We start from the raw sequence: 115,343 nt of genomic DNA, 5'->3' as shown, positions 1-115,343 counted from the left end.
CCCATCCCAATTTTCATCAATTACGGCTTGTTCTTGTGTCAAAAGATTAAGAACATCTGTAATTTATTGTGAACCTGATGTGTATTTATGAGCTGGCGTGCGAAGTTCTTCTGGTGTAGGTTTAATTTGTGACATTGTCACATCTCCTAATATTTTTCTTATTAAATTGTAACCCTTTTTCCTTAACTTTGCTCGTGTAAAGAGAAACTTTTTTGTATTTTTATGATATTTTTTCAATTAAGTTAATTATTATATAAAAAATACGCTAAAATGAATGCTTTGGTGAATATTTTTACTTTTATTAATCAAAAGACGAACTCTCCTCAAGACCAAAACCCCTTTCTAATTAGTGCGACAATTTATGGATGAAGATTTTTGTTAGTATTTTTCAAAATTTTTAACCTAAGAAAAGAGTTTACTCCCTTCATACAATTATCCGAAAAATAAAAAGAATTTTTTTTAAAACTAAAAAAAGTAGACAAATTTATCTACCTTTTCTATTATTAATAAGTGCATCATTATTTTCTATCTGGAGCCAATATTAAGAGGGAATTTCTAAGCTAGCTTTAGCCTTTATACTTTTTAAGAGATAAATCCACTATTTGTTGACAGAGGTTCTCATAACTAATCCCATTAGCTAGTGCCTCTTGAGGCAAGAGACTTGTAGGAGTCATTCCTGGTAAGGAATTGGCCTCTATACAGTAAATCCGATTATTAGCATCTACTATAAAATCTATCCGGGCATAGACAGATAATTGCAAGAGTTTAAAAACATCTAAAGCTAGTTCTTGCAAGGAATCTTTTAGCTTATCATCAATTACTGCCGGTGTTATTTCTTCAGTTGCTCCAACCTGGTATTTATTTTGATAATCATAAAAGCCCTGCTTTGGAATCAGCTCGATAACAGGTAGGGCACTCCTGTTTAATATCCCGACTGAGAATTCCCGACCTTCAATTTTTTCCTCAATTAAAATACTTTCTGAGTAAAGTCTAGCTTCTTGGATGGCTTCTTTTAAATCAGTCTCTTTTTCAGCAATTTTAACCCCGATACTTGAGCCATTATCATTAGGTTTAACAACAGCTGGTGCTGATAACCTATTTTGGCTTACACTATCACAGACAGTCCACTTAGGTGTTACGATATGATTGCTTGCCATAAGCGTTTTAGATACTATTTTATCCATAGCTAATAGACTACTTTTATAATCAGATCCTGTATATTTGATATAATGCAAATCAAAAAAAGCTTGTAGTTTCCCATTTTCTCCAATGCCGCCATGTAAAGCTAGAAAAACCAAATCAGAAGTCTGGCAAATAGGCACTACATTTATACCAATCTCTGATTCTCGTCCCTTATTTTTAATAATCAGTTCCTTTAAGTCGGGAGTCAAGTCTGGAATATCATAATGATAGGTATTTTGACCATACTTGCTATAAGCGCTGTCAAAATCACTAGCATCAGAAATACCAAGGTAAAGATCCATCAAAAGCACCTGGTGACCCTTTGCCATTAAGGCATTAGCAATTTTTGCACCTGAGGATAAAGAAACATCCCTCTCATCACTTAATCCACCAGCTAACACAACAATTTTCATACAACACTCCTTAGCATCATCAGTAATTAAAGATATAACTTTAGTATACAGCATTACCCCCCAAAAAGCACCCCATGGGTAAACCATGAAGTGCTTTGAGACCTTAATATAAGTATATATTAACCTTTTGAGAATCGTGAAGTTTTACGGTTTTTTTAAGACCTGGTTGGATAGTCCATGGTCCCAACCCATTTCAAAACGCTGTATTTATCGTACTTAGCCAGAATCTTTCGATCAACTATTTCAATAAATTTGTATAAGTTTTGAGTTAATAATGGAAATTACCAATCCTCTTTTTGACCAATTTTAAACATTAATTTATCTAAACTTCTTGATTGATGAAGCACTCTTAATACGGTAACTATATCATTATCAAAACGGTAAAAAATAGAATAATTCTTCATTAATAATCGTCTCACCTTGATTCCCAACACAAGTAATTCCTCAACGATAGCACTTCTCTCTGGGTAAACCTCCAAGGTTTGAATTGCCTCTGCAATGCTATTAAATTGTTTCATTGCAACTTGAGGGGATTGAAGTTCATTTGCGATATAATGATAGATGTCTTCCATATCTTCCTCAGCACGCCTTAATATATTAATGACGACTTTATTCATGCGTGCCGTTCCCTAAATTCCTTAAAGAATTCATTTGCCGATCGGACTTGGCCAGTTTCAGATTCTTGGTATGCGCCTACCATCATCTGCCCAAATTCATCCACACTTATCTGATCAACACTCACTGATGATGGTGCCTCTGGAAGAGTAATATCAAAAGGTACACTCTTTGTTAGTGAAACCTGTTTTAGCAATAAGGTAATCAAGGTTGACATCGGCATCCCAAGTTGTTTCAAAACTTGTTCCGCAGACTTTTTATCCGATTCATCTACCCTAACGTTGATAGTAGCTGTTTTTCCCATAGTAATCACCCCTTTTTTGTAGTGCTATTGTATAGTATTTTACAGTAAATGTCAATTTCTAATTATCTCATCCTTTATAATATATTAGTCTAAATAGTTGAAAAATAATAGCAGATTTTCTACTATCATTTTTTCTTATCTCACCAATTCCGGCTCTATAATTTCTGTAACAGATAAAACTACTAAAGAGATTATGGACTTTTCTTTTCGCGAATTTTTCACATAAAAAATCCCATATAACCTCTACTAAAAAGCGCAAACAACTCATTAGAAAGAATCATATGGAACAAAAAACCAAAGTATCACTATCTTAGATTATTTGGATTGTGGAACACATAAAGAAAGCATTGCTAAACTAGACTATCGCTCCTAAATGTCCACATTGTCACTCCCAAATAGCTAAGTATGATTTTCAAAAAGAGTCTAAGATCCCTTACCTAGAGTGTCTTAACTTCAAAACACGGATTTTAATTGCTTTGAACATCACAAAAGAGAGAACCAATTTGGTCCTCTCTAGGTGTTAGGCTCTTACCCACTACAGTTGACAAAGAGCCAAAAAACACCCCATGGTGTGAACCATGAAGTGTTGATAAATGCTGTATTGTAGCCGTTTCTTAACGTTTAGAGAACTGGCTAGCTTTACGAGCTTTCTTAAGACCTGGTTTTTTACGTTCAACCATACGTGCGTCACGTGTAAGTAATCCTGCGCGTTTTAATGAATCGCGGAAGTCTGGATCTACTTGTAGAAGTGCACGGGCGATACCATGACGGATCGCACCTGATTGGCCTCCGTAGCCACCACCAACAACGTTTACCATAACGTCGTATGAACCTTCAGTTGATGTAACTGCAAAAGGTTGGTTAATAACTAAACGTAAGTCAGCATGTGGGATGTATTCTTCAACATCTTTTTTGTTAACAGTGATTTTACCAGTACCTGGAACCAAACGAACGCGTGCAACAGCGTTTTTACGACGGCCAGTACCTGCATATTGTGCTTGTGCCATTATATAATGCTCCTTTCCTCTTAGATAAGTCCTGAGATATCAAGTACTTCTGGTTGTTGTGCAGCGTGTGTGTGCTCACCACCAACGAAGACTTTCAATTTCATACCTTGTGCACGTCCAAGAGTGTTATGTGGAAGCATGCCTTTGACAGATTTTTCAATCAAACGTACAGCGTTTTTAGAACGTAGTTCACCTGCTGAGATTTGTTTTAATCCACCTGGGTACATTGAGTGAGTGTAGTAGATTTTATCAGTTGCTTTTTTACCAGTTAATTTAACTTTTTCAGCATTGATAACAATCACAAAATCACCTGTATCTGTATGAGGTGTAAATGTTGGTTTATGTTTTCCGCGAAGTACGCTAGCAACTACTGCAGAAAGACGTCCAAGTGGTACATCTGTTGCGTCAACAACATACCATTTGCGTTCAACTTGGCCAGTTTTAGCCATAAAAGTTGTTTTGTTCATGATTTCTCCTATACGAATTCGTAATATTTGTTTACAGTGTGATGGGTGTTCCGTCCCATCGAAGGTATTTGGAAGGTTCCGGGGCCTTTCAAATGGGGTAAACAATACCGTCTACTATCATACCAAATTTATTAGCTTAGAGTCAAGTACTTTCAGCCTTTTATTTTTTATTTCAAGGGGAATAGCAGAGCTGTTACCAGGCTATTATCTCTTCAGTCTGTCTCCCAAAAAAGATCATCTAAGGTCCTGTCAAGTACCTTACAAATAGTAATACAAAGGTTAAGAGTTGGATTATAATCTCCTTTTTCAACAGCTGCTATAGTCTGCCTAGAGACCCCAACCAAATTAGCCAGGTCCTGTTGGGACAAATCACAACTAGCACGCGCAGCTTTTAATTTTAGGTTTTTCATCCACTACTCCTTATGCCTTAAACGATAATAAAGACTTGAACCCCCCATAAAAATTAAGGCCAGACCAACTATAAAGAGGAAGCCATCCCCACTTTTATCAAAGAATGCCTTCCAGCTTTCCCTGACTGTAAATAGATTAAAAATAACCACACCTATAGCTCCTAAGCCAAATACAAATGCTAGAAGCCCAAACCATCTCCAATTCTTACCAAACCTATCATCTACAAATGCTGATGCTCCTTTGAGATTAGAATAAGAAACATTGGCAGTTAAACCTCCAAATAGTGCTAAATAAAGGAAAAAATCAGCTGTTATGATTCCACCACCCCAGCCTTTGACTAGGCTTCCTAACCATAGGATAAAAATCATCAGCCAAAAACCAATTTGATAACTCTTCAGAACAAACTGCACCTGACGCTCATCATAGCTGGGTCTATTCTTGATTTTTTGAATTTCCTTTATAGAAAGGTCACTTCTTTCTAGTTGTTTTTGAATTTCCTTAGCTTTTTTTAGTCCCCAAATTAAAAGAAGCAAAAGACAGGTTAAAATAAAGAAAGAGCCCCAATATAACCAATGATGAAAATTATCTGTCGCTAAGAGAGCTACAAAAAGCATACACATATCTATAAGAGCTACTATAAATATCCAGATCCATTGGGATCTGACAAGTTTTTGTTTAGGATTAGTCATGCCCATTCCTCCTTTAGTAATGACTTCCCTTTTATAGTAATTTATATTATTCATTTTGTCAAATATATCTTACATAAAGCCAATAAAAAACTAAAAAATTGAAAGCAAACACTTCCAATCTTTATTTTCTTGGTTCTTGACCTATGACAAAGGCTGCCAGCGTATCTGGTCCAACATGAGCCGATAAAACTGGCCCCAAAGGTAATAAGAGTGTATCAGTCACCTTGTCATTTTCTAAGAAATAGTCCCTTAGCATCTCAGCTTTTTCAGTATTTTCAACTGTATCAGTATAGCTAATAATAATGGTTGAGTGAGCAATGTCACTTTCCACCATGCTAACAATTTCTTTTAAGGCTTTTTTGCGTCCTCTTACCTTAGCAACAGGCACCAAACTTCCTTTACTATCTATGCTTAAAATAGGTTTGATACTAGCTATTTTCCCCAAAATAGCTGCGCTTTTAGACAAACGGCCTCCACGCATCAAATGAAAAAGGTCATCCACTAAAAAGTAAGTCCGTAATCGCGGTAAGATGTCTAATATTATCTTTTTTGTTTCCATTAGACTCTTACCTTGGTCTTTAGCTTGCGCTGCCAGAATAGACAAGTAGCCTTCCCCACCTGCTGCAGCCAGTGTATCAACAATTTCAATAACAGCTTGGGGGAATTCTTCTAAAACCAAATCTCGAGCTATTACAGCACTTTGGTAGGTACCAGAAAGGACAGAGGAAAAAGCAAGGTAAAGTAAGTCTCTTCCTCTTTCAGCATAAGTCCTGAAAACTTCTTCAAATTCTCCAACATTAATTTGGCTAGTTTTGGGATGGCTTCCATTTTTCATCTTTTCTAGCAGTTCTTGACTTTTAATTTTATTTGGGCCCACTGTTTGATAGACAGTACCATTACACTCAATGCTTAAGCCTAGAATCTCTATATCATAGTCTTGTGCCCATCCCTCACATAAATCTGATGTTGAATCTGTTACTATTGAAAACATTCCACCCTCCTCAAAAGTTGACTTCCCTCTTACTATTATTTGATAGTCAAATTATTAAGTGTTATTCTAGCAAAAAACCAAGGCTTAAGCAAGCTTAATTTTTTAGGAAAATAGCTTTAGGGGAACTTTGCCTAAACCTTATTAGATAAGAGGATAAACATCAAAAAGAACCTCTAAAATAGCCAGTTTTTACAGGTTCTTAAGTAAATCTTTTAATTGATTCATTTTATCTTGGTCAAATGGTCTAAGTTTTGGTTTTTGATTTCCAATAGTTTTTGACATAGTATCCAAATCGGACTTTACAGTATTAACTCTTCTTTCTAATTCTCTAGCAGGTACCCTGAGAGCACCTTGAGAAAAGATAGTCCACTGTTCATTCAAATCACTAGTTGCCACCTCAACCATAGTGAGTGACTTATTAAGTTCTGCTGCTAGACGCTCAATATAGCTATCTGCTGTCTCATCTTCTTTTGTAAAAACAACTGAAATTAGATATTGGTCATAGCGCTGCCTTACTCCTGGTACAAATTGAGCATCAAAGACACAAATAATCTCTATCTTTTCAAAATGCGCATAATTATTAAGTTTATTTAACAAGATCATTCTAGCCTGATCGAGCTGGTTGGTCTTGAAAAGCCTCTTGGTTTCTTCCCAAAAGGCAATCATATTATAACCATCTACCAATAGTATTCTTTTTTTCATACGCGTTTATCCCTAGAGTTTATTTCGATAAACTTCATACATTAATATAGCTGCTGCGACACTAGCATTTAAGCTTTGGACATGACCATCCATAGGGATTGTAATCATCTCATCCACTTGTTTTTTTATATTTTGTGAAATCCCCTTACCTTCATTTCCAATTATCAAGGCTAATTTCCCAGCTGTATTCCAGGTATGAGAAGATGTCCCATCCATATCTGTTCCAAAAATCCAAAAACCATTTTCTTTTAGTATATCAAGTGTTTGACTAAGATTAGTAACACGCGCAATAGGCATATGTAAGGCCGCACCTGTAGATGTCTTTGAGACAACAGGAGTCACACCGACTGCTCTATGCTTTGGAATAACAATGCCACAGACCTTTGTTGCATCTGCTGTCCTTAATATTGACCCAAAATTATGGGGATCAGTAATTCCATCTAGAATAAGAATAAGAGGATTATCTTCTGTCTTTGCCTTATTGATAATATCATTTAGTTCTGAATAAGCATACTCAGAAACCCTTAGAACAAACCCTTGATGGACAGCTTCATTGGCCATTTCTGATAAGGTTTTTTTAGGTGTCCAAGAGATAGAAACCTTCTTATCCCTCGCTAAATCTTTTATTTTATCAACATTTTTTCCACGTAAATCTTCTTGAATATAAAGTTTATTACCTCTGTTAGCATTTAAACTTTCTACAACTGCATGCACACCATAAACAATGTCATCATTTTCAATTATTTCTTTATTTTTCATATATACTATTATAGCATGAAAGCTAGTCTTTTACTCTTTTGATTCTTAAGAATTAACCTTAAAACAAAGAGCAAAATAATCAGGACAAAATAAAAAAGCTGAAGAATTAGTCTGCAAGGGACCTCTCCTTCAAGCTATAATCTGTCTGCTTTTTATAAAGCTTGGTAATGAATGTCAGAAATGGTAGTTTCTTGTCTGTTTTTACTATCATTTACAACAACTTTGACCTTGTAGTCATCTGTTGGGCGTCCTTTTAAGTCAAACCAAGCTGTCATAGTTTTTGCACCTGCTACCAAGTTATAATCAATTGTCGCTAAGGTCTGTCCTTTTGAATCTTGCAATTGAATAGCTACTTGGCTTGCCATCTTAAAGGTTGTCCCTAAATCAATTGAAACATCTAAAATGCTACTATCTTTTTGCAACTTACTATTAACTTCTATAGTAGATCGCTCAACATTTACCTTACTATCAGGGACTTGGGCTTGCCCTTCTTGAGCCAAAATTGGTGAAAAACCAGCAAGTGATATCAGACTCAGAACTGCTATCATCATCCATTTTATGCCATTAATTTTTACTTTTTTCATAAGCTACCTCCCAGATATTCTAACTTACCTTTATTATAACGCACTGAATATGGTTTTCAACTAAAAAATTAAGAATTATTACTCTTTTTTGTCGAGTTTTCAAATATATGACAATTTTAGCTGTTATTTAACGTATCTTTATGGTTAATCATAGACTGTAAGGCATATTCTAAAATCAAAATAATAAACAAGCTTAAAAGGCTACCTACAAATACCCCAATAAAGCGCATGCTTAAAATACCATGGCCAAAGGTATGAGATAAGGTCATAAGGATAATAACCTGAGGATTGGTAAAAAAGTTTGCAAAGATATAATTTTTAGGCATGAAATATTCTGTTAAAAAATTACTGAGGATTAAGATGAGAATGAGGAATAAAAGGCTCAATTGGAGTTTAGTAATAGCAAGCCCAATCATCAAGCCCACAATAGTTCCCAGCACTCGACTCAGGGTCCTGCTCTTTATTCTTTCTAAATGTTCCCCAGACAACACTGCTGCTGAAGAAATTAAAATCCAGTAACCTCCATGATCTTTTAACAAAAAGGCTAAATAACCTGTTACAAATAAGACACTTGAAAAATGACTTGCCTTGATGAGAATACTGGGGTCATCTTTTAACATTGCCTGATATCGATTTTTTAAGGCTAGGCTTTGAGTTGATAGCTTTTCTGAATTCCAAGGCAGACCCAATAAATAAGAAATAAGTATTGAAACTATCACAGAGACAAGTACCCCGATAAGCAAGGGGCTTCCATTTGCCTTGATTAAGTGCCAGCTAGGATTTTTAAAATTATAGGCTGTGGCAAATAACATAAGAACAAAGAAATAATCTGGCTTTGGAATTTGGTAGAATTTAGTGATTAAAAAGGCCAGAAAGCTAAGACTAGCAGTCACAAAAGGCAAAAGCCATGGGGCCATAGCAGTACTTGCACCCAACAAAAAAGCAAACCAAAGAGCTAAACCGTGTAAACTAATAGCCTTTAAGTTATAAAATATCGTTTTATTTTGAAAAGCCAAAAAAGAAAAGCCACCTAAACTGGCTAAGGTTCCCAGAGAGATTTCTCCTAAGCAATAGGCTGTAAACATAATAATCCCTGTTGTAAGGGCGGCCCCGAATGGCTTCATATAGTCTTTGTTCATTTTTCTCCTTTAGTCTTGAAACGAATGAAAAAGAGTGGGGGGCTTTTAAGGCTCCACTCTTTTTTATGTTTTATATGTGTCGATTTCCTGGATACACCAGTCTATTAATTCTTTGAGGCGACTTTCTTGGTCTGTCATATCCAAATACCCCATTACTGCTTCAAAGCCTGTCGACATCCGATAGGTGACAACATCCGCATTCTTGGCTTTGGTATGACTATTGGTATTTCGTCCTCTTTTATAAATATCTAATTCTTTCTCAGTCAAGACATTATCTTCAAGCATCTTTTGTATTAGGTTTGCTTGGGCCTTGGCAGAGACATATTTAGTCGCCAGATGGTGTAACTGGCTAGGCTTGGTTTGGCCTGAAAAAATCAAATGGCGACGGATATAATAGGAATAAACAGCATCTCCTTCAAAAGCAAGAGCAATTCCATTAATCAGATTGACATCAAGCTTAGTCACGTGTCCACCTCACACCATCCTTGGTATCTAATAATTTTATACCCTTGGCTGCTAACTGATCACGAATCTGATCTGCTTTTGCAAAATCACGATTAGCACGTGCTACTTGTCTTTCCTCAATCAGTGCTTCAATAGTTGCATCTAGTACCTCTTCTTCAAAGACAATCCCAAAGACAGCAAGCATCTTTTCAAAAGCTTCTTTTACGTCTTGATTATAATGACCTGAGTTAATCCACTTAGCAAAGTCAAATACAACTGTAATTCCATTTGCAGCATTAAAATCATCATCCATTGCTGCTTTAAAGCTATCTTGGTAAGTCTGTAATTGACGAGCATCCTCATCCCAATCTACCGACTCATTTTGAGGTTGACTGTAGGTGTTTTTTAAATATTTTAAATTAATTTCCGCATCATGGATAGCCTTATCTGTGAAATTAATGGGTTTACGATATTGTTGAGTGGCTAGGAAAAAACGTAAAATTTGGCCATCTACTTGTTTTAGCATATCATGGACAGTTATAAAATTTCCTAGTGATTTGGACATTTTTTCATTATCCACATTTACAAAACCATTATGCATCCAGTAATTAGCAAAGGGGTGCCCTGTTTTAGCTTCTGATTGAGCAATTTCATTGGTATGATGGGGAAATTCTAAATCTGCTCCTCCTCCATGAATATCAATGGTATCTCCTAAAATCTCTGTCGCCATCACAGAGCATTCAATATGCCAGCCAGGTCTTCCTTTTCCCCAGGGACTATCCCAGAAGATTTCTCCAGCTTTAGCAGACTTCCACAGTGCAAAATCCAGTGGATTTTCCTTCAAGTCACTTTCACTATCTATACGACCACTGGCTCCTACTTCTAGATCTTCAATAGTCTTATTGGCTAATTGTCCATAATGAGAAGACTTTGAGACACGGAAATAAACATCACCTGAAGATTCATAGGCAAAGCCTTTATCCATCAGAACTGATACAAAATCAATGATTTCAGACATGTAGTCCATTACACGAGGATGCTTAGTAGCTTTTTTAATCCCTAATTGAGCAGTATCTTCCATAAATGCTTGAATGAACTTATCTGCTAATTCTTTGGGAGATAGGCCTGCTTGGGCGGCAGCCATGATAATCTTGTCATCAACGTCAGTAAAATTTGAAACGTAGGTAACCTCGTAGCCTCTGTACTCGAAATAGCGACGAATAGTATCAAAAGCTACTGCCGATCGTGCATTTCCAATATGAATGTAGTTGTAGACTGTTGGACCACAGACATACATCTTCACTTTATTTTCCGAAAGGGGAATAAAGTCCCGTAAACTGCGAGTCATTGTATCATATATTTTTATCATTCATTATTTCCTTTGCCTTGTCGCATCTATTCATAATTTTGAAGAGTAATAAGATTCTTCTCTTTTGTGCTCAATATTTTTAATCTGCAACTCGTCTTTTTTGCCATGGACCCTGACTACTTTAGCGGGAACTCCAACCACTGTGACATCTTCTGGAACATCTGATAAGACAACAGCTGCCGCTCCAACTTTAGCATGGGCTCCAATTTCAATAGGTCCAATAATTTGCGAATGAGCCGAAATCAGAGCTCCCTTACGAACTGTTGGATGACGCTTACCCACGTCTTTTCCTGTTCCACCAAGTGTTACTCCATGGTAGAGCATAACACCCTCTTCTATTTCAGCAGTTTCTCCTATAACTAGGCCTGAGCCGTGGTCAATAAAGACCCCAGCAGCAATCTTAGCTCCAGGATGGATCTCAATTCCAGTCCAGAATCGCCAAAATTGGCTGTGCATTCTAGCAAGTAGAAAAAAGCCATGCTGCCATAAAAAATGAGATAGACGGTGGGCTGCTAAGGCCTTGATTCCTGGATAAGTTAAGATAACTTCTAGGGATGAACGGGCAGCTGGATCCAACTCCTTAACAATAGCAATACTCTTTTTCCACCAGCTCATAAGCACTCCTTTTATTTTTTAATCTCTGTCCAATCCATTAATATTTGGTCTTCATCAAAAGGATTTATAGCTACCCCAAAGGTCTCTTCTATTTCATTTTCTCCATTTCGAGGTTGATAAATATCTGCTATCTTCCAAGTCAGAATAACCCCTTGACCACGTCTAAAGGCACCACCAAAATCTTCTTGATTGTACCATTTCGCAAAACTCTCTAAGTTAGAAAAAGCTGGGACATAGGATTTCCCTTCAGGTGTTGACATGGTTGGGAAAAAACGATCATAGTATTTTTCACTTTTTACTTGGATAAAGGCTGGTACTAGATAAATTTTATCCATGGTCTGAGCAGCCTGGTTTTCATCATTCATCAAGCTATTAAGAATACTAGTATAATTATTGATAAATTGAATCATATCACTACTTTTGAAGATAGTCGAATTACCAAAGTCACCGTCTTTTTTTAGATTAAAGACTAAGCCTGATAAGCCTGATTTAATCACTTCTTCAAGGACAGAAATAGCAGAGCGTTCTAGCCAGTAGAGGCTTTGAGCACTCTTTTGCTCCCATTTAAAAGCAGCCATATCATCCTTATCTGTAAAAACAGGCGTAACCTTAACTCCTTCAATTTCAATAGCATAGGGCTCCTTAGCTGCCCAGACTGGAAAGTGATGAAAAGCATCTACCAACGCAACACTATCTAAGAAATTATCTGGAGCATTAATAAAGGCTCTAAGACGGATATCTAATTCATTACTAGTTTGTTTAGTCATGTTTTTCTTCTTTATCTTCAGCTTTAGGCGGGCGAGGTAACAAGGCTTTCATTGAGGCATCAATACGTCCTTTGTCATCAACTTTAATAACTTTGACATCAACAACTTCACCCACTTCTAAAACATCAGATACGTTAGCTGTCCTAGACCAAGCAATTTCTGAGATGTGAACGAGGGCATCTGTTTTATCAAATAGGTTAACAAAGGCACCAAATTTTTCAATACGAACAACTTTTGCATGATAAACTTCACCGACCTTGGCCTCACGTACTAAGCTAGCAATAATTTCCTTGGTCCGGTTAATAGCTGCTTGATCACTGGAGAAGATTTGAACAGTTCCTTCTTCATCAATATCAATTTTAACACCCGTTTCAGCGATAATCTTATCAATTGTCTCGCCACCCTTACCAATAACTACCTTAATTTTATCAACATCAATCTTAATGGTATCAATTTTAGGTGCTGTTGGTGCTAATTCAGGACGAGGAGCTGCAATTTCTGCTTCAATAACATCTAAGATTTCAAAGCGGGCTTTTTTAGCTTGTGCCAAAGCTTCCTCAAGAATTTGTGGAGTGATTCCAGCAATCTTAATATCCATTTGAAGGGCTGTAATACCTTCTCGTGTTCCGGCAACCTTAAAGTCCATATCGCCAAAGTGGTCTTCTAAACCTTGAATATCTGTTAAAACGGTATAATTTTTACCATCTGAAATAAGTCCCATAGCAATACCTGCAACAGGAGCCTTGATTGGTACACCACCAGCCATTAAGGCCAGAGTTCCAGCACAAATGGAGGCTTGAGAAGAAGAACCATTTGATTCTAGAACTTCTGCAACTAAACGAATCGCATAAGGAAAGTCTTCTAGACTTGGCAGTACTTGTTCCAAGGCTCTCTCACCTAGTGCTCCGTGTCCAATTTCACGACGACCAGCAGCCCCATAACGACCAGTTTCCCCTACAGAATATTGAGGGAAATTGTAGTGGTGTAAGAAACGCTTTTTATATTCAAGACCAAGACCATCAATAATCTGAGTCTCTCCCATAGGAGCTAGAGTTAAAACAGATAAGGCCTGGGTTTGCCCACGTGTAAATAAGCCAGAGCCATGAACCTTAGGTAAGAAGTCAATTTCTGCATCAAGAGGTCTAATTTGGTCAATTTTACGGCCATCCGGACGAGTCTTGTCTTCTGTGATTAAGCGGCGAACCTCTGCATGCTCCATTCGTTCAAGTATTTCTGCCACGTCACGCATAATAGTTGGCAGGTTCTCATCTTCTGCATAGTGTTCTTCATATTCTGCTTTAACAGCTTCTTTAACTTCCTCTGTTGCAGCTTCACGTGCTTTTTTCTCTTCAACTTGAACAGCTTTTTGAAGGTCTGAATTATACTTAGCAAGAATTTCAGCTTGTAATTGCTCATCTACTCGTAATAATTCTACTTCTGTTTTTTCCTTACCAACTGCTGCTACAATTTCTTCTTGGAAAGCAATCAATTCCTGAATAGCCTGATGACCTTTTAAAAGAGCTTCAAGCATGATATCTTCTGAGAGCTCTTTAGCACCAGACTCAACCATATTGATAGCTTCTTTACTTCCAGCTACTGTTAATTCTAATAGCGAAGCATCTAGTTGCTCCTTATCAGGGTTAATGATAAACTGTCCGTCAATGTAACCGACTTGGACACCAGCAATAGGTCCATTAAAAGGAATATCAGAAATTGAGAGTGCAAGTGATGAACCAAACATAGCCGCCATAGGAGCGCTAGCATTTTCATCATAAGAAAGAACTGTGTTGATTACTTGAATTTCATTACGAAAGCCCTCTGCAAACATAGGACGGATAGGACGGTCAATAAGGCGTGCTGTCAAGGTAGCATCTGTTGAAGGACGTCCTTCACGTTTCATAAAGCCACCAGGAAATTTTCCTGCAGCATACATTTTTTCTTCATAATTAACCTGCAAGGGGAAGAAATCCCCTGTTGCCATCTTTTTAGACATGACGGCTGCTGTTAATACCGTTGATTCTCCATAACGTACGACTGTTGCTCCATTAGCTTGTTTAGCGACTTGCCCTACTTCAACTACTAAAGGTTTTCCTGCAAATGTCGTCGTAAATGTTTGTTTTGACATAAAATACTTTACCTTGAATACCCTTCCAAAACCCTTTTTACTCAAATCTTAAAAAGTTCTTTCTGGTATCCAACCCCTTTCAACATAATCATTTTTAGTTACTGTACGTAGTTTTGCTACAAAAAGCAATCTAACATAGACCTGTTACACTCCTCATTGTATCAAACGACGTATCTTAATAATTCTACCATAAAAATTTAAAAATTTCACTGAAACTCAAAGACTTCAAGCAACAATTAACAGAAGGCTCCTTATCAGTAAATACAAGGGAAAAGCCCGAAACTTTTCTTGTGGTCTATAAAGCCCAAGTGCAAACAAAAATCCCCTACTTTCTAGTAGAAGATTAGTTTTTCTAGCTAAAATATTCTTCGGACAAGGCCTCTCCTTAGTTAAATCTAGACTTGCGTCTGATTTAACACGCTAATTTCTATCCTGAACTTAACTAAAGGACAGACTAACTTGAGATATAAAATATTTCAAGAATTAAAAAATCCTCTGCCGAGGAAGTATCCACTCGGTAAACTTAAGTTTACTGAGTGGATAACTGACGAAGGCAGAGGGCTTTTTAAACTTGAAATTAACGACGTAAACCAAGAGATTGGATAAGCTCGCGGTAACGGTTTACATCTGTACGACGTAAGTATGCTAATAAGTTACGACGGTGTCCAATTTTTTTCATCAAACCACGGTAAGTTGCGTGGTCTTTTTTGTGTTCTTTAATGTGTCCGTTTAGGTGGTTGATTTCCCAAGTAAGTACTGCTACTTGAACTTCAACTGAACCTGTATCACCTTCATGACGTGCATATTGTGTGATGATTTCATTTTTTTTCTCTTTTGAGATTGCCATAATTTTTCTCCTTTATTTCCTTAATCCGAGTCTTAGGATTGGCACTCCTAAAACCAAGAAAAAGTTGGTTTGTCTTGCGACTAGTCTATTCTAGCAAAATTAATAGCCTAGGTCAACTTTTTCAGACAAATCCCCTAGCCTTGATGTTTTTTACGCTTTAGAATAACTCTTAAAAACAAGCTCAATCCTAAAAGCAAACTAATAATGCTATAAATCACATAGGCTGCAATAAGAGAATCAAACCAGTGGGCAATGAGTTGAAGAACAAAGGCAGCTGCTGCTCCACCAACATTACAACCTATCAGAACCAGAGTCGTTGCTTTTGTTAATTGATGGCTAGGAAATTTTTCTGAAATGGTATTAAAGGCAAGGGTCACTCCAATACTGTAAACAAACCCTGTAATAAGTGCTCCTAGACCTACTGAGACTAGGCTTTGCGCCTGCCAGAGAATTAACATCCCAAGCCCTAGCGCAATAACTACAGCTGCCATCAGATAGACTTTGAAAATTTCTAGTAATCTACTAAAAGTAAATCCTGCAAGTATCCCCATAAGCATCATTAAAGCTAAAATAAAGCTGGCATCTCTTGCTGAACCAATTCCTAAATGGTCCACAACAAGAGGAATTCTTAGCGTATTCGACGTATTAATAAGAATAACAAAGCCAGCATATAAGGCTAAGCCGATAATAAGTTTTAGTTGTTCTCTTGTCAAGCTTTTATTTTTTTGGTCTGCCACAAGTTCTGCTTGGTCTTTAGATGATGGGTGAGGCATATCTGGGACAAAAAGTAGATAGAGAACTAGAATAATTAGGGCAAGGAGATAAATCATGAAGGCCTGTGTCCAACCAAATACAATCAAATAGCCGGAAATAAAGGTAAACAGTGAGGCTCCTAAAACTTCTGTAGAGGCTCTGTAACCTAACATTTTTATTCTCTCTTTACCTGTAAAACGCTCACTAATGATATTGATAGCCTTGGCATTAATTAAACCAATTCCCAGTCCCAAGATAATTCTAGAGAGGAAAACTAGAGGATAGGACTGAATAAAGACAGGAAGGGCACCTCCTATTCCTATCAACAATAACCCCAAAATAATGATGGCCTTTTCGGATAAAAAAGAACTGATCATCGGATTCAACAAAAGCATAGCTAAAACAGCAAAGGACGATAAGGAAAAAAGAATATCAACCTGGCTAGCAGGATGACCTTGTGCCTGATAAAATGCAATCATCTTTGGTATTGCAGGGGAAACCGAAAATGGGGAAATCATCATCAGAGACAAACTTAGTAAACTAATTTTTTCAAAAAATGCTTTCATAAATAGGGCTTTCTCTTTATTCTTGTTTATTTTACTTATATTCAGTATAATCAATAGCAGAAGATAAAAATAGGACCAAGGTCATAAAAAGAAGATGAAGACGATTTCAGACAAGCAACTCCTAAAGGAACTCCTTTTCAAGAACAAACTTGATCATTTTTTTCCTAGTGAAGACTATGATAAATTACAGCTCATCCAATATCAAAAGGGTGAAAGTCTCTGCTTGCAAGGGCAGGAGATTAAAGTCATCGGCTATACCCTAAGTGGTTCTGTTAAGATTGTTCGCAGGCTTTTTAATGGAAAAGAACACATCCTAAAGACCCATTCTGCTCCTTGTTTAATTGGGGATATTGAATTAATGACCAATCAAAGGGCTGTGACTTCAGTTATGGCCTTGGAAAAAACATATTTTGTTCAACTTCCTCTTCTAGATAAAGAGAAATTACTCAAAAATCCACAGTTTCTCTATCAAATTGGACGTGAACTCGCCTTAAACTTTTACCATCACAACATTAATGCTAGTAATAACCTTAGTTATTCTGTCAAGGAAAGGTTGGCTAGCCATATTTTAGCCAATGAAAAAGAGGGATATTTCTCTTTGGAATTAACCCTCCTAGCAGATACTTTTGGAACCAGTTACCGACACCTTCACAGGGTTCTTTCCCAATTGATTGAAAAAAGAATCATTAAAAGAAGCGCCTTTAAAAGCTACCAAATACTCAACTATAAAAGTCTACAAGCCCTGGCGCTGGAAGAATAAGTAAAGGATGCCTCTATTAACAAGACTTGCCAAATCTTACTCTAGCCTGCTTTCTTGTTCATCAATGACCTGGACACGTCTTATAAAACAAAAAAAGAACCCGAGGATTCTTTTGATTGTTACTAGAAACTTCTCTCTCTGAAGTCCTTGTTTGGATAATAATATTATAATATAAACTTGTCTTCTAGAAAGTAACTGAGGGATAAAAAGTCCAAGTTATATTGTTACCAGCTCTATTTGTATGTAAAATAACAAACAAGTACTGCTTTTTAATACTTATTAGTAAGAAATTGATTTACTTTTTCTCAAAGCTTGTCCTTCTTCTTAACAAAAAAAGTTAGACCAGTTCTAAAAGTAAAATTAGTCAGAACTCTTTTACTATACCCGTCACTATTTTCTAACTCTCCCTTATCAAGCTACTTTTTGAAGAAAAGCTTAGTTTTGATAAGACATAAACTAAAAGCTATCATATAAGCTTTTAAAATAAGGGCTTTTATGATATAGTAATTCCATTAATAACAAAGGAGTAAAAATGTCTGCACAAGATAAGATAATTAAAGCCAGTCATATGATTGATATGACTGACATTATTCGCGAAGGTAATCCTACTCTTCGCCAAGAAGCTAAGGAAGTTGAATTTCCTTTAAGTGATCAAGATATCATCTTAGGTGAAAAAATGATGCAATTTCTTAGAAATTCTCAAGACCCTGTTATGGCAGAAAAATTAGGGCTGCGAGGAGGAGTTGGCTTAGCAGCTCCTCAATTGAATATTTCAAAACGTATTATTGCTGTTTTAGTGCCAAACTTAGAAGATACTGAAGGCAATCCACCTAAAGAAGCCTTTAGTCTACAAGAAGTTATGTACAACCCTAAAATTCTTGCCCATTCTGTCCAAGATGCTGCCTTAGCTGAAGGTGAAGGTTGTTTATCTGTTGACCGAGTGGTTGAAGGCTACGTTGTCCGACACTCTCGTGTTACAATAGAATACTTTGATAAAGACGGCCAAAAACATAAACTTAAATTAAAAGGTTATAATGCTATTGTAGTTCAACATGAAATTGACCATATCAACGGTATCATTTTCTATGATCGGATCAATGCCAAAAATCCTTTTGCTAAAACAGATAACATGTTACTTATCCCATAAGAAAAATACTCAATCTGCGGATTGAGTATTTTTTATTTTTTTTTAATTAACCAATAACTTTAAAGCGATCTTCATCAGCCATAAAGTCTTTATCGCCAGCAGCTTCTTCAATTGAACCAAAGTTTAATTGACCACGAAGTTTCCAGTTAGCTGGAATACCATAAGTTGAAGCTACAGCGTCGTCAACAACTGGATTGTAATGTTGAAGGTTAGCACCGATACCTAATTCTGAAGACAAGGCAGTCCAAGCATTTACTGAAGCAATACCAGATGCTTGCTCAGACCAAATTGGGAAATTATCAGCATAAAGTGGGAATTGTTCTTGTAATCCTTTAACAACAGCTTGATCTTCAAAGAAAAGAGCTACTCCTTTAGCATTACCAAAACCTGCTAATTTAGCTTTAGTACCAGCAATAGCTTCTTCACCTAAACCTTGGTCTTTCATTGTTTTTACTAATTCATTAGCAACAAGTTCATTCCAAAATTTACCAGCATGATCATTCATTAAAATAAGAACACGTGTTGTTTGGCTATTGAATGCTGAAGGTGACTGACGAACAGCTTCTTTAATTGTTTCAATAATTTTTTCATCTGATGCTTTGGTTTCACGTCCTAAAGCATAGATGGTACGACGGTTTTTCAATTCTTCTAAAAATGACATATTTTTCTCTCCTTTAAAGATACTTTTAAATTCTTCAACAATAGACATATTGTCTCCTTCAATTAACACTAATTAGTGCTTAATTATCACTATATAGTTATTATATTATTACTAATTAGTAAAGTCAAAGAAAAAGGCTCAGCTATTTTTAAATTTTTTTAAAAGTCTAATAAGTTCCTTTTGTTCACTCTCAGTCAAAACCGAAAAAATCTCTTCAACACGATTAATATGGGCTGGCAAAGCCTGCTCAATAACTGTTTGACCTTCTGCAGTCAAACTTACTAGAAAAGAGCGTTTATCATTTGGGCACATGTGACGTAGGACCCAGCCTTTTTTTTCCATGTTTTTGATGACAACTGTCATATTACCTGAAGTAGCTAACATGCTATTAATAAGTTCTCCAATTTTTAAGGTTCCCTTGGCATAAAGAACATCTAAAACAGCAAATTGTGTAGGGGTTAAATCATCTAGTTTATAGCTTACAGATACTTTAGAATCAATGGTTCTAAAGGCTTTTCGCATAACAACCATTGCTTTGACAGCAGTATTTTTAAATTCTCCCATCTCATCTCCTTTCTTCTTTTATTTTATAACTAGTTAGTATTAATTTCAATTACCTTGCTTGATAAAAAGTTTTCTAGACTGGTGCTAAGCTTTTAGAAGAAATCTTCAAATAGACTAAGTTGATTATCTTCTGGTAGATTGCCAAGTATTCCCATATCATCCATTTTTTCAACTAAGGTAGAAGAGGCTCCCCCACGTTTTCTTAATTCCATTTTAGAAAGAAATTCTCCATCTGCCCTTGCTTTAACAATTTGTTTAGCTACGTTTTCACCTAAACCTTCCATAGCTACAAAAGGAGGAATTAAGGTATCTTCTTTTATTTGGAATTCAATGGCATCACTCCGATAAAGGTCTAATTTGCCGAATTTATAGCCACGCTCTAACATTTCATTAACAATTTCTAAGGTTGTGTACAAGTCATTTTCTACATTGGAAGCTTCATTATTTTTCTTTTTCAGAGCAATATCTTCCATGCGAGCTTTAACAGCTTGTAGTCCACCACTCATTGTCTTTAATTCAAAGGCTTTAGCACGGATTGAAAAATATGCACAGTAATACATCAAGGGGTGGTGAACCTTAAAGTAAGCCACACGCAAGGCCATTAAAACATAGGCTGCTGCATGGGCTTTAGGGAACATGTATTTTATCTTCCCACAAGATTCGATATACCAGTCAGGGACATTATTTTCACGCATAGCCTGAATATAGCCATTACGTTCTTCTTCTGAAATTTTTAGCCACAGGCCCTTACGAACACGCTCCATAATAGTAAAGGCCATTTTAGGCTCTAGACCCGCGTGCATGAGGTAAACCATAATATCATCACGACAACCAATAACTGTTTTTAGGCTTGCAGTACCATCCTTAATTAAATCTTGGGCATTCCCTAGCCAAACATCCGTTCCGTGGGACAAGCCTGATAGCTGTAACAATTCCGCAAAGGTGGTTGGATGGGTTTCGTTAACCATACCCCGAACAAAATTGGTCCCAAATTCAGGAATTCCCAACATACCTGTTGGAGTGCCAATTTGCTCAGGAGTAACTCCTAAAACTTCCGTTCCGGAAAATAGTGCCATTACCCCAGGGTCATCAGCAGGTATTGTTTTAGGGTCAATGCCTGATAAATCCTCTAATTTACGGATCATGGTAGGATCATCATGACCCAGAATATCAAGTTTCAAGACATTTTCATCAATATCATGGAAGTTAAAGTGAGTGGTCTGCCAAGAAGCTGTAACATCTTCTGCAGGAAATTGCACTGGGGTAAAATCATAGACATCCATATAATTTGGAATAACAACAATCCCACCTGGATGCTGACCTGTAGTTCTCTTAACGCCAGCAGCTCCTGCAGCTAGCCTATCAATCTCAGCATCTCGGTATAACTTGCCATAATCACGTTCATAGCCCTTAACAAAACCATAGGCTGTCTTTTCAGCTACTGTACCTACAGTTCCTGCCCGAAAGGCATATTCCTCACCAAATATCTCACGAACATCTAAATGGGCATTAGGTTGATCATCACCTGAGAAGTTCAAGTCAATATCAGGAACCTTGTCCCCATCAAAACCTAAAAAGGTTTCAAAGGGAATATCCTGACCATCTTTTTGATAGGCAACTCCACACTCAGGACATTTCTTATCAGCTAAATCATAACCAGAGCCGACTGAACCATCTGTGATAAATTCTGAATGCTGGCATTTTGGACAGACATAATGGGGTGGCATAGGATTGACTTCTGTAATACCAATCATAGTGGCTACAAAGCTAGAACCCACAGAGCCTCGTGACCCTACAAGATAGCCACGCTCATTAGACCTATTAACCAACATCTGAGAAGCTAAATAGATCACCGCAAAACCATTCCCTAAAATAGAAGTTAACTCTTTTTCAATACGAAGATCAATAATATCTGGTAAGGGATTACCGTAAATTTCAAAAGCTTTTTGATAGGTTAATTCTGCAACCGTTTCTTCAGCCTTATCTATATAAGGTGTATATAAATCCCCCTTTACAACTTCGACATCTTCAATCCCATCAGCAAATTTTTGGGTGTTTGTTACTACAATTTCATAGGCTAAATCCTTACCAAGAAAGGCAAATTCATCTAGCATTTCATTAGTCGTTCTAAAATGAGCCTTTGGTAGAGGAGCTGGCTTAGCACCTTCACCCCTCCCAATAGTCCGGTTAATCATTGCTCCTTGTCCAAGGCTACGCACAATAATCTCCCGATAGATTTCCTCTTCAGGTTCAATATAGTGAACATTTCCCGTTGCCATAACAGGCTTATTAAGTCGTCTACCAACCTCAATTAAATCAAGAATAGCCTTTTCAACGCCTGCCTGGTCTGGAATTAATTCACGCGCAACAAGAGGCTCATATAAGGCAGGTGGCATAACTTCAATAAAGTCATAATAGCGAGCAAGATTAACAGCAGCATCAATTCCTTTGGTTAGAACTGCATCAAAGACTTCTCCATCTGAACAGGCAGTCCCCAATAATAATCCTTCACGATACTTATCTAGAATAGTTCGTGGAATACGTGGCACTCCCTCATAGTAGACCACATTGGACAGGCTAACTAATTTGAAAATATTCTTTAAACCAATTTGATTTTGAACATAAATGGTAGCATGTTTAATTCTTGCTTTTTTATAAGAATCCTCTGCCACTAATTGGGTATTTAAGTCTTTTAAATTAGTCACACCATGTTTTTCACGCGCCTCTTTCAAAAAAATAAAGAGAAGGCGACCAGTTGCTTCCGCATCATAATTGGCCATATGGTGATGGTCCAAAGAAACTTGGAAACGTTTGGTTAATGGTCCTAAACCATGGCGTTTATACTCAGGGTAAAGATTTCGTGCAAATTCCAAAGTATCAATAACAGGTTGGGTAATTCTAGCTAGCTGATAACGTTCATAATTAGCATTCATAAATCCAATATCAAAACTAGCATTATGAGCTACTAGGACACTATCCTTACAAAAGGCTTGAAACTCTTCCAAAACTTGTTTGAGAGGCTTTGCTCCTAGCAAATGATTGTCTGTAATCCCTGTTAATTCAGTGGTAAAGGCTGATAAGGGATGGCCTGGATCAATGAATTCATCAAACTGTTCAATAATATTTCCCTTATACATTTTAGAAGCAGCAATCTGGATAAGGTCATTATTTATCGCAGACAATCCTGTGGTTTCCACGTCAAATACCACATAAGTAGCCTCGTGCAAATCCATATCAATAGGCTCATAAGAGATAGGAACCTTATCTTCAACAATATTTGCCTCTAGCCCAAAAATAGCCTTAATCCCCAGTTTTCTAGCCCTGTGATAACCATGAGGAAAGCTTTGTACATTGGCATGATCTGTAATTGCAACAGCAGGATGTCCCCACTTGGCAGCCGTGTCAATTAAAGATTCTACAGTTGGCAGAGCATCCATTGTTGACATATTAGTATGGGCATGGAGTTCAACCCTCTTTTGACCTTCTGGCATAAGGTCTTTACGGTCATGATGAACAATTGCTTTAAGCTGCTGGACATTCATAGTTAAGCTTTTTGTATAAGGGTTATTTTCAATATTTCCTTGAACTCTTAGCCATGCTCCCTTAGCAACCATATCATATTTATGTAGTTCATCATCATCTTTGGCCCATTTTTGCATAGCAAAGCTAGAAGTATAGTCGGTCATTTTAAAATTAATAATGTGACGACCAGTCCGGGTTGTTTTTCGTTCCACATCAAAAACCATACCTTCAAAAACAATACGGTTTTCTTCCATTTCCACTTCAATCATTGGGGTGATTTCAGCTTTTTCAAAGCCAGCTTGCCTTTGTACAAGTCGTTCTTTATAGTCAAAACTAGGTTTTGAAGCTGGCTCTTCTGCTGGAGGCTGCATAGTTTCTAATGATTTCAAGGCTTCCAGATTGTCTTGAACTGCCTTGTCCAAAATAGCCTGACGATTATTGTCAAAATGTTCTTGCAAAGACTTGGTCATTTCATCATCTGATATCATTTCAATCTCTAATTGCCCAAAGCCAAAACGTGCAAACTGCTTGGCTAAATTGGGAAGATGATTTTTTCTAAAATGATCATTGTTAATAAAGTGGGGAGTTGAAATAAATAACTTTCCCTCTTGATAAGCTACCTTTAACTTAGCAAAAGAAGACTTGAAAGAAGCACTATTACAGGGTTCATGCTCAAACGCTTCATAATAATAGTCCTGTAATAGCTGATCAGAATAATCAATATTTCCAACCTCAATATCAAACTGCACCTTGATATCAGCTTTTTGGAAGGTTGTTTTCAGACGATAATCCAGTTCTTTATAGATAGCTATTGGTAATATCTCTTTAAATGATAGATGAAACTCCCATAAACGAGATAGGGAATGAACCTTAACCTCAATTATATCAGCAGACGAAAAAGCACTTGAAGTTCTTATTTCAAGCGGCATCTCTATTTGTTCCATCAATTTAACGAATAAATCTGACATAGTTTTCTCCTGATTTTCTTAGGGACTATTTTATCATAAATAGTCAGAGAATTCGACCTTTATCTCAAGCAAGCAGACGAAAAAGCTAGGGAAATTCCTAGCCTTTCATCTATTTATTGAGTATTTGGTTCTTCATTCAAAAATTTTACTTCTATTTCATTGTAGCATCTTGAACATCTGGTTGTCCCATCAAAGGAAGGTCTGAGACTATTTCTTCTTTTTCCTCTTGAATAGCTTCTACACTTGGTTTTTCTTCATGATCTGGTCCAGGATATGTCAAACCATTTTCTTCTAGTAAAGCTTCATAATAGGCTGCATTTGTTGTCTGTATATAAGGTTGTAACCAGAAGAAACCTAGTCCAAAAGTCACAAGTGATAAGATGGCCCAACCTATAAAGCTGAGTTGTAATAAGAAATATTCCCACTTATGGCCTTTCATAAGCTGTCTACTTTCTGTAATGGCTGTATTTAAGCTTACTTCTTGACCTCTATCAAGTTTGTCTTTTAAGACATAATTTGCTTGGGAATAGCTCAAACTTTTAATAATCCCAGGAATGATAAATAGGAAGCTCCACAAGCTAGTATAGACTAAGATTAATAGGTTAGTCCCTAAAAATTTACCAAAACGTTTCTTAGTAAAAGGATAGAAGAAGGCAACAGATAGGTCTTCTTTTTTTCCTCGGATAAAATCTAAGAAGATACAAACAATACTAACCTCTGCTAATAAGCTTATAAAAATCATCAAAAAATAGAGAACTGTCATTAAAACCATAGAAACTGCAACAGCTCCTGTTGGTTCTGCTGTATCACCATTTAAGGCTATAGGTAAAAGTAAGAGATAAAAGAGAGCTATAAATACTGTGCCAATTATAAGACTTGGTAAGACACAGTTCCCAATAGCCCAACCCCAATTCTCTTTTAAACGATTTTTAGCAATTTGTTTTAATTCTGCCCTAGTTTTCATCTGCTTCTCCTGTCCTTTTCTATAAGTATACCATAAGTATACTATTTTTTTTAACTTTTATTGATTTTTTCAGTTAATTTTTTTGATTTTTTCAGAACTAATCGCCAAATCCGAACATTGTTATTAAGTTAATCTAATTTTTTGATAATTAATATTGTTGAAGAAGAAAACACCCTCAAAAAGAGGCTAGATTCCTAAAACTTAACCTTTGTTTCTTTTATTTTTATTAAAAAAGCACAGTTCAAATGATTTTATGTCAAGAATAGGGTATACTTGAAGCATACTGAGAGTATTCTTACTATTTTATATATTTATAATAGAAGGGGAGATTGATATGGAGAAACCTATCATCGAGTTTAAAAATGTTAACAAAATATATGGGGATAAGGTAGCCGTAGAAGAAATAAGCTTACAGGTTTTACCAGGTGATTTTATTTGTTTTATTGGTACTAGTGGTTCTGGAAAAACAACCCTCATGCGGATGGTCAATCGAATGCTTAAGCCTAGTAATGGTAGCATCTTGTTCAAAGGAAAAGACATTTCCCAATTTAATCCTGTCCAATTAAGACGAAAAATTGGCTATGTTATTCAAAATATTGGCCTAATGCCTCATATGACCATTTATGAAAATATTACCCTAGTGCCAAAATTATTAAAGTGGTCAGAAGAAGACAAACTAGCTAAGGCCAAGGAACTGATAAAGCTTGTGGAACTGCCAGAAGACTTTTTATATCGTTACCCTTCAGAATTATCTGGTGGTCAACAACAAAGAATCGGAGTCATTAGAGCTTTAGCAGCAGATCAAGACATTATTTTAATGGATGAACCTTTTGGAGCTCTTGATCCTATTACCCGCGAAGGTATTCAAGAACTGGTTAAAAGCCTGCAAGAAAAGATGGGTAAGACTATTATATTAGTCACTCATGACATGGATGAGGCTTTAAAACTAGCAACCAAGATTGTCGTTATGGATAAAGGTAAGATGGTTCAAGAAGGGACTCCTACTGAATTGCTTCATCATCCAGCGACTACCTTTGTGGAAAAAATGATTGGTGAAGAACGCTTGATTCGTGCCCAATCTGATATAACACCAGTTAAATCTGTCATGATAAAAAATCCTATTGCTATCAGTGCTGATAAATCTTTATCTGATGCCATTACCCTTATGAGAGAAAAACGGGTTGACTCCTTATTTGTTACTGAAGATGGAAAATTGCTCGGGCTTATTGACATTGAAAGTCTAAGTCAACACTTCCAAAGCCATTTATTAGTATCAGATTTAATGACCAAAATTACCTTTGCTGTTCAAGAAGAGGCTATCTTGCGAGATACTGCCCAAAAAATCCTCAAACGGGGCCTAAAATTTGCACCTGTTGTTGATACTGAAAACCGATTGAAGGGAATCATTACACGGTCATCCCTAGTTGATATGCTTTATGACTTTATCTGGGGAACTCAAGGAAGGGAGGAAGAGTAATGGCTGATTTTTTTGCACAATATGGTAGTCGGCTACTTGTAAAAACCTGGGAACAAACTTATATTTCAGCATTAGCCCTAGCTTTTGGTGCTCTTGTAGCCATCCCTTTAGGCATAATCCTGACAAGATTTCCTAGACTAGCTAAGATTGTTATTGGAATAGCTAGTATGCTGCAAACTATTCCCAGCCTAGCACTTTTGGCGATGATGATTCCTATTTTTGGAGTAGGAAAACTCCCTGCTATCCTTGCCTTGTTTATCTATTCCCTCCTTCCTATTTTAAGAAATACCTTTGTAGGGTTAAATAATGTAAATAGTGATCTAAAAGATAGTGCTAAGGGGATGGGTTTGTCTTCTGTCCAGTCGATTTTTCAGGTAGAATTACCCTTGGCCATGCCAGTTATTATGGCAGGAGTTAGATTATCGGCCATCTATGTTATTGCCTGGGCTACCTTAGCCTCTTATATTGGAGCAGGTGGTTTAGGAGATCTGATTTTTAGCGGTTTGAATCTTTTTCAACCAGAATTGATTATTGGAGGAACTATTCCTGTTATTATCTTATCTCTCGTTTCAGATTTTTTACTGGGAAGCTTAGAGAAGCATCTCTTACCAAAACAAACTAGTGGGGTGAAAGCATGAAGAAAAAAATATACGTTACTATTTCTGCCCTGCTTATTCTCATAATAGCTATCTTTTCCTATAGGGCCTATAATCATGAAGATGGTCCCAAGGTCAAGATTGCTGCTCAAAGTACAACAGAATCAAGTATCATGGCTAATATTATTGCCGAATTAATCCATCATGAGTTGGGATATCAGGCTACTATTGTTCCTAACTTAGGCTCTTCAAATGTAACCCACCAAGCTCAACTTAGAGGAGATGCGGATATTTCAGCTTCTCGTTATACAGGAACAGATATTACTGGCGCTCTAGGGATGGCTACTATCAAGGATCCTAAAGAGGCTGCAAAAGTCGTTAAAAAGGAATTTCATGAGAGGTTTGATCAAACCTGGTTCCCAACCTATGGCTTTTCAGATACCTACGCTTTTATGGTCACTAAGGATTTCGCTGAAAAGAACCAACTTGAAACTTTTTCTGATATGGCTAAGATTAAGGACAGTGCTAAAGTCGGCATTGACAGTACTTGGCTGAACAGAAAAGGGGATGGCTATTCTGATTTTACCAAGGAATACGGTTTTTCCTTTGATAAACTTTATCCCATGCAGATTGGACTCGTTTACGATGCTGTTTCGGGTAATAAAATGCAGTCGGTCTTAGGGTATTCTACAGATGGACGTATCCAAAGCTATGATCTTAAAATCTTAAAAGACGATAAGCAATTTTTCCCTCCTTATGAATGTTCTATGGTTGTCAGCAATAGTATCCTTAAAAAATACCCTGACCTTAAAAAATTACTGCACCGCCTAGATGGCAAAATCAACCTAGAGACAATGCAACACTTAAATTACAAGGTTGATGATAGACTTCTTGAACCATCAGTTGTTGCACAAGAATTCCTCAAAGACAACAATTATTTCAAAGGAGGTGACAGCAATGAGTGATATGTCAACCTGGGAGCAGCTGCTTTATTATTTCAATCATAATGGAAGTTATATCCTCTCTCAATTCTTAAGGCATTTTTTAATATCAGCCTACGGGGTAGTCTTAGCTGCCCTTGTGGGAATCCCTCTTGGTATTATTATTGCTAGACGCATAAGACTTAGAACATTTGTTATGGGAATAGCAAATGTTCTCCAAACCATTCCCTCACTAGCCATGATTTCGATTTTAATGCTGGGGTTGGGACTTGGAACAAAAACTGTTATTGCGACTGTTTTTCTATATTCTCTCCTGCCAATCATTAGCAATACCTACACAGGTATCCGGAGTGTGGACGATGATTTAATTGATGTAGCTAAAGGGATGGGGATGACTAAAAGCCAACGCCTTATCATGGTTGAGTTACCCCTATCCTTATCCGTTATCATGGCAGGTCTTAGAAATGCACTTGTAGTTGCCGTAGGAATAACTGCTATTGGAGCTTTTGTTGGTGGTGGTGGCCTTGGAGACATTATTATCCGAGGAACTAACGCAACAAATGGTGGCGCTATTATTCTTGCAGGTTCATTGCCAACAGCCCTTATGGCAATCTTATCAGATATTATTTTAGGTTTTATTCAACACCTCTTAGAACCTCGAAGTGCTAGATAACTTAGTAAGCATAAAAACTTACTCATTTTACACCTGCTATTAAATCAGCATAAACCTAAAAAGAGGCTGAAACAAGGTTCAACCTCCAATATAAAAAGTGAACAAGCTTAGTTTTCTGCCGCTCAGAATTCTAGCTTGTTCACTTTTTGAATGTATTAAATTATAAAACGTAATAAAAGATTTCTAACAATACAACCTTTTTAGGACAGTATTTTTTGTCTTTTATTTTTATTTTGCAGTTAGGATTTCTAGTGTTTCAATTAGGTTTTCGGCATTGACTTCAATACTATCACCACTAGCTTTAATCTTCACTTCAACAATACCTTCTGAAGCTTTTTTACCAACTGTAACTCGGATTGGTAGACCAATTAAATCACTATCTGAGAATTTTGAACCGACCCGTTCATTACGGTCATCTGTTAATACTTCATAACCTTTTGCCATTAGGTCCGCCTCAACTTTTTCAGTCAAGTCTTGGGCATTTTCATCCTTACTATTAACTGTAATGAGATGAACATCAAAAGGTGCTAATTCTTTAGGGAAATTAATACCCCAAGAATAACGGTAGTCTCCTTTAGCTGTCTTGGTCACAAATAATCTGGCGTGTTGTTCAATGACAGCAGATAAGATGCGGCTAACCCCGACACCATAGCAGCCCATAATAATTGGAACAGATCTTCCATTCTCATCAAGAATATTAGCTCCCATGCTATCAGAGTAGCGCGTGCCTAGTTTAAAGATATGTCCTACTTCTATTCCTCGTGCAAATTGAAGGACTCCTTGTCCATCTGGTGACATTTCCCCTTCTTTAACTTCACGAATATCAACATATTCAGCCTTAAAGTCACGATCAGGATTGACACCTTTGAGGTGGTAACCGTCTTTGTTGGCACCTGCAACAGCATTGGCCAGGTCTTCGACATTCCGATCAGCTATAATACGCACATTTTCTGGAAGATTTACTGGTCCTAAGGAACCAAAATGAGCTCCCATAATTTGGAAAGCAGTTTCTTCAGAAGCTACTTCAAGGAAATCTGCTCCTAAATAGTTTTTCAACTTAACATCATTAACATGATCATTTCCTACCAAAAGGGCAACAATAGGCTGATCATCAGCTATAAAGACTAGGGTTTTGATTACTTGATGAGAATCAATATTGAGGAATTGAGATACCTCATCAATTGATTGACAGTCTGGTGTTTCTACTTCAAGAAGGTCTTCATGAGAAATAACTTTTCTTGATGGTTTATAGGCATTGCTTGCCATTTCTAGATTGGCAGCATAGCCTGATTCACTAGAATAAACGATAGTATCTTCTCCTGAAATCATCCATGAACTTAATTCGTTTTTAATGTCATTTAAGATATGTTCTGGAATGTCATCAATAGAAGGAATTGATTTATCTAGGCTCAGCCAACGGTTCAAGTCTGTACGTTCTGGGGTAATGGCCATAAATTCTTGAGAGTCTTTTCCTCCCATAGCTCCGCCATCTCCAATAATTCCCTTAAATTCTAGACCTGCTCGTTTAAAGATAGCTTCATAGGCCTGACGATAATCCTCATAGGTAAGGTCCAAATCCTCATAGCTTTGATGGAAACTATAGCCATCTTTCATGATAAATTCACGTGTCCTTAAGAGGCCATTACGGGGACGTTTTTCATCACGGTACTTAGATTGAATTTGATATAAGTTTAAAGGTAATTGTTTGTAAGATTTAACAGCATCTCTTACTAGAGTAGTCAAGGTTTCTTCATGGGTTGGCCCTAAGATAAAATCAGATTTTTCCCTATTTTTTAACTTGTAAAGGTCTTCACCATAGGTTTCATAACGTCCTGATTCACGCCATAAATCTGCCGTCAATAAGGCTGGCGCCAGCATCTCTACTGCACCAATTTTGTCGAATTCTTGACGCATAATAACTTTTAACTTTTCGATGGTACGATTTGCTAAAGGTAAATAAGCATAAATCCCAGCCGACACTTGACGCACATAGCCCGCACGAACCATTAAAGCATGGCTGATAACTTGGGCATCACTTGGCATCTCACGTAAGGTTGGAATAAGCATTTTTGATTGTTTCATTTAATTCTCCTATTAATTAGAAAAAGGCACGCATAATATCATTCCAGGTTACTGCTATCATTAATACTAACATGATAGCCACTCCGGCTAAGGTAACATATGTCTCGGTTTCTTGTTTGAGGGGTTTTCGTCTAATAGCTTCGATAATGTTTATCATTATTTTCCCTCCATCTAAGGCAGGAATCGGAATAAGGTTAAAAATCCCTAAGTTGATAGAGAGCATTGCCATTAGGTTTAAAACAGATTCCAAGCCATTTTTTGCTGCTTGATTGGACATTTGATACATAGCAACTGGGCCACCTAATTTATCAAGGCTAAAGCCTGTTATTAAATTCTTTAGGGCCACTACAATGATCAAGGCCCCGTTAGCTGCCATTTGAAAACCACCAAATATCTTGTCTAGAATGCCTGTTTTTAAGGGAGCATGAATACCAATAACATAGGACCCATTTTCTTTTTTAGGTTTTAAGTTAACTGTTTTTTCCTGTCCCTTTGAATTTATCAGAAAAGGAATTGCTTGATTAGTTTTTTGGTCTTTAGTAGTCTCTGATAAGGCACTTATAATGTCTTGCCAATTATCAACCTTATGAGAACCCACTTTTAGAATCTGATCATTTGTTTTAATGCCAGCCTTGGCAGCAGGACCATTATCTACTACAGTAATATGGTTACTTGAATAATCAATAGTTCCCCCCTGCATAAAGACCAAGATAACAAAGACAAAAATCCCTAAGATAAAATTATTCATTGGACCAGCAAAATTAGTGATCAATCTTCCCCAAATACTTGCATTTTGATATTGAACATCTTGAGGGGCAATTCGGATTTCTGTTCCATCTTCTTCAACTATGGTAGCATCATGATCAACTGGGTAGGTCTTTGTCTCATCAATAACAAGACCAGTAATAAAGAGTTTATCTTCCAAATCATAAGCTGTTACATTCATAGGTAAGCTAGTTGGATCTAGTTTACCTTTTGATAAATTGATGCGTTTAACCTGACCTTTATCATTTAAGGTCAAGCTTGCTGGTGTACCAATTTTTATTTCTGTCTTATCATCTCCCCAACCAGCCATGCGAACATAGCCTCCGAGAGGAAGAATCCTAATCGTGTAAAGGGTTCCTGCTTGGTCAACATGTGAGAAGACCTTGGGACCCATCCCAATAGCAAATTCTCTTACAAGAATTCCTGATTTTTTAGCAAAATAGAAATGTCCAAATTCATGGACAACAACTAAAATACCAAAAACAATAATAAAGGTAAATAAGCCTAACATATAATTCCTTTCAGTCTATTATTACTATGTAAAGAAGTCTAGAATAAACCAAAGAGATGCATTAGAGGAAAAACAAAAATCATTGAATCAAAACGGTCTAAAATACCACCGTGACCAGGGATTAGTTTTCCTGAATCTTTGACTTCGAAATGTCTTTTAATAGCACTTTCTACCAAGTCACCAAATTGTGCAAAAATCGAGAAAATGGCCACAAATAAAAGCATACTAATAAAGTTATGGGGAGCATAAACACTTCGATCAACCAGCATAAAAACAAAGGCAAGAACTACTGCACAAGCAATTCCACCTAGGCTACCTTCGATAGTTTTATTGGGAGAAACTTTAGGTAAAAGCTTGTTTTTCCCAATTCTTCGACCAACAAAATAAGCACCCATATCAGTTGCCCAAACAATAAAGAGGGCTAAGAGAACCTTATCAATCCCTGCTATTCTTGCATTAACTAGATTTTGAAAGCCAATACCAATATAAAGACTTGAAGCTATGGGAAAGGCTGCATCTTCAAATGAGTAATGGTCACTGTTTATGACTGTCCCTGCTAAAAGTAAAAAGACTAATATACCAAAACAGGCAAAATTAGCATTAATTGGTAAAAAGGTTAGGTAGTTGTCCATAGGGATTGTTAAGACAAAGGCTGCTAACATGGCTAAGATCCCTTCAAAGGAGAAGATTTCTAATTTCTTCATGCGCATCATCTCTGTTACCCCAATCATGGCTAAAAGAGCCACAAATAACTGAAAGGATAACCCTCCTAGAAGTAAAAAGGGTAGGAAAATGGCAGCAGCTATTGTCCCCCAAATTACACGTTCTTTCATTCCATTTCTCCTTTATAAGCCACCAAAACGACGGTGACGACGGTTAAATTCTTCTAAAGCCTTTATAAGCTCTGCTTTTTTAAAATCAGGCCATAAGACAGGTGTGAAATAAAATTCACTGTAAGCAGATTGCCAAGGTAAGAAATTACTCAAGCGTAGCTCTCCACTGGTACGAATAATTAAATCAGGATTGCGATAAAGATAGGGTAGATGATCTGTCATTAAATAATTAGCTATTAGATCTTCTGTAATATCTCCAGGATTTAAATTAGCATCCAAAACATCTTGTGCAATTAGTCTCACGGCGTTAGTGATTTCTGCTCGTCCTCCATAGTTCAAAGCAAAGTTAAGGACAAGACCTGAATTTTGTCTGGTAGTTTGAATAGCCTTATTTAAAGCTTGTAAAGTCTCTTGTGGGAGACGATGGGTTTCCCCAATCATTTGAATGCGAACATTATTTTTATGTAATTCAGGAACATACTTGTCAAAAAATTCCACCGGAAGGTTCATAATAAACTTGACCTCATCTTGGGGACGAGACCAATTTTCTGTTGAAAAGGCATAGACGGTTAATACCTTTACCCCATATTCAGAAGCTGCAATGGTTACTTCCTGAAGGGCATCCATGCCTGCTTTGTGTCCAAAAACCCTTGGTTTTAAACGTTTTTTAGCCCAACGTCCATTACCATCCATAATGATTCCAATATGTTTAGGAATTTTTTCTAATTTGATTTCTTTTGATTTTATTCTTAACCTTATCATCTTACTTCCTTATTTAAGCATACTTAGTTTTATTTTACCATAAATACTGATGTTTGACTTGTCTTTTATGATTGAAAACACTAAAAAAGAGCTATTATGACTAATTTTTACAACCTAGCCATAGATAACTCTATTTTTATTTTAGAATCTTCCTAAAAATTGCAAAAATTCTCAAAAAGAAAGAAAAGGCTTTTATTATTTTGTTTCAATAACAGAATCTATTTGATTATTAGTATCAAGAGCAGTTTCTTCAGCAAGAGGAAGTGTGTCATCTTCAACAAGACTTGCACTTTCAGCCTTATTTTCATCTACTGGCAACAACTCTGCACCGTATTTTGAAACAACCCGTTTAATAGCTGATAATTCAAAAGGTAAAAAGACACCGTCAACATCTAAAACAATGCGATTTGTTTCTTTGTCAATTTCATCTACAAAGGCAAACAAGCCTCCAATAGTAACAACTTCATCGCCTTTTTCAATAGTATTTAATTGATTTTGACGTTCTTTTGCTTGTTTTTTTTGCTGGCGTTGCATGAAGAAAATCAAGCCAATCATTACAACAAACATTAAAATAGTAGAAAAACCCATAATATCTCCTTAATTATATATAAAAGTCATGATTAACTATAACAAATTTACCTGCACATAGCAAGGAAAGGCCAAGAAAATAAGCCTTAAGATTGAATAAGGTCTAAAATTTCGTCTTCACTTAGGGAAGAATCACAGACCTCTTTTAGCTTATCTGCTTTCTTGACCAGTAATCCTGGTACAGTCCTGATATTATAAGCTTGTCTAAGCTTTTGAATATTATGACTATCACTTACGTTATCTGTATCAATAAAATAGACTTTGAGATTCTTATCTTGGCTAACATGGACTAATTTAGGGGCAAATAACCGACAATAAGGACAGCTAGCTCTCCCAAAGAAGGCAACTAGCTCATCTTCTTTTTCAATATATGCTGTTAATTGCTCACTAGTTACTTCTTTAAAATGACTGACTGCTTCTTTGAATTCCATCTTTCTTCCCCTTATTATGAGTTTCTTTCTATCTTAACCAAAATAGGCTGGTTTTTCAAATCCTCTTACTTTTAAAGCATTTGCCTAAGTTTGCTCATGGAGCACGATAAATGGGTTATCTTGGATTTCTGTTAACTTATCGACTGCTTTTACAAGTCTTTTTCATAGCCATTTGGATGGCTAGAATGCCAGGCCCAGGCTGTTTCAACGATTTTTTCAATATTATCAAATTCTGGTTGCCATCCCAAGATTTGTCTAGCCCTACTGGAATCAGCCACCAAAATATCTGGATCTCCATACCTAGGTGCCCCAATTTCTGCAAGGATAGCCTTGCCTGTTATTTTTCTAGCAACCTCTAGGATTTGGAGATTGGAAAAACCAGTAGATGAGCCTAGATTAAAGGCATCTGATGGCATACCTTTTCGCAAATAATGTAAAGCTTTGCTATGCGCTTGCGCTAAATCAAAGGGGTGAACATAGTCTCGCACATTGGTTCCATCATTTGTGTGATAGGAATCTCCGAAAATGATGATCTTGTCACGAAGACCTTGAGCAACTTGTAAGACTATGGGTAAGAGATGGGTTTCAGGGTTATGGTCCTCCCCGATACTTCCATCTGGTTTGCAACCTGCTACGTTAAAATAACGGAGGGCAACATATTTTATCCCATAAGCCTGATCACACCAGGCCATGATTTTTTCCATCATTAGTTTACTTTCGCCGTAGGGATTGATGGGTAACTGTGGACTACTTTCCTTGATAGGCATATGCTCTGCTTTTCCATAAGTAGCTGCTGTAGACGAAAAAATGATTTTTTTGACCTGATACTCTTTCATCACTTGAAGTAACTTAACCATACCAGCAGTATTGTTATCAAAATACTTGAGAGGGTCCTGCATTGACTCCCCAACTTGGGAGTAGGCAGCAAAATGAATGACCGCATCAATGCCAGGGTGTTTAGCAAAGACCTGACGCATAAAGGGCTGATCTGCCAAATCTCCTTGATAAAAGTGGGCTGCCTTATGAATGGCTTGTTTATGACCTGTAACAAGATTATCTACGACAACAACCTCTTCCTTATCAACTTCTATCAGTCTATCAACCATATGGGAACCAATATAACCCGCTCCACCTAAGACCAAAACAGTCATTATAAGTCTCCTTCTATTCCTACACTCTTAATAAAATCGGCAAAAGCAGCTCTACCTTGCAAATCCATTTTATAGACCCCTGCATCTTCCAAGACCCTTACAAATACTTTACCAACTTCTTTTTCTAGCAAATCATGGGCAGACCCTTCATAGGCTTTAGCTTGATAGCTTGCTTTCAACTGATCAGCCCACTCTTGATGATAATCAGCCACCTCAGCTACTTGACCCAGAAGATACATCTCCACTTCTTTTAACTCTGCCTTTAAACGAGGTGGCAAGATAGCCAGACCCATAACTTCTATCAAACCAATGTTTTCTTTCTTGATATGCTGGAGTTCTTTATGGGGGTGATAGACTCCGTCTGGAAATTCAGGACTAGTATGATTATCACGCAGGACAAGGTCAAGTTCAAATAGGCCCTCTCTGCGCCTTGCGATGGGGGTTATTGTGTGATGGGGTTGGTCCCCGGAGAATGCACGAATATCAACCTTCTCATCACTATAATAGCGCCAAGTTAGTCGGATTTTCTCTGCTAATTCTACCATTTGGCAACTATCATACCCCTGTAAGCGAATAACCGACATGGGCCACTTGAGGATAGCTGCTTTGATATCAGGAAATCCCTTGAAAACAAATTCCCTTTCCAGCTCTGCCAATGCCATAGGAAAATCATGCTTTCCCCCTTGATAATGATTATGGGATAATATGGAGCCCCCAACAATTGGTAAATCAGCATTTGAGCCAGCAAAGTAGTCAGGAAAAATCTCAACGATAGCTAATAGCTGTCTAAAGGTTTCTTTAGAAATGACCATGGGGCGATGTTGGCTATCCAAAAAAATGCAATGTTCCTTAAAATAAGCATAGGGAGAATATTGAAAGCCCCATTCTTGCTGATTCAACTTAAAACGGATAATCCGGTGATTCGCTCGCGCTGGGTAATCAATCCGCCCCTGATAGCCCTCATTTTCCATACATAATTGACACTGGGGATAGCTAGATACTTTAGCTAATTTTGCAGCAGCAATAGCCTTGGGGTTTTTTTCTGGCTTAGATAGGTTAATTGTGATTTCCATATCACCATAGGGAGATGGGCTTTTAAAGGTGAGGTTCTTGGCAATTGCCGAAACTTTTATATAGTCATTAGCTTGACTTAATTGGTAAAAATCTGCTATCGCCTTCTGAGGAGAAATCTCATAGGTTGACCAAAACTGAGCATTTAAGTGACTTGGTAGTGGTGTGATAAAGTCCATTAGTTGGGAACCAAGGCAATCTCTTTCTTCTCTAAGCGAGCCAATCTTACCATTTTTTACAGCACGCGCCACCAATTTTTCTTTAAGGTAAATCAAATTTCTTTTCCCAGAAATTGCCTGTGCTGAGTCTTCTCCTACTAAGGCTAAGATTCTGTTAGTAAGGTATATTTTGTCCAATTCTTGATAAGCTGACCTAGCAATAATGGCTTTTACAAATTCTTGAATGAGTTCCATATTGTTACTTTCTTTTTGGCTTATAGAGGATGTGTCCCTTGAGCAATATGAGCTATATAGAAATCTGCTGCATAGCCCATTTTATCCTTATATATTTTCCCAACATTTTCTTTAAACTGGTCTAGCTTACCTTTTTCAACAATGGCAATGGCACAACCCCCAAACCCAGCACCTGTCATCCTGGCTCCTAAGACACCTTCTTCTTGCCATGCAGCATGAACCAAGGTATCTAATTCCACACCCGTCACTTGATAGTCATGTTCCAAGGAGACATGAGAAGCATTCATTAAACGTCCAAATTCTTCTAAGTGTCCTGCTTCTAAAGCCTTGCCAGCTAGCAAGGTACGCTGGTTTTCAAGCACTGCATGACGAGCTCGTTTCATTCGGTTACCATCCTTAATTAAATAAGCATATTGATCAAAGCTAATAGCATTTAGTTCTCCTAGTGTCTCAATGTTTAGGAGACTATTTAGTTCTGCTACTGCTTTTTCGCATTCTGTTCGTCGTTCATTATATTTTGAATCAGCTAATTCACGACGTTTATTCGTATTCATAATGACAATCACATGTGACCCTAAATCAAGTGGCACCAATTTATATTCCAAATTATTGGTATCTAAATAAAGAGCACATTTTTCAGCTCCCATACCAATAGCAAACTGGTCCATAATGCCAGAATTTACCCCTATAAATTGATTTTCGGTTTGTTGGCCGATTTTTACTAAATCAAGTCTATCTAATTGGAGCTGAAAGAGACCTTGGCAAATACATCCTACCAATAATTCTAAAGAGGCAGATGAGGATAGGCCAGCACCATTTGGAATGTTTCCCTCTACGTAGAGATCAAAACCACTGGCAATGCTGTGTCCTGCTTCTTGTAAAAATTTAACCACCCCCTTAGCATAATTGGCCCAATTATCTTGAGCATCATAGATAAGTTCTTGTAAGTTGACTTCTATAATGCCAAGTTCTTTGAAATTAGCTGAATAAAAACGTAAAACTTGATCATCTCTTTTTCTGGCAGCACCATAGGTTCCTAAACTTATGGCCGCTGGGAAGACATGGCCTCCATTATAATCTGTATGTTCCCCAATCAGATTAATACGACCTGGTGAGAAACATAGGCACTCTGGCTCTTTTTGAAAAATAGCTGCAAAAGCTGCTTCTAGTTCTGTCTTAGTCATTTTTTCTCCTTTGGATATGATACTTTTATTGTAGGTAATCCTTTTTTAGGAGTCAATATTTTTACTAAAATTTTACTAAAATAATCACTGGATACATGAGCTATGCTATAATAAAGAAAACAGGTAAAATGAGGTAAAAAATGGTAACTTTAAAAGATATTGCTAGGCAAGCAAAGGTTTCTCAAGCAACTGTTTCCAGGGTTTTAAATAAGGATGCTAGCTTGTCTGTCAGTGAAAATACGAGACATCGCATCCTCACACTTGCTGATGAGCTCGGCTATTCTAAACATCAAAAAACCACAAATAGTCCCAAAGCCAGGCAAAAAATTGCCATTTATCAGTGGTATAGCCAGCAAGAAGAGTTAGATGACCTCTACTATTATTCTATTCGTATTGGCCTTGAAAAAAGGGCACAGGAATTAGGGTATGATATTGTCCGCTTTTTTAATGATGATAATTTTTGTTTGGAACAAGAAGTCATAGGTATTATCGCAATTGGAAAATTTAGTACTAAGCAGATTCAGAAATTAGAAAGGCACAAGCGAGAAATTGTTTTTGTCGATTTTGATACCCTCACAGCAGGTCATCACTGTGTAACAACAGACTTTGATCACTCAGTTACCATGGTACTAGATTATTTCCTAAGCAAAGGCTTAACTAAAATAGGAATGCTTGCTGGTCAAGAAAAGACAAGTGACCAGCTAGAGACCCTTATTGACCAGCGCTTTCGAAGCTTTAAGCACTATGCTCATGAAAAGGGGATTTATCAGGCAGACTATCTGTTTGTTGGAGAATTTTCAGCCCAATCAGGTTATGACTTGATGATGACTGCTATCAGCTCTTTAGGTAAGGAGTTCCCACAGGCCTTCTTTATAGCCAACGACTCACTTGCTGTGGGAGCCTTACGAGCCCTGCAAGAAGCAGGAATAGCTGTACCTGATAGCGTCAGTCTTATTTCTTTTAATGATACCCCAATCACCAAGCAGGTCTACCCAGCCCTAAGCAGTGTGACTGTTTTTACAGAGGAAATGGGAAGCACTGCTGTTGATATCTTGAATAAACAATTAATCCACCCTGGCCAGAGTGTTACCATGACCAGACTTGGAACCAAGCTAAGCCACAGAGATTCTAGCATCTAAATCTTTAAAGAAAACAAAAAATCAAACTACATAAAAACAGACAATCCCTTACCAGATTGTCTGTTTTTTCTATTAACTCCCCTTGCCATTTTGTCTATTAAAGCCCTTTTAAGTCAAATTACTTAGAACTAGAATCATCATAGGCTAGAGGACTACAGGCGCTGCGAGTAACATTCTTAGTTTGAATGTTTTGAGATAATATATTGTTACGTGCTATTACGATCTCATTAGATTTTGGTAGTACATTATACCCCACATCATTTACAGTATTATTAGTTGATGTATCTAATAATTTTATAGTGCAAGAACAGCGAGTTTTATTACCTTGAAGGTCATTTGCTTGTACTGAACTAGTCGTTAATAGTGTTAAAAATGCTAAGAAAGCTGGGCCAATAAGGCGACTCACTTTTTCTTTCATACTTTATAAATCCTTTCATTTTTAATATCCCACTAAAGGGCAAGCAGAGATGTTTGTAAAACTAACTCTGTAAATCTTCTTTTGCTTTAACTAGTTAAGGCAAAAAATATTATCACTCTATTATATTAAAAGGATTTCTTTATCAAACTCATTATATTATATTTTAATTAGAAAACAATGGCAATATTAGAGGGTGTCATTGTTTTAAATCTCCTTAAATAAAGAGCACTTTTTATTACTTACCTTTCTTAAAGTAAGAATAAACCACAAGTCCTAGTAACCCTCCTAAAACTGCTCCAAGAAGAGTCGATAAAAGCATTTTTAAGCCCGATTTTTGCTTGTCATCATTATCTCTAGCCTCAGCTTGCGACTTAAAGTTAGCCTCCTGCTTACTTGACTTCTTCTTAGCCCCGTCTTCTCTATCTTTTCCAAACTGAGACTGGTCTTTATCTTCCTTTTTATCTTCTTTTTGAGAATTGGCTAGAAGCTCTTGAGACAAGGAGTTGGGACTCATTGTTTGTTTAGCAGCTCCTATTAATGTATGAGTATGGTTAGCACCCTTAACCATATCTTTAACTAAACCCAGATTTTCTTTGTCAGCATCCTCACTAGTATTCTTCTGCTCAGCTACATCTGCTGCGAGCTTTAGAACGGCGGCAGTCAGACCAGTAAGACTTATTCCATTATCAGCGTAGCTAATTCCTACCGGATTGACCAAGGAAACAAGGCCTGCACGGTCTGCGTCTACAAGTACCTGGCCTTTCAACCATTCTTTATCAAGATTAAAGTGTCTGGTTTTGTTATCAGCGTTCACAAGAACCAGGTAACGATCCCCATTTGTAGCTCTTAACTCATAAGCAATAATCACATCTACTTGACCAAGTCCATTCTGACCTGGAATAGTAAGGAGCTTGACATTTTCATCTACTAAGACCTTACTGCTTAAGCGAAAAGCATCACTTGATCGGCGTAGGGCAATTAGACCCTTGGTATAGGCTTGGCTCTTAACATTTTCTGGATAGGCCTTAGCATCGGTTGCCTTTTTCCAATCAAAATGATTAATAGCATCAGTAGAATCATAAGAATCATGGATAAAATAAGGGTATTCAAAGGGGCTTCCATCTTCATTGACTAAGAGGTGAGACTTGTTAGGGACCTTATCACTTGGGACAATACCTTTATAGGCAGGATCTCTAAATTGTTTGCTACGGCCATATTCTTGTCCTGAATGGATAAATGGTGTCCCCTGAGAGGTTAGGATAAGCAGATTACCCAGCCGTAAACGACGATGAATTTCTGCATTATTGTCTGCTTTTGCGGGATCTTTTTTAATAGACTGGGCAATGATATCAAATAAGCTTAAATTATCATGAGCCGCAATATACTGAATCACATCACCTGGATCATCTGCTGTAAAATTATTTGGCTGAGCCTTAATATTATTGAAAAGGCCATAAATATCTTTTTTACCACCTGTAATAAAGGCTGGCTGGCCTTCATTACCAAAACCTGACTTAAGCATGTTTCTGATGTCATCTGAGAAGGAAGCTACTGTGTCTGTTTTACTCATCCATTTCTGGTCAGCGGGCTCTTGTGGCATATTTTCATCACCAGCATAAGTTACCCAGCCTTCACCCAACATAATAATGTTTGGATTAAGGGCTTTAGCTGCCTTATAAGCTGTCTCAATAGACTCGGCATCATGATCTCCCATCATATCAAAACGAAAGCCATCAACCTTAAACTCTGAAACTAAGTATTTGATTGAATCAACCAAAACACGGCGAGACATGTAATGGGTGGTTCCTAGCCTTCCTCCCCCAAAACTACTTCTTGGACTTCCATCAGCATCCATAAAATGATAGTAGTTGGGTTCTAAATCTTCAAATAAAGACAGCTTAGCAGTGTGATTATACACCACATCTAAAATGATACCCATACCACGTTTATGAATCTCATTAACGAGATTTTTAAATTCTATAATCCGTTTTGAAGGGTCAGCTGGGTCTGAAGCATACATTCCCGTTAAGGCAAAGTAACTCTGGGGGTCATAACCCCAATTGTAGTTATTACCACTGGATGAATAGTTGTTAGATACTTCCTTGTTCATCTCATTAACAAAGTAATAAGACATGACTGGTAACAATTGAATATGGGTTACACCTAGTGACTGTAAGTAATCAAGGCGTTCTGTAAAGGCAGAAAAAGTCCCAAAATGATTTTTGAGCTCGCCAGAAATAGCAGTGTCTGATGTAAAATCTCTAACATGTGCTTCATAGATAATAGCATCTTCTCTATTTTTAAAGTTCTGAATATTAGCATAGGTCAAGTCTTTTGGACCAAGCTGGCTAGGGTTAACAAAAGCAGCTTTAGCAAGAGCATACGCTGGTCCCTTATCAGCTAATTCTGAGTTCCAGGCTGCCAAGGATTTAGCATAGGGGTCTAAAACCAAATGTGATTTGCCATCACGTATAATATCAAAGTGATAATAATAGCCACTATAATCAGTGATTCCAAGATGTGACCCTTGATTAAGCTTTATAGACCATTCTCCCTTGTCACCTTTTGTCATAGCAGCTTTAGCAAGAACATGATCTTGATCAGTCTTATCATAGATAATAAGGTCTACTTTTTCTGCACTAGGTGACCAAAGAGTCACATCTACTTCTTGACCATTTTCAGATAGCCTTGCTCCTAAAGGCCCATCATAGGCATAAAGGGCATCCTTATATTGCCAATTACTGCTTGCTGTAAAGGTGTCCGATTTGTAAGTCACTTGATAAGGCCCATCTGCTGCTGAAAAGTCTCCTGAAATTAAGATTGTTTTTGATTCAGGTTGAAGCAAAATATCAGTTATGGAAATAGAGGCACTAGTCTTAGCAGTAACTTTTAAATCTTTTAATAGGCTTGGCTTATCAAGTCCTTCAAAACTGGTTAGACTAGCTTGAATCCTATGTGGACTAATCTGCTGTGCGCCTAAAATACGAACCGTATTGACAAAGAAAGGATTGGTATAAACACTAGCATCATCATCTCTTAAGAAGATTTGACTATGATTTTTTAGATTTGTAAATTTATAATCTTCCTGTCTAATTTTGACAGCATCTCCACTCTTACTTTTATCTAGAAGTATGAAGCCTATTTCATTGGGTAAGTCACTTAATGCCACATCAAGGTAAGCACCATAGTCTCCACCTTTTTTGAAAGAAAGGCCATCTGGCCAAGTCTTTAATTGACTAGAAACAGATTTATCAACATTGCCCCAAATCCATAGAGCTTTATCATCATAGTTGCCATCTGTTCTGAAATAATTGATTCTGACTGTTCCTGCTTTTTGTGGTTGATAGTAGTAAGTTTTATAGTTCTGGTCAAACCAAACTTCCTTTATGGTTTGACTAAGAATGTCTAGTGACTTATCCCCAGTAAGATTCTCTCCTTTACTATTATTTATCAACCATTTAATCATATTTCTTGGGCCTTCAGACATTTTTATATCCAGATAGAGACCATAGTCATCAGCTTTTGCTTGGGAAAAGCTTGTAGCTCCTTGTGGCCAGGCCCCATTTTTTCCTGATGGAGTCGCTACATCTTCCCAAGTCCAGAGGCCAATACTAGCTAAGTCTTCAGAAGGTAACTTTTGGTAGTGCATCCTAATAAAACCTGATTCAATAGGCTGATCAGCTTTGGGAAGAATGGCCTCTTTTAAAGGAGCTTCACTTACAGGGGCTGTTTGACCTGCTACCAACTGCTTAGCACTTTCTAAAGAAAGAGTGCCTTCTGGAGAAGGCTTGTCTAAACCTACTTGACTGACATCTCCACTAAGCTCTTTTTCCTGCTTTGCTTCATCAGAGTCAACTGGAGCTGCTATTTCAAGAGCACCTAAGTCCTGTAGAGACTCAGTCTGACCTACTTGCTCTGCGATTATAGAATCTCGAAGGTCACTTTTAACAATCCTTGGAACTGATACTTCTGCTAGTTCATCAGCCGCAACCCTAGCCCCCAGAAATAATAAGCTTGAAGCAATGGTAACTGAGGCCACCCCTAACTTTAACCGTCTGATAGCAAAGACCTGTCTTTTTTCTGCTAGCTGTGTGGCTTGCTTTTTTAGAATTACCTGATGCATAATCTTCTCCTTAAACTTTCTTTAATATAAGTATAAGGTCTCTATAGCAATAAAGCAAGCGCTTTCTTAATTGTTTTAAGAGACTTATTTTGATAGCTTTAAGAAGCTTGAATTAATTGCACAAGCGCTTTCTAAAACTATAAAAAATAAGACAGCTTTTATTCTGTCTTATCTGCTTATTTTTTGATACAAAAGGCATCCCAAGCTTGTAGGCGCTTGGTTTCTAACACCTTGTTCACATCTGTGTTGGCGATAATAACTTCTGCAACTCTTAAATCTTTGGTGAAGGCTTGCTCCTGATCAGACACATTCACAACTACCAAGTAAGTATCTTCTCCTAATTGACGTTCATAGGCAAAGACCTTATCTGCTGTGTCTAAAAGTTTGAAATCTGCTTCAACAAGCCAGTCTTCCTTTTTACGTAAACTAATTAATTTTTGGTAGGTATAAAATAGAGAATCCTTATCTGCTAAAGCTGCTTCAACATTAATTTCTTCAAAGTTAGGATTAATTGGCAACCATGTCTTGTCTGCTTGTGAAAAACCAGCATTTTTTGAGCTGTTCCATTGCATTGGTGTTCTGGCATTATCACGGCCAACTTGTCGAATGCTTTCTAAAATAGTCTCTTGACGCATACCATTTTCCAAAGCTTCTTTAGCATAGTTCAAAGACTCAATGTCATTAACTTCACTTAAATCTTTAAAGGGATAGTTGGTCATTCCTATCTCTTCACCTTGGTAGATATAGGGAGTTCCACGCATGAGATGTAATAAGATAGCCATTGCTTTCCCAGATTTTACACGATAGTCCTTATCATTGCCCCAAATGGATAAAACACGAGGGAGATCATGGTTGTTCCAAAAAAGCGAATTCCAGCCTTGACCTGGTTGTAATTCATTTTGCCACTTACTAAAAATCCTTTTGAGTGCGGCTACATTGAGTTCTTCTTCAAAATCCCATTTAGGTCTGTTTTCTTTATGCTGTAACCCAATATGTTCAAATTGGAAAACCATTGATAATTCATTATTTTCAGGTCTGGAATACTGGCGAGCAATTTCTGGAGTTGCCCCCCAAGTTTCACCAACGGTCAATAAATCATGCTGACCAAAAGTTGCCTGATTCATTTCTTTCAAATAATCATGTAGCTTGGGACCATTTCCTGTAATTTCTAAATCTGGGACTTTGCCAATTAAATCGATAACATCCATCCGGAAGCCACCAATACCCTTATCTATCCAGAAATTCATCATATCATAAATCTTATGACGCAGGGTTTCTTTTTCCCAGTTTAAATCAGGCTGCCTTTTACTAAACAAATGAAGATAGTATTGACCAGAAGCCTCATCTAATTGCCAAGCAGACCCTGAGAAAATCGACATTAAGGTATTGGGTTCATCCCGCCAAATGTAGTAATCACGCTCAGGACTATCAGGGTTTTGTCTTGCTTCAATAAACCAAGCGTGTTCATCAGAGGTGTGATTGACTACCAAGTCCATAATGATTTTAATCCCACGCTTATTAGCTTCTGCTAAAAGAGCATCCATGTCCTTCATATCACCAAAAATGTCAGCTATATCTTGGTAGTCAGAAATATCATAACCATTGTCATCCATAGGAGACTTATAAACAGGAGATAGCCACAGGGCTGTAATGCCTAATTCTTCTAAGTAGTCTAATTTTTGAGTAATTCCTTTTAGATCTCCAACACCATCGCCATTACTGTCAAGAAATGATCTTGGATAAACCTGATAAATTGTCGCTTGATGCCACCAATGTTTTTTCATCTTATGTATCTTTCTAATTTCTTTTTCCTTAAATAAAGTCCTCAAACGTTAATTTGAGGACCTTTTATTATCTCAAGTAGGGGATTATTAACGAATTGCTTGCTCTGTATCTAAATCAAAGAAATGCCCTTTAGCAACATTAAAGGTTAAGTTAACCATTTCACCAGGATTATGGAAATCACGCGCATCTACACGAGAGGCAAATTCAGTAGCTCCTAACTTAACATAAAGCATGGTCTCTGAACCAAGAAGTTCTGACACCAACACTTCTGCTCTAACACTCGCATCTGGATAGGTATCTTGTACGATTTGATTGCTTGAAATATCTTCTGGACGAATGCCAAAAACAACCTTTTTACCCTTGTAACCAGCAGTATCGAGAATTTTTTCTTGCCCTTCTGGAATAGCAATATCTAAACCTTGATCACTTGTAATACGGCCATCTTTAACAGTAACTTCAAAGAAGTTCATAGCAGGGCTGCCAATAAAGCCGGCAACAAACTTGTTAGCTGGTAAATTGTATAATTCTTGTGGTGTCCCAACCTGCTCAATTTTACCAATAGTACCATTTCCTTGAGGATTTTTAGTAGCACTCATGATAACAATACGGTCAGCCAAGGTCATAGCTTCTGTTTGGTCATGGGTAACATAAATAGTTGTTGAGCCGATACGACGGTGGATTTTAGCAATTTCAGCCCGCATTGACACACGCAATTTAGCATCTAAGTTTGACAAAGGTTCATCCATCAAGAAAACCTTAGCATCACGTACAATTGCACGCCCCATAGCCACACGTTGTCTTTGTCCACCAGAGAGGTCTGCAGGTTTTCTTTCTAGGAATTCTGTTAAGCCTAGAATTTGTGCTGCTTCTTTGACACGTTTGTCGATGTCATCTTTTTTGTATTTACGTAATTTTAGTCCAAAAGCCATGTTATCATAAACTGACATATGGGGATAAAGGGCATAATTTTGGAAAACCATGGCAATATCACGGTCTTTAGGTGACTTGTCATTAACGACCTCACCAGCAATTTTTAATTCTCCTTCGGAAATATCTTCAAGTCCTGCAATCATACGAAGAGTCGTTGATTTCCCACAGCCTGAAGGACCTACAAAAACAATGAATTCCTTGTCTTTAATGTCCAAATCAAAATCTTCCACAGCATAATGAGTGGTGTTTGGGTATTTTTTGTAAATGTGATTTAGGTTTAATTCTACCATAATTGGCTCCTTTATAGCGTCAGCAGTCTTTTAGTGTCAAATAAGCTGGACTGCTACTTTGATTAGTGATGTCTTTATTATATCAAAGAAAAGGCTTTCAAAAAATAGACAAGGCGCCCAAATATTTTTGGGCACCTTGCACAAGAACTTATTTTTGAGTGAGAAGATAGGCAAAAGCTAAATCGTCTAAATGTTTCAGGTTTAGGCCTGTTTGGTGACTTAATTTATCCAGTTTGTATTGGAGGGAATTCCGGTGAATAAATAATTTTTGGGCGGTTTGAACAAGATTCGCATGAGATTGCCACATAGCCTTAACAAGTTCAGCCACTTCACTGCTTTCTTTAATCCTTTGGTTAAAATAAGCCATCACACTTGGTAAAGACTGACCAGTTAAGAGTCCCCACAAAATGACTTCTGAAAAGGTAAGAAGGTGACCAGCAGACTTCTGGGACAAATAAGCCGTCAGCAAACGATTTTCTTCTTCAAAACAATCACGCAAACTGCTAGCAGCCACCTTATGCCAGCTATTGCCCATAAAAATTGTCAGGGCTAAGCCAAAATCACTCTCAATTGTCGGCAGAAGATCTCCTAAAAGTTGCAAGAGGTCTGATGAGCTCTCTTGTGGGCACAAGAGGGCTGTTCTGGTCTGACTGATAGGCAGGACTGCCTCCACTTGCCCAATCATACCCCTTAACAAATCAATTAATTCTAGAGATAAGGGAAGGTGATGGTTAAGATAAATCAACTGACAATTCTCAAAACTCTCAGGAGGCTGCCCCTCATGTTCAAGCAGATAATGATACCAAGGCGACCTTAACTGTCCAAGTGAAACTTGCTGGCCACGCCCCAAAGCTAGTAATAATTGTTCTCGCTCTGATAAACTGTCCTTAGGAAAGTGCAGGTAGTGCCCTTCTTCTTCAATGCTAATCCAATCTTGATCAGGTAAGGGAAAAGAGCCCACTTGCATATCTGGAAATAAATCTTTCAGTGTCATAGCCTTCCTTTTCATATAAGTTACTTAGGGCTTATCAGCGATTTTTAGTATCAAGGATAATGGTTACTGGGCCATTATTAATGAGGCTAACCTGCATGTCGGCTCCAAAGACACCACACTTAACAGGCACAAACTGTGCTAACTGTTCATTAAAGCTGTCATAATACTTACTAGCCATATCTGGTTTGGCAGCTCCTGTAAAGGCAGGACGGTTGCCCTTTTTAGTGTCTGCATAAAGGGTAAACTGAGAAACAGATAAAATACTTCCTTTAATGTCTTGAATGGATAAGTTCATTTTACCATTCTCATCTGAAAAAACTCTCATATGAGTGATTTTACGCACAGCATAGTTAATATCTTCTGCCATATCACCTGGACCAACACCTACTAAAAGGAGTAAGCCCTCTTTGATAGCGCCAGCTATTCCCCCATCAATCGAAACAGAAGCTTCTTTGACGCGTTGAATGATAATCTTCATGGTCACATCTCCTTTTAGCCGTTAGTTCGTTTAACATTGTAGATATCAGGGACTGCCTTTATCTTTTCAACAACCGTAGTCAAATAGGTTAAATTGGGAATTCCAAAGCTAACATGGATATTGGCAAACTTCATGTCTTTGGTTGGTTGGGCATTTACAGCAGAAATGCTTTTGGTTGAATTAGATAGGATTTGCAGGACATCATTTAAAAGACCTGTACGGTTTAAACCATAGATATCAATTTCTGCCTGATAATCCTTGCTAGAAGTTTCCATATCCCATTCTACATCTATCAAGCGTTGTTCATAGTTTTCTTGGTTCTTGATATTATTACAATCTGCTCTATGAATAGCTATTCCCCGGCCTTTGGTAATGTAACCTTCAATAGGGTCGCCTGGTACAGGATTACAGCACTTGGCAATACGCATCAGTAGTCCTGTAGCTCCTTGGATAATAACTCCATTTTCACTTCTAACCTTAAGCACATCCTTATTTTCATGCTTAATTTCGCCACCCTTAACTAATTCTTCAGCTTCTGCCTTAGCCTTAGCACGTTCTTCCTGACGGCGTTCTTTTTCTGTTAATTTATTAAAGACTGATACGGGACTAATATCTCCAAAACCAACAGCTGCATATAGGGACTCAACACTCTTGACACTTAAACGAGGGAGTATCTCTTCTATACTCTTACGGTCAAGGTATCTATTAGCTATATGTCCCTGTTCTTGGAAATAACCAACTAATAATTCACGGCCCTTATTGATGGACAATTCCTTGTCTTGATTTTTAAAGAATTGACGTATTTTATTGCGAGCCTTATTGGTTTTTACAATTTTTATCCAGTCCCTACTTGGACCAAATGAATTAGGGTTGGTAACAATTTCAACAACGTCACCTGTTTTTAATTTAGAGGTTAGTGGAATCATCCGACCATTAACCTTGGCACCTGTCGCTTTCTCGCCAACCTGGGTATGGATAGCATAGGCAAAATCAATCGGACCTGAATCTTTGGGCAATTCCTGGACTGCACCAGTTGGGGTAAAAACATAGATGCGTTCTGAAAAGATATCTTCTTTAACAGAGTCTACAAAACCTTTAGCATCACCATCTGACGCATCCTGAAGTTCCACTAATTCATTAATCCAATTCATCCCAACTTTTTGGTCGTTTTGATTAACTTTTCCTTTTATCCCTTTTTTATAGGCCCAGTGAGCTGCAACCCCGTATTCAGCGACTTGGTGCATTTCTTTGGTTCGAATTTGAATCTCGATAGGCCCTTTAGGTCCGTAAACAGTCGTATGGATAGATTGGTAGCCATTAGCCTTGGGCGCTGCGATATAATCCTTAAAACGTCCTGGCATGGGCCGCCATAGCTCATGAATGTAACCAACCATAGCATAGACATCACTTTGGGTTTCCATGATACATCTAATAGCAATCAAATCAAATATCTGATCAAACCTTTTTTTCTTATCCCGCATTTTACGGTAGATGGAATAGATATGCTTTGGCCTGCCATAAACATCCCCATAGAGTCCTTGTTCATTCGTATAAGTAAGGATTTTTTCAACAATTTCATCAACCAAGGCTTCGCGTTCACGACGTTTTTCCTTCATCATATGGGAAATCTTATAAAAATCAGTCTCGTCAAGATAACGAAAAGCTAAATCTTCAAGTTCCCATTTAATACGACTAATCCCTAAACGATGTGCCAAGGGAGCATATATTTCCATGGTTTCACGAGAAATACGTTCTTGTTTGTCTTTACGTAGATGTTTCAAGGTACGCATATTATGCAAACGGTCAGCTAATTTTACTAAAATGACTCTGATGTCTTTCGACATAGCCATTAACATCTTGCGATGATTTTCAGCCAGTTGTTCTTCATGCGACTTGTATTCAACTTTACCAAGTTTTGTCACACCATCAACAATATCACGAACGTCTTTACCAAAATCAAGTTCAATATCATCTAGGGTAATATCAGTATCTTCAACCACATCATGCAAAAAACCACAGGCCACCGTCACAGCATCTAAGTGCAAATCCGCTATAATACCAGCCACTTGAATGGGATGAATAATATACGGTTCACCTGATTTTCTAACTTGATAAAAATGCGCAGCCGTCGCATATTTTAAAGCTTTTTGAACAAAGGCAACATCGCTATCATTCATATAAGTAGCCGTAAGAGCTATTACTTCTTCCCCTGTTAAATTAATTTCTTTGACCATCTCTTCCTCGTATCCATTTCTTTTTCCTATTTTAACACTTTCAGCACAAAAGAAAAAGAAAGAATCCTTAGACTAAAATCTGAGTTTTCTTGACAAAATAGACAAAAAATAAAGAAAGAATAAAAAGGTTCGTAAATAGGATTGCTGGAAGCGTTTTTTAAAGTTATAATAGAAATCCACGTTCACATATTAGCCATCAAGGAGATTTTTAGGAATGACCAAACACTATTTTTCAAAAAGTGCTATTTTTTTAGCGATGCTTGCTTCAGCTACTGTTGTACAAGTAGCCAAAGCCGATCAAACAAGTAGTTCTATTGCAAACAGCGAGTCTATTACTAGCTCTGCACCAATCCTTAGTGAGAACCAACCCATTACCACTAACTCAAGCAGTGCTCAAAATAGCAATCTAAAACTTGCTGACCTTCCAGTCACTAGTGCTGAACCAGCTACTTCTAATCTTTCAGTAAGTGCAAATGACAATAATCAGCTATCTCCCCTTGCAAAACAAGCTGCAAACCTCCCTCTTGATGGTCAAACAGTAGATGTTCGGATTGTCTCAACAACTGATATTCACTCAAATTTAGTTAATTATGACTATTATCAAGATAAGGATTCTCAATCTATCGGACTTGCCAAGGCGGCTATTTTAATTGACCAGGCCAAGGCAGAAAACCCTAATACTGTTCTGGTTGATAACGGTGATATCCTACAAGGAACGCCACTTGCAACCTACACCGCCATTATTAATCCTATCAAACCAGGAGAAACCCATCCCATGTATGCTGCCTTAAATGCTCTTGGTTATGATGCTTCTACCTTAGGAAACCATGAATTTAACTATGGCCTCCCTTATCTTGAAAGAGCAATTGCCTCAGCAGGTCTACCCATTGTCAATGCCAATGTAATGGATAGCAAAACAGGAAAAAACCTTTTCAAAGCTTACGACATCATCACCAAAACCTTCAAGGATAAAAATGGTCAACCAACAAGTCTCAAAATAGGCATTACTGGCATTGTTCCTCCTCAAATCTTGAACTGGGATAAGGCGAACTTAGAAGGCAAGGTTACTGTCAAAGATTCTGTAGAAGCAATCACAGACCTTGTTCCCACCATCAAAAATGCCGGTGCAGACATTATCTTAGTTCTTGCCCATACAGGTATTGGCGATAATATCTATGAAAAAGGTGAAGAAAACGTAGGCTATCAAATTGCTAGCATAGCTGGCGTAGATGCCGTTGTTACTGGTCACTCTCACGCCGAATTCCCTTCGGGAATTGGCAATGGACCCTACGAAAGTTACGGGGGAGTTAATGGCATCTCTGGTTTAATTAATGGCACTCCCGTCACCATGGCTGGAAAATATGGTGATCATATTGGCATTATCGACCTTAACCTCACTTATAATGATGGTAAGTGGGCAGTCAATAAAAACCTTAACCACGCTGAAATAAGAAAAATTGATAGCAAATCAAACCTTGCTAAGTCAGAAATCCTTGCTCTCGCAAAAAAGGTGCATCAAGAAACGATTGCTTATGTTCGTCAGCAAGTTGGGCAAACAACCGCGCCTATTACCAGCTATTTTGCCTTGGTTAAGGATGACCCTTCTGTCCAAATTGTAAACAATGCCCAGCTCTGGTATGCCAAACAAGAACTGGCTGGAAGTCCTGAAGCTAGTCTTCCTCTCTTATCAGCAGCGGCTCCTTTTAAGGCAGGAACCCGCAATGACCCATCTGCCTATACTGATATTCCAGCAGGTCCTCTTGCTATTAAAAATGTAGCTGATCTTTATTTATATGATAATGTAGCAACCCTCCTTAAAGTTACTGGTGCAGATTTAAAAGAATGGTTGGAAATGTCAGCAGGACAATTCAATACTATTGATCCTAGTAAAAAAGAAGTACAAAATATAATTAATACAGATTACCGTACCTATAATTTTGATGTTATTGACGGGATTTCCTATGAATTTGATATTACCCAGCCTAATAAATATGACGCAAAAGGCAGTCTCATCAATCCTAATGCTAGTCGTGTACGAAACCTAACCTATCTTGGTAAAGCTATTGACCCTAAACAAGAATTCATGGTTGTAACCAATAATTATCGAGCAAGTGGAACCTTCCCAGGTGCTAAAAATGCTAGCATGAATCATTTATTAAACTTAGAAAATCGTCAAGCCCTTATTAATTATATTACTAGTGAAAAAACCATTAATCCAAGTGCTGATAATAACTGGTATTTCGTAGACACTATCAAAGGTCTCAACTTACATTTCCTAAGTGCTACAAAAGCAAAGGATTTAAGTAATGATTATAAGGATATTAACTATTCAGGTCCCTCACAAATAGAAGGTTTTGCTGATTTTAGCTTTACCTACGTGAAACCAGAACTTGCTACTGATAGAGGCGCTACCTCTAGTCAGCAAGCCTTGGCTGTAAAAGATCGCCAAGCAATTTATCAGCTGGCTGCGGCAGCCTATCAAGAAACCAAGGATAAGGCTATATTACTCAATAGTAACCAGAAGCAAACCCAACTTCCACAGACTGGCAGTAAAGAGTCCAGCGGTGCTCTCATCTTAGGTCTAGGCTTTCTTAGTTTGGCTACTTTTTTCAAAAAAAGAAAAGTGATAAATAAATAATAAACCCCGTTTTATCCTTATAAAATAGGGTCGCAAAAGAAGTCTTATAAGACATTGTTGCTTCTAGAGCACTTGTTTTGTGCTTCTTTTTTTCTTGTTTATATCTATATCTTGTGCTAAACTTTAAACATAACTACAAGATATAGTATAAGGAGAGGCCATGCCCCATTTAACCATTGTTTTTATTAGCCTAAGTGGTAATACTCTTAGCTTTGTCAAACGTCTCAGTCAGTACCTTGATACACATTTTAAGATTCAAACCAAGACTATTAATATCAAAGAATTAAAGCATGAAACATTTCCTGTTGAAGAAGACTTTGTAGCGATTTTACCTACTTATTTAGAAGGGGGAAACGGGCTGGACTCTGGTGATGTTGAAATTCTAACCAATCCTCTAGGGGATTTTATTGCTGCCCACGACAACTACAAGCATTGTTTAGGCATTATTGGCTCTGGTAATCGTAATTTTAACAATCAATATTGTCTCACAGCTAAACAGTATGCTAAACGGTTTGGTTTTCCCATGCTAGGGGATTTTGAACTAAGAGGAACAAGTTCAGACATTGAAAGGCTGGCTCGTATTATTCTAGACACTAAAGCTAAGAGACAAGAACAGTAAAAAAACTTAGTCTTTACAAGTTTTTTCATTCATAGTAGACTAAGAGTGACTCTAAATCAGGATATCCTGGGCTGGTTCGAAAACTTCCCAGAATAAAAAACTAAGTAACCTTAAAAGAATCTTCTGGCAATATGTCGGATCTTCTTTGTATACAAGAAAAGCTTAGTTCACTTATTTTATAACCTGGGACCTTATCGTCTCAGGTTTTTTGTGACGAGATTTAACTTTATAGAAAGAAAGGAAAAGGATGCCTAAACAAACTGTTATTATTGACTGTGACCCTGGTATTGATGATAGCCTAGCCTTATTATATGCCATTAAGAATCCCAACTTAGAAATCCTTGCAATTACTATTGTTCAAGGAAATGTCCCTGTTACAATTGGACTTCAAAATGCCATTCTTATTTTGGAGAGAAGTAAGCGTTTAGATATTCCTATTTATTTAGGAGAAGGAACCCCGCTAAAAAGAGACTATATCTCTGCTCAAGATACACATGGTATAGATGGCTTAGGTGATACTTCTTTCACTACTAAATCCTCAAAAGAGGCCGAACCACTAGCTGCTGCTGATTTTTTAGCAGAGCATTTCAAAACCCCAACTTCTACTTCTATTATTGCTTTAGGTCCTCTAACCAATATTGCTCAAGCACTTAATATCAACCCTAAATTAGGAGATAATTGCAAACGCTTTGTAAGCATGGGAGGAAGCTTTAAATCTCATGGCAACTGTTCACCAGTAGCCGAGTATAACTATTGGTGTGATCCTCATGCTGCCCATATCTGCTTTAAAAGTTTAAAGCGTAAGATTGAAATGGTTGGTCTTGATGTTACTAGAAAAATTGTCTTAACCCCTAATATTTTGGCTTACATAAACAGAATGAACCCTTCTGAAGGTCAATTTATTACAGCTATTACACAATTCTACTTTAATTTCCACTGACAGTATGAACATATCATTGGCTGTGTGATTAACGATCCACTTGCCATTGTCTATTTTCTCTATCCTGATATCTGTCAGGGCTTTGATAGCTATACAGATATTGCTAGAGAAGGAATTGCCCTTGGACAAAGCATTGTAGACAGCCATGACTTCTACCATCAAAAAGCCAATAGTCACATACTAACAAGGGTTGATACTAAGTATTTCTGGCAGGATTTCTTAGCAACTCTTTTAGGCCTCCCAAAAACAAGCATTACAAAAGATTTAGAAAGCTTAGAATAGGATAATCCATGAATAGGAGAAAAATATATTTGCTAACAAGTATGGCCTTGGCTATTACACTCAATTATATAGGAGCTAATCTCGCCCTTTTTTTGCACCTTCCTATTTATTTAGATATGATTGGTACCCTTTTGTTATCTCTTCTATTGGGTCCTTGGGTCGGAGCTGCAACTGCTATGAGCAGCGCCCTCTTATCCTGGCTGACAAGTGATGCCTTTGCTCTTTTTTATGCACCTGTGGCTATGGTGACAGCCTTACTTAGTGGTTTTTTTCTTAGGCATAATAGCAGAGCTAAAGAGATTGTATGGAAGGCTTTTTGCATTTCTTTACCCGGAACCGCCCTTGCTGCCTTAATCACTGTTTCTCTTTTTAAGGGCATCACCTCTAGTGGTTCAAGTTTATTAGTGCAAGTATTGCACAGCCTTGGCCTTAATCTAACTGCAAGTGTTCTACTTGTTCAAATGACAAGTGATTATTTAGATCGATTCATCAGCCTTGCTTTGGTCTTAGCAGTTATCAAAAACTTAAAAATACAGACTTCTTCTCTTTTTAAAAACTACAAGTGAAATCAGCCATTTACTGGTAAAAAATGGTATAATTTTAGGGTTACTTAGGAGTGATAAAAGATAGGAGACTGTATGAAAACAACTGTTGATTATATTACAAAATTGACACAAATTCCTTCACCAACTGGCTATACCAAGGCTATCATGGACTATGTCACAGCTGAGCTGTCTTCTTTTGGTTATGAGGTTACTCGTACTCATAAAGGAGGACTCATGGTCTCTGTTCAAGGTCAAGATCATAGTAAGCACCGGCTTGTTACAGCGCATCTCGATACTCTTGGAGCCATGGTTCGTGCTATCAAGCCTGATGGTCGCCTTAAAATGGATTTAATAGGTGGTTTTGTTTACAATGCTATTGAAGGTGAAAATTGCATTGTTCATGTTTCTAAAAACAATAAGGAAATCACAGGAACCATTCTCATTCACCAAACGTCTGTTCATGTCTATAAAGATGCAGGAAGTGCAGAGCGTAATCAAAACAGTATGGAAGTTCGCTTAGATGAAAAGGTATCAAGTGCTGAACAAACACGTGCTTTAGGCATTGAAGTTGGAGACTTTATCTCCTTTGATCCCCGGGTCATTGTTACTGATAGTGGTTTTATTAAATCCCGTCACCTTGATGATAAAGTTTCAGCTGCAATCCTGATTGAATTATTGAAAGAATATAAAACCAAAAACATCCAATTACCATACACCACCCACTTTTATTTCTCAGCATTTGAAGAAGTCGGCCACGGAGCTAATTCTAGCTTACCTCAAGAAACCGTAGAATATCTAGCTGTCGATATGGGGGCTATGGGTGATGACCAAGCTACTGATGAATATACCGTTTCCATCTGTGTAAAGGATGCTTCAGGTCCTTACCATTATGAACTTCGCCAGCATTTGGTTAAACTCTGTCAGGAAAAGAAGATTCCCTACAAACTAGACATCTATCCTTATTATGGAAGTGATGCCTCTGCTGCCATGAGCTCTGGTGCAGAAGTCAGACATGCTCTTTTAGGTGCAGGTATTGAGTCAAGCCACTCTTATGAACGCACCCATACTGACTCAGTTTTTGCCACTGAACAATTGGTAGATGCCTATTTACAAAGTAAAATGATTGATTAAAAAGACAAGAGAAAATATCTTTCATGTAAGAACAAACTAAAAGACCTTCTCAGGTCTTTTTTCTCTTACTCTTTCTTAGCTTCCTTTGACTTGAAATAAGCCTCTACTTCTAGACCATAATGATCACTAATAACAGGAGCATAGCCTCCTTCAAAGGTTATTTCTGATGAGACTATTGTAAAATCTTTACTGGTAAAAATATGATCAACCTTGAAAGATTCCTTATTATCTTGCCAGCCATCAATATCAGCTACAATACTATGATCCCCAAAAACTTTCTGAGCCACCTTATGACTATCTTGCAACTGTAGGGGGCTTTTCATAATGAGTTGATAACCTTCTAAATCGGTAGGATTATTAAAATCTCCCATAAGTACCAGAGGCATCTTAAGGGACTTAAGTTTCGCTTCTAAAAGCTCCCACTCTTTTTCAAATCCCTTATTAAACCAAGAAAGGTGCACCGAAACAAAAGTAGTCTCAATTCCTGCTAGCTTGGTCTTAGCTAGCAGAGCCCTCCTTGTATGGTAGTCATACTCATTATCACTTTCTGTTACTAAAAGAGAACTAGCTTCTATAGGTTCCTTTGAAAGAATAGCTACGCCCTCATGGTAGATATCGTATCCAATATGATTGTAGGCCCAGGACCAATAGTAAATCTGGCCTCTTTTTTGCAGATAATGAACCAATAGCAGAGCAAAATTATCCTTATGAAGTTCTGGACTTTCTGCCAGCTTTTGGTAATAAGGTACCTGCCCTGCTAATTCCCCTGCCAATAATTGATTAATTTCTTGTAAACAAATCACGTCATATTTTTCTGCCAAGATATGTTCTGCTAAGTCAACTAATTTTTTCAAGGCATTGCCTTCCATCCAAGAATGGGTGTTGATTGTTAACCATTTAGCCATGCTATTATCCTCCTTGATACACTTAAAGAGTAACTAGTTCAGATGAATTATCTAAAGGAGTTACTCTTTTTCTTTTCTTAAATTCTTATAAGGTCACTTTGGCAACTGGGCTTTTAGCAATTTGATAACCACTTGCTTCAAGAACAACCTCTTTAATTTCAGTTGGATTTGTAAATACAACAACTACAGTTCTTTCTCTTTCTGCTGATTGGATAGCCGCCAAATCAGCCACCACCAATAAATCTCCTGCCTGAACAGCCTGTCCCTCACTTACTTTAACTGAGAAAGGTACCCCATTTAAAGCAACAGTGTCTAGTCCAATATGTACTAAGACTTCCAGACCATTAGCTGTTAAAAGGCCAAAAGCATGCTTTGTAGGGAAAATACTCGTTACAATACCTGAAACAGGCGCATAAATATTACCTGAACTAGGTTCTACTGCAAAGCCATCACCCATCATTTTAGCAGAAAAAACATGATCATGAACTTCAGTGATAGGTAAAAGCTCTCCATCAGCTACAGATAGTATTTGCTCTGTAATCCCCTTAAAAGCTACCTGCTCTATGTGATTGGCTTCTTCTTTAAAATGGGATTTTGGAATCTGTTGACCTGAGTCCAATAAATCCTGAATATCTGATTTCAAAATATCTGCTTTTGGTCCATAAACTGCCTGAACACCATTTCCCTTAAGGATTAATCCCATAGCGCCAGCCTTTTTCCACAAGTCCTCAGCAGCTACTTGATCAGCCTGATTGACAGTTACACGAAGGCGTGTCATACAAGCATCCACTTCCGAAATATTATCAGCTCCACCAAGAAGATTAATAATTTGAACAACTTGGGATTGGCCATCAATAGGCTTACTGATTACTACCTTATCTGTATCAGCTAGCATGTCTGCATCATAATTTCCAAGTCGCCCAGCAGTTGCTAGATTCAGTTTCTTAATCATAAAGTCTGCAATAAAGTACATGAGAATTGCAAATAAGAGCGAGACCCAGACAAAGTTAATCAAATCCATTGCCAGCCCTGCCTTAATGGTCATTGGAGTCCGGGTTAATAATTCAATATTACCAAAGGAATGTACACGCAAATGAACCACATCAGCCATAGCAAAAGAAGCACCTTGGACAAGAGCATATACAAGATATAATGGCATAGCAGCAAACATAAACATGTACTCTAAAGGTTCTGTTACTCCTGTTAAGAAAACAGCTGCCGCTGCTGAAATAAACATCATTTTATATTTAGCCTTTTTGTCAGAATCGACATTCCGGTACATAGCTAGCGCAACACCCATCAAAGTACCTGTAGCACCAATCATCTGCCCTACTTTAAAACGAGCTGGTGTTACTGTTTCCATTAAATGATGATAAGCTGAAGAATCGGATCCTTTTAGGTTAACCAAGTCAGTAACCCAAGCCAACCATAGAGGATCTTGACCAAAAACTTTAGTGCCACTAGAAGCACCTGTCATAACTTCATAAGTGCCACCTAGGGAAGTATAGTTCATTGGAATAGTTAGCATATGATGAAGACCAAAAGGTAACAAGAGACGTTCTAAGGTTCCATAGACAAAAGGTGCTAATATAGGAGCTGAATCCTGTGAAGAAGCAATCCACATTCCAAAACCATTAATCCCAGATTGGATAAGAGGCCAAATGATAGCCATGGTTAAGGCAACTAAAGTTGAGCGAAAGATAACCACAAAAGGAACAAACCGTTTGCCATTAAAAAAGGTTAATACTTCAGGTAGCTTGCGGTAGTTATAATATTTATTATAAGCAGTTGCTCCCACAAAACCAGCAATAATCCCAACAAAAACACCTGTATTTAAGGCTGGAGACTCAAGGACACTGGTAAAATAATCCTTAACAATCATTTGAGTCCCTAAAAAACTCTTAATTTTTGCTTCTGGGTCTGACAATATGGCTGCATTAACACCGTAAACAGCTCCAGTAATACGATTAATTAAAACAAAAGCTAGTCCTGAAGCAAAGGCTCCACCAGCTCTTTCTTTTGCCCAACTCCCACCAATAGCAAGAGCAAACAAGAGGTGGAGATTCCCTATAACTCCCCAACCAATTTGAGCAATCACATTTCCAGTAGTTACTAAAATAGATAAATTGGGATTGATTAAAGGAATCGAATTTCCAATACTCACCATCAAACCAGCTGCAGGCATAACGGCAATTACAACCATTAAGCACTTACCAAACTTCTGCCAGAACTCAAAACTGAAAATCTGTTTAAAAGATTTCATTAGCCTAATCTCCTTTTTATAAGCCATAAACCAAAATTGTAAACGTTTTACGCAATCGCTTGCATTTTTATTATACTAGCTCCTTTAACTTTTGTAAAGCTTTTTTAAAGCAAAAAAACTTCCCCAATCGCTTAAGGAAGTCTGACAAATCATCTCTTATTACAAAAGTAAATTTAAGTATTAAGGTCTGCTAATTGATCTTACTAGTTTTCATTTATCCAATTCTAAGGCATATGAGAGCGAGCTTAGGGCATATAGGGGAGCTGTTTCTGTTCGCATAATCCGTGGTCCTAGGCCAATCTTAAGGCCACCAGCCTCTTCAAATAGGCTGATTTCTGCTGGGGAAATTCCTCCCTCGGGGCCAAATATAAAGAGAATTTTTTCTCCTTTTTTTAGACTTGCCAAAGCTTGTGCAAATGCAGATTTTTCCCCCTCTTTAGCCGATTCCTCATAGGCAATCAAAATATGGTCAAAGTCTTTAAGCTGCGCTAAAAAATCAGCTTTCTTGTCAAAGAGTTTGACATCTGGAATTTTATTACGCTTACTTTGCTCCGCAGCCCCTTTGCTGATTTTTGCTAATTTTTCGGACTTTTTAGCTAATTTTTTAGAATCCCACTTGACCACTGACCAATCAGCAGGAAAGGCCCAAAAGGCACTTGCTCCAAGCTCTGTGACCTTCTGAGATAGAAATTCCAACTTGTCTCCCTTAGGAAAACCAGAAGCAATCGTAACGTCTACTGGTAGCTCCACATCATCTAATAGTTCTTCTAAAATATCAAAGCTGTGCTCACTACTACTCTTAACCCTTGCCAGATATTTAACACCATCAGGGAAAACCAAAACCAGCTGATCTCCTTCAAGTAGACGCATGACTTGAAACATATGCTTAAGTGTCTCTTTATCATCAAGCACCAAGGGATTTTGATAAGGTTTATTAATAAAATATTGTTGCATTAGCCACCAATCACTCCTGAAATATGATCTGTTTTTTTGAAAACACAGGCATTCCACTCCCCTTGAATCATGTGTGTCTCAAGGAAGAAACCAGCATTTTCTGCAGACTGACGAACCATATCCCATTTTTCTGAAATAATTCCCGACATAATGAGATAACCCTCATCTTTTAAGAGATGATAAGCATCTTCTGTCAGATGAATAAGGATATCAGCTAGAATGTTAGCTACTATTAAGTCAGCCTTAATATCAACACCTTTTAGAAGGTCACCAACAGCTACCTGAATATTTTCGGTCCCCTTATTCAAATCAATATTTTCTTTTGCCACGCGCACAGCCACATTATCCAAGTCATAAGCATAAATAGACTTAGCCCCTAGCAATGAACTTGCAATAGAAAGCACACCTGAGCCAGTGCCTACATCAATAACAGTTTCCCCACCACGCAAGACCTGCTCCAGAGCAAAAAGACTCATTTTAGTTGTCGGATGGGTACCTGTACCAAAAGCCATACCAGGATCCAACTTAATAATCTTTTCTCCTAGCTCTGCCTGGTAATCTGTCCAAGAAGGAACAATCGTTAAATCATGACTGATACGAGCCGGTTCATAGTACTTCTTCCAATTGTCAGCCCAATCTTCTTCTGCCAGGGCCTGTGAAGAAAGAGCTATCTCCCCAGTTTCAAGCCCAGAACCAGCTAAGTTAGCCAAGTCATTTTGAATGGAGCTTTGCAAATCATCTAAAGCCATAGTATCTGGAAAATATCCCACGACCGTAATCATTTCTGATTGTTCAACTTCTGGAAATACCTCCCCATAGCGGTCAAGCTGACCTAAATAATCAGCACTATCATTAATAAGAACACCCTGGCTTCCAGCCTCAATAAGCATATTAGATACCGCCTCTTGGGCATCACGATGCACTCTCACCGTTAGCTCCTGCCATTTATCCATAAAATAAACCACCCTTTCTTAAAAACCTCTACCCTTAGTACTTATGCTTCTAGCCTAATAACGCGGATAAGAGACATAGTCTTTTTCCTCTAAGCTGGCAAGACCAGCTTCAAAAGCTTGCGCATCCCAGTCCAAACCAAAATCTAGCTTACTATCATCTTCTAAGAAATCCATCAAATCACTCTGCCCTTCAGCAGCCAAATCATTGAGAAACTGAGCAAAGTACTCTAAGAATTCACGAGAAAGCCCCTTCTTGGGCTCATAAGGAATGGCAACTAAGTAATCCTCTTGATTAAACTTAGATTTTTGAGGATTATAAAAAATAATAAAATCTTCAAAAATAATATCTTCTTGACTCAACTGACCACTGTCATCAATTGTTTCCACAGCACTTTTATTTTGTGCCTCTAGTACAAAAGCAAGCTCCACTGCATGATTTTTTTTATCCCAATCAATCGCATAATCATAGTGAAAATACTTGTCCATCTCTTCTTCTAAAACTGATAAAAAACCAAATTTTGCCATTATTTTATAACCTATTCTTTCTAAATACTGATATATAAGGCTTTGTAACACCTTAATAATTGAGACTACATTTTTTAATCATCTTTTTGGTAACTACAAACTATTAATTACCTTCTTAAAATAGAGTATCCCTTCTTTACCTTTTGATATTAGAAGAGATCAATCTTATTTCCGTTTTATCTCTTCAAGTAGGGAGTACATGGTATTGATATGATTATACTTTTGAAATTCAGGATCCTGGTTTTGTGCTATAAAGTATACATATTGTCTACCTGATTTAAATTTATCAATGATGTGTTTTTCTAATAATATTTTCAAATATTTTAAAATAGTATTTTTATGAATTTTTAGTTTTTCTTCTAAAGTTTCTCTCGTTATGAAGTGATTTTCAATGATTAACTCCAATATTTTTTTCTCAAATTCATTATCGATATTAAGATTATCTATAAGGGAAGTATCCCATAAAGTCAATTCAACAGAATCTAATTGAGTGTCTAATTTTGGATATTTTAAATGACTTTCCTTAACTGCTTCCATAATTTTGGGCACTCCAGTTCCAGCCTTTTCACATAAATTTAAAAATCTAAATATTTCCTGAATAAGATAGTTTCTAGGATCAGAATGGGCTCCAGTAAAAAAGTCTTTTAGGTCAATTCTAAGTGTACCACCATTTGTAAATATATATCTATCAGAATATCTAATGATTACAATTCCCTTATCACTTTTATAGTCACAGTGGATAAGACTATTAACGAATGCCTCACGAATAGCAATTCGTAATTTTGAAATTCCAATTCGATTTACAGAATTTTCCTGAAGATTGGAGGTGTCATTTAATGTTAGATATAATTTTTCAATAACCAGATAGAAGAAATTAAAAAGATTATCCTCTCCCCACGTACCATCATAAATTACTCTATCTTTAAAACGATTATTCTTATTAAATTCTTTTAAAACATACTCTACATTATAGTGAGGTATAAATTCTTTTATTGCAGTGTGTTTACCGAAAATTAATAAACCAGCTACTGTAGGTTTTACTTTATTATCCTTACGATCCTTTCGTAAAGCATTTATTTTTAAAAGAAACTGCTCTGTATTTAATTTTGAAAAGGGATGTTCAGTATTTATATTATTAAACTTTTCTCGATATCGATTTATAGTTTCTTCATCTAAATCTAAAATAGAGAAATTCTGGATAAGGGTGCCATCAAAACTTTCTTTTGCTGAGTCTCTTAACATGGTATTAATCTGTTCTTGTGAGCATCTATAATCACCAGTTCCTTGACGAAAATAGGTAGAGGTTATATTTTCATTGAGATAGATTGGTTTATCTTTATAGTCAACTTTATTAATAGGGATAATAATGATAGTTTTCCCTTCTATAGTTTTAACTTGAACACTTTCCACATCAACAACATTTCTATTTATTTTCTTAGGGTTGTTAAGCAAGCTATATAATTCATCAAGTATTTTATTAAAATTCTTTATTTTTTGTATTTTCTGATATACCTAAAATTAATAAGCCATTATTTGTATTAGCAAAGGAACAGATTGTTTTCATACCATCTTTTGGAAAAGAGTTCTTAGCTTCTTTAAATTCAACGCTTTGGCTTTCCCCTGCTACTAGTATTTTTTGTATATCGTGTTTTTGCATTCTTACTCCAATCTATTCGTACACGTATTCGCACACGCGCGAGGGAATACTGCCTTTTCTTATTAGAAAAAAAGCGTAATCTCTGAGTTTATTAGGGTAAACAGTTCGCACATGTATCTGCACATGTGGAAGGGCTTGACAATATAAATAAAAAAAAGAATCCCCCTCAAGTGACACAGGTCCAAATCAACCACTGTCAATATTATAACATACTAGGGGGTCTCAATGACTGAAGAATTAAGCCTTGATAATGTATTTCAAGTAATTATTGTCTATTTTTTATAAATGGCATTTGAAAATATGGTCTGAACTAAAATAAAAAACCAAATTTTGCCATTGTTTTTTTCCATTCTATTTCTTTAATTACTCTATTATAGCATGAAAGAAGGTCTTTCAGAAGCGAGGGCCATTTAAGCACTCATTAATTAAAAAATTGTAATCCTTTTCATTTGTGTATTTATTCTTACTCTATTAGAATAAACATAGAAAATAAGAAAGAGATAGGAACTATGCTAAAACAAAAAAACTATGTTCATTCCAAAAGCGCCACAATGCTTCTAGCCAGCCTCTTGCTTTCAGCTGGTTTTATATGGTCACAAGAAGTCGTTTCAGCCCAAGAGAATGCTACTGCCTCAACTGATACTAGCTTGGTAGCTAGTGGCCCTTCTGCTCCACAAGCTGAAATAAGTGCCTCTGATAAAACACAGACTAGCTCTGCAAGTCCTAATCAAGACACAGACAAGGAAACAATAACTGATTCTGACAGTCCTACACCTGCTGCCAGCTCAATGCCAGCTGTAAAGGCTGAACCCACAGCCCAGCCTGCCCAAGCAGCAGTAAATGAGAATCAGCCTAAGCCAGCCAAGCTTAGTAGCACAGCCTATGTCGATGGAGAAAAGAAAGAAAAAGCCCTAAACTTCAGCCTTGAAGAGTATCAAAAAGCAAGTGCTAGTCAATTAGCTAACTTGGTACGCCACTACGGCCTTAGTGGGGACCAGCTTTTAGATTATGCCATCCAGACCATTAAGGCAAGTAACCCTAATCTCAACAATGTTATTAGCCTAAGAGAAGATCTAGCCAGAAAAGAAAGTGCCGCTATGGTAGATACTGGTCAGCCCTTCTATAAAGTTCCTATTCTAGTAAAAGGTCTTGGACACACTGTTTCAGGGGGTTCTAATACAAATGGTTTAGCCTTTCTTGATGGCAAAACAAGCACTTCCACAGGTTCTTATGTTAAAGAGCTGCAAAAGGCTGGTTTTGTAGTCATTGGACAATCCTCTTACCCTGAAATGGGGTGGATAAATGTCACTAATTCTGATCTCTACGGTATCACCCATAATCCTTGGAATTTAGATCATAATCCTGGAGGTTCATCTGGAGGCTCTGCAGCTGCTGTTTCTTATGGACAAGTGCCTGTTGCCAGTGCCTCTGATGGTGGAGGTTCAACACGTATCCCTGCCTCTTGGACTGGTCTCATTGGTCTTCATCCGAGTCGTGGAATCTTAGAAGGCAATTCTTCATCTGAAACGAGTAATGTGAGCCATTTTGCCTTAACCAAATCAATGGAAGATACCTCAACATTATTTGAATTTCTCCTAAAGGATAAGACTAAAAACCTACAGACAAAGGCTAAATTGAGTCAAGACATGACCATTGCTTATACTAAAAAAACACCTGCTGGAACCCCTATTAGTCCTGAAGCAGTAGCTGCTGTAGACAATGCCCTTGTTTTTTTAAAAGAACAAGGGTTCAAAACAGTAGAGGTTGACTATCCTGTAGATGGCAAAGCCATGATGGAAGATTATTATAAAATTGCTGCATCTGGTGCAGGAGTCATTGACTTTCTGGCACAACAAAACCTAAAACGTCACCTGCAAAAAGAAGATGTCGAACTCCTAAGCTGGGCTCTTTACCAAACAAGTAAGGATTTAAGCAAAGAAGATGTCAAAAAAGCCTGGGAACACATTGCTAGTATGAATCAAGTCATGGCAGAATTCTATAAGAAGTATCCCCTCTTTTTAACCCCAACGACAGCCTTTGCTGCTCCAAGTGCAGATTACCACCATATTGCAAAAGAGTTAATTCCTCAACTTGAAGACATGTCCAAGCTATCTAAAACAGAAAAATTAGACCTGATTTACAAACAATGGTTACCTGCCTGGACCCTGACTCCTTTCACCCAATTAGCCAATTTAAGTGGGACTCCATCCTTAAGCCTGCCAACCCATGTCACAAAAGATGGACTTCCTCTAGGGATTTTGTTTAATAGCTCAGCTAATAATGATAGGCTACTTCTACAAATGGGGGACTTATTTGAAAAAGCGGGCTTATTCCAAACCCTCTATCATCACCAAGTGCCAACCACAACCCAAGAAGGAACTGATCCTATTCTAAAGTCTAATAATCACAAAAACCCAACAGCTACATTTCCTATTCAAGTTCACTATCACCAAACAAACTTTCTTGCTAGCCCTAAAACCCCAAACCATGGGCAAAAAACCTTACCTGATACTAAGGACAGTCAGTATGGGCTGATGACAGTACTGGGCTATAGCTTTATTGCCAGCTCTTTACTTATTTTAGCCAAACGAAAAAAGACCTAATTCTTTTAACTTAGATTTTCCAATTGAGAAAATCTAAGTTTTTTTGTTACAATAGCTATAATCTTGCCTGACTTTCTAGTTTCCACAATTATAGAAAGCAGGACTCCCTTAAAGGTTAATAAGATATTACTTACGTTTGGAGAAAAAGAATGCCTGATAATTTAGCACTACGCATGCGTCCTAGAAAACTTTCAGAAATTATTGGACAAAAACATTTGGTAGAAGAAGGTAAAATAATCCATCGGATGGTTGCTGCTAATATGCTATCCTCCATGATTTTATATGGGCCCCCAGGAATTGGTAAAACCTCTATTGCCAGTGCTATTGCAGGGACTAGCAAATATGCTTTTCGAACCTTTAATGCCACTGTAGACAGCAAAAAAAGACTACAAGAAATTGCCGAAGAAGCTAAATTTTCTGGTGGCTTAGTCCTCTTATTAGATGAGATTCATCGTCTGGACAAGGTAAAACAAGACTTTCTCTTACCTCTTTTAGAAAATGGTAATATCATTATGATTGGCGCCACCACTGAGAATCCCTTTTTCTCCGTAACTCCTGCTATTAGAAGCCGGGTGCAAATTTTTGAATTAGAACCACTTTCTAATGATGACATCAAGGAAGCTGTAGAAAAAGCACTTGCAGATAAAGAAAGGGGATTTGACTTTGAAGTTATTCTAGATCCTAATGCCTTAGATTTTATTGCATCTGCTACAAATGGAGATCTGCGCTCTGCCTACAACTCCCTAGAATTAGCCGTTATGTCTACCAGGACTAATAGTCAAGGATTACGCCATATCACCTTAGATACTCTTGAAAATAGTCTGCAAAAAAGCTATATTACCATGGATAAAAATGGCGATGCCCATTATGATGTGTTATCAGCACTGCAAAAATCTATTCGAGGATCTGATGTCAATGCCAGCTTACATTATGCTGCACGCCTGATTGAAGCTGGTGATTTACCTAGCCTTGCAAGACGCTTAATTGTTATCGCCTATGAAGATATAGGCTTGGCCAACCCCGAGGCACAAATTCATACTGTTACAGCACTTGAAGCTGCCCAAAAAATCGGATTCCCAGAAGCTAGAATCCTAATAGCCAACGTTGTTATTGATCTTGCCTTATCCCCAAAATCAAATTCAGCTTATCTTGCCATAGATGCTGCCCTTAATGATTTAAGAAAATCAGGTAACCTTCCCATTCCAAGACACCTCCGCGATGGCCACTATTTAGGAAGTAAAGAATTAGGAAATGCCCAAGAGTACCTCTATCCTCATGCCTATCCTGAAAAATGGGTCAAGCAACAGTACCTCCCTGATAAGTTAAAAAAGCGTCACTATTTTGAAGCAGTCGAAACAGGAAAATACGAGCGAGCCCTTGCTGCTAATAAAGCTAGGATTGACAAGCTTTCTCAAGAATAAAATAAAACTAAGATAGAAAACGTTCCCCAAATTGAGGATTTTGACTTGAAAAATTCTCAGAAAGTGGTATCATAGTAGCAAAGATAACTGCTGTGGCATACGAGTCCACATATAAGTGTTGACCGACTATTTCTTTGTATTATGGGAGACAAAGTTCCCCTCTAGTCTGCAAGCCGTTTCACGCGGACGCAACTTCCAAGAGAGGACGCGTTGCCCACCTGCTTATATTTGTGCGGGATCAATACAAACAGTGGACTACCGGTGCCAATACAGCATTCTTTTTTGCCTCCTTAGCTCAGTTGGTAGAGCAGTAGACTCTTAATCTATGGGTCACAGGTTCGAGCCCTGTAGGGGGTATTAATAATAGTGTCAAAAACCTTGATTTAAAAGGTTTTTTTCTTTGTTTTGGCAAATTTGTTCTAAATTTGTTCTAGAAGATATTCTTTAAAAATTAGCTTTAAGATACTAAACTTCTGACCGTTTCATATTCCTTATTTATTACTTCTGTCAAGACGTGACCATAAGTTTCAAGTAACTGTGTAATATCCTTATGACCCATTAATCTTGCAACTACCCAAATATCAACACCCTTAGCCAATAAGTAACTTCCATAGGTATGTCTTGCACCTATTGCAGTCATTTTTGAATCAATATTTAATAAATGTAATACATTTCTCAAACTTTTATTAATAGCACTATTTGACGACACACCGTATCTATAGTCATAAAATATTTGATTATTAATATTTACAATTTTTAAATTTTTCAACATAGCTTGCTGATCGTCCTTCAAGCGTCTTAAGATTAATGCTAAAGATTGACTAATAGGAATAGTACGAATAGAAGTTTTTGTTTTAGGTGGACTAAAAGTTCCCTTATCGCCACTGAATCTTCTATACGTCTTGATTTCTAGATCCTCAAAATTAACATCATCCCAAGTTAATGCTAAAGCTTCACCCACTCGCAAACCTGTTTTAAATAACACCAGTAATAAATAATAAACGATACTATTTGAATAATCTAAATTATTTTCTAAATAAGATATTACTTTCTTATAATCAGAAATACTATGTAGATATTTATCATCTGCATCCTTAACAAATTGCCTACCAGCTATGACAACTCCATCTGTAAAGTCAGATAATAAAATGCCATCTCTTTTTGCAAACTGAATGGTTTTTTTTATATCAGAATTTAATCTCCTGACATGATTTTTAGTATATTTTTCAGCGTACGTATTTAATTTCCTTTGATACGCACTATGCTTTATTTTATTTACCTTCTGATTCCCAAAAAGCTTACGAATAATCGAACCCCTAATAAAATATTTATTCTTAGTAGTCTCTGCTAAATCACTAGGCTTAATGACTAAGTTATACCATTCAAACCACAGTTCATACAATGTTATATCAGAAGATATAGAATTTACTAGTGACTTTTGTTGCTCTATCCTCATAGCTTCATTCATAGCTTCACGCTTTGTCTTAAAGCCTGAACCAGAAGCAACTAACTCACTTTTTTCATTGAATATTCTATAATCCCATAATTTCTTTTTACCTCTTTGTCTATATGTTGCCATTTTTCTCCTTTCCTAGACATCAAGGAATTTATCCTCAATATTATATCATTTAGTTATTTAATAAAATAGAACCAAAATTTTCTTCAAAGTATTTTCTAGCTCTAGTTGCTAATATTTTATAACGGCTACCTTTCCCCCTAGGATAAACAATAAAACCATTTGGATTAATTGATAAATCAACTTCCTTTTTAATATCTGGGTTTAATAAGATATCATTAATTAACTTTGACCTACCAAGGCCCAACAATTCTTGCAAATTATCAATATCCCACCATTTTCCTTGTTCATTATCACTTAACAAATCTAAATATTCCTCTTTGGAAATGATAACAACATCATCTGGTACAGGAACACTCACATTAAAAACTTGTTGCATACTCATTCTCCTTATAATTTAATTACTCCGAACATTATTTGTTCCGGTTAAGCAGGTTTTCTGATTTAAAATCGAACTATTTTTCATCTTTAGCTTTAATTTATATACAGTATCCCCGAACTTTGCTCTTTAATAAAAAAACAAACAAAAAAGCCATGAAATTAATCATGACATCAATGTTTCTCCATATCTAATAAAATATCATTTATCAAAAATAACAAATACTTTCTAACTTCTCTTTTTTTAGAATCATGCAAAAAGAATTCTTTAAAACCTACATAATAAATATATAAAACAAATATCCATACAATTAATAAAATACTAGATTTAAAAGTTTTGGCATTTAACCAAGAAGTTACAACTCTCTCTATTGAATTATAACCTAATATTACTGGAATTAAACCTACTACAATCACACCAAAAAAATTAAATATCTTTTGTAAAAATGCTTTGAATTCTAAACCAATCCCTGTTGTCTCTCTATTTTCAATTATCATTCTTAAATGCTTCAAATCAAGTTCTGATAGTCCCATTAATTCTTTACGAACACTTTCAATTTCTTGAAATGTAGTTCTTGAATTTTTAATAGACAATTTTTTTATTATAAATCTAAATTTAGAATACTTTTCTTTTTTTTAAATCTCGTAATACAAAATCTAACCAAACATTTAACTCGTAACTATCATTTAGAGTAATATACTTATAGTTCAACACAATAACATCCCTTTATTTGTTATTATATCAATCGTGCAAAACTTTTTCTAGTAGTATAATTAATATTAGTAATAATATTGTCAGTATTAATCTGCTAGATATTGTTTCAATTAATTTCAATAAAATAATACTATAAATTAATGCTATGAAATAATATACTAGTCTTTTCAATTTCGCTCCTTTAAACAAAACTAAAGCCATGAAATTAATCATGGCTTTATCTTATTTTTTACTTTTCTTTTTCAAAAACGTTAAATACTTTTTGATATTTTCTTTCCAACCTACCCAGATAGCTCCTAAAATAGCTAAACCTCCCAAAATGGCTAAGATTGTTTTAGTCTCTCCAGTTGATGGTAAGACTTCTAACTTCCCATCTTTTGTTTTTAAGGCAACTGTACCATCTTTTTGCTTTACAGCACCAATTGCTATCGCAGGTTTCAGTACATTACCAGTTTCTGTTTGAACCCAAACATTGCCATCTTGCGTTCCCAAAACCGTGTAGCCTGTATTCGTAACAATTGGTGTCTCAATAACAGGTTTCGTCACAGGTTTAGGAGTTTCAGTTGTACTAGCACCTGTATTTTCTTCAGCTTTTTTCACCTCTTCTGACTTAGGTTGTTCTGGAATCACTTCTGAATCATTGGACTTAACAGGCTCTTCCGTCTTCTCTTTGCTTGGCTTAGTCTCCGTCGAATCTGTTACTTTATCCTCGCTTGTTTCTGAATCTGATTTAACTGGAGGGATTAGCTGATCAGTACTATCTGCCACCTTGTCCTCGCTTGGCTTAGTCGGGTCAACAATTTTATTGGTAGTATCTGTTGCTGTATGCTCACTCGGTGTCGTTGGTTGAGGTGAGACTGGTACCACCACTGCATCCGTTGTTCCTGCTACTGGATCTGCTACATCATTAGCACAAACCACCCCACTTCCAAGCAAAGCAATACTTGCAATCGTCATAAAACTCATCATTTTTTCTTTTGTCATCTTATTTTTCCTCTTTTCGTTTAATTAAAACATGACATTTTTTGGAGTGCCATGTAAACTCACAAATTCAAACTGACCTGTACCAGTAACATAATTACCAACAAGACTTAATTGATCTTGCTGATGAGTCACTAATAAAATCGTAAATTGATACACATTATCAGAATTGCTCTGATAAACCGTCAAGCTATCTAAATCAAAGTGATACCCTGCTAAAAGCATCGTTTTAATGCTTGCTGCTGTTGCTGGATTAGTAATGGACAACTTATTATCATAAGTAACCTTAATATCATCTTGACTTGATACACTAGCTAAATAATCAATCGGTATTACAATAGCTGATTTCACCTGTTTAGCTTCTTTTTCGTTAACACGCTCCTCAGGCATCTCTAAAGTGGCCTTGGCTTCTTTGGCAATATTTCTCTTAACCTTGGTTTTACTTTTATTCGGTGTAATTGGTTTTACAAGTATTTCTTGATTAGCTTCTATTAACTGAGATGGCTTTTGACGATGATACAACCGATAAAATCCTAATGAAAGAGCTACTGCCAGAATAACAATAATAACTTTTCTTATCTTCATTATTTACCTACCGTTCCTACTGATTTCGTAATCTGATAACCGAGTTTCGCAGGATTGTAAAAAGTATATCCTTCATTTTTTAATTCTGCAGTAGTGACATAGCGATAGTTCCAAGAGTATTTCCCAAAGCCACCATCATCACCCGAATAAGACGCATAATTTTGTTCCACAATTAAAATGTCCCCATTTTCAAAAACATGGCTGACAACACCTGTATGGCCAGCAGAACTAGTCCCTGCAGAGGAAAATACAGCACCTGAACTTGGCGATTTATCAGATGAACCGCCAAAAGTCCTAACCCAATTAGCAACAACCATATTCCCATTACCTGCTTTTTGTGTTGGATGGCTACCGTTTTTTGACCACAAAGCATACATCAAACTCGCAGAAAGATCGGTACATTGACCCCCTGTCGAAGCAATCGCATACCAGCCAGCCGCTTGTCGATAATTCAAGCCAACTGATCTGGGATCGAGCGCATAAGGTTTTAAATCTGCAGGCAATTGTTCTGGTCGCCAAGCATTGTAGGAAGTATAGTTGACTTTGCCTGTACGATCTTTCCCAAAAGCCCCCTTAGAGTAAGAACCTGATTCGCATAATGATAAAACGACTTCTTTTGATTCCCCTTCCCCCGGCTTTAGTGGACCGAAAATGTCAAAAGATTTATGAAATACTATTTCATTATAACTATATTTAGCTCCATCGAATAATTCATACGCTTTTTGAGCATCTGCTTGCTTTTGAAATGGATTAATATGGGCAGTACTACCACGTTCATAAGCTTGCCAAACTAGCGTAGCCCGTTTCGGATCGGTCATCTGGGCCATTTGCTTAAAGGTATGATTTCCTCCTGTCAAATCCATTGAAGCATTCCAATCACCAGCTAGAATGGCTTTTGCAACAAAAGCATTCATAGCATCTGCATCTTCCCACTTAGGGTCACCTAAAGGGGCATATTTGGTATAAGGGGTAAATTGATAAATACCACCACCTGCTTCTGTCGTATAGTAACTTAAACCGACTGGTTTTACGCCAAAAGCAATAGAATTCGTTCTTAAATCATTGCCATAATGTCCTTCTGCTCGACCTATCATGGCAAAGCCACCCTCGGAATTAACCCAACCTACAATTCCTGCAGCAGAAGCTCCTGAAAGTCCTTTTGTCACCCAAGCGTCAAAGACTTTACCTGCCGTTATATTTGCAATTGAACCTTTCTTTGTCCAATCGGTTTGTGAAGCGGAATCACTTGAGGTAACAAATTGTGTTGATAGTTCAGGAGTCACTTGACAATCACCTTGACTGCTACTAAATATAGTCGTAATAATAACAACAATAAAAAAAGGAATGCTCATAAGCACTCCTAGACAGCCTAGTTTCTTCTTGATAACATTCCCTCCTTCTTAAACTGGTCAATCAGAGATACGATATGTTATAATAAAAAAAGCAGAAAAGTTAAGACGGTGACTCTTATTTCTGAAAGGTAGGTGATGCCTATGGGCAGTTCATCAAAATCTAACAGAAAGGAGCGATTTATTGTCCACTTACGAAGCAATCCAACTAATGCTTACTTTTGGTAGTTTTTTACTTACCTTAATCGGATTAGTCATTGCAATCGTAAAATTAAACAATAAAAAATAACCGTCTAAACTTTGGCGAGTTCCGGTTATTTTTTAATAATTAAGATAAGCCACCGTCTTAAACGGTTCTGCTTTGGGTAGTTGTTTCCACAACTGCCCTTTTTCTATTTTCATTATAACCCTTATCTCCAAATTAAGCAACTATTTGATGACATCACAATACTTCTTTTAAACATGTCCTCTAAGTTTATCTAATTCAGCTAAAATAGTCGCCTTTCTTTCTACATTTTGTTTTAACCGTAACTCTTTTGATTTACTGGCATTAAACCCTCTTTGAAAGGCAGTTCTTCCATGTGCTTTATAATAACTGTCATCATCTGTAAATTGACCTAATTCTGCTTCTAACTTAGCTTTTTGACGATTTCCTAGAGGTTTTTGCCGTTTAGCTTTTAGTCGTTGATATTCTGCTTGAGAATTAAATGGTTCTTTAGCGTTTGTTGCTGGTTCAGACCTTTCGGGAACAATTGGAGATTCAAATGAATTTTCCAAAGGTTTTTTATCAGAGGGATAATTATTTGCAGTAGAAATATTTCCCTTTTGATTGCTTTGATAAATCATATCGTCTATCTCGGGAGTTTCAACCCCAGATGAAAATCCTTTAGATTGATAATCACTTTCTGACAAAAACGGACTTTTCATTTCCTCATTAACAACTGGTAAATCATAAGAAATATCATGACCAGTTGATTCAATCGTCTGACTAGATTTAGAAACATTCGTTGAAAACTGATGATCCAACGGTTCTGAATCATCTAAGGAGCCATCAAAAGATTGACTGTTTAGATTATCCCTCTCGAAATCAGTTCCTTGTGAAAAATCGAAACTATCATAAGAAAAGTTATTCTCTTGATCATACTCCTGGTTATCATAAACAGCTTGTTCTTCTTGATAATCAGAAAGAGGATTCCTATCATCAGACATACGAGAAACACTACCTTCAGAAAATTCTTGATCTCCTACAAAACCTCCAGATTCTGAAAACTGATGGTCAAAATTAGTTTCATTGGAAAGGTCATTGTAATCAGAAGTATTATCTCCTCTGAAACGATTTTTAATGGCATTCAGATTTTCTCTAGCATGCACAAGACTACCAACACCATAACCAGCTCCCATCATTGCAAGATTAGAAACATCATGTGCCTTATCATAGATATTTTTAGGTGTAACTCCTAAACCGTTTGCTTGTTGGGCAACCATATTTCCTGCTTGTGTGACAGCTTGTGCTGCACTAGATCCTACAATTAAACTCAATACCTTTTCCTTGTGTTTCCAAATTTGCCAAAAAACAACACCCTGAATAATAATGGTAATAAACAACATAAATAAAATAGATTGACCTTTAAGGTTGCTGCTACTTAATAAATCACCATCTGTAAATCGAGACTTAATAAATGTCGCAATCAATGATTGTATATAAAAGACTATTAAAGTTAAAAAGCCTGTTAAGGCTGGAAAAGAAACACTCCCAAGCATTAACTTGAGCATATTAAAGGCAATGTGTTGCATTTTAGGTAGAAAGGATACCAATAAGGCCAGTGGGAATAGAAACATTAACAAGATGACCACAATATCTGCTAAAAAGGCAATTAATTGAATCAATAATAAAGGTATAGCTAATATCACAGCTTCAAAAATTTTCAAAATAACATAAATAGACTTGATCCAAATATAGTCACTAACAGCTGACAACCACCTATTTTTTTCTTTCCCATCATTTGCATCACCCCCTAAAAAGTCAGTATAGTCTAAGATTTTTTGACTCTTAGGTGTTATAAATTGACCATCTTTATCATATTTACCTAAAATTTTACTATTATCTAGTACTTCATCTTGTCCCGTTTGATTATTATGAAAACTACCGTTTAACTGACCTGTATTTACATAAAGATAGGCTGTATAAGACGTTTTCATAATATAATTATCAGCCACCGAAGCCTTATGAGAAATGGTTTGCTTCTCATCTTCTGGACTCACTACCGATAGATTAGTTACTGCATCACTAAAAGAACTAGCTACCGAATGAACCATATCCAGCACATAGACACCGCCAGAAGTTGACTGCACCGTCCCAAAGTAACCAAACGCTAATAATGTAACCGCAAACAAATGGAGTAAGCGTCTTGAAAAATCACCTTTTGAAAAAATAAAGGCTAGAAAAATGGAGAAAGCGGATAAGGCAATTAAGAGATAGAGTAATGAATTCGTAAAATCTGCGGATTTAGAGAGGTTATCCCACAAAACCTTGGAACTATCAAACACAGTCTGACGGTAAGTATCATATAAACTAAAGTTTTCAAAGAATCGTAAAATAATGGAGAAGAAACCAACGATCAAGTTAAGCAAGAAAAAAGGGAAATTAACAAAAATATCTGTCAAAGTTACCTGTAATCCCGTTTCAATTCCTTGCGTCTTTTCCATGTAAGCCTTTAACGCAAAAATATCCACATCCTTAACCTTCTGAAAAGTAGAAGCTATTAATCCATCATCAATCTTATCCATGTAGCATCTCCTTTCTACGAAGCATATTTATTTTCTAGATGGCTTGAAACAGATTGTTTCATTGGTTTTAGTAAAGGATCAATATCAGGGTGAATGTTGTGAACAGACATCATATTTAGATTCCCGTAAACATCATAATAAAGGCATTGACCTGAAATCATGTTATCAATCCATTCCAAGTTTTTTTCGTTCACTTCCAAACCAACATGATTTAAGATGGCTTCACGTTCTGATTTTTCATAAAAAGCAAAAATAGTACCAAAACCAGTCGTATCGTCATCATTTTCGGCATCATGTACCGATTGAGACACCAACATTAAAACATTATACTTAGATCGACCCACACGACGCATGGACTTAATAACCGCCTTTCCTTCAGATGATTGCATGAGAATCCATGCTTCATCAAAAATTTCAACAGTTTCCTCATTGGTTCGTTCCCCAAAGTGCTTACAAAAAGCACCTAAGGCAAACATGAGGGCAATGGAATTCGTCTCATGATCAGAAATATGTTCAGCTCCATCTTTTGGCAAGGAAAGGTCTGCAACTTCCAGCACTGTCACACGTTCTTCATAGGATAACCCCTTGACATTACCATCTGAAAAAGCCAATTCCAAAATAGAATTTTTAATAATGGCTTTAAAATAATGTCCCACATCTACAATATCCTGATGATCTGATTGACATAATGTCTCAATGACCTGATTAAAGCCAACGACTTCCCCATTTTCACGTCTTGAAATCACCTCACTAATTGCCTCTGTTAAAGCAGTAGTTTGTACAATTTTAACTTCTGTCGCATTTCTTAACAGATAAAGTAACATATTTTTGGCAGTAGATGAGGCATCTTCTTTATCCAAGATAACAATAGGATCTAAAACCCCATGGTTTGCCTTAACAGCACTATCTAACGTCACAAAATTAATTTGCTCAATCTGTTCCTTTCTAAGTGGGAATTGTTTTGCATAGTCTGGATCAGATACTACTTGTAAATAGTGTTGCCTTAGCTCCCTCTTAGGGTCAATGTAAAGTACTCTGACATTTTGTTGCGCAGTGTGTAAAAAAATCATTTGTGCAAGATAGGATTTCCCCTGACCTGTCGCACCTGTAATGATAATATGAGGATTTTTAGTTACTTTCCCAGCAACATCTTCCTTATTCGCAACCGTTGCATTGAACAAAACTAAATTCTTAGATCCCATAATCGCTTCACCAATATTATCCCAAGCAGATAAACGATTATCTACTCGTCCAATATACCAGCCAATCCTGTTACCTGACTGGGTATTGGTAAATAACATCATTTCACTAAATCCGCGACTAGTTACTAAATGATTCCACTTACGAGTGGTCTTTTGTAAGTTTTGACCATATAACAAGGCTTGAAAGAGGTAAGGGGTGTCGTGACTAGCTTCATGAACCGCAACCTGCATATCCGCAAAGTAACTTAAAACAGCATGTCTACGCTGCCTTAATTGTTTGAGACTAGACCCAGAAACCACCAAAAAACAACCATATTCAATGATTTCTTCTTTATTCCCAACTTTCTTCATCAAGTCTTTTAATGAGTAAGCACCCATTAATATATCATCTTGTTGAACTGTATTCGTTGAATAAGCTTCCTTCATAATTTGATCATAACGTGTATTGGAGCGACCCATTGTCCCACCAAGTTTTGTCTTATCTATAAATTCTGCTTTAAATCTCAATTCAACTGGAAAACTCATACGTTGAACAAGTTCACCAAGATGAAATCCATTAAATATTGTTGAAAATCTTCCTACTGGAAGAATAGTTACAAATGAACTACCATACGGACTTTCTAACTTTAAAAAACCACCTGACAGTGGCTTAATCAAAGTATCTGTTACGTTTAACAATGTTCTATTGGCAATAACTTCATTTTTAGCGTGTGGAATATAACGTAAGTATTGCATACGTTGATAATAAAACAAATCTTCTTCAGATAATCTCTTAGCTTTTAGTGACGATAACAAACCATACAACAATAATTCTTCATCTTTGTACTCTTTATACCACTCCTTATCAAGCTCCACAGTATATCCCAGTAAAGAAGCGACATTATCTGCAATTAAATCTAATTGCTTTACCGCAAGTTCTTTTAGGGTGGCACTCATTACATGCCTACCTAGATTAACACCAATAACCCAATCAAATTGATAAGGTATTTCGATTTCATCTGTTAATGTGTCAACAGTGTAATTCAACGTCTCTACACCTAAAGCCTTAACATCATCTGCCAAATCACCAATAAAATCAGACATTTTTTCCTGCAAAAGGTAATCTTTTGGTATCAGCGAAATATCAAAATGCTTGTACTTAGCTAATTTTTTGATAACCTGTGCTACCTTGTCCTTATGACTATCTTTTTTATCACTATCAGTAATAGTGATTGGTGTATTTGGAATCCGATAGTAGGCAATAACCACTTTATCTTTTCGCAAAGCTAAATTACTGTGAATGCTATCAATTGGATATTCCAACTTTTTTACCATCTGATTTCCTTTCTTAATCTTTAAATGTTTGTTTGTTCAAATACAATTTCTTCTAATACCTCAACTCTTTCTCCCTGATAAACAGCTTTTTTGTTAAAGCCATAGTCTACTAAATAGATAAGATAGTCCCAAAGATAAGTATGCATCTTTTTACCTTGTGGCTCGTACTCCGTATAAAATTTTGAAAGTCGATATGGGACAAACCAGTACAGTAACAGAGAAACAGAATGTGTCAGCCGATTTAGCAGTTGCATAGGAGCCGAAAAGACTGTCAACATCAATACTAAAATCAAAAAGAAAACAATAAAAAAGGAAAGCTGCATTGGCGTTGAGAAATACCACAGTAACTTTCCTTTTGATGTTTTAATTTCCTGAATCCAGTAAGGAGCATTTAAGCCCCTACCATAGTCGAAATATTTTTCTTCTTCCATTTTTACAAGCCTGTCTCAATACCGAACCAGCGAAGCATGCCTCCTAAAAAGGCAAGAATTTCTTGACCTTTGAACAAAGACACCACAATCGCATAAATTGAGAGAACCGACCCAACTTTTAGCCAATCTGCATTTTTCCAATTTTTAATCACTAAAAAGGCACAGATAACGCTAATAAGATAAATACCATCTCCCTGAAAAAATTGTTTTAGTCCTGAAACGTTCGGACCTCCTCCTGTTAAAACAACTTGACCTACTTTTGATACATTCATTAATTAAACCTCACTTTTTATCTAAAATAATGGTACAACTTGTCAACATACCACCCATTATCTGACTTAATCAGATACAGAGTGAAATTCTCTGACCGTGTACCTCCTGTTACCATATCTTCAAAGGTAACCATTAGTTGCACAACTTGATTTGATTTATCTTGATAATACAGAGCATTGTTAACGTCTAAAGATTTGACTTGATAATTTCCTCCCATCAGTTCAGGACGTTTCATCAACAACTTCAAATCTGTTTCATTACTTAAGGCATACTTATCAAAAAATACTGGTAAGAATTTTTGTATAGACACCACCTCTTGCTTAGACAAACTCTTGACCTGATCCATGGTTTTTCGTTCAAAAGTTTTTGATTTTCCTTGGAAAAGATCTTCCGCTAAAGTATATGGAGGACTTACTATCGCCAACAACCCATTAGCCATACGAAATGGTATAGCCAAGGTCATCTGATAAGGTTTACTATCTACTTCATAGCCTATTCTCATTAAAGCAACATGATAGTCCTCTTTTTGTTCTACACTAATCAGTCGTTGAGTCTGAAGTTTACGCTCCTTTTTGACATCATCAACAAGGTTAGCTGTTGAGAAAGAATAATAATTATCTAATTCTTCTTTACGTTTTGTAGCCGTGTCATCAGAATAATTGATGTAAGTATAAATAAAATTGTTCATGTAATATTGCACTCTAGAGATGTCTAAGGTTTCCTTCGTATCTTTTTGGATTTGTTGCTTTCCTGATAAAACCGTAGCCTTTAAACTATTTACCTGATTCGACAAACCAATGGCTCGTAATGCCCCCAAAAAACCAACTAAAAAAAGAAGTCCTAACAAACCGTAAACCATCATATTGGCCGTCCGCTGTTTGACTTCTTTTGTTTTTGGAGGCTTCCCTTCTTTTTCTTTTTTTGAATATCTCAATAGAAACTTTTTTATTTTGATAACAAAATTCATTTAACTCCCTTCCATTCTTCTAATATAAAATCCTTTGGGTGTATTTAGTAAAATACCACGTTCCACATACGCATTAATAGCATTAACCCATGTTCCTGATTTATAAAAAAAATCAATGATAGCTTTGATATCAGCATGTTGTAGCAAAGATTGCATTGCAATAGTTTCATCTTTTGACAAAAAAAGATAATGCTTCGTAACAATCTCAGTTACACTTAAACCTCTTTTAAGTAAATATCTAATAATGAAGCTATCACCATCATAAAGCTCTAAAAGACAACGTTTTAAAAGATAAGCTTCAGAAAGTGACATGATTCTATCAACTTCCCAATCCACAAAACCACAAATAAAAAAGGTATCATCTTTGATTCCTCTTTCCTTCATGCGATTTCTAACTTGTTCTTCTGTGAACTTCAATAAATCAAGTTGACATAAATCTTTACCGTAACCTCTCTCTTTTGTTCTGATAAGCGCAATCATTATCTACTTACCCTGATATTTCGACATATCCGTAGTCTGAAAAACCACCTTGGCTTTCTAAGTCAATATCTCGACCATAAGCTTCATGATCAAAATACATCTCCAGAGCCTCTTTACCAACTCCTTGTACGCCTAATTCATCGAAATAATATTCACCTAGTTCTCGTCTAGTTGTTACATCAGGCAGTAAACAACAATCACCAAAATTAAAATCATAATCCACAAAGTCTGAGGCAGTATAACCTGTTACCTGATGCACTGCTTTAACAAGGTCACTATCAACATTCTCTACCAGTTCAACAAATTGATTAATCATCTCAATAGAATCATGTTCTTTTAGTAACTGACAATCTGAATCTGCAATAATATACTCTAAATCATCTTCTTCACAAAGACACAAAGCTAACTTAAGCTCACTAATCTCCACAGGAAAACAAACTAACGTAGCTCTACCAGTTTTTATATCTCTAACAATTGCACTAACATCCATTTTTGACACTCCTTAATTAAAAAGGAGCAAGCCATTGACTTGCTCTCACCCTTAATGAAATTCTTGTAGTTTATGACCAATCGCTGACATAGACTTATGAGCTTTATTAATCACATTATTTTGATAGTAGTATGACTTCAAATGTTGCTGAATCATGTCGACCATATAACCTGGTAAAGTCAATTCTTCACGCTTTTTAAGTAAACTATTTAACTCTCCAGCTTTTTCCCATGATTGTTCATACTGATGACTAACTAATAGTTCTGATAGCTCTTGAGTAACAACTAACAACTTTTTATCTGCTTCTCTACGTGTATTTGACATATTATTTTCCTCTTTTTATTTTTATATTATTGTTCTACTAGTTGCTAACTACTTGCGTTGGACTTCTAATAATCATAACTTCTCCCAAAATAAAAATAAGTAGGTAACCTACTCACATTCATCATCTCTAAATAACTCTCTTTGTCTAAGTAATTGCTTATGCAAACGATAACGTCTTGCTAAATCAATGATAATATCCTGCTGTTTTTCCAATGGTTGCATAAATAAACCAAACTTTAACATTCTTCGTTTCGTGGTAACTAGTTGCTCTAACTCCTTGTTATAATTATCCTGTACTTCTCTAACCCCACAATAACCAATTTTGATGAGGTCATAAATATCTTTTTGATAGTCCAGTAAGCTCCCTTGTTGTATTTCTGGGTAATAAAACTCTCTATCTGGTATCAACTTAGACACCATATCAATCATCATATTAAGTTTAGCACGGCTTTTCACAAAGCAATTAAATTCATTTTCTTTATACAGCATCAGCCTCCTCCCTTACTCAATCCTAACGCTGATTTTATATTGTCTAAGATTTTTTCCCCACGTTCATTAATCTCGCCCGCATTAATAATCATTTGTAAATTATCTCCTGCCGTCAAACTATCATATTCATTGACGAGAGCTAGAGAATCAGATACCTGATGCATCAACCAACGAATCGTACGATCAATATTATAAGGTTCTGGTCTTGTAACAAATTTCAAGGGTTCAACACCTCCAAACATCATTTGCCATTTTTGATCCGCTAAAAAAGCACCAAATTGATTTTGGCCATCATAAACATCTAATTTACTATTGATTAGTCCCCTAGCAATTTCTCCCAATGGTACTCCAGAAATCATTTCATCTACAACACTATTCGCTTTAGATTGAGCAAGTCTTATTTCATAACGATTCCATAATTCAAATATCTCTAAAGCTTCCTCAACGGTTAATCCTTCTTGCCTTGCCAGTTCATAACGCTTTTCATAAAAGTTAAAATACATTTCCGACTGACGACTACCAAAATATAGGGAAATCCCCTGTCTATTTTGTTCTATATCGGACAAATCTTCAAAGTTAAGAGCACCACCTCCAATATAATTCCAAGTTCTTAAACTCTCAAAGTCAAGTTCATGTTGATAATATTTTGCGATCATATCCGATAATAAAAACTGTTCTTGTTCCTTATCTTTTCCCAAATATAGTTCATCAATCGCAATATCAAATCTTGTTACATTTAAGTCGTCACGATAGGTGGCTCTTAGATGAGACAACCACTCAATCCAAGTAAATTGTCCTTGTTCCATAAGAAGCTCTAATTGACGACATCCTTGACCCGATAATTGAACGGTAATCTGAAAATTCCCTGTTTCATGCTTATCTGCATAGTCGAATATCCAAATATCCCCTCGTTTCCAAATATGATTATAATTCATCAACTTTGATTCAACAGACGTAAAATCTTTAAAGCGACAGTGTAAAAAGTGACGGCAAAACAATTCAAGGTCCATAACCGTTTTAATTGTTAATCTCACATAGTCAATCATGACCTGTAATCTAGTATTATCATTATCCTTCAAATAACCAAAACACGATTTAATTTCTTGAAACCGTTCTAAAGACAATGACTTTTTACCAGTCTCATACTTAGATATAAGCGATCTTTCGATTCCAACGCACTCTGCAAAGTCTTTTTGACTCAATTTCATTTTTTTCCTAAATTTTTTCAAATAGATGGGATTCATTTTACCTTTTTCAAACAAAATGTGACCTGTTTTTCGCCATTTTGTGACCTCTCTAAAAAACTTGTAAACCCTTGATACATCTAGTGTTTCGGGGGTTGAAAGTTGTAGATTTTTAAAATCTTACCCCCCTATTAGAAAACGGGGGTTTTAAGAAACTAACGTCCCTTTGCAGAGCCATAGTGTGTCCGCTGGTGCGGCGTGTTCGTGTTGATCGCTTCGCTACACTACGCCTCCAGCTACACTATGGCTCTGCAAAAGGATATTATTATCCTTTTACACTGATTTTCCTGTAAAATATTGACTTAACAAGTCCTTCCAAGACCCTTCAAAGTTATCTTTTTGAGTTAATAAACTAACTAATACAACTGTGTCTGCTTCAGATAAAACTATTTTATCCTCTACACGAGTAAATGTCATATAGTTATCTTTTTCAATCATATCAATGACATTTTTGATTTTACCGAAAGTAAAACCACTTGTTTTAACTAAATCGCCAAGACTCATTGTCTCCTCCTGATTATCGTCCATAAAACCACCTATATCAGGCATCTCTCCCTGAGAAACACCTTCGGCAAACTCCCTCAATGATTCGTCCGAAATAATGTCCTTGGAAACCAAAGTATTTTCAGTCGGATCAAATGGATTTTCATGACGCGAAAGTTTCGCAAACTCATCATAAAATGAAAATTGCTGCGTTAGTAAAGGAGAATAAAACTCTCTCGCCACCTCACCAAAAACAGCCGAATAGCCACGACCATAAACACGCCGACCTGATAAATATTTAATATACCTAAACTCTTTATTACGGTTTTCATCGCCAAAAAGCATCATATAACCACCATCATCAAGGCGTCCAACAGAAATATGATGCATCATATTTGACCTAATTTTCGTTGGTAAATCATCTGCAGATGGCTTTTGCATGGCAATAATCGCATTGCAGCCTACTTGACGACCAAGTAAAATATACTGTGTAAAAGCATTTTCAACAATATCTCTTTCCTGATACGATAATGAAGACATCAAGGCATTATATTCATCACAAATAAAAAAATATGGTTCCAAACCGTAATCATAAAATTTCCCCATATCTTTATGCCCTAAACGTTTCATCTCCTTACGAATAAAGTCATAGCGTGCATACATGATTGTAATAGCATTCTCAAATTTAGCAATAATATCTACTTTTTCGAAAACAATTCTATTTTGAAAAGCAGGTAAATCAGCCATTGTCACAAAATCAGCTCGCTTAGGATCACATATATCCGCAACACCAATAGCTGCAAGACACTTTAAAATTGATCTAAGTAAAACTGTTTTACCGCCACCAGTCCCACCCGCAACAAGCAAATGAGGATCATTGATAAAATCCCAATAATAACCATTCATCAGCTTAATTCCCTTATCCTTTTCCCATACAACATCATTAACAGTTATACGAGCCAAAAAAGCGGAATAAGCTAATTTATAAATCTTAAACCTAGGATCATCAGTTTTTTCCATAAAATCCATAAAAAAAGTATCTTCCAGTTCACCACCAATATCCTTGAAACGCTTTTGAAATTTATTTCCTGCCATTTCAAAGGAAACATTTAAATCAAACTTACCTTGTTTTAAATAGACTTTTGGAAACCTAACCTGCTGCTTTTTATTAGATTTATTACGTTTCTCATAAACAAAACCATTTTCAAACAGGAATTTAGACAAACGTTTTAAACGATCTAATTTTTTAAATAACGGCGTTGCTTCCTGTAAAAACCACGTTAAGTATAAAGATAATAACAAAGCACTTAAAAAACTGACTCCAATACTAATAAGAACTACTAAATCCATCATTTTTAACAAGTCAAAATGATAATAACTATACAACCCAATCGGTATCAAAAACAAACCTAACAAAATAGAAAAAAGGTAATAGCTCAAATACCTCATATACGGCTTTACCTTAATTCCTCTATATTCGGGTATCAAACGCATCTTACCTCTCCCCTATTGTTTACTTTTCTTGCTTATGATTACCTTCACTGGCTACTTTTTGACCAGCAGAGCGTTTAATTTTAGAAGCAAACAACTTAAATTGATTACTTCCTACAGAAGAATAAGTCACAATAACCCCTTCTAATTCAACTGGCTCACGATATTTCAGCTGCAATGCTTCAAACTCCGCAAGACTCATGTCTACCAAAGTAACAAATTCTGTTTGTTGCTGCACTGGTGAGAAAATGCCAACAACAAGTCCACGTGATTCCCCTGTAGGAATTTGTGGATAAGAACCATCTTGACGTCTTGGCTGCGTCATATCGTCTTCATAGATTAAATCTGTTTCTTCAAAGGATCGGAATGATAAGTCACCAAAAATTTCTTTCAGATCAACTAGACCGTCATTTAATACACGATAACTTTTATCTACAATCTGCATTTTCTCTCCAAAATTTAAACCTACTTTTGCCATTCCTATTTACCTCCAGCTAATTTCAATCCTGCTGCACGTACATTAAGTGCAGGTGCTACACTATTACCATTCAAAGCTCTATCTTCAAAAAAGATAGCTTCACCATCAATTTCAACCACATCATCTGTTTTAAATACTTGAGCTAAAGCTGGCGTAATAACATGAAACACCCCATGCTTTTCGTTTGAAACAATATGGCGTTGAAACTGCCCTGCTTCGCCGTCAATTCGACGGGGAGCATCTCCTAATTTTTCATACCATGCTTTACCAATAAAATCTGGTTTTAACTTTAATGTTGATTTATCCATAATCTGCCTCTTTTCATTTCATTTAAAATAAAAAGGCTAGAATTGTCTTATCACACTTATTTCCTAGCCTTTCTGCTTAGTTTTATGACTTTTCGGTCATTATTCTAGCAATAAGCCAAGGCCTACCCACTCACGCTAACAAGCAACCAGTCATTCATCTAGGCTTTTTGAGGGGAAAGGAGACCCCTAACGATTACTTGTAATGGTTACTTATTAGAGAGAATGGATAGACCAAAAGCAAGTTGCTTTTATGGCTTATCCATTAAATTTTTAATGTTTACGACGTTTAATCCCTACAACACCTAAAGTTGATAGTAAGGCTGCACCAATCACAGTCAATAAAGAAGCTCCCTGCTCACCTGTTGATGGTAAAGCTGGTGCTTTAGGTGTCACAGGTTTTGATGGTTCTGGCGTATGAGTGATAACTTTATTAGACTTCACAGGATTACCGTTGACATACAAAGTGTACTCATTTGCCACATCACCTGCTTTGATGCGCTTGACAACCACAAAAGCATCTGCCCCAAATTCACTAGTACGTGGAAGTTGTGCGAGGAAGTCTGCCTTAAAGGCCAACTCATAGCGACCTGTTTCCTTATTATAGATTGTCTCAGTATATTTTGCTAAGTCAGTCCCTTTAGTAATGATAGTGCCATCTGATAAAGTGATGTCAACTGTCGCAAGCACCTTATCTTTTTGATAAAGGTCATGCGTGTGCTGAAGTTGATCCACAAATTTGTATTCTGTTAGGTCATAGCCACGACCTGCTGGGATGACCCAACCTTCCAAACGATAGGTAACTTCATCATCGATTTTCACTGTGCTATTATTGATAGACTTACCATCTTGGTCAAGCACCTCTTTATGAACAGCTAATTCAGGCAGGTGGTTAATCACAACATTGCCATAATAGCCATTTCCCATATCTAATTGATAGGTTTGGTTAGTGATGTCACCTTTCTTGAAATCCTTCTTGAGCTTAAAGGACAAGTTGTAGGTAATGTCTAGTCCTTTTTGAACATAAGCTTGATAAAAGGCTGCTGGGTCTTTAGCTACCCACATATAAAACTCACCCACTGGGCTTATACCTGATGTTTTAATAAGCGCTTTAAGCTTGTCATCAAGGGTATCTTTTGACAAGACATGGCGCATCTCTAAGAGGTGTGAGACATCATCACCGTTAGCAGCCTTAATCCCATTAACAACGAGTGACTGGCCATCTAAGGCTTCATCCTTATAATCATCCACGTAGATAAAGCCTTTCATGACACTGTCTTTGGAAGCTGTCATGCCTTTGTACTGATCAAAATCTTGCTTAGCCACGTAAGTCAACGTGCTGTTTGGTAAGACTGACTTCCCATCAATAGACTGACCCTTGTCATCCACAATTGTTTTAGTTGGCTTAATCAGATTGTCATGTGGTGTTGGATTATCTCCTCCTGGGTTACGAGGTGTTTTAGGATCATTGCCTGGTGTATAGATAACCGGAGTATTAGACGTTACCGTATAGCTACCATTTGGAGTAGTTATCACCGTCTTAAAGGTATTATAGTAAGTTCCTGCATCATTCAGTAAACGACCAACAAGGGATACCTTAGGCACTTCTACCTCTTGGTCACGTTTGGCATTGAAGTCATCTAAAAGGGATTGAGAAGCCTTAAGGCTAACCTTGCCTGCTTTATCTGTTGTCATTACCCAATCAGGCGAAAGCTTTTGTGTCGCCTTAACATCTAACTCAAATCCAGCTGGTAGTGAATCGGTTAGCATATAGCTTGTGATGTTCTGGCGATCAGCTTTGAGAGGCGTATTAACAAGCTCCCACGTCACCGTTGATCCTTTTGGTACCAGTTGTCCCTCGACATTAACCTGATCACTATTTGTAACAGTCTTAACATTGGTTGGTGTTTGTTTAACAGCAACAGGGTAAACCGTAACTTCATAGACAACTTTTTCAGGAACAGTGACATAAGGTTTCACAATTGGCTTAATCGGATGATAAATATCTGGGGTAAAGCTTTTGAGCTCTGGTTTAACCTCTTCAGGTTTAACTGGCGTTGGTGGTACTGGTTTTTCTTTCTCTAAGTTTGGAACACCATCTGTTGGCTCTTCTGGTGTTGGTGGGACTGGCTTTTCTTGCTCCAAGACTGGTTTTACTGCTTCAGGTTTAACTGGGGTCGGAGGAACCGGTTTTTCCTTCTCTAAATTTGGAACACCATCTGTCGGCTTTTCTGGTGTTGGTGGAACTGGTTTTGCTTGCTCTAAAACTGGGTTGACTGCTTCAGGTTTAACTGGAGTTGGTGGAACCGGTTTTTCCTTCTCTAAATTTGGAACATCATCTGTGGGTTTTTTAGGAGCCTCTGGAACTGGTTTTTCTTGCTCAACGTTTGGTTTAACCATATCAGGCTCTACTGGCTTTTCTGGTACTTCCACATGTGGCACAGCATCATTATTATTGACATAAGATACTAAAGCAGAACCGTGCGTATCGTGTATCCAATCATCATGTAACTGAAAAACATTAATATTTTTAATTGCTTCGTGAGGCTTCAGTTGATATTTAAGATTTAACGCAACTGTTTTATTTAATGAATTGTTAAAGGTTTGATCACCATCATGCGCCTTAACAAAGATCTCTTCACCAGTTGCCGTCAAAATACGAAAAGCAATATTCTTATCAACCGCTTCATTTTTGGCGACATTTTGATACTCATACTTATCGAACGTCACACTATCAATATAGGCTGTGATACTACCATCTTTGTTAGCCTCATAATGATGACTAATTTTACCAGTTAAAGTCCCATGACCAATTGTTTTTTTACCATCAATCATGTCATGCTTAAAAACAAACGAACCATCTGGTTGCGTTGTAACAGTCATGATCGAATTTCCATATTCTGCATTATCAACACCATTGGCTTTTGCATCAATGCCAAAGACAACTTGGTCGATAGCTTTGTTTTCAGCTTCCTTTTTAGCTTGTACAGCTTTTTGGTAGGCTGATAATTGAGCTTCATAAGCAGTTCTCAACTGTTGATTTTTCTGATCAACTGCTGCTTGGGCTTGTTCATTGCGCTGACGAATAACCGCATTCTCAGCTTTAATGCGTTCAATCTCTGCTAGTTTCTCTTGATAGGCAGCTTGAGTCTCCTGATTTGCCTGATGAGTGGCTTGACCCGCTTGTTCATTACGCTTGCGGATAGCGGCATTCTCGGCTTCAATCTGTTTAATTTCTGCTAGCTTAGCTTCATAAGCTGCTTGTAGCGCTTGGTTTTGACGCTCTGCTTCTTGTTGAGCTTTCTGATTACGGTCACGAATGGCAGCATTTTCAGCTTTAATACGTTCAATCTCTGCTAATTTTTGTTGGTAAGCTGCTTGCGCTTCTTGATTAGTTTGATTAGTGGCTTGACCTGCTTGTTCATTACGCTGACGGATAGCGGCATTCTCGGCTTCAATCTGTTTGATTTCTGCCAATTTTGCTTCATAAGCTGCTTGTAGTTCTTGGTTTTGACGCTCTGCTTCTTGTTGGGCTTTAGCATTACGATCACGAATGGCAGCATTTCCAGCTTTAATGCGCTCAATCTCTGCTAACTTTTCTTGATAGGCAGCTTGTGCTGCTTGATTAGCTTGATGAGTTGCTTGACCTGCTTGTTCATTACGTTTACGGATAGCTTCATTTTCAGCCTTGATTCGCTCGATTTCAGTTAACTTGGCCTCATAGTCTGCTTTTAACCTAGCATTCATAGTATCAGCCGCTTCTTGGGCTTGTTTATTTTGCGCATCTACTTGAGCTTGACCCGCTTCATTTTTAGCTTTGGTATCAGCTTCCCCTTTAGTATTAAGAGCGTCAACTCTAGCTTTTTCATCACGATTAGCTTGATCAATAGCTTTATTTTCCGAAACTGCTTGATTAATAGCAGTTGTATTAGCTTCTTGCTTAGTTGTAGCTTCTGTGACAGCTTGAGTTTGTTTCTCTAAATCGGCTTGCGCAGATGATAAGCTATCATGCGTGACCTTCTCAGACTGTTTTACAGTAACACCTGCTTCTTGAGCTGTTGTAACAGCATTGTCCCATTCAGTGTTGCTCACATCTGATACTAACTCACCTGACTGATGGCCAGCTTGATGAGCTAGCTGTGTTTGATCAGCTCTTGGAGGTGTTTGTAGCGTTGTTAAGTTAGTCGCTGGGTTTAAAGAAGTTACATCATCCGCAGAAACACTTGTTGTGCCCATAAGAACTAGGCTACCCAAAGCAATAACTGGAACTAAACCGTAGGCTTTGGATTTACGGAAATAGCCGTGTCCTTTTGTTTTCAATGTGTTCATTTTTAATTTCTCTCTTCTAAGTTGCTTTTAAAGACGATCCTAGGTCTTATAAGTTTTACTAAAAAGAAAAGGAAGGTAGTCTTGCCTTCCAATTAAAAATTATTTTCATCATGACTCCAATCAAAAAGCCATTCTTTAAAGAATGACCTCTCGTTCTATATTTTGTTACTTTTCCTCTTGCTTCCTAAGCCCTAAAAAACTACTTAAGCTTAAAAGATTCAAACCTACTAAGCTCAAAACAGAGATAACTTGCTCACCTGTCTGAGGAAGGCTACTTTGTGAAGTAGCGACAGTATCAAGAACCTTTTGATGACCTTGCTTGACCATCGGTTGTACACTAACAAGAGAAGTGTTCATTGTCTTTGATGATGTTTCTTCTGTTCTCACTGCTACACCATCAGCAAACTGTATTGTCCCAGAAACATAATCCGTTACATGTCCTACTTCATTGACCACAGGAACAGCTTCTTCTCCCTTAGCTTCAAGCTTAGCTTTGCTTTCAGCCAATTGTGAGTGGTGTTTCGCAGCTAAAACAGCTTGATAGGCTTTAAAGATGGCTTGATACTGTGCTGTTAGGTCAGCCTCTTTGGCTTGCAAGGTTTTTAAGGTCTCAAGTTCTTGTTCTAAACGAGCACTTGCTTCACTGAGAACCGCCTTAGCTTGGTTTACTTTGTCTTGACTGTCTTGTCTCAGTTTTGTCACTTGCTTAAGATTCGTCACATAAGCCTGTTTTTGGGTAAGATCAGCCTTAGCCTGTTCAACTGCTTTTGTCGCACGGCCAAGATTTTCTTGAGCTACTGAAAGCACTTGAGTTAACTGTTCTAAGCTTTTCTCTTGAGCTGCTAGCTCCGTTTGAGCTTTAGCTAGGTCATCTTGTTTAAGGGTTAGATGTTCTTGAGCTTGCTTAAGATTAGCTGTTTTCGTTTCTAGGTCTTGTTCTGCTAATTTAGCCGTTTGTTTAGCCTTATCCAACATATCTTTGGCTGTGACTAAGTTAGCCTTAGCTGCAGCTAATTGTTCTTTGGCTTGTGAGGTTTGAGCAACAACTTGTTCTAAGGCTTCTACATTCGCTTCTGCTTGTTTAACAGCTTGCTTAGCTTCATCTAAGCCTTCATTAGCTACTGCTTTTGCCATTTCGAGTTGTGCCATTTTTTGAGTTGTTATTTTAAAGAAAGGTACTCCAACCTCTGCTGTGTCAATAGCATCACGACTTTGTTCATTCCAAAGGTTAGCTACAGGATACCAACCAATATTTGCTTTTTCATATGGATCGTAGACATAAGTATTTCCATTTGAGTACCCACGCAAGACAATTTCATGACTATATTGTGGTCCCCAAGGACTAAATTTATTATTCTGTACTGCGGCCAAAACATGATGACCTGCTTGTAAAGCTGCAATAATAGTTGATTGACTATCTAAATGTGTTGAAGCAAAGTCATAATGATTAGTAGCAGCTACAAGTCCTTTACCGCTCGTGCCTCCATAATGTTTATTAAACTCATCTGTGTTATGCCATAAGTAATCAGCAATCTCAGTCGGTGTCACCTCTCTTTTAGCCAGCTCTGAAAAAACCATAGCCAAAGCACTAGGTACACAACCAGTTGCTGCAAAGGTTTGATTACCATAAGCTTTTTGCCACTCGTTATCTCTTTGGTTAAAGTAAGTGCCATTTTCAACAGGTTTGGTCAGACGCTCTGCTTCAATCGCAGCCATGACTTGTTCTAGAGTTGTTTGTTTTTCTGCTAACTCTTGTGACTTAAGGTCAAGCTCTTCTTTAGCATGACTCACATCAGACTCATGTTTTGCATCTGCTTCCTGAGCCTGAGAAACTTGTGTTTCTGCTTTCGTAACCGCTTCTTGAGCCTCTAACACTTTTTCTTCCGCTGCACTGACATCAACGGCTTGATTAGTTGTCGTGAAAGCTGCCTTAGCATGATCAACAGCTTGAGTAGCACTTGTCACTGCAGCTTCTTTCTCAACAACTGCTTGAGACGCTTTGACAACTGTTTCTTTTTGATGGTCAACTGCTGTTTGGGCTTTTGATTCAGCCTCTTGAACTGCTTCAAGTTGTGCTTGTGCATCAGTAACAGCGTTTTGACTAGCCTCAGCCTCTTCTTGGGCTTTTGTTAGACCTTCTGGCGTTGCTTCACTGGCTAGTTTTTCGGCATCATTAACTGCTATTGTCGCATCAACTAAAGATTGTTGGGCTTGAGATTTTTCTACCTCAATAGCCTTAACCTTAGCTTCTTGATTCTTAACGGCTTGAGTTGCCTCATCAGCTTTTGCTTTGACATTAGCTACTTGATTTTCTGTCACTTCAGTATGTGTCACAACTTCATCTGCTTTAGCTGGTCTTGTATTTGATAAATCATCTGCCTGCACAAGACCTGTGCCTGTAGATAAAGCTGCGACTGCGATTCCTGTTAATACTTTTGTTTGTTTCATAAGTAGTTACCCTTCCTATAACTTCCTTTATTAAAATTATTATACTACTTTAATGTTACCTTGGTTCATCTTTTTTTAAATTATTTTAAAATTCAATAGAAGATGACTCCTTCTTTAAACCATCTATCACGGAACTTATCTTTTCCGTCATTTCCTATACCATAAATAAAACAGCCAAAGTCATAATTATGACCATGTGTATAAAAAGTTAACAAATCTGTCTCATATAAGTTAATAAAATCTTTTAAGCTATCTAAATCTTCTTCACTTCTAACAAATGGATAAGTAGGTCTATAAAATTCTCTAGTCCCTTCGCAGATAGCTATTCCATAAAAATGAATTGGCTTAAAACCTGTTCCTTCATCGTACATAGCTTTCTTAATTATCTTTATACTTCTTTCAGATACATTTGTTACATCGTATTCTTGTACTCCTTTCCTAGACATCATAATACCTTTCTTTTCTATAAATAAATTATTAAGCATACTTGCTCAAAACAAGAGTAAAATCTTTTCGGTTTAAAAATGGAGAATCAAGAATGGAGATTTACTGTATTTTACCCTTGTTTTCAACAAATATAAAAAAGCTATGACACATAAAGTCATAGCTTTAAATACTTCTTTTATCTTTTCTTTTTCTACTATAATGTTGTTGCCTCTATCTCGAGCATACAAAAATGATTGAATATTTCCTTTTCTAATTGATACTATTGTAGGTGCGTACTTAACATGGTATTTTTTAACCAATTTTTGTCCTTCTCCCGTACTAGTATCAATATAATAAGTAATAACTTGACTATCCTTAGCTTGAGTAGCAATTTCTTTTTTAGCTACTTTGCAATAGGGACATGACTTTTTATAAAACACTAAATTAACCGTTTGGTTGACCACTGTTTCATAGTATTGCTTTTGCGTTAGTCGACCATCATCTTGATTGCTAGAAACATAGCCCCACATAATCAATAAAATAACGGGACTCAATAATAATACCCCAAAAATTTCTTTTTTCACTTGAAAATAGTGCATACTCAATCGATGCTCCATATTTCAATCCCCCTCCACTTTTTCCAGTTATCTAAACTATAGGAGAGTCCAGTTATCATTACAGTACCTATTCGTAACAACCTGGTTAGCTGATAACACAAAATCTTTTGTTTAATAAATTCATAAACTACCATTCATTACCTCCGTCTTTTAGCTAGTCACATTTCTTCTCCTCTTGTATTTTTGACACGATACTTTCAAGTAAAGTAACCAAATCTTCTTTATAGATAAACTTAATTCTATTAGCATCAGATATTTGAGGAATCTTCTCAAATTCATAAGTATCATAGACCTGCTTCACTAGACCATGAGCCAATTTATCATTTAAACCCTTATCTTTAAGATCTCTATACGAAACAATCAATGCCCTATCAACAAGCGTATCCTTTGTGTTCCCTTTAACCAATTCATCAAGCGAGCATTGATAAAAATCCGATAATTTCATTAACGTTACTAAATCAGGAGTACGACTACCATCTTCATATCTGTCATAAGTTCTTAAAGTTATCGATAAATAAGTGACCAACCGCGACTTAGCAATTCCTCCATCAATTCTTAGTTGTTTTAGTTTTTTTGATACATCAATCATTATTCAGCTCCCTTTCAATCATTCTAAATTTTTACCTTTAAAAAAGATACTATGCTTAATACCCTTTCCAAAAATAAAAAAATATAGCTTAGAGAAAGGACGATACCCCATAATACCTAAACTATATTTCTATTTTTATTTTTTAACAAAAAAGTCGACTTATGAAAGAAGTCGACATAGAAAAAAATATTCTCACTATATTTCAATTTAAATTGCATGCTCGTATCTTCGCACACTCCTTTCACTATGTTTCTCAACATGAGCTACTCAGTCGAATAAGTCCACCTTATCCCTTAGCTAGACAAAGTCTAACACACCGCCCACAATACCATACCTAATCCGCCTCACCACGTTTTCAGTAATCATTGTCAACACCCCTTGCAGAGTAGCAGTTTTAGTTTTTTGTTCAACACAGGCTAACTAACATAAACCTTAGTGTGCTTTTGAGGTCTGAACTTTACTTGTTTAGTCATCACTAGAATGATAAAATATATATGGTGATTCTACATCATGCCCATCTCCTATTAGATCTACTTGAAAGCAAACTTTGAACAGAATTGACTCTTCAGAGTTAGTCTAATAAGGAGGTAGGGTATGATAGAAATTATCACCGAAGTGATGTTCGCTATCATGAAAGCATTTTTCCAATTACTTGGATTATACTTTCATTGCTTAGTTGAACACACAGTAATTACTATAATCATGACCGCAATTATTTTGCATCAATTTTTATAGTAAAACTAAGCTAGGTAGGAATAGCTATCTAGCTTTTTTGCTTAAACAAGCAAAATTCAAACTTCAAAAGTTGTCAGACATTACCTCTGGTATCGTAATTGAAACCAAGCTTTACTTTTGAAGAATTTCACGCTATAATAAAGGTGCTTAAATTTTATTAAGGTGTGTTATTCATCTCAAGTTCTGAGTTGTCTGACGCACTTTTTATTCTATTATCAATGATCTTAAAGTAACTCTTGTCTCAAATCAGTGTAACTTTTTGATTATTTATGAAATACGACTACACTTTTTTGAAAGAGTTTATAAGCTAAGCTTATATTTATATTATAAGTTAAACTTATATTTCTGTCAACACTTTTTTCAAAAATATTAATATATTTTTTTAAGGAGTTATTATGCTTAATGAAAGACTTAAAGAACTACGTAAAAGTTTTAAACTAACTCAAGTAGAGATAGCAAAAGAACTTAATATCTCTCAACCTGCGTATGGAGACTGGGAAAGAGGTAAGTTTGAACCATCACCAGAAAAACTTAAAACACTCGCCAATTTCTTCAACGTCTCAACTGATTATCTATTAGGTAATACCAATATTAAGAATCCTGACGAAATAAATTTATCTGACTTTGAAATCCTCTTTAGAAAGACTTCTGATAACTTAACTGATGAAGAAAAAATTGAACTTGAACAGGATTTAAAGAGAGTTTTAGCTGAACGACAAAAAATCATTGATGAAAGAAAGAATAAGAAAGGTAATCAGTGACACCTTATACTTACGCAATTCAAACCGCTAAAGAACTGGTTTATACATATATGAAATTGAATGATATTAAAAGTAAATACTATAATTATCATTCTTTTTTTGAGCATTTCTGCGAAAAGTTTAATATCATAACTGTCGAATCGAAACTACATCAAAGTATTTCTGGGTTTTCAATTATTAATAGAAATGATTTTCCCAGTATCTTCTACCAAAAAGAACATCCTAAAACAAGACAAAATTTTACAAAATGTCATGAATTAGGACATATTCTACTTAATCATGAAGGTCATATTTTCACAGAAAATAACGAAAATACAAACCAAGAACATGAGGCTAATTATTTTGCTGGCTTTATATTAGCCCCAGATATTGTTATACTTTATAAAATTGTTTACGAAAATAAACTATTTAAAGAAATAACCATTGATTTAGAAATTTCAAAAGAGTGTTTAGAAATAAGACTCTTCCATCTACTTAAAGATCATTCCAATTTGAACAATAAAGAAATAAGTACAATCGTTAGTGACTTTCAAGGAAACAAAAATCAAGACATGAATTTGGCTCTTTATGATGTCAAACATAATATTATTTTTGAATATGAACAAATAACCCCAAACATTTTTGAGAAAGCATTTCATCAATTAAATAAAAACTATCTGATTTCCTCGCTTGAATTCGATGATTTATCAGATAACACTTTCCAAGAAAAATTAAGACAGAGCAATCCTAATCTTCTTTTTGATTCTTATTTTGATTTTGGTAAAAACATTTTTTATTGTTGGGATACAACTTATTTAACTAAAAGTCAGGTATTGAGCAAGGTTAAGACTTTACATTTTGAAGTTCATTTTTTAAATAAAAAAAATAAGTTAGGAAAATAGTCCTAACTTTATTCTTTATCTCTTAGTGCTTTTTCTAAACTCTTGCTGCCTTCTTTATAAAGAATATCTTTCCCAGCAATATCTCCAAAATATGAAAATTCTCCATCTCTTGAAATCTCATATTTTAAAGTTCTAACACCATAGTCTTCATAAAAGATAATTTTTGATTCCTTATCAATTTTTGTAATAACCTTTTTACCATCTAAATTTATATAAGCATCTTTACCATTAATTTCTAAAACTAATGTTTTTTCACCATCATATACTTTATAATACTTTCCATTTAACGAATTAGTCGAACAAGCAACTAAAAATACTGTAGATATAGCTAGAACAATTAAACCAACTAATTTCTTTTTCATAACTAAATTTCTCTTTCCCTAAGAAAATCTTTTAATCTTTCAATATCTCTATCGCTTAACTTACCAATAATTTTAATATTGAATCCCTTATCTTCTAAATCATAATACTGAATTGTATCAATCCAAGAACGCCTTTTTAAATTTGCTTTTGCCCAATCAATAACTTCTAAATACTGACTTCTTATATTGTCAGACTCATTTTCATATTTAGTAGTTAATCTTAAAGTTTTTATTACTTCATCATTAAATTTGACTACTACAGCAGGACGAACCTTTAAACCTGTACCATCAGAATATTCAATACGAGAAACTAAAATAGAATATATCTCAATATCATTCATTTAAAGTATTCCTACTAACTTATTTAGTTAAATAGATAGTCTTGTCATAACGACTATCATCATCCACATAATGGGCAATTTCTAATACTAAAATAGGTAAGCTTAACAGAATATCTCTGACTTTTTGACTATTAGTAGCATCAAGAGAAGCTGTAACCTCATCTGCCAATAGGATATCTTTTTTTCTAAGTAAAAATCTCGCAATCTCTAATCGAACGCGCTGACCACCTGAAATGTTAGTCCCGTTATCGACAATCATAACATCCAAGATATGATCCATTTCATCAACTAACCCAACGGCTTCTAGGACCTCTAGCAGTTCCTCATCTGAGAAAGATTGACCTAAGGCTAAGTTATATCGGATAGTATCATTAAACAAAAATGGACTTTGAGTAATATGACTAATATTACCTCTAAAATTATTAAAGGTTAAGCCATCTCTTGTCTTAACAAAAATTTCTCCATTGTCAGGACTGTCAAGTTGAGAGATGACTCTAAATAAGGTTGACTTACCAGATCCACTGGCTCCCTTAATTAATACCTTATCACCCATTTTGCAAGTGAAGCTTAATTGTGAGAAAAGCTTTTTGCTACCATAAGATTTAGTCACATCCGCTACCACAAGTTGCTCAATATTAGCTACGGTAGCTTTAGAGACAGCTGTTCCTTCCATTTCTTCTTCATTTAGAATGCTAAATATCTTATCTGCTAGCGGTTTTGAGCCTTGGATCGATGCAACATTGTACATAATGGTTTGAATCGGATTAACTAACTGATTAGAAGCGATATACATCGCAATTAATTTTGCAACACTGACAACATTTCCTTGAAGAGTAAAGTAAAAACCTAAAGCCAAAGGTACAACTTGACTCAAAAAAAGCATAAAGCCATTGAAAAAATAAATAATATTGTGTGTAAAGGCATATTTTTGAAGGGATTCTTGATAAGTTGTATGGGTCTGATGAAAGTGACCTATTGCTTCACCTACGACCTGATTATTAATAATTGTCTGACTTCCTCTCATATTATCGCTCACCACAGTATAAAGATGCCCCCTATCTGTATTCATTTTTTCACCATTATCTGTTAGTTTATGGCTTAGAATAAATTGGGGAATTGGGCGTATAATACTAAACAAGACAAACATACTTCCCAGCACATAATCTTGTAAGATAATATAAGAAGCTGTAACCAAACATAAAATACCCCAAGTAAGCATAGTCACAAAGCAAATCAGATAATTATCTCCTAGGTATTCCATATCTTGAGTCAATATAGAGGTTTTCTCATCATCTGTGAAGCGCTTGTTAACAAGTAACTTTTTAAAGAGCGCCAATCTCATATTTTTATGAATTTCCCTACGAAAAACATTTGTGGTATGATTGGCAAAGAGCATTAAAGCATACAAGGTCATATAGACTGAAAATCCGTAAATCGTGAACTGAAGAATCACGTTAAAATCAAAGATTTTTTCCTTTAAATCCAATGCTTTTGAAAGAACAAAGGGTTGACCTAAGGCAGCAAAACTATTAGCTAAACTTCCTGTGATCACTAGCCATTTAGTTTTTTTATCAAGATAGTTAAAGATTGATTTCATTGTTTCCTCGCAATCTTAAAAAAAGGAGGCTAGCACTCCTCCCTAATTTCTTAATGACATGCAATATTATTTTGTTCACATTTTGCATTTACACTTCTGTCACGTTTAGAGTGAGACTTTTTGTTTTCTTTAACTACCATATATTATCACCTCTTTTCATTCAACATCTAATATATCATTATACTGTCCGTCTAAGGCGAATAGTGCTAGATTTTCATATATGGTATTTTTCATTGATTCACAAATCCTCTTGAAAGAAACACCATTTATTCGCTTAACCATCGGACAATTACCTGATTTACATATTAACAAGTATGGACAGTCTGAACATGAATCATCAACATTAATAACCCATTTATCTATCTTATTTTGATTAACAAAACCAGTATTGATATTACCAAAAATATTTTTTTTATCATATAAAGCAACTGTACAAGATTGAACTATCCCATTGACATTAAAAGCGTAATGATTTTTCTTATTGGCATAACAACTAAAAAAATGACTAGTATTATATCTAGAGGCAAATAAAGAGTAACCCTCCTTTACTGCTCGTTTTGAAAGTTCAAAAGCAGTACTACGATTTACTAAAGTCAAAGAATCCTCTACCCTATCTCCTTTCCCCCAATCTCCTACATTACGGTAAAAAAGTAAAAATCTTTCATCTTCTTTAAAAATCAATCCATCGTGTTTCAAAAAACTACATATATTGGGATAATTTTCTTTAGTTATATTGAATCTTATAATGCATTCAAAATCTAATTTTGTCTGTCTCATACCAATCAGATTTTTTAAAATTCTATCATATGTCCCCTTTCCAGTTCGTGAAATCCTCTGACAATCATGACTTTCCTGATTTCCATCTAAAGTAATCTGATAAGAAGTAACTCTTAAATCTGTAACTAGAGTTACAAATTTCTTTTTGTCTAACAAGAATCCATTTGTCGTAAGTGAAGAATCATAATTAACATTATACTTATTACATAAAGAAATTAACCTTTTACCCAAACTAACTATAGTTTTAAAGCCTAGCAATGGCTCTCCACCAAACCAAGCTACTGTTAAATATTTGAATTGTCCTGTTTTAATTTTCTCTTCAACAAAATTAAAAATGGCATTTTCTGTTTCCAAAGACATTGAAATATTGGTAAAGTGCTCATAGCAATACTTACATCTAAAATTACAATCTCCATGAGTTAAAACTGTTAGTCCTAATCTTTCTTTATCTGCTTCCAAGATTTGAGTTAAATATTTATCGACTTCATCTTCTTCCAAAAAATAATTATGTTGTTCTAAATAACTTTCATATTGTTTTTCAGTTTCTTCATCTTCATCTACTTTTTTAATTAGTTCATTAGTTATTAAAAATGAGTCATTGGTTTTTGTATTAAAAAATACAGTTCCTTCACTAATATCATAGCTAATAATACGTGGTGACATCTTCATTGCAACACCTCTTTGTCTCATCAATAATTACACTCACATTATAATCCGCTTTCATTTTAGTGTCAAGATAATTTTTAATTTTTTGAAATATTATTTAATTTCGCAAGTTGTCAAGTCAAGTGCAACCAGTTCATAGATAACTAGAGTTCCAAATGTATACTTCTTTTTTACAATGATCAAATAGATTGAATATTCTAAAAAAGAAGTATATCTTTTTTTCATAACTTCATTTTTGTTCTAGATTTGTTCTAAAAAGTCATACTTTCTATATTTATTTTTAAAAACATAAAATGATAAATCCCTTGATAATACTAGCTATTCTTGTCTATAAATTTTCTTTATTATGCTTTTTCTACCTGTAGGGGGCATAGTGCAAAAACGAAAAAAGCCTTATTTATAGGGCTTTTTAGCTTGTCAAAAATCAGTTTGCCCACCAGATAGTTTTTCTCTTTCAAACCACTCATTTTTTGTCTCGTCCAATAAATGTATATATATACTTCTTAACATAGACGTATCTTTGTGACCAAACCATTTTGCTAATACTTCTAAAGGTACTCCTTCTTGGACTTTAACACTACCGTAAGTATGTCTTGCTCCGTAAGCTATAATAATAGGTGTAATACCTAATTCTCTAATTATTGAAAAGGCAATTAATATTTTAAGTTCAGATTTTACTACATCTTCACTCTCTCTTAAAATTATATAGGAACTAATACCTTGTAATTCTTCAAGTGACAATTGCTCTAGACTTTCTTTAACAAATTCTACTTCTTGTAAAGTCATTTTTTGGGACTTAAAATACCATTTATCTAGTTTACTAATATTATTTAATGAAAAGGCAACACTTTTCTGTACAGATTTTATAAAGCGCTTTTTCTAAATGACTAAACGTTTGGTCATCGGTGTTTGGTAGTTGAGGCAGCTGTGAATGCGGTGGTGATTCCACCAGTGGATATAGTCCTTAGTTTTGAGGGCCAATTCTTCTAGCGTCTGGAAAGTTTCCTGGTGGACAAATTCCATTTTGAAAGCACGATAGGTACTTTCAGCGACGGCATTGTCGTAAGGACAACCTGCTTGGCTAAGAGAGCGGGTGATTCCGAATGCCTCCAACATGTCATCAATCAAAGTATTATCAAACTCCCTCCCACGATCTGAATGAAGTATCTTGACCTTGGTCAGAGCGTAAGGGATGCTCTGAATCGCTTGTTTGACCAATTCGGCGGTCTTGTGCCAACCAACTGACAGACCGATGATTTCACGATTGAAGAGGTCAATAATCAAGCAAACATAAGCCCGGCTATTACCGACACGAACGTAGGTTAAGTCTGTCACTAAAGCTTTTAGAGGCTTTTCTTGATGAAATTGTCTGGCTAAGTGATTAGGAATAGTTGCCTCATTCTTCCCTTTTGAATATGGCTTGAAGTCTGCTTTCTGATAAACGGATACTAAGTCGAGTCTGTGCATGATGCGACGAATCCGACGACGAGACAGCTGGATGCCTTCATTTTCCAAACATTTCTTGATTTTCCTAGCTCCGTATCTGGCCTTACTTTCGAGAAAAATAGCTTTAATATTTTCTTCAAGTTCCGCTTCAGAGACTGGTTTAACAGCCTTGTAGTAATAGCTAGAACGAGGGATGTTCAACCAACGACACATGGCTGAAATGCTATATTTGTCTTTGTTAGCAGTGATTACTTCTCTTTTCGTGCCATAATCACCGCCGCTTGCTTTAGGATATCTAATTGCATTTCGAGTTCTTTATTACGCTTTCGGAGTTCAATCAGCTCACGCTGCTCATCTGTAAGATTATCAATAGTTTTAAAGGAACCAGTTGTTTTTTCCTGACGTACCCACTTATCGAAGGTTGATGGGGTTAACTCATATTCTTTGATAAGCTCACTTCGTTTCATCCCTGCATTGTAAAGGTCAACGATTTGTTGCTTAAAGTCATCGGTGAAGTGGCGACGTATTTTTCTAGACATAATATTCTCCTATTTTCTTTAGTGTAGAACACTTTATAAGACTGTCTAGTTTAGTGTAACCTATTCAAGTATTTATGACAAAGGAATAGGAAAGTACCCAATAAATTTAGAAGAACAGAAGACCATAACAAAAGAGATTAAAAATCTGGTTAGACCACTACTTAAAAAAATTGATAAACCAATAGTGAATTTACAACGGCTCTATGATTTAATACATCATTAAAACGAATCAGCAGATGAAAATAAAAGGAAAATTCATAGTATAGATAGTAAAATTTTTTAGTAATAATTAAAATTGGTCAACCTTTGGTCAACTTTTTAAAAAAGCTGACTACTAATAATGTTTAAAAACTTTGATTTAATAGTAGTTTAGTAAATTATTACAAGTTATTTTTACACATTTCAAACTGTAGGGGGGCATTGTTGAACATGAGGAAAAGCCTGATTTGTCGGGCTTTTTCGATTATCTATAATTAAATTGTTCTAAATTTGTTCTTATTGGCTTTTTTCTTTACTTTTCTTAAACCGCCATAAGTTCTCGTACTTGTTCAAACCCATGCTCCATCTTTTCTTTTAATAAGCGACCATAAGTTTCCGTTAACTGCTTAATATCTTTATGACCGAAGATTTTAGAAACAACCCAGATATCAATACCGTTCGCTAATAAATAACTTCCATAAGTATGACGTGTACCAGTTGCAGTCATTCTACTATCAATAGACAACTCTTTCAAACACCTTCTTAGATATCTATTCAAGGCACTATTACTAGGCACACCATAACGATAATCAAAAAACACCTAATTTGTTAGGTTAATAATTCCTCTTTCAGAAAGCACTTGTTTTTGAACTCTTTTTAAATAAGATAAAATATTTAAAACATCACCTGACACTGGAACATACCGAATAGACCATTTCGTTTTTGGCTTCCCAAAACTTTTTAATTCACCAGCATATCTCCTATAAGTATAAATTAACTTATTCTCCCAATCTATATCTTCCCAACATACCGCCATTGCTTCACCAACTCGCATTCCCGTCTTAAATAAAAAATATAGTAAATAGGAAGATACAGACTTTAAATAATCAAATTTTGAACGTAAATGAACTAACATTCGTTCGTAATCAGACATACTGTGAATATATTTATCTTCAGGTTGTTTCCGGCACTTCTCGCCAACAAGCTTTACTCCTTCAGTAAAATCAACCAAGATAACTCCATCTCGTCTAGCTTGATTAATAGCTTGTCTAACATCAGAATTCAGTCTCGATACTTGATTTCTCAAGACACGACTACCATATTCATTTATAAATTGTTGATACATCCACAAAATGCAAAGCGCCATTTTGATAAACAGTCACATTCTGTAACTCACGCTCGACAAGAGTTACACTTGCCATATTTTGTATCTCTTTCGTCTTTTGATATTCAACTACTTCTACTTGTAATGATGAAACTGATTGAATAGCTGAATCAAGTGACGAATCTCCTCTATAGCCTTTTAAGGCTTTTTCTTTTTCCTTCAACTTCACAAGATCAATTGACTGTTCAATATAAGTTTGCATAAAATCTTCTGCCACTTGTAATTGATTATCAGACCGAACTTTACTATCCGAACTCGAAGAGGAATCAGCAATTTTGACAACACTTGATTGTCGTGATACCTTCATTCCTGTTTCTTTCTTTTTATTTGTACAAGCATTCATCAATAGACTTGTACAAACTAATAGCACTAAAACTTCTACCTTTTTCATACCTTTACTCCTTTGTAATCTCTATGGTACAGACCAACTAAAAATATTCATAAATATTAGATTTGTATACTATTCAATATTAAGCAAGTATGAGCTAGAGGAAGAATAGGATTACAACTAAATCCTACTTACTTACAAACTAAGATATTTTGTTATTAACTAGTACAACGAGTAAAATTTTATTATGAACTTTATCAAGATGATGATGTGATTTTAAATTTATAAAAAATATCCCCTAAAATTAGATTTTATATCTAACTTTAGGGGATATAACTCAGATTTTTTTAGATTTGAATATTTATTTACGATTAAGTAATTGCGATAAATAATACGAAGTCCCAGAAAGCATGGAAAAGAATTGCTCCCTTAAGTGAACGTGTGACACGTAATGATAAGTATAATCCTGTACCTAGAATTATTGCAAACAATACTTGAAAACATGATTGGAGAAATGGAGCTCCTATGATGACATTTGGTAAATGCCAAAAGCCAAACAAAATTTGTTGAACTATGAAAGATGTCCATTCATTATTATTTTGGCGAAGTTCTCTTAATGAAAAACCACGGAAAATAGTCTCTTCTGTCATTCCCACACACAAAGCTGATATCAAACAAGAAAGAATACGAGGAAGTGAATCGCTATTCCAGTTTTTGATAATTGACCCCATATTTGTATAAAAATTGTAACAAGCGAATAGTAGCATTGCAATCACAATAATTGAGGCTATTATTTTAAGATATGGGTTTTGAATTTCTTTATGTTTTGTTGAGTACAATTCCTTGATATAAACAAGTCCTTTTGTTTGTTTTACAAAATAAAGGAATAACAGAACTGTCATAAACATCGGTACCGCAACACTCAGAAATGAACTAACGCTATTTAAAAATGAAGTGTTGTATGTTACCCCCGTAAGTGATGAAAAAATACGAGCTAATATTGTCCATATGAGAGAAAAAAGAACTGTTATACAGACAATATTTTTAGTCTTATTACTCTTTTTAAAAAGTTGTTGAATCATTAAAACCTCCCAATTCATTAAAGCATTCTAATTTATTATCACCTCTCAAGAGGCACTGATAGACAGATTGTAACAAAAAAACATTAATTTGCCAATAGGGAATTCCTAAGACTAGGTAAACATTTAGCGGAGTTCCAAGCAATCAAGAATTATCACGATGAGGAACCTATTAGATCATATATTCATTACTATCATAAAATGCTACAAAATTTGAATAATCTGAGTGTAACTCTTCAAAAGTCGTTAAATTAGATCGTAATTCTTTCATTACTCTCTTTATTTTATGATATGTTTCTTCCAGATCATTTAATTCTTGTTTTGACATTTGAGTTCCTTTAATTTTTTATTAAATAATATTATTAATTATTAAACTAAATTAGTCTGCCGTCATTCCTTTAATTGCATAATAAGCTTTCAAAGTTGACTCTGTGATACCATAACTCTTGTAGATATCATTAGTTTGAGTAGTTAATTTGATAAGTTGATTGTTATATCCTTTAGTCTTCTCTTCAAATGACTTATAGATATTATCTAAACTTTTTTGATATTTTTCATTTGTTGTAAAATAGTCAAATAGTTGTTGTTTTTCATTTTTTGTTAATTCTGTTTTTGACAATAATTCTATTGCTTCACTAGTATTTTCCCATTCTTTATTTTTTGTTTCATTTCTAAATTTTTCTAGTAAGGCACTGTTGTTTTCATCTAAATCATTTAGTTTCTTTATTAACTCTTTTTCTACGGGAACGACATCTGTTTTCTTTATTCCTTCAATTTTTAAATGAATACTATCCATTTTTTTATATATAGGCTCAGCTTTTTTATCACCTAAAGCCAATTTTGACTCAATATCTTTTATATCTACTTTTTGATTAGTTTGTTGCTTATTAACAGGTTGATCAGCAAATATATTTTTATCATTTACCACAGCGACAGTCGCAAGTGTTAATACTGTTAAGATAGTATAAATTTTAGTATGTTTTAGTGTGTTCATTTTAAAGCTCCTTTTATTTTTAAATATTTTTCTAAAAATAAGTATACACTCTATTAAACAACCAATCCCCGAAACTTTGCGGTAAAATTATGGCAAATTTGTGGCATTAAAAAATAATAAAGAAAGTAGTCTTTAATTCTGTAGATTTAACGTAAATATCTCCATCATGCATCTTCATTATTTCTTTACACATTGCTAAACCAATACCAGTATTACCATTAGTACCTTTATAAAAACGATCAAAAATATGTGGTAATTCATCTGATTTAATCATTTGACCATCGTTCTCTATTTCTATAACGTTTTCTGAAAGTGTGATTGTAATCGAACTCCTTGCATATCTTAAGGCATTCGATAAGACATTACTAATTACTCTTTCAATTAATTCTTGATTTCCAGTTACTGGCAAACTATTATCCTTAGAAATAAAGTTGATGTTTATCTCTTTATTTTTTGCATAAAGCCTATAATAGTCAATAACTATTAAAATAATATCTTCTATATTCAACAACGACATATCATATGTTACATTACTATCTAATCTAGAAATCGTTATGATATCATCGACTAATGCTTTCATCTTTTTACTTTCTTGTAAAATGATATCTGTACCTTCTTTAGAACTAAAGATACCTTCTTGAATCCCTTCTGCATAGCCCTGAATAGACATAAGTGGCGTACGTAACTCATGTGAAGCATTTTGAAAGAAATGGCGCTCTGTCTCCTCTAACTTTTCGATACGAGCATACATTATGCGACTTTCTTTAAGTAGAGAGTCAAACTCTGAATACTCAATCCGTTTATCAAATACAGGTTCTACTTCTGTATTATTATTCCACAGACTAGATATATAATTTTCTACTATTGAAAAGGAGACTCGAACTTTTTTAAATACTCTACTCATTATCAATAATAAGAACAAATATATCACTATTAAAACTAATAATAAATACGTATTAATTTGATTCATTAATTTTTGTGAATTTGTAACATCTGCGAAATTAATAACGTGAAAAATTTGAGATTGTCTTCCCTTACTTTTTACTATATTATTATCAACTAACTTTCCACGATAATATTTATACATCACATAATATGTCTTATTATTAACTGTTATCAAATAATCTTTTTTATATTTCAGGAAAAAATTCCTTCTATTTTTTTTTACTACTTTAAAAATATCCTTGGCAACCTGCTTTTTTTTTCCACTGAAAGTTTTTATATGATTCGACCCATCAAAAACGAAATAGTCTGCCCAAACATAAACACTATCTTGACCATTCATACTTGGCTCAGGTATCTTTTTATTATTGTACAAACTATCAATAATAACAAAATTTGATTGCATGGTATTTCTTGTCGTTTGCTTAACATAATCTTTTATGGCAAAATTTGTAATAAAAAATATTAAACAAAATGCAAAGGTTAATATAATACTATAATTTACAACAAGATTTTTTATTAAACTTTTCTTCATTTCTTTCCCTTACCTAAAGTAAATCCATATCCCCAAATCGTATCAATTGTTATCGAAGTATCATATTGAGCAATTTTTTTTCTTAATCGCTTTATTGTATCATCTACTGCTCTACTTTCGATATCCTCAAAACCCCATATTTCACTTAATAAATCCTCTCGAGAATGAGCAACTTCTGGTTTTCTAATCAGAACAACAATTAAATCAAATTCTGTATTTGTTAAAGCTATTGTACTATTTGATAAACTAACGCTTCTCTTATCCATATTTACTATTAGATCTTCATACTCAAATATAGTTTGTGATTCATTTTTATCTTTTCTTAAACGATTTAATAAAGCCTTTACATGTAAAGTTAATTTAATTGGTGAAAAGGGTTTCGTAAAATAATCATCCGTTCCTAGATCAAATGCTAAAATAAAATCTGAATCAAGTGATTTAGCCGTTAACATAATAATTGGAACACTTTTATCTGTTTCTCTAATTTTATTTAATACTGTAAACCCATCCATTACAGGCATCATAACATCCAGAATAATTAATTCGGGTTTATTTAATAAATATTCTTCATATAATCTTTTACCATTATCAAAAGTTAAAACATCAAATCCTTCATGTTCTAAAAATGGAACTAAGAGATCCCTTATATTTTTTTCATCATCAGCAAAGTAAATTTTTTCCATATTATTTTCCTTCTATAAGATTCTTATTAATATCAAATATATCAAATATTTAGAGATTAATCTTTACTAATTTGTGGAAAATTTGTGGCAATTAGTTATCTGCCTGATAAAAATATATTAACTAGGTCATGTTTTAGTACAGAAGTTTCCTAACTGTCTCATATTCTTTATTAATCACTTCTGTTAAAACATGACCATAAGTTTCAAGTAACTGTGTAATATCCTTATGACCCATCAATCTTGCAACTACCCAGATATCAAATCCTTTAGCTAATAAATAGCTTCCATAAGTATGTCTAGCACCTGTTGCAGTCATTATAGAATCAATGCTCCTTTATTACTTTGAGAATTAATAATATATGCTCTTAACATAAATTAACCTCTAATTTCTACATAGCCATAATCAGTAAAACCACCTTCTGATTCAATGTCAAGATCACGACCATAAGCTTCACAATCAAAATAACATTCCATATTTTCCTTACCAACACCTTCCGTACCAAGTTCATTAAACCAATACTCACCTAATTCACGTCTAGTATTAACATCTGGTAAAATAGAACATTCTTCAAAATTAAAATCATAATCCAAAAAATCTTTGACATTATAACCTGTTACTTCATGAACAGCCATGACGATTTTTTCATCAATTGATTCAACAACTTCATAAAACTGATTCAATGTTTCAAGAGAATCATATTCTTTAATAAATTTGCACGAAGAATCTACAACCACATATTCAAGATCATCAGTCTCACTAAAACCAAGCTTTTGATTCTCCATACATTGTTTTCTTAATAACTTTTATAGTTCGCCTGTCAATTACAGCTTCCTTTGCTTTTTCTCTGCAAAACTCTACTCCTTCCTGATATTTTATTATTATTACAATACCTTTCTAATTTGTTCTATTTCTATATTAAGCATATTTGCTCAAACCAAGAGTAAAAATTTATTACTAGTAGAGAGAAAAGGTTTACTCTTGGTTTCAACAAATATAAAAAACCATAAATAGGCACTACCCCCATAAAATGAGACAGAAGAAAAACACTCCTAGAGAATTCTAGTAAAATAGAATCAGGAGTGTTTTATTATGGTCAAAAAAGCATATGCGTTCGAAACAAAATTAGCCTGTATCGAAATGAAAAAGGCAGGTAAAAGTAATAAAGTTATTATGGATACACTTGGGATAAAAAATAAAAGTCAGGTTTATACTTGGTGGAGCTGGTATCAAAAAGGAGAAACTCATCGCTTCTTACAACCAGTAGGCAAACAATATACCTATGGGAAAGGTATGGAGCAGTTATCCGAAGTAGATCAATTGAAGCTCCAGATTGAGCTCTTAAAAAAGTATCGAAGCTTGATGAGAAAATCGACAAAATAAGTCTTATCAAGCTCGTAGAACATTATAAAAATCACTATCCTATTAAATTCATACTTGACTGTTTTGAAGTGTCACGTTCTACTTACTATCGTTGGAAAGCTGATATAAGCCAACCTACTCATCATGATAGCCTAATTGAGAAAATTGAGAATTTATGTGTTAAAAATAAATTTATCTATGGGTATAGGACTATCAGAGATTTACTGATGAATGAGTATGGGATTATTGTGAATGTAAAAAAAGTCTATCGCATTATGAAGAAAAATGGCTGGTTATGTCGCACAAGACCTAAGAAGAAACCTTGTTTAGGGAAACCTTATTATGTGACTAATAACAAGTTAACTTTTCTGGGACAATTCAGTTTTAGGGCTTTTTCGCTTGTCATTTTATGGTTTGTTTTAAATTTCTTAAAGATACCATGCTTCTAATTCATATTTTTTATTAATTACCTCTGTCAAAACTTGACCATATATTTCAAGTAACTATGTAATATCCTTTTATATTATTTTTTAATATGAAAATTTTCTTTGATTTTAGGATAAAGTACCGATTAAATTTATTAAGAAGTGAATTATTATTGGTATTTCTAAACGTCTTGTTTTTAGATAAACAACACTAAAAATAATACTTGAGCTAAAAAAAAGTAAAAATTCAATAATATTAGCAGGTGTGTGAAGTTTTGCAAAAAAAATACTAGATAAAATAGTTCCTATTAATAGATGATTCCTGAAAATTAATCTCAGTATTGCTCCTCTAAACATAATTTCTTCTAGTATAACGGAATATGTAGAAAATATAAAAATTTGCTTAAGTAAAGAGTAGTTTCCGAAATGGTTAGTTAACGATTCTGTATTTGCTAACTCTTTAGTATAAAAAAAACTTACTATATTATCAGATAAATAAATTAAAGCAACAGAAGTCAGAATAATAAAAATATCTGATCTTTTTATTTTGGTAAAATTAAATAGTTTTATTTTTGTATATTTATTGAGAAACAAAAACAATAAAGTTAGGATTAGAATCATTAAAATCATTAAAAGATTATTATTAGAAAAACTATCTATAGTGATTAAGAAAAAAGACATAACTGAAAATAATATAATTCCATATGTAAAGCTCATTATTGGATGACCATTATATACACAATAATCTTCTTTAAATATAGTTTTAATTTTTGGCATATTTACCTCCATATAATATGTATAATGCACCTAGTCTTATTAATCTAAAATTTCGTAATCTTTCTATTATATAGATTGATAACTTATTATATTAAATCAATATTTAATAACTATTATATCAAAAAAATAAAAAATAGTTAAATTTTATGTATCCAGTATAGATAGACTTAAAGAAGCTAAACCAACTCTGATTCACTAGCACTTGTAGTATTACTATATTTTGAACCAGTTACCACAAATGTAAAATCCAATTCGTTAATGTTCGTCCCAACTTCAGAAGCTAGTGGTAATGATGAGGTTGTCTCAGCAAAAGTGTTTTGATTTCCAATAGTTACACCTCCCATCAACAATTAACACCCCTATACCAAATGCACCCTTAAGTGCATTATTTCTAGATATAACAAAATCCACGTTATAATTATCTATAGTACATTCTTCATTTCCTTTCTTAAATAAATCGAGTAATCCCAAAAGGTCGAATATTTTCTTGACCCAACTTTTACCAGATTTATCCAATTTCACACGATACTTGGATTGCATCTGAAGAAATCCCAGCTTATTAAGTTTTTTTAAATATATTCTCTCTTTCCCTCTAGAAATCTGTAATTAGATACTTTCATTTTTTTGTTCAATTCTTGATAGTTTATCATATTATTATTAAATTTTCTATACGCATAAATTAATTTATTAAAACATGAAAAACTCTCTCTTTATAGTAGTATTGAGTTGATGTACTCCCCATATAGTGGACAGTGAAAGAACAAAAATTCACTAGACATTATAAGGAGAGTTTTCGTATGTCCAAAAGAAGTCCAAAGTTAGTAGAAGAGAAATTAGAAGTCGTTCAATTATTGCTCAACCATGAGAAGTCCACCTCACACCTCAGTAAGCTGTATGGAGTAAGTGAGTCAACTATCAAGTCTTGGGAAATAAAGTATGAGAAAGATGGTGTGGATGGTCTTAAAGAAAGTCGAACTTGGAAGAAATATGCCACATTAGCTAAGGAACAGGCTATTCAAGACTACCTTGATAGAAAAGGCTCTCTTAGAGATATTTGTAAAAGGTATGATATTTCGAGTCGCTCTGTTCTCCAAATGTGGATAAAACGGTATACTAGTGGTGAAGACTTGAAAGCCACTAGTAAAGGATATAGCCGTATGAAACAAGGAAGACCAACCACATTTGAAGAACGTGTAGAGATTGTTAACTACACCATTGCCCATGGGAAAGACTACCAAACAGCTATTGAAAAGTTTGGTGTTTCCTACCAACAAGTTTATTCTTGGGTGCATAAGTTTGAGAAGAATGGCTCACAAGGTTTGGTTGATAGACGTGGGAAAGGGTTGGAGAGTAAGCCTGATTTAACCGAGGCTGAGCAACTTCACCTCAAAATTAAACGATTGGAGGAACATAATCGTCTCTTAGAAATCGAGGTTGGTCTACTAAAAAAGTTAGAAGACATCAAACGAGGAAACAGACGGTAAGACTAGGTAAACATTTAGCGGAGTTCCAAGCAATCAAGAATTATCACGATGAGGAACCTAATGTGCCAATTCAGGCCTTATGCAAACTCTTGAAGGTGTCCCGTTCAGGCTATTACAAGTGGCTTAATCATCAAGAAACAGAGTCTGAGAAAGAAAATAGAAAGCTCATGGATAAGATCAAAGAACTCCATAGACTCTACAATGGTATCTTAGGTTATCGCCGTATGACAACATTTATTAATCGTCAACTTGGGACAAATTACAACAAGAAACGGGTTCGTCAACTGATGCACATTCTGGGTATTAGCTCAGTCATTCGTCGTGTTAGACATGCTTGTACGAAAGCTGGTGACAGATTTTTCGAAGAAAATATTCTTAATCGTGATTTCACAGCCACAGCACCTAACCAGAAATGGTGCACGGATATCACCTATCTTCAATACGGTCTGGGAGCTAAAGCTTATCTCAGTGCGATTAAAGACCTGTATAATGGCTCTATTATCGCTTATGAGGTTAGTCACAACAATGACACTCCACTTGTTATGAAGACCATTAAAAAGGGGTTAGAGCTCAATCCAGGAGCCACACCGATTATCCATAGCGACCGAGGTAGCCTATACACTTCCAAAGAATACCGTTATATCATACAACAAGCTGGTCTGACTTTATCCATGTCCCGAGTTGGCAAATGTATTGATAATTCACCAATTGAAAGTTTCTTTAGGCATTTCAAGACAGAGTCTTACCACCTTAAGAAATACAAGACTTATGATGAGTTGGTCAATGATGTGGCACGTTACATCGAATTCTACAACACACAACGTTATCAATCAAAATTAAACAACCTGACTCCTCTAGAATTCAGGAATCAGGTTGCTTAACTTATCTTTTATTATTTGACTGTATACTTGACAGGGAGCTGTTCAAGTGCCTAGGTCCTCTTTTTTCCTTTTTTATAATGATTTCAAATATATTTTTTCCTATCCCGTTATCATAATTAAATAAGAATTCAATAACTCCTCAGCTGATAGTCTTTGTTTTGGCCTTTGATGAAGCCACCATTTTACAGTTTCAATAAAACTAGACAAAACAAATTGCATTATAAATTCTTCTGATAGCTGTTTACTAACTATGTAATCTTGACGTAATTTGGGATAAACATCATGTTCTAATTCGCTTCTAAAACGTAATAAAAAGTATGGATCATTAGATAATAATAATGTAGCAATACTATTTATGTTTTGCTCAAAATGTTTCAAGATATGTACTAGATATTCTTTTAAAGTAATATTTCTTTTTTGTTGAAACAAATGATGAAATAGTTCTTCACAAAGTTCTTTTAATAATACTTCTTTACTCTCATAGTGTGAATAAAAAGTAGTTCTTCCCACATTCGCAAGACTTATAATATCTTGAACAGTTATTTGTGAGTAATCATGTTCTTGTAATAACTGAATAAAAGCATTATAAATTGCTGATTTGGTTTTTTGAATCTGTCTATTCATATTTTTACGGACACTTTCTATTTTCTGTTCAATAATGAACAGATGTTCATTATTGTTTCTAGCAACTTTCTATTATTTTATAGATAATAGACTCAAAGAATACATTTTGAAAAGGCAACACTTTTCTGTACAACATTTATAAAGTGTTTTCTAGGCAATTAATCTTTTAGTCATTGGTGTTTGATAGTTGAGACTACCATGAATGCGGTGGTAATTCCACCAATGAACATAGTCTTTAGTCTTAAGAGCTAGTTCTTCCAGCGATTGAAAAGTTTCTTGATAAACAAATTCAATTTTGAAAGCACGATACGTACTTTCAGCTACGGCATTGTCATAAGGACAACCAGCCTGACTAAGCGAACGTGTGATTCC

General features: G+C 35.9%; 102 protein-coding genes, 1 tRNA gene, 1 other RNA gene, 8 pseudogenes and 1 riboswitch (1 of these 113 running past the window's edge). Of the genes and pseudogenes, 23 read left to right on the top strand and 89 right to left on the bottom strand.

The features are described 5' to 3' along the window. The 4 genes and pseudogenes from A3GU_RS09695 to A3GU_RS0106915 all read right to left on the bottom strand — a co-directional run. Positions 1-135: pseudogene (locus tag A3GU_RS09695) on the bottom strand (WXG100 family type VII secretion target); it reaches 154 nt to the left of the window's first position. Between the two features lie 431 nt (positions 136-566). After that, positions 567-1,595 (bottom strand): D-alanine--D-alanine ligase family protein, encoded by a 1,029-nt coding sequence (locus A3GU_RS0106925; RefSeq protein WP_018366817.1) that lies wholly within the window; start codon positions 1,593-1,595, stop codon positions 567-569. Positions 1,596-1,876: 281 nt separating this feature from the next. Beyond that, on the bottom strand, positions 1,877-2,212 hold the full coding sequence (locus A3GU_RS0106920) for a type II toxin-antitoxin system RelE/ParE family toxin (protein ID WP_018366816.1): 336 nt from the start codon (positions 2,210-2,212) through the stop codon (positions 1,877-1,879). Next, on the bottom strand, positions 2,209-2,514 hold the full coding sequence (locus A3GU_RS0106915) for a type II toxin-antitoxin system RelB/DinJ family antitoxin (RefSeq protein WP_018366815.1): 306 nt from the start codon (positions 2,512-2,514) through the stop codon (positions 2,209-2,211). The genes A3GU_RS0106920 and A3GU_RS0106915 overlap by 4 nt, the downstream gene beginning before the upstream one ends. A gap of 301 nt (positions 2,515-2,815) precedes the next feature. On the opposite strand from A3GU_RS0106915, the pseudogene A3GU_RS10250 reads away from it, so the two are divergent. Then, positions 2,816-2,987: pseudogene (locus A3GU_RS10250) on the top strand (ISL3 family transposase); the annotation flags it as partial. A 141-nt stretch (positions 2,988-3,128) separates the two neighbouring features. Here A3GU_RS10250 and rpsI read toward each other — a convergent pair. The 16 genes from rpsI to A3GU_RS0106830 all read right to left on the bottom strand — a co-directional run bounded on the left by rpsI (position 3,129) and on the right by A3GU_RS0106830 (position 16,749). After that, on the bottom strand, positions 3,129-3,521 hold the full coding sequence (gene rpsI / locus A3GU_RS0106910; protein WP_018366814.1) for a 30S ribosomal protein S9: 393 nt from the start codon (positions 3,519-3,521) through the stop codon (positions 3,129-3,131). A 20-nt stretch (positions 3,522-3,541) separates the two neighbouring features. Then, complete coding sequence (gene rplM / locus A3GU_RS0106905) at positions 3,542-3,988, bottom strand: 50S ribosomal protein L13 (RefSeq protein WP_026216476.1); 447 nt, start codon at positions 3,986-3,988, stop codon at positions 3,542-3,544. Positions 3,989-4,200: 212 nt separating this feature from the next. After that, complete coding sequence (locus tag A3GU_RS0106900; RefSeq protein ID WP_018366812.1) at positions 4,201-4,398, bottom strand: helix-turn-helix transcriptional regulator; 198 nt, start codon at positions 4,396-4,398, stop codon at positions 4,201-4,203. 3 nt (positions 4,399-4,401) lie between these two features. Next, positions 4,402-5,088 carry a hypothetical protein gene (locus A3GU_RS09690; RefSeq protein WP_018366811.1) on the bottom strand — a complete coding sequence of 229 codons (687 nt, stop codon included), beginning with the start codon at positions 5,086-5,088 and terminating at the stop codon, positions 4,402-4,404. 121 nt (positions 5,089-5,209) lie between these two features. Then, on the bottom strand, positions 5,210-6,079 hold the full coding sequence (locus tag A3GU_RS0106890; protein ID WP_018366810.1) for a DegV family protein: 870 nt from the start codon (positions 6,077-6,079) through the stop codon (positions 5,210-5,212). Between the two features lie 189 nt (positions 6,080-6,268). Continuing rightward, positions 6,269-6,781: an NYN domain-containing protein gene (locus A3GU_RS0106885; RefSeq protein WP_018366809.1), complete on the bottom strand. Its 513-nt coding sequence runs from the start codon at positions 6,779-6,781 to the stop codon at positions 6,269-6,271. Between the two features lie 12 nt (positions 6,782-6,793). Then, the gene (gene rlmB, locus A3GU_RS0106880) at positions 6,794-7,540 is read right to left on the bottom strand and encodes a 23S rRNA (guanosine(2251)-2'-O)-methyltransferase RlmB (protein WP_018366808.1); all 747 of its coding nucleotides are present in this window, start codon (positions 7,538-7,540) and stop codon (positions 6,794-6,796) included. Positions 7,541-7,692: 152 nt separating this feature from the next. Beyond that, on the bottom strand, positions 7,693-8,124 hold the full coding sequence (locus A3GU_RS09685) for a hypothetical protein (RefSeq protein ID WP_018366807.1): 432 nt from the start codon (positions 8,122-8,124) through the stop codon (positions 7,693-7,695). A 116-nt stretch (positions 8,125-8,240) separates the two neighbouring features. Beyond that, positions 8,241-9,263, bottom strand: a complete 1,023-nt coding sequence (locus A3GU_RS09680; RefSeq protein ID WP_018366806.1) for an FUSC family protein — start codon at positions 9,261-9,263, stop codon at positions 8,241-8,243. Between the two features lie 63 nt (positions 9,264-9,326). Further along, positions 9,327-9,728 carry a Mini-ribonuclease 3 gene (locus A3GU_RS0106865; protein WP_018366805.1) on the bottom strand — a complete coding sequence of 134 codons (402 nt, stop codon included), beginning with the start codon at positions 9,726-9,728 and terminating at the stop codon, positions 9,327-9,329. Continuing rightward, on the bottom strand, positions 9,721-11,076 hold the full coding sequence (gene cysS / locus A3GU_RS0106860; RefSeq protein WP_018366804.1) for a cysteine--tRNA ligase: 1,356 nt from the start codon (positions 11,074-11,076) through the stop codon (positions 9,721-9,723). Before cysS ends, A3GU_RS0106865 begins: the two co-directional genes overlap by 8 nt. A gap of 30 nt (positions 11,077-11,106) precedes the next feature. Then, on the bottom strand, positions 11,107-11,691 hold the full coding sequence (epsC, locus tag A3GU_RS0106855) for a serine O-acetyltransferase EpsC (RefSeq protein ID WP_018366803.1): 585 nt from the start codon (positions 11,689-11,691) through the stop codon (positions 11,107-11,109). An 11-nt stretch (positions 11,692-11,702) separates the two neighbouring features. Continuing rightward, complete coding sequence (locus A3GU_RS0106850) at positions 11,703-12,458, bottom strand: SseB family protein (RefSeq protein ID WP_018366802.1); 756 nt, start codon at positions 12,456-12,458, stop codon at positions 11,703-11,705. Further along, positions 12,451-14,583 (bottom strand): polyribonucleotide nucleotidyltransferase, encoded by a 2,133-nt coding sequence (gene pnp / locus A3GU_RS0106845; protein ID WP_018366801.1) that lies wholly within the window; start codon positions 14,581-14,583, stop codon positions 12,451-12,453. The genes A3GU_RS0106850 and pnp overlap by 8 nt, the downstream gene beginning before the upstream one ends. A gap of 577 nt (positions 14,584-15,160) precedes the next feature. Next, on the bottom strand, positions 15,161-15,430 hold the full coding sequence (gene rpsO, locus A3GU_RS0106835; protein ID WP_018366799.1) for a 30S ribosomal protein S15: 270 nt from the start codon (positions 15,428-15,430) through the stop codon (positions 15,161-15,163). Between the two features lie 134 nt (positions 15,431-15,564). After that, on the bottom strand, positions 15,565-16,749 hold the full coding sequence (locus A3GU_RS0106830) for an MFS transporter (protein WP_018366798.1): 1,185 nt from the start codon (positions 16,747-16,749) through the stop codon (positions 15,565-15,567). Between the two features lie 94 nt (positions 16,750-16,843). Between A3GU_RS0106830 and A3GU_RS0106825 the strand changes: the two genes are divergently transcribed. Together A3GU_RS0106825 and def are read left to right on the top strand one after the other, a co-directional pair. After that, the gene (locus tag A3GU_RS0106825; RefSeq protein ID WP_018366797.1) at positions 16,844-17,509 is read left to right on the top strand and encodes a cyclic nucleotide-binding domain-containing protein; all 666 of its coding nucleotides are present in this window, start codon (positions 16,844-16,846) and stop codon (positions 17,507-17,509) included. 532 nt (positions 17,510-18,041) lie between these two features. Next, a complete protein-coding gene (def, locus tag A3GU_RS0106820) occupies positions 18,042-18,656 on the top strand; it encodes a peptide deformylase (protein WP_018366796.1) in 615 nt (204 codons plus the stop codon). Between the two features lie 46 nt (positions 18,657-18,702). Here def and A3GU_RS0106815 read toward each other — a convergent pair whose 3' ends face one another. From A3GU_RS0106815 to A3GU_RS0106800, 4 genes are all read right to left on the bottom strand, one after another. Beyond that, a complete protein-coding gene (locus tag A3GU_RS0106815) occupies positions 18,703-19,317 on the bottom strand; it encodes a nitroreductase family protein (protein ID WP_026216475.1) in 615 nt (204 codons plus the stop codon). Between the two features lie 138 nt (positions 19,318-19,455). Next, positions 19,456-19,881: a MarR family winged helix-turn-helix transcriptional regulator gene (locus tag A3GU_RS0106810; protein ID WP_018366794.1), complete on the bottom strand. Its 426-nt coding sequence runs from the start codon at positions 19,879-19,881 to the stop codon at positions 19,456-19,458. Positions 19,882-19,973: 92 nt separating this feature from the next. Then, entirely contained in the window at positions 19,974-24,371 is a 4,398-nt protein-coding gene (locus tag A3GU_RS0106805) for a PolC-type DNA polymerase III (protein WP_018366793.1), read from the bottom strand. 151 nt (positions 24,372-24,522) lie between these two features. After that, complete coding sequence (locus A3GU_RS0106800; RefSeq protein WP_018366792.1) at positions 24,523-25,335, bottom strand: DUF975 family protein; 813 nt, start codon at positions 25,333-25,335, stop codon at positions 24,523-24,525. 334 nt (positions 25,336-25,669) lie between these two features. Between A3GU_RS0106800 and A3GU_RS0106795 the strand changes: the two genes are divergently transcribed. From A3GU_RS0106795 to A3GU_RS0106780, 4 genes are read left to right on the top strand one after another with little or no spacing between them, the layout of a single operon-like run. After that, positions 25,670-26,812, top strand: a complete 1,143-nt coding sequence (locus tag A3GU_RS0106795; protein WP_018366791.1) for a betaine/proline/choline family ABC transporter ATP-binding protein — start codon at positions 25,670-25,672, stop codon at positions 26,810-26,812. Further along, on the top strand, positions 26,812-27,450 hold the full coding sequence (locus tag A3GU_RS0106790; RefSeq protein ID WP_018366790.1) for an ABC transporter permease: 639 nt from the start codon (positions 26,812-26,814) through the stop codon (positions 27,448-27,450). The genes A3GU_RS0106795 and A3GU_RS0106790 overlap by 1 nt, the downstream gene beginning before the upstream one ends. Then, entirely contained in the window at positions 27,447-28,373 is a 927-nt protein-coding gene (locus tag A3GU_RS0106785; protein ID WP_018366789.1) for an osmoprotectant ABC transporter substrate-binding protein, read from the top strand. Before A3GU_RS0106790 ends, A3GU_RS0106785 begins: the two co-directional genes overlap by 4 nt. Further along, positions 28,366-29,022: an ABC transporter permease gene (locus tag A3GU_RS0106780; RefSeq protein ID WP_018366788.1), complete on the top strand. Its 657-nt coding sequence runs from the start codon at positions 28,366-28,368 to the stop codon at positions 29,020-29,022. The genes A3GU_RS0106785 and A3GU_RS0106780 overlap by 8 nt, the downstream gene beginning before the upstream one ends. A gap of 228 nt (positions 29,023-29,250) precedes the next feature. On the opposite strand, the gene A3GU_RS0106775 is transcribed toward A3GU_RS0106780, so the two are convergent. The 9 genes from A3GU_RS0106775 to A3GU_RS0106735 all read right to left on the bottom strand — a co-directional run bounded on the left by A3GU_RS0106775 (position 29,251) and on the right by A3GU_RS0106735 (position 38,813). Further along, positions 29,251-31,104: a proline--tRNA ligase gene (locus A3GU_RS0106775; RefSeq protein ID WP_018366787.1), complete on the bottom strand. Its 1,854-nt coding sequence runs from the start codon at positions 31,102-31,104 to the stop codon at positions 29,251-29,253. 16 nt (positions 31,105-31,120) lie between these two features. After that, positions 31,121-32,380, bottom strand: coding sequence for an RIP metalloprotease RseP (gene rseP, locus A3GU_RS0106770; RefSeq protein ID WP_018366786.1), 1,260 nt, complete (start codon positions 32,378-32,380; stop codon positions 31,121-31,123). A 38-nt stretch (positions 32,381-32,418) separates the two neighbouring features. After that, entirely contained in the window at positions 32,419-33,213 is a 795-nt protein-coding gene (locus A3GU_RS0106765; protein WP_018366785.1) for a phosphatidate cytidylyltransferase, read from the bottom strand. Between the two features lie 12 nt (positions 33,214-33,225). After that, the gene (locus A3GU_RS0106760) at positions 33,226-33,975 is read right to left on the bottom strand and encodes an undecaprenyl pyrophosphate synthase (RefSeq protein ID WP_018366784.1); all 750 of its coding nucleotides are present in this window, start codon (positions 33,973-33,975) and stop codon (positions 33,226-33,228) included. Between the two features lie 195 nt (positions 33,976-34,170). Next, on the bottom strand, positions 34,171-34,563 hold the full coding sequence (gene yajC, locus A3GU_RS0106755) for a preprotein translocase subunit YajC (protein WP_018366783.1): 393 nt from the start codon (positions 34,561-34,563) through the stop codon (positions 34,171-34,173). An 86-nt stretch (positions 34,564-34,649) separates the two neighbouring features. Continuing rightward, on the bottom strand, positions 34,650-34,994 hold the full coding sequence (locus A3GU_RS0106750; protein WP_018366782.1) for a thioredoxin family protein: 345 nt from the start codon (positions 34,992-34,994) through the stop codon (positions 34,650-34,652). A 149-nt stretch (positions 34,995-35,143) separates the two neighbouring features. After that, complete coding sequence (gene galE, locus A3GU_RS0106745; protein WP_018366781.1) at positions 35,144-36,145, bottom strand: UDP-glucose 4-epimerase GalE; 1,002 nt, start codon at positions 36,143-36,145, stop codon at positions 35,144-35,146. Beyond that, positions 36,145-37,629 (bottom strand): UDP-glucose--hexose-1-phosphate uridylyltransferase, encoded by a 1,485-nt coding sequence (galT, locus tag A3GU_RS0106740; RefSeq protein ID WP_018366780.1) that lies wholly within the window; start codon positions 37,627-37,629, stop codon positions 36,145-36,147. Before galT ends, galE begins: the two co-directional genes overlap by 1 nt. A gap of 20 nt (positions 37,630-37,649) precedes the next feature. After that, positions 37,650-38,813, bottom strand: a complete 1,164-nt coding sequence (locus tag A3GU_RS0106735) for a galactokinase (protein ID WP_018366779.1) — start codon at positions 38,811-38,813, stop codon at positions 37,650-37,652. A gap of 140 nt (positions 38,814-38,953) precedes the next feature. Between A3GU_RS0106735 and A3GU_RS0106730 the strand changes: the two genes are divergently transcribed. Then, a complete protein-coding gene (locus A3GU_RS0106730) occupies positions 38,954-39,952 on the top strand; it encodes a LacI family DNA-binding transcriptional regulator (RefSeq protein WP_018366778.1) in 999 nt (332 codons plus the stop codon). Positions 39,953-40,070: 118 nt separating this feature from the next. On the opposite strand, the gene A3GU_RS0106725 is transcribed toward A3GU_RS0106730, so the two are convergent. The 7 genes from A3GU_RS0106725 to A3GU_RS0106695 form a co-directional block, all read right to left on the bottom strand. After that, positions 40,071-40,370 (bottom strand): hypothetical protein, encoded by a 300-nt coding sequence (locus A3GU_RS0106725; RefSeq protein ID WP_018366777.1) that lies wholly within the window; start codon positions 40,368-40,370, stop codon positions 40,071-40,073. Positions 40,371-40,605: 235 nt separating this feature from the next. After that, complete coding sequence (locus A3GU_RS0106720) at positions 40,606-44,493, bottom strand: pullulanase (RefSeq protein ID WP_018366776.1); 3,888 nt, start codon at positions 44,491-44,493, stop codon at positions 40,606-40,608. A 176-nt stretch (positions 44,494-44,669) separates the two neighbouring features. Next, entirely contained in the window at positions 44,670-46,277 is a 1,608-nt protein-coding gene (locus A3GU_RS0106715) for a glycoside hydrolase family 13 protein (RefSeq protein WP_018366775.1), read from the bottom strand. A gap of 87 nt (positions 46,278-46,364) precedes the next feature. Then, complete coding sequence (locus A3GU_RS0106710; protein WP_018366774.1) at positions 46,365-47,498, bottom strand: ABC transporter ATP-binding protein; 1,134 nt, start codon at positions 47,496-47,498, stop codon at positions 46,365-46,367. Between the two features lie 148 nt (positions 47,499-47,646). Next, positions 47,647-48,492 carry a helix-turn-helix domain-containing protein gene (locus A3GU_RS0106705; RefSeq protein WP_018366773.1) on the bottom strand — a complete coding sequence of 282 codons (846 nt, stop codon included), beginning with the start codon at positions 48,490-48,492 and terminating at the stop codon, positions 47,647-47,649. Between the two features lie 34 nt (positions 48,493-48,526). Next, a complete protein-coding gene (gene dtd, locus A3GU_RS0106700) occupies positions 48,527-48,970 on the bottom strand; it encodes a D-aminoacyl-tRNA deacylase (protein ID WP_018366772.1) in 444 nt (147 codons plus the stop codon). Between the two features lie 14 nt (positions 48,971-48,984). Then, positions 48,985-51,204, bottom strand: a complete 2,220-nt coding sequence (locus A3GU_RS0106695; RefSeq protein WP_018366771.1) for a RelA/SpoT family protein — start codon at positions 51,202-51,204, stop codon at positions 48,985-48,987. Positions 51,205-51,418: 214 nt separating this feature from the next. On the opposite strand from A3GU_RS0106695, the gene A3GU_RS0106690 reads away from it, so the two are divergent. From A3GU_RS0106690 to A3GU_RS0106670, 5 genes and pseudogenes are all read left to right on the top strand, one after another. After that, a complete protein-coding gene (locus tag A3GU_RS0106690) occupies positions 51,419-53,842 on the top strand; it encodes a bifunctional 2',3'-cyclic-nucleotide 2'-phosphodiesterase/3'-nucleotidase (protein WP_018366770.1) in 2,424 nt (807 codons plus the stop codon). A gap of 160 nt (positions 53,843-54,002) precedes the next feature. Further along, entirely contained in the window at positions 54,003-54,461 is a 459-nt protein-coding gene (gene nrdI / locus A3GU_RS0106685; RefSeq protein WP_018366769.1) for a class Ib ribonucleoside-diphosphate reductase assembly flavoprotein NrdI, read from the top strand. 65 nt (positions 54,462-54,526) lie between these two features. Further along, positions 54,527-54,571: riboswitch (PreQ1 riboswitch) on the top strand. 137 nt (positions 54,572-54,708) lie between these two features. Further along, a pseudogene (locus A3GU_RS09675) lies at positions 54,709-55,683 on the top strand (nucleoside hydrolase). 8 nt (positions 55,684-55,691) lie between these two features. Further along, positions 55,692-56,249 carry a LytS/YhcK type 5TM receptor domain-containing protein gene (locus tag A3GU_RS0106675; protein WP_026216474.1) on the top strand — a complete coding sequence of 186 codons (558 nt, stop codon included), beginning with the start codon at positions 55,692-55,694 and terminating at the stop codon, positions 56,247-56,249. Between the two features lie 72 nt (positions 56,250-56,321). Next, positions 56,322-57,359 carry a M42 family metallopeptidase gene (locus A3GU_RS0106670; RefSeq protein WP_018366765.1) on the top strand — a complete coding sequence of 346 codons (1,038 nt, stop codon included), beginning with the start codon at positions 56,322-56,324 and terminating at the stop codon, positions 57,357-57,359. A 65-nt stretch (positions 57,360-57,424) separates the two neighbouring features. Here the strand turns inward: A3GU_RS0106670 and A3GU_RS0106665 are convergent, their stop codons facing one another. From A3GU_RS0106665 to A3GU_RS09670, 6 genes and pseudogenes are all read right to left on the bottom strand, one after another. Further along, on the bottom strand, positions 57,425-58,264 hold the full coding sequence (locus A3GU_RS0106665) for an endonuclease/exonuclease/phosphatase family protein (RefSeq protein WP_018366764.1): 840 nt from the start codon (positions 58,262-58,264) through the stop codon (positions 57,425-57,427). Positions 58,265-58,349: 85 nt separating this feature from the next. Beyond that, a complete protein-coding gene (locus tag A3GU_RS0106660; protein ID WP_018366763.1) occupies positions 58,350-60,527 on the bottom strand; it encodes a PTS transporter subunit IIBC in 2,178 nt (725 codons plus the stop codon). Positions 60,528-60,737: 210 nt separating this feature from the next. Beyond that, on the bottom strand, positions 60,738-61,481 hold the full coding sequence (locus A3GU_RS0106655) for a 16S rRNA (uracil(1498)-N(3))-methyltransferase (RefSeq protein ID WP_018366762.1): 744 nt from the start codon (positions 61,479-61,481) through the stop codon (positions 60,738-60,740). After that, entirely contained in the window at positions 61,481-62,434 is a 954-nt protein-coding gene (gene prmA / locus A3GU_RS0106650) for a 50S ribosomal protein L11 methyltransferase (protein ID WP_026216473.1), read from the bottom strand. Before prmA ends, A3GU_RS0106655 begins: the two co-directional genes overlap by 1 nt. 54 nt (positions 62,435-62,488) lie before the next feature. Beyond that, positions 62,489-62,959 carry a DUF3013 family protein gene (locus tag A3GU_RS0106645; protein ID WP_018366760.1) on the bottom strand — a complete coding sequence of 157 codons (471 nt, stop codon included), beginning with the start codon at positions 62,957-62,959 and terminating at the stop codon, positions 62,489-62,491. 165 nt (positions 62,960-63,124) lie between these two features. After that, positions 63,125-64,616 (bottom strand): annotated as a pseudogene (locus A3GU_RS09670) (RNA-binding domain-containing protein). Positions 64,617-65,125: 509 nt separating this feature from the next. Between A3GU_RS09670 and A3GU_RS0106635 the strand changes: the two are divergent. From A3GU_RS0106635 to A3GU_RS0106625, 4 genes are all read left to right on the top strand, one after another. Further along, complete coding sequence (locus A3GU_RS0106635; protein WP_018366759.1) at positions 65,126-67,219, top strand: amidase family protein; 2,094 nt, start codon at positions 65,126-65,128, stop codon at positions 67,217-67,219. Between the two features lie 149 nt (positions 67,220-67,368). Further along, entirely contained in the window at positions 67,369-68,640 is a 1,272-nt protein-coding gene (locus tag A3GU_RS0106630) for a replication-associated recombination protein A (protein ID WP_018366758.1), read from the top strand. Positions 68,641-68,724: 84 nt separating this feature from the next. Then, positions 68,725-68,920, top strand: a non-coding RNA gene (gene ssrS / locus A3GU_RS10085) — 6S RNA. A 4-nt stretch (positions 68,921-68,924) separates the two neighbouring features. Continuing rightward, positions 68,925-68,997, top strand: a tRNA-Lys gene (locus A3GU_RS0106625). 100 nt (positions 68,998-69,097) lie between these two features. Here A3GU_RS0106625 and A3GU_RS0106620 read toward each other — a convergent pair. From A3GU_RS0106620 to A3GU_RS0106595, 6 genes and pseudogenes are all read right to left on the bottom strand, one after another. Next, positions 69,098-70,219, bottom strand: coding sequence for a site-specific integrase (locus tag A3GU_RS0106620; protein WP_018366757.1), 1,122 nt, complete (start codon positions 70,217-70,219; stop codon positions 69,098-69,100). Positions 70,220-70,268: 49 nt separating this feature from the next. Further along, positions 70,269-70,595, bottom strand: a complete 327-nt coding sequence (locus A3GU_RS0106615) for a DUF771 domain-containing protein (protein ID WP_001188029.1) — start codon at positions 70,593-70,595, stop codon at positions 70,269-70,271. A gap of 173 nt (positions 70,596-70,768) precedes the next feature. Beyond that, positions 70,769-71,309 (bottom strand): annotated as a pseudogene (locus A3GU_RS09665) (hypothetical protein). 222 nt (positions 71,310-71,531) lie between these two features. Further along, a complete protein-coding gene (locus tag A3GU_RS0106605) occupies positions 71,532-72,293 on the bottom strand; it encodes an LPXTG cell wall anchor domain-containing protein (protein ID WP_018366755.1) in 762 nt (253 codons plus the stop codon). A 24-nt stretch (positions 72,294-72,317) separates the two neighbouring features. Further along, the gene (locus A3GU_RS0106600) at positions 72,318-72,875 is read right to left on the bottom strand and encodes a hypothetical protein (RefSeq protein WP_018366754.1); all 558 of its coding nucleotides are present in this window, start codon (positions 72,873-72,875) and stop codon (positions 72,318-72,320) included. Then, positions 72,875-74,227: a phage tail tip lysozyme gene (locus A3GU_RS0106595; RefSeq protein ID WP_018366753.1), complete on the bottom strand. Its 1,353-nt coding sequence runs from the start codon at positions 74,225-74,227 to the stop codon at positions 72,875-72,877. The genes A3GU_RS0106600 and A3GU_RS0106595 overlap by 1 nt, the downstream gene beginning before the upstream one ends. A 181-nt stretch (positions 74,228-74,408) precedes the next feature. On the opposite strand from A3GU_RS0106595, the gene A3GU_RS10080 reads away from it, so the two are divergent. After that, the gene (locus A3GU_RS10080; RefSeq protein ID WP_083906209.1) at positions 74,409-74,513 is read left to right on the top strand and encodes a putative holin-like toxin; all 105 of its coding nucleotides are present in this window, start codon (positions 74,409-74,411) and stop codon (positions 74,511-74,513) included. Positions 74,514-74,680: 167 nt separating this feature from the next. Here the strand turns inward: A3GU_RS10080 and A3GU_RS10625 are convergent, their stop codons facing one another. The 18 genes from A3GU_RS10625 to A3GU_RS0106500 form a co-directional block, all read right to left on the bottom strand. Then, positions 74,681-77,011: a hypothetical protein gene (locus tag A3GU_RS10625; protein WP_018366752.1), complete on the bottom strand. Its 2,331-nt coding sequence runs from the start codon at positions 77,009-77,011 to the stop codon at positions 74,681-74,683. Between the two features lie 14 nt (positions 77,012-77,025). Further along, positions 77,026-79,527, bottom strand: a complete 2,502-nt coding sequence (locus A3GU_RS0106585; RefSeq protein WP_018366751.1) for an ATP-binding protein — start codon at positions 79,525-79,527, stop codon at positions 77,026-77,028. Between the two features lie 20 nt (positions 79,528-79,547). Further along, the gene (locus A3GU_RS0106580; RefSeq protein ID WP_018366750.1) at positions 79,548-79,958 is read right to left on the bottom strand and encodes a conjugal transfer protein; all 411 of its coding nucleotides are present in this window, start codon (positions 79,956-79,958) and stop codon (positions 79,548-79,550) included. Positions 79,959-79,960: 2 nt separating this feature from the next. After that, positions 79,961-80,230 carry a hypothetical protein gene (locus tag A3GU_RS0106575; protein ID WP_018366749.1) on the bottom strand — a complete coding sequence of 90 codons (270 nt, stop codon included), beginning with the start codon at positions 80,228-80,230 and terminating at the stop codon, positions 79,961-79,963. A gap of 17 nt (positions 80,231-80,247) precedes the next feature. Next, positions 80,248-81,198 (bottom strand): conjugal transfer protein, encoded by a 951-nt coding sequence (locus A3GU_RS0106570; RefSeq protein ID WP_018366748.1) that lies wholly within the window; start codon positions 81,196-81,198, stop codon positions 80,248-80,250. Then, the gene (locus tag A3GU_RS0106565; protein WP_018366747.1) at positions 81,199-81,678 is read right to left on the bottom strand and encodes a hypothetical protein; all 480 of its coding nucleotides are present in this window, start codon (positions 81,676-81,678) and stop codon (positions 81,199-81,201) included. A gap of 7 nt (positions 81,679-81,685) precedes the next feature. Next, positions 81,686-82,168: an antirestriction protein ArdA gene (locus A3GU_RS0106560; protein WP_018366746.1), complete on the bottom strand. Its 483-nt coding sequence runs from the start codon at positions 82,166-82,168 to the stop codon at positions 81,686-81,688. A gap of 51 nt (positions 82,169-82,219) precedes the next feature. Continuing rightward, the gene (locus A3GU_RS0106555; RefSeq protein ID WP_018366745.1) at positions 82,220-82,492 is read right to left on the bottom strand and encodes a hypothetical protein; all 273 of its coding nucleotides are present in this window, start codon (positions 82,490-82,492) and stop codon (positions 82,220-82,222) included. Between the two features lie 108 nt (positions 82,493-82,600). Then, positions 82,601-82,978 carry a hypothetical protein gene (locus tag A3GU_RS0106550; RefSeq protein ID WP_026216472.1) on the bottom strand — a complete coding sequence of 126 codons (378 nt, stop codon included), beginning with the start codon at positions 82,976-82,978 and terminating at the stop codon, positions 82,601-82,603. A 2-nt stretch (positions 82,979-82,980) separates the two neighbouring features. Then, complete coding sequence (locus A3GU_RS0106545) at positions 82,981-84,225, bottom strand: replication initiation factor domain-containing protein (protein WP_026216471.1); 1,245 nt, start codon at positions 84,223-84,225, stop codon at positions 82,981-82,983. 273 nt (positions 84,226-84,498) lie between these two features. After that, positions 84,499-86,202 carry an FtsK/SpoIIIE domain-containing protein gene (locus tag A3GU_RS0106540; RefSeq protein ID WP_040805598.1) on the bottom strand — a complete coding sequence of 568 codons (1,704 nt, stop codon included), beginning with the start codon at positions 86,200-86,202 and terminating at the stop codon, positions 84,499-84,501. A gap of 19 nt (positions 86,203-86,221) precedes the next feature. Continuing rightward, complete coding sequence (locus tag A3GU_RS0106535; RefSeq protein ID WP_018366741.1) at positions 86,222-86,677, bottom strand: hypothetical protein; 456 nt, start codon at positions 86,675-86,677, stop codon at positions 86,222-86,224. Positions 86,678-86,679: 2 nt separating this feature from the next. Beyond that, positions 86,680-86,985, bottom strand: coding sequence for a hypothetical protein (locus A3GU_RS0106530; RefSeq protein WP_018366740.1), 306 nt, complete (start codon positions 86,983-86,985; stop codon positions 86,680-86,682). 270 nt (positions 86,986-87,255) lie between these two features. Then, positions 87,256-91,311: an SspB-related isopeptide-forming adhesin gene (locus A3GU_RS0106525; RefSeq protein WP_018366739.1), complete on the bottom strand. Its 4,056-nt coding sequence runs from the start codon at positions 91,309-91,311 to the stop codon at positions 87,256-87,258. Positions 91,312-91,476: 165 nt separating this feature from the next. Continuing rightward, positions 91,477-93,759 (bottom strand): C39 family peptidase, encoded by a 2,283-nt coding sequence (locus A3GU_RS0106520; RefSeq protein ID WP_018366738.1) that lies wholly within the window; start codon positions 93,757-93,759, stop codon positions 91,477-91,479. Positions 93,760-93,851: 92 nt separating this feature from the next. Continuing rightward, positions 93,852-94,244, bottom strand: a complete 393-nt coding sequence (locus A3GU_RS0106515; RefSeq protein WP_018366737.1) for a hypothetical protein — start codon at positions 94,242-94,244, stop codon at positions 93,852-93,854. A gap of 33 nt (positions 94,245-94,277) precedes the next feature. Continuing rightward, entirely contained in the window at positions 94,278-94,802 is a 525-nt protein-coding gene (locus A3GU_RS09660) for a thioredoxin family protein (protein WP_051069445.1), read from the bottom strand. 154 nt (positions 94,803-94,956) lie between these two features. Beyond that, a complete protein-coding gene (locus tag A3GU_RS0106500) occupies positions 94,957-95,391 on the bottom strand; it encodes a helix-turn-helix domain-containing protein (protein WP_018366734.1) in 435 nt (144 codons plus the stop codon). A 1,130-nt stretch (positions 95,392-96,521) separates the two neighbouring features. On the opposite strand from A3GU_RS0106500, the gene A3GU_RS0106490 reads away from it, so the two are divergent. Further along, the gene (locus A3GU_RS0106490; RefSeq protein ID WP_018366732.1) at positions 96,522-96,887 is read left to right on the top strand and encodes a helix-turn-helix domain-containing protein; all 366 of its coding nucleotides are present in this window, start codon (positions 96,522-96,524) and stop codon (positions 96,885-96,887) included. Next, positions 96,884-97,768, top strand: coding sequence for an ImmA/IrrE family metallo-endopeptidase (locus A3GU_RS10350; protein WP_018366731.1), 885 nt, complete (start codon positions 96,884-96,886; stop codon positions 97,766-97,768). Before A3GU_RS0106490 ends, A3GU_RS10350 begins: the two co-directional genes overlap by 4 nt. Before the next feature lie 8 nt (positions 97,769-97,776). Here the strand turns inward: A3GU_RS10350 and A3GU_RS0106480 are convergent, their stop codons facing one another. The 15 genes and pseudogenes from A3GU_RS0106480 to A3GU_RS0106405 all read right to left on the bottom strand — a co-directional run. Then, positions 97,777-98,130 (bottom strand): hypothetical protein, encoded by a 354-nt coding sequence (locus A3GU_RS0106480; protein WP_018366730.1) that lies wholly within the window; start codon positions 98,128-98,130, stop codon positions 97,777-97,779. A gap of 2 nt (positions 98,131-98,132) precedes the next feature. Further along, positions 98,133-98,471: a hypothetical protein gene (locus A3GU_RS0106475; protein ID WP_003049402.1), complete on the bottom strand. Its 339-nt coding sequence runs from the start codon at positions 98,469-98,471 to the stop codon at positions 98,133-98,135. 19 nt (positions 98,472-98,490) lie between these two features. After that, positions 98,491-100,068 (bottom strand): ATP-binding cassette domain-containing protein, encoded by a 1,578-nt coding sequence (locus A3GU_RS0106470; protein WP_018366729.1) that lies wholly within the window; start codon positions 100,066-100,068, stop codon positions 98,491-98,493. Between the two features lie 156 nt (positions 100,069-100,224). Further along, on the bottom strand, positions 100,225-101,514 hold the full coding sequence (locus A3GU_RS0106465; protein ID WP_018366728.1) for a radical SAM/SPASM domain-containing protein: 1,290 nt from the start codon (positions 101,512-101,514) through the stop codon (positions 100,225-100,227). 414 nt (positions 101,515-101,928) lie between these two features. Continuing rightward, the gene (locus A3GU_RS10470) at positions 101,929-102,297 is read right to left on the bottom strand and encodes a tyrosine-type recombinase/integrase (protein ID WP_018366727.1); all 369 of its coding nucleotides are present in this window, start codon (positions 102,295-102,297) and stop codon (positions 101,929-101,931) included. A 93-nt stretch (positions 102,298-102,390) separates the two neighbouring features. Further along, positions 102,391-103,496, bottom strand: a protein-coding gene (locus A3GU_RS0106455; protein WP_156812698.1) for an IS3 family transposase whose coding sequence is annotated in 2 segments (ribosomal slippage) — positions 102,391-103,220 and positions 103,220-103,496 — 1,107 coding nt in all. Because the reading frame shifts where the segments join, the coding sequence is not laid out codon by codon here. A gap of 520 nt (positions 103,497-104,016) precedes the next feature. Next, positions 104,017-104,610: pseudogene (locus tag A3GU_RS10620) on the bottom strand (site-specific integrase). A gap of 187 nt (positions 104,611-104,797) precedes the next feature. Beyond that, positions 104,798-105,250 carry a hypothetical protein gene (locus A3GU_RS0106440; RefSeq protein WP_018366722.1) on the bottom strand — a complete coding sequence of 151 codons (453 nt, stop codon included), beginning with the start codon at positions 105,248-105,250 and terminating at the stop codon, positions 104,798-104,800. 308 nt (positions 105,251-105,558) lie between these two features. Continuing rightward, positions 105,559-106,269, bottom strand: a complete 711-nt coding sequence (locus A3GU_RS0106435) for a CPBP family intramembrane glutamic endopeptidase (protein ID WP_018366721.1) — start codon at positions 106,267-106,269, stop codon at positions 105,559-105,561. Positions 106,270-106,438: 169 nt separating this feature from the next. Further along, positions 106,439-106,594: a DUF4298 domain-containing protein gene (locus A3GU_RS10240; protein ID WP_018366720.1), complete on the bottom strand. Its 156-nt coding sequence runs from the start codon at positions 106,592-106,594 to the stop codon at positions 106,439-106,441. A 51-nt stretch (positions 106,595-106,645) separates the two neighbouring features. Then, positions 106,646-107,260, bottom strand: a complete 615-nt coding sequence (locus tag A3GU_RS0106425) for a hypothetical protein (protein WP_018366719.1) — start codon at positions 107,258-107,260, stop codon at positions 106,646-106,648. A gap of 106 nt (positions 107,261-107,366) precedes the next feature. Continuing rightward, complete coding sequence (locus tag A3GU_RS10235) at positions 107,367-108,737, bottom strand: sensor histidine kinase (RefSeq protein WP_018366718.1); 1,371 nt, start codon at positions 108,735-108,737, stop codon at positions 107,367-107,369. Continuing rightward, complete coding sequence (locus A3GU_RS0106415) at positions 108,734-109,420, bottom strand: response regulator transcription factor (protein ID WP_018366717.1); 687 nt, start codon at positions 109,418-109,420, stop codon at positions 108,734-108,736. The genes A3GU_RS10235 and A3GU_RS0106415 overlap by 4 nt, the downstream gene beginning before the upstream one ends. A gap of 133 nt (positions 109,421-109,553) precedes the next feature. After that, a pseudogene (locus A3GU_RS0106410) lies at positions 109,554-109,751 on the bottom strand (tyrosine-type recombinase/integrase); the annotation flags it as partial. A 44-nt stretch (positions 109,752-109,795) separates the two neighbouring features. Next, positions 109,796-110,188, bottom strand: a pseudogene (locus A3GU_RS0106405) (antirestriction protein ArdA); the annotation flags it as partial. 322 nt (positions 110,189-110,510) lie between these two features. On the opposite strand from A3GU_RS0106405, the gene A3GU_RS0106400 reads away from it, so the two are divergent. After that, positions 110,511-110,801 (top strand): IS3 family transposase, encoded by a 291-nt coding sequence (locus tag A3GU_RS0106400; protein WP_018366714.1) that lies wholly within the window; start codon positions 110,511-110,513, stop codon positions 110,799-110,801. 68 nt (positions 110,802-110,869) lie between these two features. Further along, positions 110,870-111,229: an IS3 family transposase gene (locus A3GU_RS10465; RefSeq protein WP_245537484.1), complete on the top strand. Its 360-nt coding sequence runs from the start codon at positions 110,870-110,872 to the stop codon at positions 111,227-111,229. A gap of 105 nt (positions 111,230-111,334) precedes the next feature. On the opposite strand, the gene A3GU_RS09645 is transcribed toward A3GU_RS10465, so the two are convergent. Both A3GU_RS09645 and A3GU_RS10230 read right to left on the bottom strand, forming a co-directional pair. After that, entirely contained in the window at positions 111,335-111,982 is a 648-nt protein-coding gene (locus tag A3GU_RS09645) for a CPBP family intramembrane glutamic endopeptidase (protein ID WP_018366713.1), read from the bottom strand. Positions 111,983-112,158: 176 nt separating this feature from the next. Then, complete coding sequence (locus A3GU_RS10230; RefSeq protein ID WP_018366712.1) at positions 112,159-112,326, bottom strand: hypothetical protein; 168 nt, start codon at positions 112,324-112,326, stop codon at positions 112,159-112,161. Between the two features lie 453 nt (positions 112,327-112,779). Here A3GU_RS10230 and A3GU_RS10055 point away from each other — a divergent pair. Further along, a protein-coding gene (locus A3GU_RS10055; protein WP_156812697.1) for an IS3 family transposase occupies positions 112,780-114,347 on the top strand; the annotation gives its coding sequence in 2 pieces (ribosomal slippage) (positions 112,780-113,425 and positions 113,425-114,347; 1,569 coding nt in all). A 99-nt stretch (positions 114,348-114,446) separates the two neighbouring features. Here the strand turns inward: A3GU_RS10055 and A3GU_RS0106375 are convergent. Continuing rightward, positions 114,447-114,971 (bottom strand): TetR/AcrR family transcriptional regulator, encoded by a 525-nt coding sequence (locus A3GU_RS0106375; RefSeq protein ID WP_018366709.1) that lies wholly within the window; start codon positions 114,969-114,971, stop codon positions 114,447-114,449. Positions 114,972-115,121: 150 nt separating this feature from the next. Then, positions 115,122-115,343, bottom strand: a 222-nt coding sequence (locus A3GU_RS0106370; RefSeq protein WP_018366708.1) for an integrase core domain-containing protein, incomplete at its 5' end; no start/stop codon positions are given.

Origin of the sequence: Streptococcus didelphis DSM 15616, assembly GCF_000380005.1 — a bacterium.
GTDB lineage: Bacteria > Bacillota > Bacilli > Lactobacillales > Streptococcaceae > Streptococcus > Streptococcus didelphis.
Note: the sequence above shows the minus strand (reverse complement) of the source record. Positions and strands in the feature narration are given on the sequence as shown.

Coding starts and splice junctions, on each gene's coding strand:
- A3GU_RS0106925 (WP_018366817.1), bottom strand. CDS start 1,595: ATGAAAATTGTTGTGTTAGCTGGTGGATTAAGTGATGAGAGGGATGTT.
- A3GU_RS0106920 (WP_018366816.1), bottom strand. CDS start 2,212: ATGAATAAAGTCGTCATTAATATATTAAGGCGTGCTGAGGAAGATATG.
- A3GU_RS0106915 (WP_018366815.1), bottom strand. CDS start 2,514: ATGGGAAAAACAGCTACTATCAACGTTAGGGTAGATGAATCGGATAAA.
- rpsI (WP_018366814.1), bottom strand. CDS start 3,521: ATGGCACAAGCACAATATGCAGGTACTGGCCGTCGTAAAAACGCTGTT.
- rplM (WP_026216476.1), bottom strand. CDS start 3,988: ATGAACAAAACAACTTTTATGGCTAAAACTGGCCAAGTTGAACGCAAA.
- A3GU_RS0106900 (WP_018366812.1), bottom strand. CDS start 4,398: ATGAAAAACCTAAAATTAAAAGCTGCGCGTGCTAGTTGTGATTTGTCC.
- A3GU_RS09690 (WP_018366811.1), bottom strand. CDS start 5,088: ATGACTAATCCTAAACAAAAACTTGTCAGATCCCAATGGATCTGGATA.
- A3GU_RS0106890 (WP_018366810.1), bottom strand. CDS start 6,079: ATGTTTTCAATAGTAACAGATTCAACATCAGATTTATGTGAGGGATGG.
- A3GU_RS0106885 (WP_018366809.1), bottom strand. CDS start 6,781: ATGAAAAAAAGAATACTATTGGTAGATGGTTATAATATGATTGCCTTT.
- rlmB (WP_018366808.1), bottom strand. CDS start 7,540: ATGAAAAATAAAGAAATAATTGAAAATGATGACATTGTTTATGGTGTG.
- A3GU_RS09685 (WP_018366807.1), bottom strand. CDS start 8,124: ATGAAAAAAGTAAAAATTAATGGCATAAAATGGATGATGATAGCAGTT.
- A3GU_RS09680 (WP_018366806.1), bottom strand. CDS start 9,263: ATGAACAAAGACTATATGAAGCCATTCGGGGCCGCCCTTACAACAGGG.
- cysS (WP_018366804.1), bottom strand. CDS start 11,076: ATGATAAAAATATATGATACAATGACTCGCAGTTTACGGGACTTTATT.
- epsC (WP_018366803.1), bottom strand. CDS start 11,691: ATGAGCTGGTGGAAAAAGAGTATTGCTATTGTTAAGGAGTTGGATCCA.
- A3GU_RS0106850 (WP_018366802.1), bottom strand. CDS start 12,458: ATGACTAAACAAACTAGTAATGAATTAGATATCCGTCTTAGAGCCTTT.
- pnp (WP_018366801.1), bottom strand. CDS start 14,583: ATGTCAAAACAAACATTTACGACGACATTTGCAGGAAAACCTTTAGTA.
- rpsO (WP_018366799.1), bottom strand. CDS start 15,430: ATGGCAATCTCAAAAGAGAAAAAAAATGAAATCATCACACAATATGCA.
- A3GU_RS0106830 (WP_018366798.1), bottom strand. CDS start 16,749: ATGAAAGCATTTTTTGAAAAAATTAGTTTACTAAGTTTGTCTCTGATG.
- A3GU_RS0106825 (WP_018366797.1), top strand. CDS start 16,844: ATGAAGACGATTTCAGACAAGCAACTCCTAAAGGAACTCCTTTTCAAG.
- def (WP_018366796.1), top strand. CDS start 18,042: ATGTCTGCACAAGATAAGATAATTAAAGCCAGTCATATGATTGATATG.
- A3GU_RS0106815 (WP_026216475.1), bottom strand. CDS start 19,317: ATGTCATTTTTAGAAGAATTGAAAAACCGTCGTACCATCTATGCTTTA.
- A3GU_RS0106810 (WP_018366794.1), bottom strand. CDS start 19,881: ATGGGAGAATTTAAAAATACTGCTGTCAAAGCAATGGTTGTTATGCGA.
- A3GU_RS0106805 (WP_018366793.1), bottom strand. CDS start 24,371: ATGTCAGATTTATTCGTTAAATTGATGGAACAAATAGAGATGCCGCTT.
- A3GU_RS0106800 (WP_018366792.1), bottom strand. CDS start 25,335: ATGAAAACTAGGGCAGAATTAAAACAAATTGCTAAAAATCGTTTAAAA.
- A3GU_RS0106795 (WP_018366791.1), top strand. CDS start 25,670: ATGGAGAAACCTATCATCGAGTTTAAAAATGTTAACAAAATATATGGG.
- A3GU_RS0106790 (WP_018366790.1), top strand. CDS start 26,812: ATGGCTGATTTTTTTGCACAATATGGTAGTCGGCTACTTGTAAAAACC.
- A3GU_RS0106785 (WP_018366789.1), top strand. CDS start 27,447: ATGAAGAAAAAAATATACGTTACTATTTCTGCCCTGCTTATTCTCATA.
- A3GU_RS0106780 (WP_018366788.1), top strand. CDS start 28,366: ATGAGTGATATGTCAACCTGGGAGCAGCTGCTTTATTATTTCAATCAT.
- A3GU_RS0106775 (WP_018366787.1), bottom strand. CDS start 31,104: ATGAAACAATCAAAAATGCTTATTCCAACCTTACGTGAGATGCCAAGT.
- rseP (WP_018366786.1), bottom strand. CDS start 32,380: ATGTTAGGCTTATTTACCTTTATTATTGTTTTTGGTATTTTAGTTGTT.
- A3GU_RS0106765 (WP_018366785.1), bottom strand. CDS start 33,213: ATGAAAGAACGTGTAATTTGGGGGACAATAGCTGCTGCCATTTTCCTA.
- A3GU_RS0106760 (WP_018366784.1), bottom strand. CDS start 33,975: ATGATAAGGTTAAGAATAAAATCAAAAGAAATCAAATTAGAAAAAATT.
- yajC (WP_018366783.1), bottom strand. CDS start 34,563: ATGGGTTTTTCTACTATTTTAATGTTTGTTGTAATGATTGGCTTGATT.
- A3GU_RS0106750 (WP_018366782.1), bottom strand. CDS start 34,994: ATGGAATTCAAAGAAGCAGTCAGTCATTTTAAAGAAGTAACTAGTGAG.
- galE (WP_018366781.1), bottom strand. CDS start 36,145: ATGACTGTTTTGGTCTTAGGTGGAGCGGGTTATATTGGTTCCCATATG.
- galT (WP_018366780.1), bottom strand. CDS start 37,629: ATGGAACTCATTCAAGAATTTGTAAAAGCCATTATTGCTAGGTCAGCT.
- A3GU_RS0106735 (WP_018366779.1), bottom strand. CDS start 38,813: ATGACTAAGACAGAACTAGAAGCAGCTTTTGCAGCTATTTTTCAAAAA.
- A3GU_RS0106730 (WP_018366778.1), top strand. CDS start 38,954: ATGGTAACTTTAAAAGATATTGCTAGGCAAGCAAAGGTTTCTCAAGCA.
- A3GU_RS0106725 (WP_018366777.1), bottom strand. CDS start 40,370: ATGAAAGAAAAAGTGAGTCGCCTTATTGGCCCAGCTTTCTTAGCATTT.
- A3GU_RS0106720 (WP_018366776.1), bottom strand. CDS start 44,493: ATGCATCAGGTAATTCTAAAAAAGCAAGCCACACAGCTAGCAGAAAAA.
- A3GU_RS0106715 (WP_018366775.1), bottom strand. CDS start 46,277: ATGAAAAAACATTGGTGGCATCAAGCGACAATTTATCAGGTTTATCCA.
- A3GU_RS0106710 (WP_018366774.1), bottom strand. CDS start 47,498: ATGGTAGAATTAAACCTAAATCACATTTACAAAAAATACCCAAACACC.
- A3GU_RS0106705 (WP_018366773.1), bottom strand. CDS start 48,492: ATGACACTGAAAGATTTATTTCCAGATATGCAAGTGGGCTCTTTTCCC.
- dtd (WP_018366772.1), bottom strand. CDS start 48,970: ATGAAGATTATCATTCAACGCGTCAAAGAAGCTTCTGTTTCGATTGAT.
- A3GU_RS0106695 (WP_018366771.1), bottom strand. CDS start 51,204: ATGGTCAAAGAAATTAATTTAACAGGGGAAGAAGTAATAGCTCTTACG.
- A3GU_RS0106690 (WP_018366770.1), top strand. CDS start 51,419: ATGACCAAACACTATTTTTCAAAAAGTGCTATTTTTTTAGCGATGCTT.
- nrdI (WP_018366769.1), top strand. CDS start 54,003: ATGCCCCATTTAACCATTGTTTTTATTAGCCTAAGTGGTAATACTCTT.
- A3GU_RS0106675 (WP_026216474.1), top strand. CDS start 55,692: ATGAATAGGAGAAAAATATATTTGCTAACAAGTATGGCCTTGGCTATT.
- A3GU_RS0106670 (WP_018366765.1), top strand. CDS start 56,322: ATGAAAACAACTGTTGATTATATTACAAAATTGACACAAATTCCTTCA.
- A3GU_RS0106665 (WP_018366764.1), bottom strand. CDS start 58,264: ATGGCTAAATGGTTAACAATCAACACCCATTCTTGGATGGAAGGCAAT.
- A3GU_RS0106660 (WP_018366763.1), bottom strand. CDS start 60,527: ATGAAATCTTTTAAACAGATTTTCAGTTTTGAGTTCTGGCAGAAGTTT.
- A3GU_RS0106655 (WP_018366762.1), bottom strand. CDS start 61,481: ATGCAACAATATTTTATTAATAAACCTTATCAAAATCCCTTGGTGCTT.
- prmA (WP_026216473.1), bottom strand. CDS start 62,434: ATGGATAAATGGCAGGAGCTAACGGTGAGAGTGCATCGTGATGCCCAA.
- A3GU_RS0106645 (WP_018366760.1), bottom strand. CDS start 62,959: ATGGCAAAATTTGGTTTTTTATCAGTTTTAGAAGAAGAGATGGACAAG.
- A3GU_RS0106635 (WP_018366759.1), top strand. CDS start 65,126: ATGCTAAAACAAAAAAACTATGTTCATTCCAAAAGCGCCACAATGCTT.
- A3GU_RS0106630 (WP_018366758.1), top strand. CDS start 67,369: ATGCCTGATAATTTAGCACTACGCATGCGTCCTAGAAAACTTTCAGAA.
- A3GU_RS0106620 (WP_018366757.1), bottom strand. CDS start 70,219: ATGGCAACATATAGACAAAGAGGTAAAAAGAAATTATGGGATTATAGA.
- A3GU_RS0106615 (WP_001188029.1), bottom strand. CDS start 70,595: ATGCAACAAGTTTTTAATGTGAGTGTTCCTGTACCAGATGATGTTGTT.
- A3GU_RS0106605 (WP_018366755.1), bottom strand. CDS start 72,293: ATGACAAAAGAAAAAATGATGAGTTTTATGACGATTGCAAGTATTGCT.
- A3GU_RS0106600 (WP_018366754.1), bottom strand. CDS start 72,875: ATGAAGATAAGAAAAGTTATTATTGTTATTCTGGCAGTAGCTCTTTCA.
- A3GU_RS0106595 (WP_018366753.1), bottom strand. CDS start 74,227: ATGAGCATTCCTTTTTTTATTGTTGTTATTATTACGACTATATTTAGT.
- A3GU_RS10625 (WP_018366752.1), bottom strand. CDS start 77,011: ATGGATAAGATTGATGATGGATTAATAGCTTCTACTTTTCAGAAGGTT.
- A3GU_RS0106585 (WP_018366751.1), bottom strand. CDS start 79,527: ATGGTAAAAAAGTTGGAATATCCAATTGATAGCATTCACAGTAATTTA.
- A3GU_RS0106580 (WP_018366750.1), bottom strand. CDS start 79,958: ATGGAAGAAGAAAAATATTTCGACTATGGTAGGGGCTTAAATGCTCCT.
- A3GU_RS0106575 (WP_018366749.1), bottom strand. CDS start 80,230: ATGAATGTATCAAAAGTAGGTCAAGTTGTTTTAACAGGAGGAGGTCCG.
- A3GU_RS0106570 (WP_018366748.1), bottom strand. CDS start 81,198: ATGAATTTTGTTATCAAAATAAAAAAGTTTCTATTGAGATATTCAAAA.
- A3GU_RS0106565 (WP_018366747.1), bottom strand. CDS start 81,678: ATGATTGCGCTTATCAGAACAAAAGAGAGAGGTTACGGTAAAGATTTA.
- A3GU_RS0106560 (WP_018366746.1), bottom strand. CDS start 82,168: ATGGATGTTAGTGCAATTGTTAGAGATATAAAAACTGGTAGAGCTACG.
- A3GU_RS0106555 (WP_018366745.1), bottom strand. CDS start 82,492: ATGTCAAATACACGTAGAGAAGCAGATAAAAAGTTGTTAGTTGTTACT.
- A3GU_RS0106545 (WP_026216471.1), bottom strand. CDS start 84,225: ATGAATCCCATCTATTTGAAAAAATTTAGGAAAAAAATGAAATTGAGT.
- A3GU_RS0106540 (WP_040805598.1), bottom strand. CDS start 86,202: ATGCGTTTGATACCCGAATATAGAGGAATTAAGGTAAAGCCGTATATG.
- A3GU_RS0106535 (WP_018366741.1), bottom strand. CDS start 86,677: ATGGCAAAAGTAGGTTTAAATTTTGGAGAGAAAATGCAGATTGTAGAT.
- A3GU_RS0106530 (WP_018366740.1), bottom strand. CDS start 86,985: ATGGATAAATCAACATTAAAGTTAAAACCAGATTTTATTGGTAAAGCA.
- A3GU_RS0106525 (WP_018366739.1), bottom strand. CDS start 91,311: ATGAACACATTGAAAACAAAAGGACACGGCTATTTCCGTAAATCCAAA.
- A3GU_RS0106520 (WP_018366738.1), bottom strand. CDS start 93,759: ATGAAACAAACAAAAGTATTAACAGGAATCGCAGTCGCAGCTTTATCT.
- A3GU_RS0106515 (WP_018366737.1), bottom strand. CDS start 94,244: ATGCTTAATAATTTATTTATAGAAAAGAAAGGTATTATGATGTCTAGG.
- A3GU_RS09660 (WP_051069445.1), bottom strand. CDS start 94,802: ATGGAGCATCGATTGAGTATGCACTATTTTCAAGTGAAAAAAGAAATT.
- A3GU_RS0106500 (WP_018366734.1), bottom strand. CDS start 95,391: ATGATTGATGTATCAAAAAAACTAAAACAACTAAGAATTGATGGAGGA.
- A3GU_RS0106490 (WP_018366732.1), top strand. CDS start 96,522: ATGCTTAATGAAAGACTTAAAGAACTACGTAAAAGTTTTAAACTAACT.
- A3GU_RS0106480 (WP_018366730.1), bottom strand. CDS start 98,130: ATGAAAAAGAAATTAGTTGGTTTAATTGTTCTAGCTATATCTACAGTA.
- A3GU_RS0106475 (WP_003049402.1), bottom strand. CDS start 98,471: ATGAATGATATTGAGATATATTCTATTTTAGTTTCTCGTATTGAATAT.
- A3GU_RS0106470 (WP_018366729.1), bottom strand. CDS start 100,068: ATGAAATCAATCTTTAACTATCTTGATAAAAAAACTAAATGGCTAGTG.
- A3GU_RS0106465 (WP_018366728.1), bottom strand. CDS start 101,514: ATGAAGATGTCACCACGTATTATTAGCTATGATATTAGTGAAGGAACT.
- A3GU_RS10470 (WP_018366727.1), bottom strand. CDS start 102,297: ATGACTTTACAAGAAGTAGAATTTGTTAAAGAAAGTCTAGAGCAATTG.
- A3GU_RS0106440 (WP_018366722.1), bottom strand. CDS start 105,250: ATGAAAAAGGTAGAAGTTTTAGTGCTATTAGTTTGTACAAGTCTATTG.
- A3GU_RS0106435 (WP_018366721.1), bottom strand. CDS start 106,269: ATGATTCAACAACTTTTTAAAAAGAGTAATAAGACTAAAAATATTGTC.
- A3GU_RS10240 (WP_018366720.1), bottom strand. CDS start 106,594: ATGTCAAAACAAGAATTAAATGATCTGGAAGAAACATATCATAAAATA.
- A3GU_RS0106425 (WP_018366719.1), bottom strand. CDS start 107,260: ATGAACACACTAAAACATACTAAAATTTATACTATCTTAACAGTATTA.
- A3GU_RS10235 (WP_018366718.1), bottom strand. CDS start 108,737: ATGAAGAAAAGTTTAATAAAAAATCTTGTTGTAAATTATAGTATTATA.
- A3GU_RS0106415 (WP_018366717.1), bottom strand. CDS start 109,420: ATGGAAAAAATTTACTTTGCTGATGATGAAAAAAATATAAGGGATCTC.
- A3GU_RS0106400 (WP_018366714.1), top strand. CDS start 110,511: ATGGTCAAAAAAGCATATGCGTTCGAAACAAAATTAGCCTGTATCGAA.
- A3GU_RS09645 (WP_018366713.1), bottom strand. CDS start 111,982: ATGCCAAAAATTAAAACTATATTTAAAGAAGATTATTGTGTATATAAT.
- A3GU_RS10230 (WP_018366712.1), bottom strand. CDS start 112,326: ATGGGAGGTGTAACTATTGGAAATCAAAACACTTTTGCTGAGACAACC.
- A3GU_RS0106375 (WP_018366709.1), bottom strand. CDS start 114,971: ATGAATAGACAGATTCAAAAAACCAAATCAGCAATTTATAATGCTTTT.